Annotated in this window: 110 protein-coding genes and 3 tRNA genes (2 of these 113 cut by a window edge); 63 read left to right on the top strand and 50 right to left on the bottom strand. The window is 70.3% G+C overall.

Annotated features, from left to right (window positions below; all coding sequences use genetic code 11):
* On the top strand, nucleotides 1-294 hold the final stretch of the coding sequence (locus ACGFIB_RS05590; RefSeq protein WP_357247938.1) for a carbamoyltransferase HypF. Its footprint begins 540 nt before the window's first position; 294 of the gene's 834 nt are visible here — the last part of the coding sequence; its start codon lies beyond the left edge, outside the window; the stop codon is at nucleotides 292-294.
* Between the two features lie 71 nt (nucleotides 295-365).
* On the opposite strand, the gene ACGFIB_RS05585 is transcribed toward ACGFIB_RS05590, so the two are convergent.
* The gene (locus ACGFIB_RS05585; RefSeq protein WP_317984631.1) at nucleotides 366-719 is read right to left on the bottom strand and encodes a hypothetical protein; all 354 of its coding nucleotides are present in this window, start codon (nucleotides 717-719) and stop codon (nucleotides 366-368) included.
* Between the two features lie 261 nt (nucleotides 720-980).
* On the opposite strand from ACGFIB_RS05585, the gene ACGFIB_RS05580 reads away from it, so the two are divergent.
* Together ACGFIB_RS05580 and ACGFIB_RS05575 are read left to right on the top strand one after the other, a co-directional pair.
* Entirely contained in the window at nucleotides 981-1,415 is a 435-nt protein-coding gene (locus ACGFIB_RS05580; protein ID WP_223852882.1) for a hypothetical protein, read from the top strand.
* A 79-nt stretch (nucleotides 1,416-1,494) separates the two neighbouring features.
* On the top strand, nucleotides 1,495-1,899 hold the full coding sequence (locus tag ACGFIB_RS05575; RefSeq protein ID WP_357247934.1) for a hypothetical protein: 405 nt from the start codon (nucleotides 1,495-1,497) through the stop codon (nucleotides 1,897-1,899).
* Nucleotides 1,900-1,947: 48 nt separating this feature from the next.
* Here ACGFIB_RS05575 and ACGFIB_RS05570 read toward each other — a convergent pair whose 3' ends face one another.
* A complete protein-coding gene (locus ACGFIB_RS05570) occupies nucleotides 1,948-2,301 on the bottom strand; it encodes a DUF742 domain-containing protein (protein ID WP_357247932.1) in 354 nt (117 codons plus the stop codon).
* On the bottom strand, nucleotides 2,298-4,343 hold the full coding sequence (locus ACGFIB_RS05565) for a sensor histidine kinase (RefSeq protein WP_393368733.1): 2,046 nt from the start codon (nucleotides 4,341-4,343) through the stop codon (nucleotides 2,298-2,300). The genes ACGFIB_RS05570 and ACGFIB_RS05565 overlap by 4 nt, the downstream gene beginning before the upstream one ends.
* A gap of 233 nt (nucleotides 4,344-4,576) precedes the next feature.
* On the opposite strand from ACGFIB_RS05565, the gene ACGFIB_RS05560 reads away from it, so the two are divergent.
* The 5 genes from ACGFIB_RS05560 (at nucleotide 4,577) to ACGFIB_RS05540 (ending at nucleotide 9,871) form a co-directional block, all read left to right on the top strand.
* A complete protein-coding gene (locus ACGFIB_RS05560) occupies nucleotides 4,577-5,539 on the top strand; it encodes an EamA family transporter (protein ID WP_393368730.1) in 963 nt (320 codons plus the stop codon).
* A gap of 9 nt (nucleotides 5,540-5,548) precedes the next feature.
* Complete coding sequence (locus tag ACGFIB_RS05555) at nucleotides 5,549-6,163, top strand: GntR family transcriptional regulator (RefSeq protein WP_142567487.1); 615 nt, start codon at nucleotides 5,549-5,551, stop codon at nucleotides 6,161-6,163.
* A 189-nt stretch (nucleotides 6,164-6,352) separates the two neighbouring features.
* Nucleotides 6,353-6,724, top strand: coding sequence for a hypothetical protein (locus tag ACGFIB_RS05550; protein WP_142567486.1), 372 nt, complete (start codon nucleotides 6,353-6,355; stop codon nucleotides 6,722-6,724).
* A gap of 683 nt (nucleotides 6,725-7,407) precedes the next feature.
* Nucleotides 7,408-8,805 (top strand): sugar transferase, encoded by a 1,398-nt coding sequence (locus ACGFIB_RS05545; RefSeq protein ID WP_357247921.1) that lies wholly within the window; start codon nucleotides 7,408-7,410, stop codon nucleotides 8,803-8,805.
* A gap of 1 nt (nucleotide 8,806) precedes the next feature.
* A complete protein-coding gene (locus ACGFIB_RS05540; RefSeq protein ID WP_357262793.1) occupies nucleotides 8,807-9,871 on the top strand; it encodes a glucose-1-phosphate thymidylyltransferase in 1,065 nt (354 codons plus the stop codon).
* A 44-nt stretch (nucleotides 9,872-9,915) separates the two neighbouring features.
* Here the strand turns inward: ACGFIB_RS05540 and ACGFIB_RS05535 are convergent, their stop codons facing one another.
* The gene (locus ACGFIB_RS05535) at nucleotides 9,916-11,016 is read right to left on the bottom strand and encodes a DUF4082 domain-containing protein (RefSeq protein WP_393368725.1); all 1,101 of its coding nucleotides are present in this window, start codon (nucleotides 11,014-11,016) and stop codon (nucleotides 9,916-9,918) included.
* Between the two features lie 231 nt (nucleotides 11,017-11,247).
* Between ACGFIB_RS05535 and rfbB the strand changes: the two genes are divergently transcribed.
* A complete protein-coding gene (gene rfbB, locus ACGFIB_RS05530; protein WP_393368722.1) occupies nucleotides 11,248-12,216 on the top strand; it encodes a dTDP-glucose 4,6-dehydratase in 969 nt (322 codons plus the stop codon).
* The gene (rfbD, locus tag ACGFIB_RS05525; protein ID WP_393368719.1) at nucleotides 12,213-13,055 is read left to right on the top strand and encodes a dTDP-4-dehydrorhamnose reductase; all 843 of its coding nucleotides are present in this window, start codon (nucleotides 12,213-12,215) and stop codon (nucleotides 13,053-13,055) included. Before rfbB ends, rfbD begins: the two co-directional genes overlap by 4 nt.
* Here rfbD and rfbC read toward each other — a convergent pair.
* Nucleotides 13,037-13,627, bottom strand: a complete 591-nt coding sequence (gene rfbC / locus ACGFIB_RS05520) for a dTDP-4-dehydrorhamnose 3,5-epimerase (RefSeq protein WP_357247906.1) — start codon at nucleotides 13,625-13,627, stop codon at nucleotides 13,037-13,039. The genes rfbD and rfbC overlap by 19 nt on opposite strands.
* Before the next feature lie 122 nt (nucleotides 13,628-13,749).
* On the opposite strand from rfbC, the gene ACGFIB_RS05515 reads away from it, so the two are divergent.
* From ACGFIB_RS05515 to ACGFIB_RS05485, 7 genes are read left to right on the top strand one after another with little or no spacing between them, the layout of a single operon-like run.
* Nucleotides 13,750-14,976 (top strand): class I SAM-dependent methyltransferase, encoded by a 1,227-nt coding sequence (locus tag ACGFIB_RS05515; RefSeq protein ID WP_357262781.1) that lies wholly within the window; start codon nucleotides 13,750-13,752, stop codon nucleotides 14,974-14,976.
* Entirely contained in the window at nucleotides 14,973-15,752 is a 780-nt protein-coding gene (locus tag ACGFIB_RS05510; RefSeq protein ID WP_357247900.1) for a sugar phosphate nucleotidyltransferase, read from the top strand. Before ACGFIB_RS05515 ends, ACGFIB_RS05510 begins: the two co-directional genes overlap by 4 nt.
* On the top strand, nucleotides 15,749-16,399 hold the full coding sequence (locus ACGFIB_RS05505; protein ID WP_357247897.1) for a PIG-L deacetylase family protein: 651 nt from the start codon (nucleotides 15,749-15,751) through the stop codon (nucleotides 16,397-16,399). The genes ACGFIB_RS05510 and ACGFIB_RS05505 overlap by 4 nt, the downstream gene beginning before the upstream one ends.
* Nucleotides 16,400-16,406: 7 nt before the next feature.
* A complete protein-coding gene (locus tag ACGFIB_RS05500; RefSeq protein ID WP_357262778.1) occupies nucleotides 16,407-17,435 on the top strand; it encodes an NAD-dependent epimerase/dehydratase family protein in 1,029 nt (342 codons plus the stop codon).
* Nucleotides 17,432-18,715, top strand: coding sequence for a DUF4910 domain-containing protein (locus tag ACGFIB_RS05495; protein WP_393368712.1), 1,284 nt, complete (start codon nucleotides 17,432-17,434; stop codon nucleotides 18,713-18,715). The genes ACGFIB_RS05500 and ACGFIB_RS05495 overlap by 4 nt, the downstream gene beginning before the upstream one ends.
* Nucleotides 18,712-19,701 carry a hypothetical protein gene (locus ACGFIB_RS05490; RefSeq protein ID WP_393368709.1) on the top strand — a complete coding sequence of 330 codons (990 nt, stop codon included), beginning with the start codon at nucleotides 18,712-18,714 and terminating at the stop codon, nucleotides 19,699-19,701. Before ACGFIB_RS05495 ends, ACGFIB_RS05490 begins: the two co-directional genes overlap by 4 nt.
* Nucleotides 19,698-21,215, top strand: a complete 1,518-nt coding sequence (locus ACGFIB_RS05485; protein ID WP_357247885.1) for an oligosaccharide flippase family protein — start codon at nucleotides 19,698-19,700, stop codon at nucleotides 21,213-21,215. Before ACGFIB_RS05490 ends, ACGFIB_RS05485 begins: the two co-directional genes overlap by 4 nt.
* On the opposite strand, the gene ACGFIB_RS05480 is transcribed toward ACGFIB_RS05485, so the two are convergent.
* Nucleotides 21,205-22,179: a glycosyltransferase family 2 protein gene (locus ACGFIB_RS05480; RefSeq protein WP_393368704.1), complete on the bottom strand. Its 975-nt coding sequence runs from the start codon at nucleotides 22,177-22,179 to the stop codon at nucleotides 21,205-21,207. The two genes, ACGFIB_RS05485 and ACGFIB_RS05480, sit on opposite strands and share 11 nt — an antisense overlap.
* Nucleotides 22,180-22,396: 217 nt before the next feature.
* Between ACGFIB_RS05480 and ACGFIB_RS05475 the strand changes: the two genes are divergently transcribed.
* The 3 genes from ACGFIB_RS05475 to ACGFIB_RS05465 are packed head-to-tail and all read left to right on the top strand — an operon-like array spanning nucleotide 22,397 to nucleotide 25,465.
* Nucleotides 22,397-23,347, top strand: a complete 951-nt coding sequence (locus ACGFIB_RS05475; protein WP_357247880.1) for a hypothetical protein — start codon at nucleotides 22,397-22,399, stop codon at nucleotides 23,345-23,347.
* Nucleotides 23,348-23,357: 10 nt separating this feature from the next.
* Complete coding sequence (locus tag ACGFIB_RS05470) at nucleotides 23,358-24,095, top strand: hypothetical protein (protein WP_393368699.1); 738 nt, start codon at nucleotides 23,358-23,360, stop codon at nucleotides 24,093-24,095.
* On the top strand, nucleotides 24,092-25,465 hold the full coding sequence (locus ACGFIB_RS05465; protein WP_357247874.1) for an O-antigen ligase family protein: 1,374 nt from the start codon (nucleotides 24,092-24,094) through the stop codon (nucleotides 25,463-25,465). The genes ACGFIB_RS05470 and ACGFIB_RS05465 overlap by 4 nt, the downstream gene beginning before the upstream one ends.
* Here the strand turns inward: ACGFIB_RS05465 and ACGFIB_RS05460 are convergent.
* Nucleotides 25,404-25,949 (bottom strand): dTDP-4-dehydrorhamnose 3,5-epimerase family protein, encoded by a 546-nt coding sequence (locus tag ACGFIB_RS05460; protein WP_393368695.1) that lies wholly within the window; start codon nucleotides 25,947-25,949, stop codon nucleotides 25,404-25,406. The two genes, ACGFIB_RS05465 and ACGFIB_RS05460, sit on opposite strands and share 62 nt — an antisense overlap.
* Nucleotides 25,950-26,057: 108 nt before the next feature.
* Between ACGFIB_RS05460 and ACGFIB_RS05455 the strand changes: the two genes are divergently transcribed.
* From ACGFIB_RS05455 to ACGFIB_RS05435, 5 genes are read left to right on the top strand one after another with little or no spacing between them, the layout of a single operon-like run.
* Entirely contained in the window at nucleotides 26,058-26,870 is an 813-nt protein-coding gene (locus ACGFIB_RS05455; RefSeq protein ID WP_357247869.1) for a WecB/TagA/CpsF family glycosyltransferase, read from the top strand.
* 24 nt (nucleotides 26,871-26,894) lie between these two features.
* Nucleotides 26,895-28,997 carry a glycosyltransferase gene (locus ACGFIB_RS05450; RefSeq protein WP_393368690.1) on the top strand — a complete coding sequence of 701 codons (2,103 nt, stop codon included), beginning with the start codon at nucleotides 26,895-26,897 and terminating at the stop codon, nucleotides 28,995-28,997.
* Nucleotides 28,994-30,280, top strand: coding sequence for a hypothetical protein (locus tag ACGFIB_RS05445; RefSeq protein WP_357262760.1), 1,287 nt, complete (start codon nucleotides 28,994-28,996; stop codon nucleotides 30,278-30,280). The genes ACGFIB_RS05450 and ACGFIB_RS05445 overlap by 4 nt, the downstream gene beginning before the upstream one ends.
* A gap of 32 nt (nucleotides 30,281-30,312) precedes the next feature.
* On the top strand, nucleotides 30,313-31,611 hold the full coding sequence (locus ACGFIB_RS05440) for a hypothetical protein (protein ID WP_357247862.1): 1,299 nt from the start codon (nucleotides 30,313-30,315) through the stop codon (nucleotides 31,609-31,611).
* On the top strand, nucleotides 31,608-32,522 hold the full coding sequence (locus ACGFIB_RS05435; RefSeq protein WP_393368686.1) for a Gfo/Idh/MocA family protein: 915 nt from the start codon (nucleotides 31,608-31,610) through the stop codon (nucleotides 32,520-32,522). Before ACGFIB_RS05440 ends, ACGFIB_RS05435 begins: the two co-directional genes overlap by 4 nt.
* Here the strand turns inward: ACGFIB_RS05435 and ACGFIB_RS05430 are convergent.
* The 3 genes from ACGFIB_RS05430 to ACGFIB_RS05420 form a co-directional block, all read right to left on the bottom strand.
* On the bottom strand, nucleotides 32,509-33,612 hold the full coding sequence (locus ACGFIB_RS05430; RefSeq protein ID WP_393368683.1) for an acyltransferase family protein: 1,104 nt from the start codon (nucleotides 33,610-33,612) through the stop codon (nucleotides 32,509-32,511). The genes ACGFIB_RS05435 and ACGFIB_RS05430 overlap by 14 nt on opposite strands.
* Before the next feature lie 92 nt (nucleotides 33,613-33,704).
* The gene (locus ACGFIB_RS05425) at nucleotides 33,705-34,763 is read right to left on the bottom strand and encodes a 2-oxoacid:ferredoxin oxidoreductase subunit beta (protein WP_357247853.1); all 1,059 of its coding nucleotides are present in this window, start codon (nucleotides 34,761-34,763) and stop codon (nucleotides 33,705-33,707) included.
* A complete protein-coding gene (locus tag ACGFIB_RS05420; protein ID WP_357262748.1) occupies nucleotides 34,756-36,600 on the bottom strand; it encodes a 2-oxoacid:acceptor oxidoreductase subunit alpha in 1,845 nt (614 codons plus the stop codon). The genes ACGFIB_RS05425 and ACGFIB_RS05420 overlap by 8 nt, the downstream gene beginning before the upstream one ends.
* Nucleotides 36,601-36,966: 366 nt before the next feature.
* On the opposite strand from ACGFIB_RS05420, the gene ACGFIB_RS05415 reads away from it, so the two are divergent.
* From ACGFIB_RS05415 to nuoH, 4 genes are read left to right on the top strand one after another with little or no spacing between them, the layout of a single operon-like run.
* Nucleotides 36,967-37,338 (top strand): NADH-quinone oxidoreductase subunit A, encoded by a 372-nt coding sequence (locus ACGFIB_RS05415; protein WP_357262746.1) that lies wholly within the window; start codon nucleotides 36,967-36,969, stop codon nucleotides 37,336-37,338.
* A 46-nt stretch (nucleotides 37,339-37,384) separates the two neighbouring features.
* The gene (locus tag ACGFIB_RS05410) at nucleotides 37,385-37,903 is read left to right on the top strand and encodes an NADH-quinone oxidoreductase subunit B (protein WP_142567454.1); all 519 of its coding nucleotides are present in this window, start codon (nucleotides 37,385-37,387) and stop codon (nucleotides 37,901-37,903) included.
* On the top strand, nucleotides 37,900-38,433 hold the full coding sequence (locus ACGFIB_RS05405) for an NADH-quinone oxidoreductase subunit C (RefSeq protein WP_357262743.1): 534 nt from the start codon (nucleotides 37,900-37,902) through the stop codon (nucleotides 38,431-38,433). Before ACGFIB_RS05410 ends, ACGFIB_RS05405 begins: the two co-directional genes overlap by 4 nt.
* 10 nt (nucleotides 38,434-38,443) lie before the next feature.
* On the top strand, nucleotides 38,444-39,397 hold the full coding sequence (gene nuoH / locus ACGFIB_RS05400) for an NADH-quinone oxidoreductase subunit NuoH (RefSeq protein ID WP_357288817.1): 954 nt from the start codon (nucleotides 38,444-38,446) through the stop codon (nucleotides 39,395-39,397).
* 10 nt (nucleotides 39,398-39,407) lie between these two features.
* Here nuoH and ACGFIB_RS05395 read toward each other — a convergent pair whose 3' ends face one another.
* The 4 genes from ACGFIB_RS05395 to ACGFIB_RS05380 form a co-directional block, all read right to left on the bottom strand.
* Nucleotides 39,408-39,611 carry a hypothetical protein gene (locus tag ACGFIB_RS05395; RefSeq protein ID WP_393368677.1) on the bottom strand — a complete coding sequence of 68 codons (204 nt, stop codon included), beginning with the start codon at nucleotides 39,609-39,611 and terminating at the stop codon, nucleotides 39,408-39,410.
* 134 nt (nucleotides 39,612-39,745) lie between these two features.
* Nucleotides 39,746-41,749, bottom strand: a complete 2,004-nt coding sequence (locus tag ACGFIB_RS05390; RefSeq protein WP_393368674.1) for a hypothetical protein — start codon at nucleotides 41,747-41,749, stop codon at nucleotides 39,746-39,748.
* 23 nt (nucleotides 41,750-41,772) lie between these two features.
* Nucleotides 41,773-42,033, bottom strand: coding sequence for a hypothetical protein (locus ACGFIB_RS05385; protein WP_393368671.1), 261 nt, complete (start codon nucleotides 42,031-42,033; stop codon nucleotides 41,773-41,775).
* A gap of 100 nt (nucleotides 42,034-42,133) precedes the next feature.
* Nucleotides 42,134-42,787 (bottom strand): ComEA family DNA-binding protein, encoded by a 654-nt coding sequence (locus tag ACGFIB_RS05380; protein WP_393368668.1) that lies wholly within the window; start codon nucleotides 42,785-42,787, stop codon nucleotides 42,134-42,136.
* A gap of 510 nt (nucleotides 42,788-43,297) precedes the next feature.
* On the opposite strand from ACGFIB_RS05380, the gene ACGFIB_RS05375 reads away from it, so the two are divergent.
* From ACGFIB_RS05375 to ACGFIB_RS05345, 7 genes are all read left to right on the top strand, one after another.
* On the top strand, nucleotides 43,298-44,155 hold the full coding sequence (locus ACGFIB_RS05375; protein ID WP_393368665.1) for a NuoI/complex I 23 kDa subunit family protein: 858 nt from the start codon (nucleotides 43,298-43,300) through the stop codon (nucleotides 44,153-44,155).
* Complete coding sequence (locus ACGFIB_RS05370) at nucleotides 44,152-44,691, top strand: NADH-quinone oxidoreductase subunit J family protein (RefSeq protein WP_393368662.1); 540 nt, start codon at nucleotides 44,152-44,154, stop codon at nucleotides 44,689-44,691. Before ACGFIB_RS05375 ends, ACGFIB_RS05370 begins: the two co-directional genes overlap by 4 nt.
* Nucleotides 44,692-44,779: 88 nt before the next feature.
* Nucleotides 44,780-45,133 carry an NADH-quinone oxidoreductase subunit NuoK gene (gene nuoK, locus ACGFIB_RS05365; RefSeq protein ID WP_393370000.1) on the top strand — a complete coding sequence of 118 codons (354 nt, stop codon included), beginning with the start codon at nucleotides 44,780-44,782 and terminating at the stop codon, nucleotides 45,131-45,133.
* The gene (locus ACGFIB_RS05360) at nucleotides 45,130-47,136 is read left to right on the top strand and encodes an NADH-quinone oxidoreductase subunit 5 family protein (protein WP_393368659.1); all 2,007 of its coding nucleotides are present in this window, start codon (nucleotides 45,130-45,132) and stop codon (nucleotides 47,134-47,136) included. The genes nuoK and ACGFIB_RS05360 overlap by 4 nt, the downstream gene beginning before the upstream one ends.
* Nucleotides 47,137-47,185: 49 nt before the next feature.
* Nucleotides 47,186-49,063 carry a complex I subunit 4 family protein gene (locus ACGFIB_RS05355; protein ID WP_393368656.1) on the top strand — a complete coding sequence of 626 codons (1,878 nt, stop codon included), beginning with the start codon at nucleotides 47,186-47,188 and terminating at the stop codon, nucleotides 49,061-49,063.
* The gene (locus ACGFIB_RS05350; RefSeq protein WP_393368655.1) at nucleotides 49,060-50,697 is read left to right on the top strand and encodes an NADH-quinone oxidoreductase subunit N; all 1,638 of its coding nucleotides are present in this window, start codon (nucleotides 49,060-49,062) and stop codon (nucleotides 50,695-50,697) included. The genes ACGFIB_RS05355 and ACGFIB_RS05350 overlap by 4 nt, the downstream gene beginning before the upstream one ends.
* 152 nt (nucleotides 50,698-50,849) lie before the next feature.
* Nucleotides 50,850-51,698 carry a M48 family metalloprotease gene (locus ACGFIB_RS05345; protein WP_393368653.1) on the top strand — a complete coding sequence of 283 codons (849 nt, stop codon included), beginning with the start codon at nucleotides 50,850-50,852 and terminating at the stop codon, nucleotides 51,696-51,698.
* A 156-nt stretch (nucleotides 51,699-51,854) separates the two neighbouring features.
* On the opposite strand, the gene ACGFIB_RS05340 is transcribed toward ACGFIB_RS05345, so the two are convergent.
* The 8 genes from ACGFIB_RS05340 to ACGFIB_RS05305 all read right to left on the bottom strand — a co-directional run bounded on the left by ACGFIB_RS05340 (nucleotide 51,855) and on the right by ACGFIB_RS05305 (nucleotide 59,317).
* Nucleotides 51,855-52,595 (bottom strand): amino acid ABC transporter ATP-binding protein, encoded by a 741-nt coding sequence (locus ACGFIB_RS05340; RefSeq protein WP_357247820.1) that lies wholly within the window; start codon nucleotides 52,593-52,595, stop codon nucleotides 51,855-51,857.
* Nucleotides 52,592-53,431, bottom strand: coding sequence for an amino acid ABC transporter permease (locus ACGFIB_RS05335; protein ID WP_357247817.1), 840 nt, complete (start codon nucleotides 53,429-53,431; stop codon nucleotides 52,592-52,594). The genes ACGFIB_RS05340 and ACGFIB_RS05335 overlap by 4 nt, the downstream gene beginning before the upstream one ends.
* Nucleotides 53,428-54,321: an ABC transporter substrate-binding protein gene (locus tag ACGFIB_RS05330; RefSeq protein WP_191050807.1), complete on the bottom strand. Its 894-nt coding sequence runs from the start codon at nucleotides 54,319-54,321 to the stop codon at nucleotides 53,428-53,430. The genes ACGFIB_RS05335 and ACGFIB_RS05330 overlap by 4 nt, the downstream gene beginning before the upstream one ends.
* 109 nt (nucleotides 54,322-54,430) lie before the next feature.
* Nucleotides 54,431-54,913 (bottom strand): MarR family winged helix-turn-helix transcriptional regulator, encoded by a 483-nt coding sequence (locus ACGFIB_RS05325; protein ID WP_357247814.1) that lies wholly within the window; start codon nucleotides 54,911-54,913, stop codon nucleotides 54,431-54,433.
* A 35-nt stretch (nucleotides 54,914-54,948) separates the two neighbouring features.
* Nucleotides 54,949-55,770, bottom strand: coding sequence for a YceI family protein (locus ACGFIB_RS05320; RefSeq protein WP_357262711.1), 822 nt, complete (start codon nucleotides 55,768-55,770; stop codon nucleotides 54,949-54,951).
* Nucleotides 55,767-58,385: an MFS transporter gene (locus ACGFIB_RS05315; RefSeq protein ID WP_393368646.1), complete on the bottom strand. Its 2,619-nt coding sequence runs from the start codon at nucleotides 58,383-58,385 to the stop codon at nucleotides 55,767-55,769. The genes ACGFIB_RS05320 and ACGFIB_RS05315 overlap by 4 nt, the downstream gene beginning before the upstream one ends.
* Nucleotides 58,386-58,549: 164 nt before the next feature.
* Nucleotides 58,550-59,041: a YajQ family cyclic di-GMP-binding protein gene (locus ACGFIB_RS05310; RefSeq protein WP_142567439.1), complete on the bottom strand. Its 492-nt coding sequence runs from the start codon at nucleotides 59,039-59,041 to the stop codon at nucleotides 58,550-58,552.
* A gap of 54 nt (nucleotides 59,042-59,095) precedes the next feature.
* Nucleotides 59,096-59,317, bottom strand: coding sequence for a hypothetical protein (locus tag ACGFIB_RS05305; RefSeq protein ID WP_393368643.1), 222 nt, complete (start codon nucleotides 59,315-59,317; stop codon nucleotides 59,096-59,098).
* A 174-nt stretch (nucleotides 59,318-59,491) separates the two neighbouring features.
* Between ACGFIB_RS05305 and ACGFIB_RS05300 the strand changes: the two genes are divergently transcribed.
* From ACGFIB_RS05300 to ACGFIB_RS05280, 5 genes are all read left to right on the top strand, one after another.
* Nucleotides 59,492-59,576: transfer RNA gene (locus tag ACGFIB_RS05300), tRNA-Tyr, on the top strand.
* 168 nt (nucleotides 59,577-59,744) lie between these two features.
* On the top strand, nucleotides 59,745-60,542 hold the full coding sequence (locus ACGFIB_RS05295; protein ID WP_357262672.1) for a class I SAM-dependent methyltransferase: 798 nt from the start codon (nucleotides 59,745-59,747) through the stop codon (nucleotides 60,540-60,542).
* Between the two features lie 398 nt (nucleotides 60,543-60,940).
* The gene (locus tag ACGFIB_RS05290; protein WP_393368640.1) at nucleotides 60,941-61,114 is read left to right on the top strand and encodes a hypothetical protein; all 174 of its coding nucleotides are present in this window, start codon (nucleotides 60,941-60,943) and stop codon (nucleotides 61,112-61,114) included.
* Between the two features lie 382 nt (nucleotides 61,115-61,496).
* The gene (locus ACGFIB_RS05285; RefSeq protein WP_393368637.1) at nucleotides 61,497-62,489 is read left to right on the top strand and encodes a ferritin family protein; all 993 of its coding nucleotides are present in this window, start codon (nucleotides 61,497-61,499) and stop codon (nucleotides 62,487-62,489) included.
* 60 nt (nucleotides 62,490-62,549) lie between these two features.
* The gene (locus ACGFIB_RS05280; RefSeq protein WP_393368634.1) at nucleotides 62,550-63,107 is read left to right on the top strand and encodes a hypothetical protein; all 558 of its coding nucleotides are present in this window, start codon (nucleotides 62,550-62,552) and stop codon (nucleotides 63,105-63,107) included.
* A gap of 54 nt (nucleotides 63,108-63,161) precedes the next feature.
* On the opposite strand, the gene ACGFIB_RS05275 is transcribed toward ACGFIB_RS05280, so the two are convergent.
* From ACGFIB_RS05275 to ACGFIB_RS05250, 6 genes are all read right to left on the bottom strand, one after another.
* Nucleotides 63,162-63,461: a hypothetical protein gene (locus ACGFIB_RS05275; protein ID WP_393368632.1), complete on the bottom strand. Its 300-nt coding sequence runs from the start codon at nucleotides 63,459-63,461 to the stop codon at nucleotides 63,162-63,164.
* Nucleotides 63,462-63,780: 319 nt separating this feature from the next.
* The gene (locus ACGFIB_RS05270) at nucleotides 63,781-64,326 is read right to left on the bottom strand and encodes a GNAT family N-acetyltransferase (RefSeq protein WP_393368629.1); all 546 of its coding nucleotides are present in this window, start codon (nucleotides 64,324-64,326) and stop codon (nucleotides 63,781-63,783) included.
* A gap of 92 nt (nucleotides 64,327-64,418) precedes the next feature.
* Nucleotides 64,419-65,336: an SDR family NAD(P)-dependent oxidoreductase gene (locus ACGFIB_RS05265; protein ID WP_393369997.1), complete on the bottom strand. Its 918-nt coding sequence runs from the start codon at nucleotides 65,334-65,336 to the stop codon at nucleotides 64,419-64,421.
* Nucleotides 65,337-65,559: 223 nt separating this feature from the next.
* A complete protein-coding gene (locus ACGFIB_RS05260) occupies nucleotides 65,560-66,783 on the bottom strand; it encodes an MFS transporter (RefSeq protein WP_393368626.1) in 1,224 nt (407 codons plus the stop codon).
* Nucleotides 66,784-67,027: 244 nt separating this feature from the next.
* Nucleotides 67,028-67,618, bottom strand: coding sequence for an NAD-dependent epimerase/dehydratase family protein (locus tag ACGFIB_RS05255; protein ID WP_357262658.1), 591 nt, complete (start codon nucleotides 67,616-67,618; stop codon nucleotides 67,028-67,030).
* A gap of 62 nt (nucleotides 67,619-67,680) precedes the next feature.
* Nucleotides 67,681-68,436, bottom strand: a complete 756-nt coding sequence (locus ACGFIB_RS05250) for an SDR family NAD(P)-dependent oxidoreductase (RefSeq protein WP_393368623.1) — start codon at nucleotides 68,434-68,436, stop codon at nucleotides 67,681-67,683.
* A 133-nt stretch (nucleotides 68,437-68,569) separates the two neighbouring features.
* On the opposite strand from ACGFIB_RS05250, the gene ACGFIB_RS05245 reads away from it, so the two are divergent.
* Complete coding sequence (locus ACGFIB_RS05245; RefSeq protein WP_357247791.1) at nucleotides 68,570-69,004, top strand: Rrf2 family transcriptional regulator; 435 nt, start codon at nucleotides 68,570-68,572, stop codon at nucleotides 69,002-69,004.
* A gap of 37 nt (nucleotides 69,005-69,041) precedes the next feature.
* On the opposite strand, the gene ACGFIB_RS05240 is transcribed toward ACGFIB_RS05245, so the two are convergent.
* The 8 genes from ACGFIB_RS05240 to ACGFIB_RS05205 all read right to left on the bottom strand — a co-directional run bounded on the left by ACGFIB_RS05240 (nucleotide 69,042) and on the right by ACGFIB_RS05205 (nucleotide 77,719).
* Entirely contained in the window at nucleotides 69,042-70,079 is a 1,038-nt protein-coding gene (locus ACGFIB_RS05240; RefSeq protein WP_357262652.1) for an alpha/beta fold hydrolase, read from the bottom strand.
* Between the two features lie 51 nt (nucleotides 70,080-70,130).
* Nucleotides 70,131-70,988 (bottom strand): TIGR03620 family F420-dependent LLM class oxidoreductase, encoded by an 858-nt coding sequence (locus ACGFIB_RS05235; RefSeq protein ID WP_393368618.1) that lies wholly within the window; start codon nucleotides 70,986-70,988, stop codon nucleotides 70,131-70,133.
* Nucleotides 70,989-71,046: 58 nt separating this feature from the next.
* On the bottom strand, nucleotides 71,047-71,796 hold the full coding sequence (locus ACGFIB_RS05230) for a glucose 1-dehydrogenase (RefSeq protein ID WP_393368615.1): 750 nt from the start codon (nucleotides 71,794-71,796) through the stop codon (nucleotides 71,047-71,049).
* Nucleotides 71,797-72,039: 243 nt separating this feature from the next.
* Entirely contained in the window at nucleotides 72,040-72,642 is a 603-nt protein-coding gene (locus ACGFIB_RS05225; RefSeq protein WP_357262643.1) for a TetR/AcrR family transcriptional regulator, read from the bottom strand.
* 136 nt (nucleotides 72,643-72,778) lie between these two features.
* Nucleotides 72,779-74,038 carry a hypothetical protein gene (locus ACGFIB_RS05220; protein ID WP_393368611.1) on the bottom strand — a complete coding sequence of 420 codons (1,260 nt, stop codon included), beginning with the start codon at nucleotides 74,036-74,038 and terminating at the stop codon, nucleotides 72,779-72,781.
* A complete protein-coding gene (locus ACGFIB_RS05215; RefSeq protein WP_142567427.1) occupies nucleotides 74,035-74,547 on the bottom strand; it encodes an RNA polymerase sigma factor in 513 nt (170 codons plus the stop codon). Before ACGFIB_RS05215 ends, ACGFIB_RS05220 begins: the two co-directional genes overlap by 4 nt.
* Nucleotides 74,548-75,120: 573 nt before the next feature.
* Nucleotides 75,121-77,010, bottom strand: coding sequence for a HAMP domain-containing sensor histidine kinase (locus ACGFIB_RS05210; protein ID WP_393368608.1), 1,890 nt, complete (start codon nucleotides 77,008-77,010; stop codon nucleotides 75,121-75,123).
* Nucleotides 77,000-77,719 carry a response regulator transcription factor gene (locus tag ACGFIB_RS05205; protein WP_393368605.1) on the bottom strand — a complete coding sequence of 240 codons (720 nt, stop codon included), beginning with the start codon at nucleotides 77,717-77,719 and terminating at the stop codon, nucleotides 77,000-77,002. The genes ACGFIB_RS05210 and ACGFIB_RS05205 overlap by 11 nt, the downstream gene beginning before the upstream one ends.
* Nucleotides 77,720-77,822: 103 nt before the next feature.
* Between ACGFIB_RS05205 and ACGFIB_RS05200 the strand changes: the two genes are divergently transcribed.
* Nucleotides 77,823-78,431: a hypothetical protein gene (locus ACGFIB_RS05200; RefSeq protein ID WP_393368602.1), complete on the top strand. Its 609-nt coding sequence runs from the start codon at nucleotides 77,823-77,825 to the stop codon at nucleotides 78,429-78,431.
* A 70-nt stretch (nucleotides 78,432-78,501) separates the two neighbouring features.
* Here ACGFIB_RS05200 and ACGFIB_RS05195 read toward each other — a convergent pair whose 3' ends face one another.
* Complete coding sequence (locus ACGFIB_RS05195; RefSeq protein WP_208762011.1) at nucleotides 78,502-78,948, bottom strand: hypothetical protein; 447 nt, start codon at nucleotides 78,946-78,948, stop codon at nucleotides 78,502-78,504.
* Nucleotides 78,949-79,214: 266 nt separating this feature from the next.
* Here ACGFIB_RS05195 and ACGFIB_RS05190 point away from each other — a divergent pair, with 266 nt between their 5' ends.
* Nucleotides 79,215-81,542 (top strand): PxKF domain-containing protein, encoded by a 2,328-nt coding sequence (locus ACGFIB_RS05190; protein ID WP_393368599.1) that lies wholly within the window; start codon nucleotides 79,215-79,217, stop codon nucleotides 81,540-81,542.
* 336 nt (nucleotides 81,543-81,878) lie between these two features.
* Nucleotides 81,879-82,742 (top strand): ferritin family protein, encoded by an 864-nt coding sequence (locus ACGFIB_RS05185; RefSeq protein ID WP_393368596.1) that lies wholly within the window; start codon nucleotides 81,879-81,881, stop codon nucleotides 82,740-82,742.
* A 20-nt stretch (nucleotides 82,743-82,762) separates the two neighbouring features.
* Here the strand turns inward: ACGFIB_RS05185 and ACGFIB_RS05180 are convergent, their stop codons facing one another.
* The 5 genes from ACGFIB_RS05180 to ACGFIB_RS05160 all read right to left on the bottom strand — a co-directional run bounded on the left by ACGFIB_RS05180 (nucleotide 82,763) and on the right by ACGFIB_RS05160 (nucleotide 86,592).
* Entirely contained in the window at nucleotides 82,763-83,473 is a 711-nt protein-coding gene (locus ACGFIB_RS05180) for an HAD family hydrolase (RefSeq protein WP_393368593.1), read from the bottom strand.
* Between the two features lie 119 nt (nucleotides 83,474-83,592).
* Nucleotides 83,593-84,084, bottom strand: coding sequence for a winged helix-turn-helix transcriptional regulator (locus ACGFIB_RS05175; protein ID WP_357247751.1), 492 nt, complete (start codon nucleotides 84,082-84,084; stop codon nucleotides 83,593-83,595).
* Between the two features lie 15 nt (nucleotides 84,085-84,099).
* Nucleotides 84,100-84,690: an NAD-dependent epimerase/dehydratase family protein gene (locus tag ACGFIB_RS05170; RefSeq protein ID WP_393368589.1), complete on the bottom strand. Its 591-nt coding sequence runs from the start codon at nucleotides 84,688-84,690 to the stop codon at nucleotides 84,100-84,102.
* 62 nt (nucleotides 84,691-84,752) lie between these two features.
* Entirely contained in the window at nucleotides 84,753-85,826 is a 1,074-nt protein-coding gene (locus tag ACGFIB_RS05165) for an alkene reductase (RefSeq protein ID WP_393368586.1), read from the bottom strand.
* Nucleotides 85,827-85,866: 40 nt separating this feature from the next.
* Nucleotides 85,867-86,592, bottom strand: coding sequence for a DsbA family oxidoreductase (locus ACGFIB_RS05160; protein ID WP_393368584.1), 726 nt, complete (start codon nucleotides 86,590-86,592; stop codon nucleotides 85,867-85,869).
* Nucleotides 86,593-86,717: 125 nt separating this feature from the next.
* Here ACGFIB_RS05160 and ACGFIB_RS05155 point away from each other — a divergent pair, with 125 nt between their 5' ends.
* The gene (locus ACGFIB_RS05155; protein ID WP_393368581.1) at nucleotides 86,718-87,158 is read left to right on the top strand and encodes a winged helix-turn-helix transcriptional regulator; all 441 of its coding nucleotides are present in this window, start codon (nucleotides 86,718-86,720) and stop codon (nucleotides 87,156-87,158) included.
* A gap of 48 nt (nucleotides 87,159-87,206) precedes the next feature.
* On the opposite strand, the gene pdxR is transcribed toward ACGFIB_RS05155, so the two are convergent.
* Nucleotides 87,207-88,646 (bottom strand): MocR-like pyridoxine biosynthesis transcription factor PdxR, encoded by a 1,440-nt coding sequence (gene pdxR / locus ACGFIB_RS05150; RefSeq protein ID WP_393368578.1) that lies wholly within the window; start codon nucleotides 88,644-88,646, stop codon nucleotides 87,207-87,209.
* 47 nt (nucleotides 88,647-88,693) lie between these two features.
* On the opposite strand from pdxR, the gene ACGFIB_RS05145 reads away from it, so the two are divergent.
* Entirely contained in the window at nucleotides 88,694-89,488 is a 795-nt protein-coding gene (locus ACGFIB_RS05145; RefSeq protein WP_393368575.1) for an isocitrate lyase/PEP mutase family protein, read from the top strand.
* Here ACGFIB_RS05145 and ACGFIB_RS05140 read toward each other — a convergent pair.
* Both ACGFIB_RS05140 and ACGFIB_RS05135 read right to left on the bottom strand, forming a co-directional pair.
* A complete protein-coding gene (locus tag ACGFIB_RS05140; protein WP_393368572.1) occupies nucleotides 89,439-90,383 on the bottom strand; it encodes an acyltransferase domain-containing protein in 945 nt (314 codons plus the stop codon). The two genes, ACGFIB_RS05145 and ACGFIB_RS05140, sit on opposite strands and share 50 nt — an antisense overlap.
* Nucleotides 90,384-90,458: 75 nt before the next feature.
* Nucleotides 90,459-91,304, bottom strand: a complete 846-nt coding sequence (locus ACGFIB_RS05135) for a class I SAM-dependent methyltransferase (protein WP_393368570.1) — start codon at nucleotides 91,302-91,304, stop codon at nucleotides 90,459-90,461.
* Nucleotides 91,305-91,612: 308 nt separating this feature from the next.
* Between ACGFIB_RS05135 and ACGFIB_RS05130 the strand changes: the two genes are divergently transcribed.
* Nucleotides 91,613-93,076 carry a serine hydrolase domain-containing protein gene (locus tag ACGFIB_RS05130; RefSeq protein WP_393368567.1) on the top strand — a complete coding sequence of 488 codons (1,464 nt, stop codon included), beginning with the start codon at nucleotides 91,613-91,615 and terminating at the stop codon, nucleotides 93,074-93,076.
* Between the two features lie 4 nt (nucleotides 93,077-93,080).
* Here the strand turns inward: ACGFIB_RS05130 and ACGFIB_RS05125 are convergent, their stop codons facing one another.
* Complete coding sequence (locus tag ACGFIB_RS05125) at nucleotides 93,081-94,298, bottom strand: erythromycin esterase family protein (protein ID WP_393368564.1); 1,218 nt, start codon at nucleotides 94,296-94,298, stop codon at nucleotides 93,081-93,083.
* Nucleotides 94,295-94,672, bottom strand: a complete 378-nt coding sequence (locus ACGFIB_RS05120) for a cadmium resistance transporter (RefSeq protein WP_393368562.1) — start codon at nucleotides 94,670-94,672, stop codon at nucleotides 94,295-94,297. Before ACGFIB_RS05120 ends, ACGFIB_RS05125 begins: the two co-directional genes overlap by 4 nt.
* A 142-nt stretch (nucleotides 94,673-94,814) precedes the next feature.
* Between ACGFIB_RS05120 and ACGFIB_RS05115 the strand changes: the two genes are divergently transcribed.
* The 3 genes from ACGFIB_RS05115 to ACGFIB_RS05105 all read left to right on the top strand — a co-directional run bounded on the left by ACGFIB_RS05115 (nucleotide 94,815) and on the right by ACGFIB_RS05105 (nucleotide 98,684).
* Nucleotides 94,815-95,207 (top strand): ribosomal maturation YjgA family protein, encoded by a 393-nt coding sequence (locus ACGFIB_RS05115; protein ID WP_393368559.1) that lies wholly within the window; start codon nucleotides 94,815-94,817, stop codon nucleotides 95,205-95,207.
* A gap of 343 nt (nucleotides 95,208-95,550) precedes the next feature.
* A complete protein-coding gene (gene bla / locus ACGFIB_RS05110; RefSeq protein ID WP_393368556.1) occupies nucleotides 95,551-96,459 on the top strand; it encodes a class A beta-lactamase in 909 nt (302 codons plus the stop codon).
* 74 nt (nucleotides 96,460-96,533) lie between these two features.
* A complete protein-coding gene (locus tag ACGFIB_RS05105; RefSeq protein WP_393368553.1) occupies nucleotides 96,534-98,684 on the top strand; it encodes a transglycosylase domain-containing protein in 2,151 nt (716 codons plus the stop codon).
* Here ACGFIB_RS05105 and ACGFIB_RS05100 read toward each other — a convergent pair.
* Nucleotides 98,681-99,016 (bottom strand): STAS domain-containing protein, encoded by a 336-nt coding sequence (locus ACGFIB_RS05100; RefSeq protein ID WP_357247708.1) that lies wholly within the window; start codon nucleotides 99,014-99,016, stop codon nucleotides 98,681-98,683. The genes ACGFIB_RS05105 and ACGFIB_RS05100 overlap by 4 nt on opposite strands.
* A 206-nt stretch (nucleotides 99,017-99,222) precedes the next feature.
* Here ACGFIB_RS05100 and ACGFIB_RS05095 point away from each other — a divergent pair, with 206 nt between their 5' ends.
* Nucleotides 99,223-99,735, top strand: coding sequence for a C40 family peptidase (locus ACGFIB_RS05095; protein WP_393368549.1), 513 nt, complete (start codon nucleotides 99,223-99,225; stop codon nucleotides 99,733-99,735).
* Nucleotides 99,736-99,755: 20 nt separating this feature from the next.
* Nucleotides 99,756-103,082 (top strand): BTAD domain-containing putative transcriptional regulator, encoded by a 3,327-nt coding sequence (locus tag ACGFIB_RS05090; protein ID WP_393368546.1) that lies wholly within the window; start codon nucleotides 99,756-99,758, stop codon nucleotides 103,080-103,082.
* On the opposite strand, the gene ACGFIB_RS05085 is transcribed toward ACGFIB_RS05090, so the two are convergent.
* On the bottom strand, nucleotides 103,063-103,683 hold the full coding sequence (locus tag ACGFIB_RS05085; RefSeq protein WP_393368543.1) for a hemerythrin domain-containing protein: 621 nt from the start codon (nucleotides 103,681-103,683) through the stop codon (nucleotides 103,063-103,065). The two genes, ACGFIB_RS05090 and ACGFIB_RS05085, sit on opposite strands and share 20 nt — an antisense overlap.
* 144 nt (nucleotides 103,684-103,827) lie before the next feature.
* On the opposite strand from ACGFIB_RS05085, the gene ACGFIB_RS05080 reads away from it, so the two are divergent.
* The 10 genes from ACGFIB_RS05080 (at nucleotide 103,828) to ACGFIB_RS05035 (ending at nucleotide 108,537) form a co-directional block, all read left to right on the top strand.
* Nucleotides 103,828-104,037 (top strand): transposase, encoded by a 210-nt coding sequence (locus tag ACGFIB_RS05080; protein ID WP_357025243.1) that lies wholly within the window; start codon nucleotides 103,828-103,830, stop codon nucleotides 104,035-104,037.
* Nucleotides 104,038-104,108: 71 nt separating this feature from the next.
* Entirely contained in the window at nucleotides 104,109-104,531 is a 423-nt protein-coding gene (locus tag ACGFIB_RS05075; RefSeq protein WP_142567398.1) for a hypothetical protein, read from the top strand.
* A 104-nt stretch (nucleotides 104,532-104,635) separates the two neighbouring features.
* Nucleotides 104,636-104,708 (top strand) — tRNA-Thr (locus ACGFIB_RS05070).
* Nucleotides 104,709-104,884: 176 nt separating this feature from the next.
* Nucleotides 104,885-104,958, top strand: a tRNA-Met gene (locus tag ACGFIB_RS05065).
* A gap of 79 nt (nucleotides 104,959-105,037) precedes the next feature.
* A complete protein-coding gene (rpmG, locus tag ACGFIB_RS05060) occupies nucleotides 105,038-105,202 on the top strand; it encodes a 50S ribosomal protein L33 (protein ID WP_030510782.1) in 165 nt (54 codons plus the stop codon).
* A gap of 159 nt (nucleotides 105,203-105,361) precedes the next feature.
* On the top strand, nucleotides 105,362-105,811 hold the full coding sequence (locus tag ACGFIB_RS05055; RefSeq protein ID WP_142567397.1) for a MaoC family dehydratase N-terminal domain-containing protein: 450 nt from the start codon (nucleotides 105,362-105,364) through the stop codon (nucleotides 105,809-105,811).
* Between the two features lie 2 nt (nucleotides 105,812-105,813).
* Nucleotides 105,814-106,242: a MaoC family dehydratase gene (locus ACGFIB_RS05050; protein WP_142567396.1), complete on the top strand. Its 429-nt coding sequence runs from the start codon at nucleotides 105,814-105,816 to the stop codon at nucleotides 106,240-106,242.
* Between the two features lie 57 nt (nucleotides 106,243-106,299).
* Nucleotides 106,300-106,653, top strand: a complete 354-nt coding sequence (locus ACGFIB_RS05045; protein ID WP_393368539.1) for a hypothetical protein — start codon at nucleotides 106,300-106,302, stop codon at nucleotides 106,651-106,653.
* Between the two features lie 40 nt (nucleotides 106,654-106,693).
* Entirely contained in the window at nucleotides 106,694-107,743 is a 1,050-nt protein-coding gene (locus tag ACGFIB_RS05040; protein ID WP_393368536.1) for a UDP-N-acetylmuramate dehydrogenase, read from the top strand.
* A 224-nt stretch (nucleotides 107,744-107,967) separates the two neighbouring features.
* On the top strand, nucleotides 107,968-108,537 hold the full coding sequence (locus tag ACGFIB_RS05035) for a TMEM165/GDT1 family protein (RefSeq protein ID WP_357247688.1): 570 nt from the start codon (nucleotides 107,968-107,970) through the stop codon (nucleotides 108,535-108,537).
* 29 nt (nucleotides 108,538-108,566) lie between these two features.
* Here ACGFIB_RS05035 and ACGFIB_RS05030 read toward each other — a convergent pair whose 3' ends face one another.
* Nucleotides 108,567-111,125 carry the 3' portion of an ATP-binding protein gene (locus tag ACGFIB_RS05030; RefSeq protein WP_393368532.1) on the bottom strand. 306 nt of this gene lie beyond the right edge of the window, so only the last 2,559 of its 2,865 coding nucleotides appear in the window; its start codon lies off the right edge, out of view — the gene reads right to left on this strand; its stop codon occupies nucleotides 108,567-108,569.

Below are 111,125 nucleotides of genomic sequence, written 5' to 3'. Positions count from 1 at the left end.
CGGGCCGTACGGCACGCGACGCCCGACGTCGACCTGTTCCTGCCGCGCACCCCGCTGCAGTATCTGCTCACCGCGAGTCTGGACGGTCCGCTGGCCGTGTGGGACCGGTCATGCGAGCGGGCGGACGGGTGGCCGTGCGACGGGACGCTGACGGTGAGCGGGCTGGCACGCGCCGGCCGTCAGAGCCGGACGACGGGGTTGCCGGCCCGCCTGACGCTGGGCGCGACCTCCTCCCCCTGCGTCAGGAGGGAACCGGCCGCGAGCCCGGAGCCGTCGCCCGTCAGCGCTCCCTGAACGGCGCGTCACGGCGTCATGCGCGCGGGGGAGCGGGCGCTGCCCGCTCCCCCGCGGAGCGTGTGACTTGATCAGGCGTTGGCGCAGATGGCGTAGACGCTGATGCCGACGGTGTTGTAAGAGTTCTGCCGGCCGAGCGCGATCCATCCGGCGCCGTCCGGGGTGGGGAAGCTGCCCACGAGGACCGCGTCGTTGCCCTGCGCCTCGCCGCCGCCGCCCACGGCGCGCTTGCCCGCGGGGCAGTACACGGTGCGCCGGGTGAAGTTCGGCACGTTCGCGTTGGGCAGCGTCACGACCTGGTAGCCGTCGACGACGGCGCGGGACGTGGGCTGAGGGCCCGCGTCGGCCAGCGCGCTCGCGCCCGCGCCGGTGACCGTGAGGCCGCTGAGGACCAGCGCTGCCGTGATTCCGTGAACAAATCGCACGTAAAAGCTCCGTTGTATCGGAAATGACCGGATTTCGAACCGAAGAACAGGATGCGAACGGCGTTAACGCCGTCCCCGTCGGTTCCGTGGCCTCACTTACCCTTGATCATCCGTCGTCACACTTCGCAATGGTGTATTTACTCCCTGTATTGCATGCGTCGACTTCGATGTGACGCAGGTCACGACCGTCCATGCGGGCCCGGCGCGGCGCAGGGGGGCGGCCGTTCGCCCGTGGGTACGTTCCTGCTCGGGAGGATCGCCATGAGAAAGATCGTCGCTGTCGCCGTGCTCGCTGCGATGACCATGCTCGGCACGGTCGCCGCAGTCGCCACGGTGGCCGCCGGGACCGGCGGCCACCCGACGATCGGCCCGTGGGCCGGGAGTCAGCCGCAGGCGCCCGCACTTCCCAAAGGGGGCGTGAAGCGGCAGGAGGTGAGCCAGGAGCAGTACGACATCCTCGTCGGCCAATGCCGCTACGCGAAAACGCCGGAGGCGCGAGACCGCTGCCATACGCAGGTGCGCGAGCAGTACAAGGTGGGCGCGTTCAATCCGGGCCTCGACTGCCGCGCGTACTCCGGGGTCAGCGTCTGCGGCGTGCTCGAACTCAGCGCCCCGCAGCGTTCCTGCGTCGAGGAGTCGGTGGGCGGCGGGCTGACCCGCCGGCGGGCCGAGGTGGAGTGCTACGCCTTTCGCTGAGGCCGCCCTTTTCGGGGAAATCTCCGGTCCAACCTAAATATTGGCCAAACCGCAACTTTCCATGATCTACCCTGCGGGGGTGGACGCCAACAGTCAGGGTGCCGCCGAACTCCTGGCAACGTTGATGCGAACGGCGGCGCGGTTCAGCGAGATGGGACGGTCCGTCTCCCGCGACTTCTTCCCCCACGTCCGCGTCGAGCCCGTCTCCGACCTGGCCGGGCCCGCCGTACGGCTCGGCGCCGCGCTGGCGCTCCCGGGGCACGACCTCGTGTTCGAGACCGCCGTCGCGGTCGGCGGGGAGACGTTCAGCGTGCGGGGCGGCCTCGTGCTCGACGGCGAGGAGGAGATCCTGGTGCTGCCGTCGGTCGAGACCGCCGACGCGGTGGCGTGCGCGGCCCTGCTGGACCGGTACGCCGACGAGCTGACGACACCGGCCCGCTGGCACGTGCAGCGGCTTCTCGAGTCCTGCGAGACGGACTGGTGACGGACCGGTAAGAGCGGGCGACGCCCCGCGAGGGGGACTCCCGACGCCTCACAGCGCCTGGAGTCCCTGGATCACCTCGCGGAGGATGCGTTCCTCGGGCAGCTGGGCGACGGTGGCCTGCGGCCGCGCGCTGATCAACTTCTGGTCGCGCAGGTCGCTCAGCAGGATGCGCACGACGTTCAGCGACAGGCCGAGCTCCGAGGCCAGGTCGGCCACGGACACCGGGATCCGGCACAGCTGCAGGATCCGCCAGTGCTCGGGGGCCAGCCCGGAGATCCCGCTGTACGCCGCGGGAGCCGTCCTGATGACGGTCATCAGATCGAACTCGGGCCCGCTCGGACGCGTACGGCCACGGGTGAGCGTGTAGGGACGCAGCAGCGGCCCGTCCTCCTGCTCGGTCACGAGTCCTCCTGAGCGCGTCGCCAGCCCGCCTGGAAGGAGGAGAACAGGTCGCCCTGCTCCTCCATGAGCTGCGGCGCCAGGTTGGCCTGCCGCACCCGGCGGGGCAGGGAATCCTGGGCGCCGCCGCCGCCGATCGGCGGCGTGAGGGCCAGGGCGGGGGGCGGGGCCTCCGGCTGGGCGAGGCGCTCGACCGTCGGTTCCCTCGTGTCGTTCTCCACCACGATCTCCTGCGGGAGCAGGAGCACGGCGCTGGTCCCGCCGTACGGCGAGGTGCGCAGCGAGACGCGGATGTTGTGCCGCCGGGCCAGCAGCCCGACGACGAACAGCCCGAGCCTGTCGCTGTCGGCCAGGTCGAACTCCGGCGGGTCGGCGAGCCGCGCGTTGATGTGCGCCAGCTCCTCCGAGGTGATGCCGAGCCCGCGGTCCTCGACCTCGATGGCGAAGCCCCGGGCGACCAGCTCACCCCTGACCTGCACGCGGGTCTGCGGCGGGGAGAAGACCGTGGCGTTCTCGATCAGTTCGGCGAGCAGGTGGACGACGTCGGTGACGCTGCCGCCCGCGAGCGAGTACCCGTGCGGCATGTTCACGTCGACCCGCAGGTAGTCCTCCACCTCCTCGGTGGCGGCGCGGGCCACGTCGTACAGCCGGACCGGGTTGCGCCAGCCGCGGCCGGGCACGGCGCCGGACAGGATGATCAGGCCCTCCGAGTGGCGGCGCATGCGGGTGGTGAGATGGTCGACGCCGAACAGCCGTTCCAGCAGGTCGGGGTCGGTGATCTCCTTCTCCAGGCCGTCCAGCATGCCGAGCTGCCGCTGCAGCAGCGACTGGCTGCGCCGGGCCAGGTTCAGGAAGACCTTGTTGACGCCCTTGCGCAGCTCGGCCTGGCCGACGGCCGCCTCGATCGCGGTGTGCTGCACCGAGGTGAAGGCGCGGCCGACGTTCTCGATCTCGACGGTGCCGCTGGCCTGGGCCATCGGCGGCGTCTCGGCCGCCACGTCGACGTCCTCGCCGCGCCGCAGCCGTCGTACCAGGTCGGGCAGTCGCCGTCCGGCCAGGTCGGCCGCGGCCCGGTGCAGCATGCTCAGCTCGCCGGTCACCGTACGGGCGAACCGGAAGGAGATGAACGCGGTCGCGAGCACGGCCGCGAGGCCGAGCCCGCCGACGATGCCGATGTCCCAGAGCACGCTCTGCGCGAGCGGCGCGGCGCGGGCGGCGGTGACGCCGGCGGCCGCGCCGGTCGTCTCGGTGAGCTGACGGGTCAGGGCCTGGGCCGTCGTCGGCCAGGCGATCGCCTCCGGCGGAAGCGGCTGCCCCGGCCGCACCCTGGCGATCACGTCGTCCTCCAGGGAGAGGAACGACGTGTAGGTCGGGGTGGAGTTCAGCGTGCCGTACTGCTTGAGCAGGCCGGCGTCGAGCTGGCTCGTGCCGAGCTGGTAGAGCAGGCGGCGCTTGCCGACCATCCCGGAGAAGGCGTCCCGCTCGTCCTGCGTCATCCGCCCGGACGCCTGGGCGCCCAGCACGAGCGCGGACTGCTGGCTCACCATCTCGCGGCTGCGGGTGATGAGGATCAGCGCCTTGGTCTGCTCGATGATGTCGATGTCCGGGGAGATCATCAGCCGGTCGTAGACCTGGTGGGCGGTCTCGACGACCGAGCTGTACTCCTCGATCACGTCGAGGCGGGTGAGCCGCTTGTCGTCGACCTGGCCGCGCAGGACGTCGAGCCGGTCCAACTGCCGGATCAGGTCCTGGAGCCGGTCCCACATGGCGGCAGGCGTCTCGTCCCGGGCCTGCTCCGACAGGCGGGTCAGCAGAACCGCGGTGGCGTCGGTCTTGCGGCGCTGCACCCGAAGGTCGGTGTGCAGCGCAGAGGTGCGCCAGGCGAGGTAGCTCACCGACACGAACCGCTCGCTCTGCAGCTCGTTGATGGCTTCACCGACGGGATAGACGATGTTGTCGTAGACCTTCTGAATGCGCAGGAGCTGCTTCCCCTGCTCGATGGTCAGTGCGGCGGCGAACCCCCAGATCACCACCAGGGCGGTCAAAGGCACTAGCAGAATCGCGAATATTTTGAAGCGGATGGACCGTTTCCGACCAGCCATCAGACCTGCCCGTCGGTTACACACGTGTTAACAGTGGCGAAACCATAGCAATGCGTCAGTCTCCGCTACCAGGGATCGTTCCTAACGACTTGGGCCACAGCCCCATATCGGGACAGTCTCGACGTTGTGGAGCAAAGCTCTTGCTGATCGCTGTCTAGTTGTCAGACAATCTACCCATGAACTCCAGATCCGGCCCGCTCGCGGTGGTGGCGGCGGCCGTCCTGTGGGGGACCGCGGGCACCGTGGGCACCCTCGCCTCCGCCGCCTCCGTATCGCTGGCCGCGGCCCGCCTCGTGCTCGGCGGGGCCCTGCTGGGGGCGTTGGCGCTGGTCACGCGCCGCCGCACCTCGAATGGGAACGTTCCCGCGCGCCGGTCGCCGCGCCGGTCGCCGATCGTGTCGCTGATATTGGGAGCCGTCGCGGTCGCGGCCTACCAGCTGTGCTACTTCGCCGCGGTCGCCAGGACGGGCGTGGCGATCGGCACGGTCGTGGCCATCGGCAGCGGACCGGTCTTCACCGGTCTCCTGTCCTGGATCGCCGGGCGCGAGCGGCCGAGCGGGCGCTGGGCGCTCGCCACGGCCGCCGCGGTCGCCGGATGCGCGGTGCTCGTCACCGGCGGGAGGGGAACGGGCGGTGTGGGCGCGGGAGGCGTGGACGCGGGAGGTGTCGCGCTCGCCCTCCTCGGCGGGCTCTTGTACGCCTTCTACGCGGTCGTGGCGGCCCGGGCAATCGGCGGGGGGATGGCGTCGGGGGTCGTCATGGGCGCTCTGTTCGGCGGCGCGGCCGTGCTCATGCTGCCGGTCCTCGTGCTGACCGGACCGGGCTGGCTCGCGCACCCGGGCGGCCTGCTCACCGCGCTCTACCTCGGCTGCGCCACGACGGGGCTGGCCTATCTCCTGTACGGCCGGGGCCTGCGCACGACCCCCGTCGCCACGGCGGCCACGCTCGCGCTGGCCGAGCCGGCCGTCGCGGCCCTGCTGGGCGTCGTGGCGCTGCGCGAGCACCTGTCCCCCGTCTCCTGGGCCGGTCTGGCGCTGCTCGCCCTGGGGCTGGTCGTGGTGGCGCTGCCCGCCGGGGCGCGCGACCCGGACGCCGTCGCACCCGGGACGGCGCGGGCGGCGGCGGGAAGCCGCCAGTAGGCTCGGCCCGTGACCACCCTGAGACCCGTCTCCACCGTCGAGGCGCTCGCCGCCGCGCTGCGCGAGCGGGTGCTGTCCGGGGACATCGAGCCGGGGGCCGCGCTGCCCGAGCAGGAGCTGTCCGCACGGTACGGCGTGGCCCGCCCCACCGTGCGGGAGGCGCTGGCGCTGCTCGTCCACGAGGGACTGCTGCGGCGCGAGCGCAACCGCAGCGCGTACGTCCCGGTGATCACCTCCGCCGACCTGGCCGACCTCATGTACGTACGCGCGCCGCTGGAGGAGCTGATGGCCGAGGCCGTCGCGGGGCGGCGGGTGACGGCGGCGGAGGAGGCGCTTGACCGCCTGTCCGGCCTGCCGCCGGGTGCGCCCTGGGCGGCCGTGGTGGCCGAGCACATGGCGCTGCACGAGGCGCTCGTGGCCGCCGCCGCCAGCCCCCGCCTGGAGCGCCTGTACGCCACGCTCGCGGCCGAGACGCGGCTCGGGCTGGCCGGGCTCAGGACCGCGTATGAGGATCCGCGCGAGCTCGCCGCCGAGCACGCCGCGCTGCTGCGCGTCATCGCCGAGGGGCCGGCGAGCGAGGCCGTGCGGGCGGTGCGCGAGCACCTGCGGTGGCGGCACCCCTGAGCCGGGAGGAGCTTCGGGCGATTCCTCCCGCACGTTCTCCACGGGTGCGGATTTCCCCGCGCGGTTCCCCGTGGTTCCCCGTGACCGCGGATTCCCCCGCACCGCTTTCTCGGCGCGGTTTCCGTTGCACCGCTTTCTCAGTGCGGTTTCCCTTGCACCATGCCGCTCCAAGTCGTCACAATCGCGCCCATGCACGGCAACCCAGTGCCGGACACCTATGTGTACGTCACCGAAGAAGGTGTGACACGTCACTACGCCGACGGCAGCGTCGAGGCCCTCGCTTGGGAGGACGTGGTCGAGGTCCGCGTCGGCGGCCATGACGACCAGGATCCGCCCGGCCAGCCGGAGGACGTCTTCATCGTCCTGCTGGACCGTGAGGGCGAGGGCTGCGTGGTCCCGCACTCGGCGACCGACGCGAGTTTCCTGGCCCGGTTGCGCTACCTGCCGGACTTCGACCTCGACCGGCTGAGCACCGCGGTCGAGAGCGCATGCTCGGACTACGTCGTCGTGTGGCGCAGCCCGGAGCCGCCGTCCCCGCTACCCGACCTCGAATACGACTAGAGGTGGGGGCGGCGGGCCCGCCAACGGGGCGGGAGTACGACGGTGGCCGGGCCCGTTCCGGATTACACGTAGAGATAAGACTCCGAATCCAGTTCGGCCTGCTGGCGGGGATACCTCGGGCTTTACGGTCTGACCGTGTGGCGCACGCGACACGGACCGAAATCCGTCGGCGGAGGGTCTGCACTCATCCGGCCCACCGGTGGGCGTCGCATGCGGCGAATCCGTATCGGCCCCCTGCCGCGGCTGTCGGAGGGGCGCCGCGGAGGCTCGCACAGCCCGGTACGCGTGCCGACCTGCGTCTACTCCCGCCCCGGCCGCCCCGGCGGGTGGTATCCCTTCGCGGGGAGGGTGTTTCGGCAGGTTACGAGGGTGCATACTTCGGGTGTCATTTCGCCAAGCCCATCGAAGAGGGCATCATTGGACCGTTCCGTCAAGCCATTTCGATAGCGTCAGGACGGCCGAATGTGGACACGGAACCTTCGTTCCGCAGGCGTAGATCGCTCTTTAATATCAAAGTCGGAGAGCGGCCAGGAAGCGTATGTGCTTCAGGTCAACCTGTGTGGCGGAACAGGCGTCAAGTCTGCATAGTCCGGCGACTAGGGGCGTGATAGATGGAGACGCGGTTGGGGTGGACCCCGACGCGAACTGTCACCACCCACGTTGAGCAACGGAGATACGCCAGCATGGCGACGGCGGCCTACTTCAGGCTGCTGATGGCCGGTGATCTGGTGTGTTCGATCTCCGCGTTCGGCGTGGTGGAGGGGACACGGCTCGCGCTCGGCACGTACATACCCGTGGTGGACCTGATCTTCGGCATCACCCTGACCATCCTCTGGCCCGGTGTCATGAGCTTGGTCGGCAGCTATCGCAGGAGTGCCCATGGGGAGGGCACGGAGGAGTTCCGTGCGGTTGCCCAAGGTGGCTTCGGACTGGTGGCGACCATCGCGATCGGCGCGTACGTCACGCAGACCACCGTCGCGAGGAGCTACGTCATGGCGATGGTGCCACTCGCGACGTTCATCACGCTGCTCTTCCGGCACCGCATGCGCAAGCGCCTGCACCGGTCCCGCTCGCGTGGTGAGTACCTGCGGCGCGTCGTGGCGGTCGGGCACGGGGCCGCGGTCCTCGACCTGGTCATGCAGTTGCGGCGGCAGCCGTACCACGGGATGCGGGTCGTCGCCGCGTGCCTGCCGGATCCGGAGGACCGCGGCCTGCTGCTCGACGTCGACGACGTGCCCGTGCTCGGGGACTTCACCGAGGCGGCGGCGGTCGTCGACAAGGTGTCCGCCGACGCGGTGGCCGTCCTGGCCTGTCCCGAACTGGACGGCGCCGCGCTGCGCCGCCTCGCGTGGGGCATCGAGTCGAGGGGCGCGGAGCTGTTCGTCGCCCCGGCGCTCATGGATGTCGCGGGCCCTCGGGTGAGCGTGCGGCCGGTCGCGGGGATGCCGCTGCTCCACGTTCAGCATCCCGACCTCGACGGCGGCCGCCGGTTCGTGAAGAGCGTGTTCGACAGGGTCGTCGCGGCGGGCGCGCTGGCGATCCTGGCGATGCCGATGCTCGCCATCGCCGTCGCGATCCGCCTGACCAGCCCCGGGCCCGCCTTCTTCAGGCAGACCAGGGTCGGCCGGCACGGGCGGGAGTTCGACATGCTCAAGTTCCGGACGATGGTCGTGGACGCCGAGAGGCTGCGCGACGTCCTCCTTGCGGAGAACGAGTCGGACGGCGTGCTGTTCAAAATTAGGAACGATCCAAGAATCACCCGCGTGGGGGCCATCCTGCGCCGTCACTCGCTCGACGAACTGCCCCAGCTCCTCAACGTGCTGCGCGGGGAGATGTCCCTTGTCGGGCCCCGCCCGCCGCTGGCGTCCGAGGTCGAGCAGTACGCGGTGGACGTGCGCCGTCGCCTCGTCGTCAAGCCGGGCATGACGGGCCTGTGGCAGGTCAGCGGCAGGTCCGACCTGTCCTGGGACGAGTCGGTCCGGCTCGACCTGCGCTATGTGGAGAACTGGTCGCTGATGCTGGACCTGCAGGTGCTCTGGAAGACGTGGTCGGCGGTCACGCGCGGCGACGGGGCGTACTGAGGTGAAGGCCCTGGTCCTGGCCGGCGGCTCCGGAACCCGCCTGCGGCCCATCACGCACACGCAGGCCAAGCAGCTGGTCCCGGTGGCGAACAAGCCGGTGCTCTTCTACGGTCTGGAGTCCATCGCGGCGGCCGGCATCCGTGAGGTCGGCATCGTCGTCGGCGACACGCACGCCGAGATCGAGGCGGCGGTCGGTGACGGTTCCCGGTTCGGCCTGCAGGTCACCTACCTCCGTCAGGAGGCGCCGCTCGGGCTGGCGCACGCCGTGCTGATCGCCCGCGACTATCTCGGCGACGACGACTTCGTCATGTACCTCGGCGACAACTTCGTGGTGGGCGGCATCGAGAGCCTGGTCGAGCGTTTCCGGACGCGGCGGCCGAGCGCGCAGATCATGCTGACCCAAGTGTCCGACCCACGCCAGTTCGGCGTCGCCGAGCTGGACGCGGGCGGGCGGGTCGTCACGCTGGTGGAGAAGCCGAGCGAGCCGAAGAGCGATCTCGCCCTGGTCGGCGTCTACCTGTTCACTCCGGCGGTGCACGAGGCGGTGGCGGACCTCAAACCGTCATGGCGGGGGGAGCTCGAGATCACCGACGCGATCCAGTGGCTCATCGACACGGGCCACGACGTCGAACCGTCGATCATCTCGGGCTACTGGAAGGACACCGGGAACGTCACCGACATGCTCGAAGTGAACCGGCTCGTGCTGGAGTCGGCGGAGCCCCGGGTCGACGGCGACGTGGAGGACTCCGAGCTCATCGGGCGGGTCGTGGTGGAAGCCGGCGCGTCGGTGCGCGGCTCCCGCATCGTCGGCCCGGTCGTGGTCGGCTCGGGAACGGTCATCAGTGGCTCCTACATCGGGCCGTTCACCTCGATCGGCGCCGACTGCCGAATAGAGGCGAGCGAGATCGAATACTCGATTGTGCTGGCGCGCGCCTCCATCAAGGGCGTGCGCCGGATCGAGGCCTCCTTGATCGGACACGATGTGGAAGTCACGCCCGCGCCGCACGCGCCCCGCGCCCACCGTCTCGTGCTGGGCGACCACAGCAAGGTGCAGATCATCTCATGAGCGGACACACCGGGAGCGGGGGTACGGCAGTCGATCACCAGGCCCTAGCGGGGGGCGCCGATGCACGCGGGGGCCGGGCGGCCGCCGGGGCAGGCGGATCCCGGGGGTGCGGTCGTCGGGGGCGCCGGGCTGTCCGACGGGACCGAACTGGGCGCCGGGCTCTGGGCGGGTCGGCCGCGGGCCGGCTCTCCGCCCGACGTGCGGGATGGCTCCCGGGACGGGTTCACGACCGGCTCCTCGGACGGTCGCGCGGACAACTGCGCGGACGGCTCGACGACCGGCGGAACGGAGGGGAGCGGCGTCGGCTGGAAGGAGGGCGGCCCCGTGGGGTCGATCGAGGACTCGATCGCGGGCTCCCCGGAGGGGTCCGGCGAGATGCGCGAGAGCGACGGCCAGGGCCCCGGTGTGTACGTGTCGACGTCGCGCGACCGGGTCGCCGGGGGGATCGGGTGCAGGGGCGGAGCGGGCTCCCTGTCCAGCCAGCGGTAGACGGGCCCGACGTAGTACGTGTAGTTCTTCGGGTTCCACCGGTGGGGGAAGCGGCTCGGGCCGTAGGTGTAGACCCCCACGCGCCGGGCGGCCGTGCTGAGCGGCCCCGACCGCAGCGCTCCGGCCGACGGCCGGCCTGCGTACGTGCCGTGCTCGCTGTGGTAGGAGACGGTGTAGACCTTCCCGCCCACGACCGGCACCGCATCGCCGAACCGGGCCTCCTGCCAGCCGGAACGGCTCTCGTGGCGGAAGGTCACCGTGGCGATGCGCGTCCCGGCGGAGTCCCAGAGGCTGCCCGTGTGGGTGCCCTTTTCCCCGGACGCCTTGTAGAAGCGCACGCCGGTCACCCAGCCGTCCTGCGCGGCGGTGAAGCGGGTGCCGAGTTCGACGGGGCTCCGGTCGCTGTGGACGGGCGGCCTGAGCCGGTCGCTCCTGGACCAGAAGGCGGCCTCCTTGGCCCGCAGCGTGATCCGCGGTTCGGGGGCGGCGACCGGGCCCGGGTTCGCGGTGGGCCGCGTGACGACGGCGGCCACCGGGATCGCGACGGCGACGAGCGCGGCCGCGATCAGCAGCGCCGGACGCGGGCGCGGCAGATACCGAGACGTGCGGGCGTATCCGGGTTTCGCTCCGTGGCGTGGGCGTTTGCTGGGGGCCATATCTCCGACCTCCGCGCCGAGGCGCTCAGTTCGTCGTTGTGTCCTTGCCGTTCCACTGCCGGGGGCTATTGTGACGCCTGAGACGACGAGTGCGCATGAATTTAGCCATATGACGTCTTTCTCTCACCGGGCTCCGCCTTCAGGGTCGCCCGTTTCCTTCCTGAAATGCGCTGTGTTTCTCCCCTATTGCTTATTTAGTCGTATAACGATTCATATCTGGAGATTCCTGACGTGAGGCTATTGATTACTGGTGGCGCCGGTTTCATCGGCTCCCAGTACGTCCGCACCGTGCTCACCGGCGGATATCCCGCCTTCGCCGGTGCGCGGGTCACGGTGCTGGACCGGCTGACCTACGCGGGTAATCTCGCCAACCTCGCTCCCGTCGAGGGTGCCTACGACTTCGTCCACGGGGACGTCTGCGACGCGGCCCTGCTCCGCGAGGTGATTCCCGGTCACGACATTGTGATCAATTTCGCGGCCGAATCCCACGTGGACCGCTCGATCGAAGGCGCGGCCGATTTCGTGCGCACCAACGTCCTCGGCGTGCAGACCCTCCTCGACGCCTGCCTCGCCTCGGGCGTCGGGAAGGTCGTGCAGGTGTCCACCGACGAGGTCTACGGCTCGATCGACGGGGGCTCCTGGGACGAGAGCGCCGCACCGGCCCCGCGCTCGCCGTACTCTGCCGCGAAGGCCGGCGGCGACATGCTGGCCCGGGCGTACGCGATCACCCACGGGCTGCCGGTGTCGATCACCAGGTGCGGCAACAACTACGGGCCCTACCAGTACCCCGAGAAGGTCGTTCCGCTGTTCGTCACCAACCTCATCGAGGGCCGCCGGGTCCCGCTCTACGGCGACGGGGGAAACGTCCGCGACTGGATCCACGTAGCGGATCACTGCCGGGGCATCCAGCGCGTCGCCGAGGTGGGGGAGCCCGGCGAGATCTACCACATCGCCGGGACCGCGGAACTGTCCAACCTGGAGCTCACCGAACGGTTGCTGGCCGCGTTCGGCGCGGGCTGGGACCGGGTCGAACGGGTGGCCGACCGGAAGGGGCACGACCGGCGCTACTCGCTCGACGACCGGAAGCTGCGTGCCCTCGGCTACGCCCCCGAGATCCCCTTCGAGGAAGGCCTGGCCGGCACGGTCCGCTGGTACGTCGACAACCCCCAGTGGTGGAAGCCGTTACGGGCGCGCGCATGAGGTGGATGGTGACGGGTGCCAAGGGCATGCTCGGCGTGGATCTCATGGAGGCGCTGGCCGGCGAGGATGCGACCGGTTTCGGCCGCGACCTCGACGTCACGGACGACAGGGCCGTGGGGGACGCCCTCGACGAGCTCGATCCCGGCGTCGTGGTGAACTGCGCCGCCTGGACCGACGTCGACGGCGCGGAGACCAGCCCGGACGAGGCCATGGAGGTCAACGGCCGCGCCGTGGAGGGACTCGCGCTGGCCTGCGCCAAGCGCGCGGTACGCCTCATCCACATCTCCACCGACTACGTCTTCGACGGCATGGGCCGCGAGCCGTACGGCGAGGACGACGACCCGGTGCGCCCGGTCAACGCGTACGGGCGGTCGAAGCTGACCGGGGAGCGGGCCGCGCTGGAGCACGGCCACACGGTCGTCCGTACGGCCTGGCTCTACGGCGCCCGCGGCCGCAACTTCCCGGCCACGATCATCCGCCTGGCGGCCGAGCGGGAGACCGTGTCGGTGGTGACCGACCAGGTGGGCCAGCCGACCTGGTCCGCGGACCTGGCCGCCCGCCTGGTCGAGCTCGGCCGTTCCGGCGCGCCGGGCGGCGTCTACCACGGCACCAACGCGGGGCGGACGACCTGGTACGCGTTCGCCCGCGAGATCTTCACGCTGCTCGGCGCGGACCCCGGCCGGGTCGTCCCGACCACGTCCGTCGCCTTCGCCCGGCCGGCCCCACGGCCGGCATGGAGCGTGCTGGGGCACGGCCGATGGGCGCGGGCGGACCTGCCGCCGATGCGGCACTGGCGCGAGGCCCTGCACGCGGCGTGGCCCTACCTGAGCGTGTCGTAGAAGGCGAGGCAAGCGTCATGGTCCGGCAGCAGTCCCGCCTCGCGCGCCTCCTTGAGAGAGGGAGCGGCGGCGTCCCTGTCCGACAGGATCGGCTCGACGTGCGAGGGCCACTCGATACCCAGGTCGGGGTCGAGCGGGTGCACGCCGTGCTCGCGCCCCGGAGCGTACGGCTGGGAGCAGATGTAGACGACGGTGGCCTGCTCGCTCAACGTCAGGAAGCCGTGGCCCAGCCCCTCGGCGATGTAGAGACCGCGCCGGTCGGTGTCGTCCAGCAGCACCGTCTCCCAGGACCCGTAGGTGGGAGAGCCCACTCTGAGGTCCACCACGACGTCGAGGACGCTCCCGGCGACGCAGGTGAGGTACTTGGCCTGCCCGGGCGGCACGTCGGCGAAATGGATCCCCCGCAGCGCCCCCTTCCGGGAGACGGAGCAGTTGACCTGTGCGAGGTCCAGCCCGTGCCCGGCGGCCTCCCGCAGGTCGGCGGCCCTGAAGGCCTCCAGGAACGCGCCGCGTTCGTCGGTGTGGATGCGGGGGGTGTGGCACCAGGCCCCGGCGATGGTGAGCCGCTCCATGGCCGAAGCATCGCATACACCGCCGTAACTCCATCGGGCTACGGCGACGATTACGTTCATGGCAACCAGCCATGGACCCCGCACGTCTTCGAACGGCAACCATGTGATGAGGGAGCATATTGATGACGAAGTGCCGGTTGTGCGGGTCTGCGGCGCTCGCGAGCATCGTCGACCTCGGGGCGACACCCCCGTGTGAACGGTTCCTCACCCGGGAACAGCTGGACGAGCCGGAAAACACCTATCCCCTGCATCTGCGCCTGTGCACGGACTGCCGGCTGGCCCAGATTCCCCCGCTCATCACACCCGAGGAAACATTCACCGAATACGCCTACTTCTCGTCGTATTCGACGTCCTGGGTGGAGCATGCCCGCCGGTTCGTGGCCGGCGCCGCCGAGCGGCTGGGGCTGTCGGCGGCCTCGTTCGTGGTCGAGGTGGCGAGCAACGACGGTTACCTGCTGCGCCACGTGGTCGAGCGCGGGATCCGATGCCTCGGGATCGAACCCTCCGCCAACGTCGGCCGGGCGGCGAAGGACGCTGGGGTACCGACCCTCACGGCCTTCCTCACGCCGGAGACCGGCGCCACCGTGCGGGAGGAGCACGGCCCGGCCGATCTCGTCGTCGCCAACAACGTGTACGCCCACATTCCCGACGTCGTCGGCTTCACCCGGGGGCTGCGGGCCCTGGTGGCCGACGACGGCTGGGTGTCGATCGAGGTGCAGCATCTGCTCACCCTGATCGAGGGCACGCAGTACGACACCATCTATCACGAGCACTTCCAGTACTACACCGTCGCCTCCGCGATGCGGGCCCTGGCGAGCGGCGGGCTGGCCCTCGTGGACGTCGAGTCGCTGCCGACCCACGGTGGGTCGATCCGGCTGTGGGCCCGGCCGGTCGAGGCGGCGGGCGAGCCGGGCCCGCGAGTGACCGATCTGCTGGCCAGTGAGAAGTCCGCGGGCCTGCACGAGCTGTCCGGGTACGCCGAGTTCGCCGCCAGAGTCGCCCGGGTGCGGCGCGACCTGCTGGCCTTCCTCATCACGGCCGCCGAGGAGGGCCGGACCGTCGTCGGCTACGGCGCGCCCGGCAAGGGGAACACGCTGCTCAACCACTGCGGCATCCGGCCGGACCTGCTGTCCTACACCGTGGACCGCAATCCGTACAAGCACGGCAGGTTCACCCCCGGCACCCGCATCCCCGTCCTGTCGCCGGAGCGCATCGAGCAGGACCGGCCCGACTACGTGCTCGTGCTCCCGTGGAACCTCCGTGCGGAGATCACCGAGCAGCTCGCCCACATCCGTGACTGGGGAGGCCGCCTGGTCTTCCCCATCCCCCGACTGGAGGTGGTCTCGTGAAGGTCGTCCTTTTCTGCGGTGGATACGGCACCCGCATGCGCTCCGGCACCGCCGGCGACGTCCCCAAGCCGATGCAACTCGTGGGGCCGCGGCCGCTGATCTGGCATGTGATGCGCTACTACGCCCACTTCGGGCACACCGAGTTCATCCTCTGCCTCGGCTACGGGTCCCACCACATCAAGGACTTCTTCCTCAACTACCAGGAGACGACGTCCAACGACTTCGTCCTGCGGGCCGGCCGGGTCGAGCTGCTGTCGACCGACATCTCCGACTGGTCGATCTCGTTCGTCCAGACCGGCATCGACTCGCCCATCGGCGAGCGGCTGCGGCGGGTGCGCGACCACCTCGGCGACGACGAGATGTTCCTGGCCAACTATGCCGACGTGCTGACCGACGCGCCGCTGCCCCAGATGATCGAGCGCTTCGCCGCCTCCGACGCCGGGGCGCTGATGATGGCCGTCCCGCCGGCGGAGACCTTCCACTGCATCGAACTGGGCGAGTCGGGGACGGTCGGCGGCATCACGCCGATCAGCCGGATGCCCCTGTGGGTCAACGGCGGCTACTTCGTGCTCCGGCAGGAGATTTTCGACCACATCCCGGAGGGCGGCGACCTCGTGGCCGACGGCTGCGCCGAACTGGCCAAGCGGGGCCGGCTGATGGCCTACCCGTATCGCGGCTACTGGCGGCCGACCGACACCGTCAAGGAACGGGTGGCGCTGGACGAGGCGTACTCACGCGGCGACCGGCCGTGGGCCCTGTGGGAGTGGGCCTCGTGATCGGGCTCGTCCCGCGCCGGCTGGACCGGGTCGCCGCGCTCGCCGCCCACTGCGACGATCTGCCGATCGGGGCCGGGGGCACCCTGCTCACCCTGTGCCGGGCCCGTCCCGGCCTCCGCGTCGACGCGCTGGTGCTGTCCGGCGGGGGCACCGAGCGGGAGGACGAGGAGCGTGCCGCCCTCGCCGCCTTCTGCCCGGGCGCCGACCTGCGGGTCACCGTGCACAAGCTGCCCGACGGCCGGTTTCCCGCGCACTGGGACGAGGCCAAGGAGGCGGTCGAGGAGTTGCGCGCCGCCACGGGACCCGATCTGGTGCTCGGCCCCTGGCAGGGGGACGCCCACCAGGACCACCAGGGGCTCGCCCGGCTGGTGACCACGGCGTTCCGCGACCATCTCGCCCTGTGCTACGAGATCGCCAAGTGGGACGGCGACCTCGGGCGGCCCTCGGCCTACCAGCCCCTCGCTCCGGAGGTCGCCGAGGCCAAGGCGGACCTGCTGCTGGAGCACTACCCCTCGCAGCGGGCCAAGCCCTGGTACGACCGCGAGGCCTTCCTCGGCCTCGCCCGCCTGCGGGGGATCGAGTGCCATGCCCGGTACGCCGAGGCGTTCCACCTCTCCAAGCTCACCCTCGACCTGTCAGGAGGCTGACCCCATAATGCGTGTGCTGTTGACCGGACACCAGGGCTACCTGGGCACAGTGATGGCCCCGGTGCTCGCCGCGGCTGGGCACGAGGTGGTCGGCCTCGACTCCGGGCTGTTCGCCGACTGCGTCCTCGGCCCGGCGCCCGACGACCCGCCCGGTCACACGGTCGACCTCCGGGACGCCGGGCCCGAGGTCTTCGCCGGGATCGACGCGGTCGTGCACCTCGCGGCCCTGTCCAACGACCCCCTGGGCTCGCTCGCCCCCGAGCTGACCTACGACATCAACCACCACGCGTCCGTACGGCTGGCCCGGCTCGCCAGGGACGCGGGCGTGCGCCGGTTCCTCTACGCGTCCACCTGCTCGGTCTACGGCGCCTCCGGCGGCGACGACCTGGTTGGGGAGGACGCCCCCCTGCGCCCCGTCACGCCGTACGCCGAGTCGAAGGTGCGGGTGGAGGACGACCTGTCGAAGCTCGCGGACGACGACTTCTCCCCGGTCTACATGCGCAACGCCACCGCGTTCGGGTTCTCCCCCCGGCTGCGGGCCGACATCGTGCTGAACAACCTGGTCGGTCACGCGCTCCTGACGAACCAGGTGCGGGTGCTCTCCGACGGCACGCCGTGGCGGCCGCTGGTCCACGCGCTCGACATCGCCGAGGCGTTCGCCCAGGCGCTGACCGCGCCCCGGGAGGCCGTCCACGACCGGGCCTTCAACGTCGGGACCGAGCTCAACAACGTCACGGTCGCGCAGATCGCGTCGCACGTGGCCGAAGCGGTGCCGGGGTCGGACCTGGTCATCACCGGTGAGGCGGGCAACGACCCCCGGTCGTACCGGGTGGACTTCTCCCGGGTGCGCGCGGCGCTCCCCGGCTTCCATGCCCGATGGACGGTCAAGGAGGGCGCGGTCGAACTGATCGACGCCTACCGGCGGTTCGGCCTGCGGCAGGGCGACTTCGACCGCCGCTTCACCCGGCTCGCCCGGCTGTCGGACCGCCGCGGGGCGGGCACCGTCGGCGACGACCTGCGGCCGGTGGCCGAGTGAGCGATGTCGGCAGCCGGATGCACGCGCTGGTGGAGCGGCTCTACCCGTTGTGCCGCAGTATCACCGGCGACGGCGTGCGGCGCACCCTGGAGATCATCGCGGAGTCGATCCCGCTGGTTGTCCACGAGGTGCCGACCGGGGCCCAGGTGCTCGACTGGACGGTGCCGAAGGAGTGGAACATCCGCGACGCCTACGTCAAGGACCCCTCCGGCCGCAAGGTGATCGACTTCATGGAGTCGTCGCTGCACGTCGTCGGCTACAGCGTGCCGGTGTCGGCCACCCTCACCCTGGACGAGTTGCGCCCGCACCTGCACACGCTGCCCGAGCAGCCGCACCTGATCCCTTACCGCACCAGCTACTACGCCGAGACATGGGGCTTCTGCCTGCGCAATGAGACGCTGGCGGCCCTGCCCCCGGGGCCGTACGAGGTGCTGATCGACTCGACGCTCGCCGACGGGCACCTGACCTACGCCGAGCACGTCGTGCCCGGCGAGTCGGCCGACGAGGTCCTGGTGTCGTGCCACATCTGCCATCCGTCGCTGGCCAACGACAACCTCGCCGGCGTCGCGGTGGCCGTGGAGCTCGCCCTGCGGCTGGCGGAACGGCGGCCCCGCCACACCTACCGGTTCGTCTTCGCCCCCGGCACGATCGGGGCCGTCACCTGGCTGGCCCGCAACCGCGACCGGGTCGGCCGGATCAGGGCCGGGCTCGTGCTCGCCTGCGCCGGTGACAGGGGATCGCTCACGTACAAGCGCAGCAGGCGGGGCAACGCCGAGATCGACCGGGTGACGGAGCACGTCCTGCGCGCCTCGGGCCGTCCCCATACCGTCGTCGACTTCTCGCCGTACGGCTACGACGAGCGGCAGTACTGCTCGCCCGGGTTCGACCTCGGGGTCGGCTCACTCACCCGGACCCCGTACGGCGGCTACCCCGAATACCACACCTCGGCCGACGATCCCGGCTTCGTGTCCGCGGAGGCGATGGCGGACACCCTCGAAACGTGCTGGGAAGTGACGCGGGTGCTGGAAAACGACCGTCACTACCTCAACCTCAGCCCGTACGGCGAGCCGCAACTGGGGCGGCGCGGCCTGTACGGCTCACTCGGCGGCCGGAGTGACACCAAGCGCGACCAGATGGCGATGTTGTGGGTGCTCAACCTCTCGGACGGCGACCACAGCCTGCTCGACGTCGCGGAGCGGTCCGGGCTGACCTTCGGCGAGGTGACCTGGGCTGCTCGTGCTCTCGAAGAGGCGGGCCTGTTGAAGGGACTGGAGAGATGAAGCTCCGAGTGGGGGACCTGGTCGAGGTCCGGAGTGAGGCCGAGATCCTGGCCACGCTCGACGAGAAGGGCGAGCTGGACAACCTGCCCTTCATGCCCGAGATGCTGCGGTATTCCGGGCGACGCTTGACGGTGCACAAAGTCGCGCACAAGACGTGCGACACGATAACCAGGACGGGTCTGCGGCGTATGGACGACACCGTGCACCTCCTGGAGGCCCGGTGTGACGGCTCGGGACACGGCGGGTGCCAGACCGCCTGCCTCCTGTACTGGAAGGAGGCATGGCTCAAGAAGGTCGACCCGGCGGAGCCGACGGTGGAGCGGGCGTGGGAGCCGCGGCTGCTCCCGCTGCTTGAGGTGAACACGCGGAAGGAGCCGGGGCCCGGCGGCGGGGAACGGTTCTCCTGCCAGGCGACCGAGCTGTTACGCGCGGCCCCGCGCTCGCTGCCGCTCAAGAGCCCGGGGCAGTTCGTGACGGACGTGCGCAGCGGCAACGCGAGCGTGGGGCGTGCCGTGTACGGCGTCCTCGTCGCCCTGTACAACCGGTACCAGGGGCTGAGCCGCCGCCTGCTGCCTGCCTGGCTGCACATCAGGGGTGGCCTTCCCTGGGGAGGCGTGCGCGGCACGGTGACGGGCCGGACGCCGGTGGAGCTGCTCGACCTGCGCCCGGGGGAGCTGGTGCGGATCAAGCCCAAGGAGAAGATCCTGGCGACGGTCAACGAGGAGCTGCTCAACCGCGGCATGTCGTTCAACGAGGAGATGGCGCGGCACTGCGGCCGGACGGCGAGGGTCCGGGCGAGAGTGGAGCGCTGTGTGGACGAGGCGACGGGCCGGATGCTCGAAATGAAGACCGCCTGCATCGTGCTCGACAACGTGGCGTGCACCGGCATGGACCTGCTCAACTGCCCGCGCGGGTTCTATCCCTTCTGGCGGGAGATCTGGCTGGAGCGGGTCGAGGAGCCGGTGCCCGCGGAGGAGAGCGCGTGACGACAGGGCACGAAGGCGCGTCGCAGGGCGCGCCGAGCGGTACGGCGGAGGCCGCGAAGCAGATCGCGGCCTCTCCGGCGGAGACCGACCGCGAGGGTTCGCCCGGGCTCGGGTTGCGCTGGGGGATCGTGGCCAAGGTCGCCACGAAGATGATCTCGTTCGGCATGAACCTGGTGCTCGCCCGGGTGCTGGCGCCGGAGGACTTCGGCCTCTACGCGGTCGCGCTGGCCGCCAACCAGATCCTCTTCTACATCAACGACGCCGGCATCGTCGCGGCCACCGTCCAGTGGCGAGGCAAGATCGAGGAGATGCTGCCGACGGCCACGGCGATGGTCCTGGCCCTGAGCGCCACGGTGTACGGCGTCTTCTGGTGGCTCGCGCCGTTCTTCGCGGGGCTGGCCGGAAACCCCGAGGCGGCCCCGCTGGTCCGGCTGCTCACCGTCTCCATCCTCATCGACGGCTTCGTCAGCGTGCGCAGCGCCGTGATGTTGCGCCGCTTCCAGCAGGACAAGATTGCGAAAGCCAACATGGCCGGCGTCGCCGTCCAGGTGGCCCTGGCCATCGTGCTGGCGTTGAACGGCGCCGGCGCGTACAGCTTCGCGGTGGGAAACGTCGCCTGCTCGCTCGTCGGCGGGGTGCTGCTGTTCGCCTGGGCGGGAGTGCCGCTCAGGCTCGCGCTGCGGCGTGACATCGCCGTGCGGCTGCTGCGGTTCGGGCTGCCGCTGGCCGCCAGCCTCGGCGTGGAGGCGGTGGTGCTCAACGCCGACGCCATCATCGTCGGCAAGACCCTGGGCGGTGCCACGCTCGGCATTTATCTTCTCGCGGTCAACGTGTCGAACTGGGTGCCCGGCTTCATCGGAGAGATCCTGCGCCACGTCACGCTGCCGGGGTTCGCCCGGGTGGCCGAGCACAACCCCTCGGCGTTCTCCACCCGGGTCCGCCAGATCGTCCCGATGCTGCTGGTTCTGGTGCTCCCGATCGCCGCGCTCGTGGGGGCGCTCGCGCCGCCTCTTGTGGTCTTCCTGTACGGCGACAAGTGGCTGCCGGCCGCCGGAGTGCTGTCGTTCCTGATGATCCTCATGGTGGTGAGGATGCTCACGGCGCTCAGCTTCGACATCCTGACCTCGCTGGGGGCCACCCGCTCGGTCGTCCGGATGAACCTGGTGTGGGCCGCCGTCCTGCTGCCCTCGCTGTACGCCGGCGCCCAGCTGTGGGGCGTCCACGGCGTGGCGCTCGCGCACGCCGCGGTGGCACTCCTGGTCGCACTCCCCCTGGCGGTGCTGCTCCTGAGCCGGGAGGGGGTCGTGCTCAGGCCCCTCGTGCCGAGGGTCGCCCGTCTCCTGCTGGGCGGTCTGGCCGCCGTGGCGGCCGTCTGGGCGGTGGGCCGCCTGACCGGCGGGACCATCCCGTTCGTTCAGCTGTGCGCGGGGGGAGCCGCCGGGATCGCCGTGTTCGCCCTGGTCGGGGTGCCGGTCGCCCAGATCAGGGAGATGCACGCAAGGATCATGACCTGACCGTCTCGTCCGGTGCGGGGCGACGGCGCAGGCCGCGGGCGAGGTCGATGCCGACATGGGCCACATTGCGCGCCATCGGCACCGCGTTGCGCCGCAGCCAGGGCCACATGGCCGCGTAGCATGCCAGGCGTTCCCCGCGGGTGAGCGGCGCGTTGCGCACCGCGCGCATCAGCGCGCGGCCCTCCTCCACGTTGGGCAGGAAGAAACGGTGGTCTTCGTCGGGCACCTCGCGGCGGCGCCAGGCGCGCACGTCGTACCTCTGGCTGTCGCTGGCCGGATGGTTGCGGTGCCGCAGCAGCGGCTCGTCGACCAGCACGAAGGGGCCGATGAGGACGAGTTCGGCGATCATCACCCGGTCGCCGGCCAGTACGGGCGCGAGCGGCAGCGCCCGGGCGATCGCCGAGCGGCGGATGAGGCCGTACAGGTGCAAACACTCGTCGTAGTCGCGAAACTTGGCGCGCAGCCGGTGAGACGGCCGGGAGGCGCCGGTCGGCGCGCTGCTCCGCCAGAGGCCGAGCCGCCGGCCCGCCTCATCGATCTCCTCCGAGGCCGAGAACGCGACCGATGCGGCGGGGTGGTCGCGCAGCGCCGCGGACAGCAGGGCGAGCCGGTCCGCGCGATACTCGTCGTCGGCCGTGGCGAAGGAGAAGAACTCGCCTCGGGTCTCGTGGACGATCCGGTTGTAGTTCGCGATGACCCCGACGTTCCGCTCTCTGCGCAGGTAGCGGACGCGTGGATCGTTCCGGGCGGCCTCCCTGCAGATCTCCTCGGTCGCGTCGGTGGAGCAGTTGTCGGCGATGACGAGCTCGAAGTCGGCGTCCCGCTGGCCAAGGATCGACGCCAGCGCACCGGTCAGGTAGGGCTCGCCGTTGTAGACCGGCATGCCCACCCCGATCTCCGGCGCGGCCGTTCCAATGAGATCCGGTGCCCGTCGCGCCTGGGGCGCGGCTCCGCTGGGCGTCATCGTGTCCACCCTTCGTGTGGTTACAGGAGGCGCCCGGGCCGCACGGCTTCGTGCCCCGGCATGGCGTTCCTTATTCTCGCGACGGAGAACGGAATCGGCAATCCCGTTTATGGCACGTCCGTAACGTCAAGAAGTGATGTCCCGATGAGCGAACTGTATGGTTTTCGCAGAGGCCCGTCGTGGCACCTGCGAATTCGGGGTTGAGACGAGGGTGAACATGGTCTTCTGGAGAACCATCTTCAATCTGCTGCGATTGAAGGTGGCCGGCCCTCTTATCGTCATCGGTTCCCTCGGACTCGCCGCGCTGGCCTTTTTCCTCGCCCCCCTTCGCTACACGACCAGCGCGTCCCTGGTGCTGACCTCGCCGGCGCGGAGCGTGCTGCCCGGCGACTCCGGCAAGCAGCCGGGGCTCACCAACCCGCTGCTCCAGCCGAACGACGGGCTGCGCACTGTCGCGGGCATCCTGATCCTCACGATGAACAGCCCGGACGAACGCAGGCGCCTGGGCATCACCGACGACAGCCCGACCGAGCTGACGATCGACGACGGCCGCTCCAATCCCGAGCTGCTCGGCATCACCGCGTCCGGGCCGTTCGTGCACGTCGAGGTGGACAGCCCGTCCAGGGACACCGCGCGGACCCTCCAGGACGCCGCGCAGGCCCGCATCCGCGAGCAGCTCAACACCTACCAGAGGATGCTCGGCGCACCCCGCAGCACGTACATCGGGATCAGCACGGTGGCGTCGCTCGGCCCCGACGAGAGCTACACGGTGAAGTACGAGGCCGCCGCCGCCGCGCTGCTGGGCGGGCTCGTCATCGGGCTCTCCTCCGCGTACGCCGTCACCTCCCGCCGGGCCCGGCGCCGGCGTCCACCGGACGGAGGGCCGGACATCGTGCTGTGGCGGGAGGCCGAGGAGGTCAGGGGCATCGGGCCGTCCGTCGGAACGGCCAGGGGGAGCGAGATCCGGGCGTACGAACCGGCCGGCGGCGGGCCCGACGCCGCGGGCACGCAGCCGGAGACGCCCCCGAAGGAGGACAAGCCGCAGGAACCGCGCCTGATGACGACGCGGCGGGTGGAGGGCGCGGACGAGCCCGCCGCCGGCGCCGACGACGACACCGAGACCTGGTTCGTCGTCGAGGTGCTGGCGCCGGACGAGATCGACAGGTAGAGGGGGCGGGGTGGACTTCTGGGCGACGACCAACGTCGTCTTACGCCGCTGGTACGTGGCCGTGACCGCCTTCCTGCTCACCCTGGCCGGAGCGTACGGCGTCTATCTGGCGATTCCGGTCAAGTACGTGTCGACCGGGGTGATGGTGCTGACCATGCCGACCACAGGTCCCTTCCAGGTGACGGACTCCAAGCGGCCGCAGATGCTGATCAATCCGCTGCTCAACTTCGACGGCGGGCTGAACATGTCGGCGTCGATCCTCGTGCAGATCCTCAACACACCGGAGACCGCGGCGGAGCTCGGTGTCGTCAAGGACGGCCCAGTGACCTACACGGTCAACAACGGGCACCCCAACCCCGAGCTGCTGTTCAGCACGCCCATGGTGATGGTCGAGGGCAAGAGCACGGTGCCCGCGCAGGCCCAGGGCATCGTGCGGAGCGTGGTGAAGCGGGTGAGGGCGGAGCTGCTGCGGCGCCAGCGGCAGCTCGGCGCCCCGCCGTCGACCTACATAACGATCACCGAGATGGTTCCGGCGACCACCCCCCTGCCGCAGCGCAACGGGAAGCTGCGATTCGTCGCCGCGGTCCTGGTGCTGGGTGCGCTCGCCGGCCTGGCGTCCTCCTTCGCCACGGAGAGCGTCGCCGCGGGCCTGCGCCGCAGAAGGGCCGGGAAGCGGTCCACCGCCGGACACGATCACCCGCCGTCCCGGGAGACGGCGCCCAGATCCACGGCGGTGCTGCGCCCATGAGCGCCACCCCGATGACGATCATGCCGGATGCGGTCGGGCTCCCGCGGAGGCAACGCGCCGACGGCGCCACGCTGGCGGTCGTCTTCGTCGTGATCGTCATGCTCGTCCCCGCCCGGCTGGTCATCAAGGGCCTGCCGTTCGCGCTCACCCCGGCCGAGGCCGTCGGCCTGCTCGCCGCGGTGTGGTGGTTCTGTGCGCACCTCACGAACACCCTGGGCGCCGCCAAGGGCCGTACGCCGGTGCGCACGGCGATCTACGTCTACGCCGTCTCGCTGCTGGCGACCTACGCGTACTCGTCGGCGGGCTATCTCCCCTCCCGGGAGCTGGAACTGGCCGACCACGCCGTCGTCACATCGGCCGCGATGGTGGCGATCGCGCTGCTCGCGTGCGACGGCGTCCGCGGCCGTGACCGCGTCGACCTGGTGCTCAAGGCCCTCGTCGTCGCCGGGGCGATCATGGGGCTCATCGGTGCGCTGCAGTACCTCTTCAACTTCGATCTGACGCGGTTCATGGAGTTCCCCGGCACCGAACCCCGGGTCGTCGGCGACGCGATCCTGCAGCGCAACGGGGTGAACCGGGCCGCGTCCACCGCCGGCCACCCCATCGAGTTCGGCGTGATCTCGGTGATGGTGCTGCCCCTCGCACTGCATTACGCGTTCCATGTGCGACGGGACGGCAGGCCCGCGCTGCGCTGGTGGCTGTGCTGCGCGCTGATCGCGGCCGGCATGGTCTTCTCGGCGTCGCGGTCGCCCATACTCGGCCTGACGGTGGCGGGCGCCGTGCTCTTCGCGGGCTGGCCGATGGCCCGCAGGGTCCGTGCGCTCATCGCGCTCGCCGGGTTCCTCGTGGTGGTCAAACTGGCCGTCCCCGGCCTGCTCGGGGCGATCACGAGCCTGTTCACGAATCTCGGCAGCGACACGAGCCTGGCCTACCGGACCAACGACTACGACACCGCCTTCGCCGAGATCCGCAGGAATCTGCTGCTGGGCCGGGGTGTGGGCACCTGGTACGCCCCGCAGCACGTGGTGTTCGACAATCAGTACCTCCTCACGGCGGTGGAGGCGGGACTCGTCGGGGTGGCGACGTTCGCCGGGCTCTTCCTGACGGGGATCTGGTCGTCGCTGCGCGCCCTGTGGCGGGCCGCCGACCCGTCCACCCGTGATCTGGGCCTGTCGATGACGGCCTGCCTCGTGATTCCGCTGATCGGCTCCGCGACGTTCGACCTGCGCGCGTTCGGGATCGTGAACGGCGTCGCGTTCCTGCTCGTGGGCATGGCCGGCGCGCTGCTGCGCTCGGTGACGGAGGAGGTCAGCCCTCCAGTCGCAGCCGCAGCCGCCGCCACGACTCCGCATCGAGGTCGCGCCGGCTGACGGCCGTCACGGGCAGCGGCCAGGCGATCGCCAGGTCGGGGTCGTCGTACCGCACCGAGAGGTCCTCCGCCGGGTCGTGCTCCCTGTCGATGCGGTAGCAGACGTCCGCCTCCGTCAGCGCCTGATAGCCGTGCAGCAGACCGGGAGGGACGTACAGATGGACGAAGCTCTCGTCGTCGAGTACGACCGACATCCGCCGGCCGTACGTCGCAGAGCCGGGCCTGGCATCGACGAGCACGTCATGGACGGCCCCGCGGGCGCACCGGACGAGCTTGGCCTCACCGGCGCCGGAACGGCCGTGCAGACCGCGAAGGCCGCCCTGCACGGTGCGCGACTGGCTGTCCTGGACGAACGAGGCCGGATCCAGCCCGTGGTCGGCGGCCACGGCGGCGTCGAACGTCCGCGTGAACAGGCCGCGCTCGTCCCTGTGCGGGGCCGGGATGAACAGCAGGACACCCTCGATCGCACCGCTTTCGACTCTCATTCCCGCATCATGGCCCATACCGCCGCGCTCAGGAGGCCCCAATGTGTAACGGGTCCGCTACCGCGATCGATCTAGGGATAGGACAGCCGGACGGAAGCGGGGGCATTCTTGGTCGACCACTCGTCCGGCGCGGCCGACGCGGCGACTCCGGTGGTTCCCCGCACGCGGGTCGGCGCCGTCGAGGTGATGGCGCTCACCGAGACCGGCGTGTGCGACCACGTCTCGCGGGCATGGCGGCAGAAGACGGGCGGGTCGATCGTCACCGCCAACGTCGACATCGTCCGCGCTGCGGGCCGCGATCCCGCGCTCGCCGCCCTGGTGGCGGAGGCGGAGCTGGTCGTGGCCGACGGCATGCCCGTCGTGTGGGCGGCGCGGCTGGCGGGACGGCCGGTCCCCGCCCGGGTGACCGGGGCGTCCCTGCTGTTCAGCCTGAGCGAGCGCGCCGCGCGGGAGGGGCGGTCGGTGTTCCTGCTCGGCGGCGAGCCCGGCGTCCCCGACGCGGCGGGGCGAGTGCTCGCAGAACGCTGCCCGGGCCTTCGCGTCGCGGGCGCGTACGCGCCCCCCTTCGGCTTCGACACGGCCCCCGGGGGGATGCGGGAGGTCGTGGAGCAGGTGGCCGCCGCCACCCCCGATCTCGTCCTCGTGGGCCTGGGATTCCCCAAGCAGGAGCGGACGATCGCGGCGCTGCGTCCGCATCTTCCCCGTGCCTGGTACGTCGGCTGCGGGGCCGCCATCCCGATGGCCGCCGGACGGTTCCGCCGTGCCCCGGAGGGGCTGCAGCGGATCGGTGGCGAGTGGCTGTTCCGGCTTCTGCTGGAGCCGCGTCGTCTCGCCCGCCGTTACCTGCGGGAGGACGCGCCGTTCGCACTCACGCTGCTCGCCGGGGCTCTGCGCGACCGCCTGCGGGCGGGGGGCCGCTGACCCTCTTCGTGGATAGGTGTCCGCATGACTGTGCCAGCATGGCCGCCGCTTGCCGTGGTGATCGTCGCCTACGGCAGCGCCGGGGTCGTCGAGGAGTGCCTGCGTACGCTCGGGCCGGCCCTGTCCGGCGCCGGACAGACCAGGATCATCGTGGTGGACAACGACTCCCCCGACGACACCGCCGATCGCGTGCGGGCGTTCGGCGACGGGGTCGAGCTGATCCAGGCCGGGCGCAACGGCGGGTTCGCCGCAGGGGTCAACATCGGGGTCGCCGCGGCCGCGGGCTGTGACGTGCTGGTGTTGAACGCCGACATCCGGCTGCGGCCGGGATCGGTCGCCGTGCTGCGCAGGGCCCTCGACGTCCCGGGCACGGGGATCGCCGTGCCCCGGCTCGTGGGCGCCGGCGGGGACACCCAGCCCTCCCTGCGGCGGCGGCCCACGGTGCTGCGCGCGCTCGGGGAGGCCGTCCTCGGCGGTAACCGCGCCGGAACCCGCGCGTCGCTGGGCGAGCTGGTGACCGATCCGGCCGCCTACGAGTCGCCGCACGTGGTGGAGTGGGCGACGGGCGCCGCCTGGCTGATCTCGCGTGCCTGCCTCGACGCCGTGGGCATGCTGGACGAGCGGTACTTCCTCTACTCGGAGGAGACCGAGTACATGTTGCGGGCCGGGGACCGGGGATTCGCCGTCCGGTACGAGCCGGCGGCGGTCGCTGTGCACCTCGGCGGGGAGCAGTCGACCTCCGTGCCGCTGTGGACGCTCGCGACGGTGAACCGGGTGCGGCTGCACAGACAGCGCCACGGCCGGCTCCGCGGCGCGATGATGGGGGCGGCCGTCATGCTCAACGAGGCGATCCGCGCCGTCGCCCGGCCCGGCGCGCCGGGCCGCAAGCACCGGGCGGCGCTGCGGGAGCTGCCGACGATGACACGGTGGCCCCCCCTGCCCAGCGGCGCGCAGGAGCGCGCGGACGAGCCGTCCGGTTATGTCTGTTTCTCCGCGCAGGACTGGTGGTACCACAACAGGGCGCACTCCGACTTCCAGCTCATGCGCCACGTGTCCACCCGGCGCCGGGTCCTGGTCGTCAACAGCATCGGCATGCGCATGCCGACACCGGGGAAGTCCACGCACACGCTCCGCAGGATCGGCCGCAAGCTGGCGAGCGTCGCCCGGTTCCTGCGGCGTCCGTCGCCCGAGTTCTACGTGATGTCGCCGCTGCCGTTGCCGCTGTACGGCTCGCGCCTCGGACGCTGGGTCAACGCGGTCCTCGTGCGGGCACAGGTCCGGGCGGTGTGCCGGGTGCTGGGCCTGCGCGAGCCAATGATCATGGTGACCATCCCCACGGCCTGGGACGTCGTCCGGCCGATGCGCAGACGGGGGCTCGTCTTCAACCGCTCCGACCGGCACTCCGCGTTCCCCGAGTCCGACCGGGAGGTCATCGAGGCGCTGGAACGCAACCTGCTGAAACGGGCCGATCACGTGATCTACGTGAGCAGGGCGCTGATGGCGCAGGAGCGGGCGCTGACCGGGGACCGGGCGTACTTTCTCGACCACGGGGTGGACCTGGCGCACTTCCGGCGCCGCCCGCCGGAGCTCCGGCCCGCGGACCTGCGCGTGATCCCCGGCTCTCGGGTGGGTTTCTTCGGCGCGCTCGACGACTTCGTCGTGGACTTCGCGCTGCTGGAGCGGATCGCCGTCGAGATGCCGGACGTCTCCCTGGTGCTGGTGGGAGACGGCAACGGTCCGATGGACCGGCTCACCCGCCACCCCAACGTGCACTGGCTGGGCTTCCGGCCGTACGAGCAGATACCCGCGTACGGCTCCGGCTTCGACGTGGCGATCATGCCCTGGCTGGACAACAGCTGGATCAGGCACGCCAATCCGATCAAACTTAAGGAGTACCTCGCGCTGGGACTGCCCGTGGTGAGCACCGACTACCTGGAGCTGGCCGACTACGCCGACCGGGTGCGGGTCGCGGCCACCCCGGACCTGTTCGTCAAGGCCATCCGCGCGTCGCTGTCGGAGGGCGCGCCCGCGTCGCCGGAGACGCTGCGCGACTCGGTCGCCGACGCGGACTGGTCGGCGCGGGCCGCCGAGCTCATGAGGCTGGCCGAGCGGCGGAGGCCGCGATGAGGCGATGGGGGCCGCTCGCGATCGCGGTCGTCGCGGTCGTCGCGGCCGCGTGCTCGGCGGTGGGTACGGACGGAACGGCGACCCCGTCACCCCGGCCGTCGGTGTTACGGAAGGTGCCGTGGGAGGGCGGCCCCGCCTACTACGCGCGCTTCGGCGCGGCCGCGCGCGCCGGGTGGACGAAGCCCTCCTTCTTCCCGATCGGCATTTGGTACGCCTCCGTCCATACGGCTGCGGAGGTGGCTCAGGACAAGGCCGCAGGGATCAACACGTACGTCGAGTTGACGGAGGACAGCGACGTCCGCCTGTTACGCTCCGAGGGCATGTCCGCGCTCACGAGCGGCCCGCTGCCGGGCGCGGGCACGGAGACCGTGGGCTGGCTGATCGGCGACGAGGCCGACATGTGGGGCGGGCCGGGGGACGGCGTCTGGACGGGGGCGCAGACGTTCGACGGCACGGCGTGCGCGGACAAGGACCGGCCGTGCGGCTACACCGCCATGCGGGCGCTCGCCGCCGCAGTGCCGAAGGACGATCGTCTTCGCTATGCGAACTACGGCAAGGGCGTCATGTACTGGGAGTCCGATGAGCAGGCGGCGAAGTTCGTCAACGGGTTCACCGACGTCGTCTCCACCGACCTTTACTGGTACACCAACGTCTACGCCTGCGACGAGGCGCGGTCGTTCATGAAGCTGCCGCCCGACCAGTGCCGGCTCGCGGCCAACTACGGGGCGATCATCGACCGGCAACGGCGGCTCGACGCCCGCGACGGCCGTCTGCAACCCGTGTACGCCTTCATCGAACTGGGCTACCCGGGCAAGAAGGCCACCGGTGTGATCAGACCGGAGCAGATGAAGGGCGCCGTCATGAGCTCCCTGATCCACGGCGCGAGGGGCCTCGTCTACTTCAACCATTCCTTCGGCGGATCGTGCCAGTCGATGAACCTGCTGCGCGACCACTGCGGCGATGCCATCAGGCCGGCGGTGATCGAGATCAACAGACAGATCGCCACGCTGGCCCCGGTGCTGAACACGCAGTCCTACGAGTACGGCTTCGCACCCGGGCTCGACACCATGGTGAAGCGGTACAAGGGCTCCTACTACCTGTTCGCGATGGTCGCGCGGGGCGCGCGGGCGGGTGGCCGGCGGTTCGACCTCCCGCCCGTCCTCGCCGGCGCGAAGAAGGCCGAGGTCCTCTTCGAGGACCGCACCGTTCCCATCGACGCGGGCGGGTTCACCGACACCTTCGACGCCGAGTACGCCTACCACATCTACAAGATCGCCCCATGAAGGGGACGACGAAACCGGCGACAGGAGGGGCATTGGCCGCGAAACAGGGGAGTGGACGCCTGCTGAAGGCGCTGGCCGCCGCCATCGCGCTGGTCCTGGCCGGAGGCGTGGCGAGCGCCAGCTCCCCGTGCGCCGCCCAGGAGCTCAGCCTGCCGAGGGTGCCCTGGGAGGGAGGCCCGGTCTACTACGAGAGCTTCGCGGCCGCGAAGACGATGGGATGGGCCAACCCCTCGTTCTTCCCCGTGGGCGTGTGGTACGAGTCGGTGCGCGACGACGGGGATGTCGCCCTGGACAAGGGCGCGGGCCTCAACACCTATGTGGAGCTCACCGACGACAGCGACATGCCCCTGATCCGATCGCACGGCATGTCGGCGCTGACCGGCAAACCACACCCGGGCATGGGCGCCGAGACGGTCGGCTGGCTCATCGCCGACGAGGCGGACATGTGGGCGGGACCGGGCGACGGCCGCTGGAGCGGCCTCTACCCCGGTCAGGGCGCGCCGTGTGTCCCGGAGAAGCCGCCCTGCGGCTACACCGCGATGCGGACGCTGAAGGACAAGCTGCCCAAGGGCGGTGACCGGATGTACTACGCCAACTATGGCAAGGGCGTGCAGTTCTGGCAGACGCCCGCGGAGGCCGGGAAGTTCGTCAACCCCTACACCGACGCCACGTCCGCCGACATGTACTGGTACACCGACCCCGGCATCTGCCAGGAGGCCGGGCTGTTCTTCAAGTGGCAGGCCTCGGAGTGCCCGCTCGCCGCCGACTACGGCGCGGTCGTCGATCGTATGCGCATGCTCGACGCGATGGACGACCGCAGGCAGCCGATCTACGCGTTCGTCGAGCTCGGATGGCCCAGCAAGGAGGGGACGCGGACGATCGACCCCCGGCAGACGGCCGGGGCGGTGATGAGCTCGCTGATCCACGAGGCACGCGGCATCGTCTACTTCAACCACAGCTTCGGCGGTCCCTGTCCCTCCTACCACCTGTTGCGCGAGCCCTGCTACGCCGGCATGCGCGCGACGGTCACCGAGATGAACCGGCGGATCCGGGAGCTGGCGCCGGTGCTGAACACCCAGTCGTACGTGCACAGGTTCTCCCGGGACCTGGACACGATGCTGAAGTGCTACGGCGGTTCGTGCTACGTCTTCGCCATGGTCAGGCGGGCGGGCCCGCTCGGATCGCACACGCTGACCCTGCCGCGTGAGCTCGCCTCCGCCCGCCGGGTCGAGGTGCTCTTCGAGAATCGGGTCCTCCCGGTCACCGAGGGCGCCTTCACCGACTCCTTCACCGCGGAGTACGCCTACCACGTCTACAGGATCACGCCGTGACCGGCCCGTTCGAGGCCGCACCGGTCGAGATCGGGCTGGTCGGCGCCGGTCCCTGGGCACGCGACTTCCACGCCCCCGTCTTCGCCGCGGGGCCGCAGACCCGTCTGGCCGGGGTGTGGGCTCGCCGCCCCGAGGCGGCGCGGGCGCTCGCGGACCGCTTCGCCGTACGCGCCTTCACCGACTACCGGGAGTTGCTGGCCCACTGTGAGGCCGTGGTCTTCGCCGTGCCCCCCGACGTGCAGGCCCCGCTCGCGGCGGAGGCGGCGCTGGCGGGACGCGCGGTGTTGCTGGAAAAGCCCGTCGCGCTCACCGTGGAGGAGGCCGAGCGCCTCACGCAGGTCGTGGACGCGACCGGTGTGGTGAGCCAGGTCGTGCTCACGAACCGGTACCGGCCCGCGGTGCGGGAGTTCCTGGCGCGGGCTCGGGAGCTCCGGCCGCTGGGCGCCCGCGCCTGCCAGTTCACCCCCCACTTCCTCGACGGCACCTACGGGGACAGTCCCTGGCGGGGGCGCGGCGGCGTGCTGTACAACACCGGCCCGCACGGCCTCGACATGCTCGACGCGGCGCTCGGCCGGATCGTCGAGGTCCGTACGGCCGGTGACCCGGGCGGCTTCCTCGCGCTGACCTGCCTGCACGAGGGAGGAGCGGTGAGTCAGCTCGCGCTGTGCGGCAGGGTGCCCGGCGCCAAGAGGACGGTCTACGAGCTGCTCGGCCCGGAGGGCGCCCTGGTCCTGGACTTCGGCACGCTGCCCGAGGACTCGGCGCCGACCCGGGCCGCTCTGCGCGCGGAGTTCGCGATGGCGGTGCGGACAGGACGGCCGCACGCGATCGACGTCCACCGGGGCCTGCATCTGCAACGGCTGCTGGCCCAGGCGGAGAGGGATGCCGGGCGGGCTGTCACGACGCGGTAGGCGGATGGTCCGGGCGCTCCCATCCCTGTTCCCGGCTGTGTCCACGCAGCCGCAGCGCCGGCCGTTCGATCAGCCGCCAGCTGAGCGCCGCAAGCGGCAGCACGATGGCCGTGGTGGCGAGCATGACGGTCGCGGGCGCGTGCATCCCTGACCGCACGAGCAGCTGCTGGACGGGAAAGGCCAGCAGATAGGTGCCGTAGGAAAGGTCGTAGCTTCCCGTCGGGCGGTGCAGCAAGGCCGGCGCCCGGAAGGCCACGGTGAACGTCAGGCAGGAGATCGCGCCGATCGACACGAGGTTGGCGAGCGGGGTGCCCCACGACACGGCCCACGCGGCCGACGCCGCCGCGGTCACCCACAGGGGCGGCCGCCAGCGGGTCTCCCGGGCCAGCATGCCGATCGTGAAGAAGGCGATCGGCCCGGCGGCGTAGGCGGACAGCAGGAAGGGGACCAGCCTGCCCGTGTACCCGGTCAGATGCACGGCGGTGGTGACCGTCAGCGTGGCGACGAGGAGCGCGATGAGCACGGTGCGTCGCCGCAGCAGCCCCCACCGGCCGAGCAGTGCGACGCCGATGTAGCAGAGCACCTCGACGGGAATCGTCCACAGGGAGCCGTTGACCGCCCGGGGATAGGGTAGGCCGTCGAACACGCCGGGGAGCTCGTAGCCGACCGGGAACACGGCCAGCCCCCTGATCAGGTAGCTCCAGGTGCCCCACCGGGAGAAGTAGTCGACGGTGGCGAGCGTGGTCGCGACCGGGCCGAGGCCCAGGGCCGAGACGACGATCACAACCAGATACGCCGGGTAGATGCGCAGCCCCCGTCGCGCCGCGTACCGGCGTGGCGACGGGTCCGACAGCCAGCTAGCGCTGATCAGGTAACCGCTGATGAGGAAGAAGACCCCCACTCCGATGCCGCCGAGCCCGATGCCGCTCGCCGGGGAGAGCGGAGAGCCGTGGCCCGACAGCACCCAGCTGTGCTCGACGATGACCGCGAGCGCGCCCAGCAGCCGGAGCAGATTGAACGCGTTCGCCCGCGAACGGAGAGGGGGGCGCTCTCCTTCGCCGGGCGTTTCGACCTCGACCTCGGCAACCACAGCAAACCGCCCAACGCGCGCACGATGTCTCCGGCCCGTTCCAGGGGATATATCGTGGCGCGTCGGGCGGTGTTACTCGTTACCGACCGATATCAGCCGATGGACCAGGTGTCCCCGCCGTGGAGCAGGTCGGCGAGGCTGCCCATGCCCGTGCCGGCCGTGGCCGCCTGAACCTGCTCGTTGAGGAGCTGGTCGTAGGAGGGCCGGTCGATCGAGCGGAAGACGCCGATCGGCACGTGCTCGAACGCCGGCTCGTCCAGCCGTGACAGCGCGAACGCCAGCGACGGGTCGGGGTTGTGGGCGTCGTGCACGAGGATCTCCGCGTCGGAGACCTCGGCGCGGCGCACGACCTCGACGCCGCCCGTGGGCGACAGCCGTACGGCGCGCTCGTTGTCGCCGGTGCCGAAGACGATCGGCTGCCCGTGTTCGAGCCGCATGGTGATCTCGTCGCGGACGCCCGGGTCCTTCAGCGTGTCGAAGGCGCCGTCGTTGAAGATGTTGCAGTTCTGGTAGATCTCCACCAGCGAGGTGCCCCGGTGCTCCGCGGCCTGGCGCAGCACGCCCTGCAGGTGCTTGCGGTCGCTGTCGATGGTCCGGGCGACGAACCCGGCCTCCGCGCCGAGCGCCAGCGAGATCGGGTTGAACGGCTTGTCCAGCGAGCCCATCGGCGTCGACTTGGTGATCTTGCCGATCTCGCTCGTGGGGGAGTACTGCCCCTTGGTCAGGCCGTAGATCCTGTTGTTGAACAGCAGGATGTTCAGGTTGACGTTGCGGCGCAGCGCATGGATCAGGTGGTTGCCGCCGATCGACAGGGCGTCGCCGTCGCCGGTGATGACCCACACCGACAGGTCCGGCCGGGAGGCGGCCAGGCCCGTCGCGATGGCCGGCGCCCGCCCGTGGATCGAGTGGAAGCCGTAGGTGTTGAGGTAGTACGGGAACCGCGAGGAGCAGCCGATGCCGGAGACGAACACGATGTTCTCGCGCTTGAGCCCCAGCTCCGGCAGGAAGCTCTGCACCGCCGCCAGGATCGCGTAGTCACCGCAGCCCGGGCACCAGCGCACCTCCTGGTCGGACTTGAAGTCCTTCAGCGTCTGCTTGGCGTCCGTGCGGGGGATCAGGGCCAAGCCCTTGCCATTGAGGGTGTCAGTCACTTTCGATCACATCCTGAATGACGGCGGCGAGTTCGGCGGCCTTGAACGGGAGCCCGCGCACCCGGTTGTAGCTGATCACGTCGACCAGGAAGCGGGCCCGCAGCAGCATGGCGAGCTGGCCGAGGTTGATCTCGGGCAGCAGCACCTTGTCGTAGGAACGCAGCACCTCGCCGGTGTTGGCGGGCAGCGGGTTGAGGTGCCGCAGGTGCGCCTGGGCCACCTTGTGCCCGGCCGCGCGCACGCGGCGGGCCGCCGCCGCGATCGGCCCGAACGTCGAGCCCCAGCCGAGCACGAGCACCCGGGCGTCGCCGTCCGGGTCCTCGACCGTCAGATCGGGCACGTCGATGCCGTCGATCTTGGCCTGGCGCAGCCGCACCATCTTGTCGTGGTTGTCGGGGTCGTAGGAGATGTTGCCGGTGCCGTCGGCCTTCTCGATGCCGCCGATCCGGTGCTCCAGGCCCGCCGTGCCCGGCACCGCCCACGGGCGGGCCAGCGTCTCCGGGTCACGGAGATAAGGCAGGTACGCGCCGTCGTCGCCGTTGGGCTCGGTGGTGTACAGCACCGAGATGTCCGGCAGCTCGTCGATCTCCGGGATGCGCCACGGCTCCGAGCCGTTGGCCAGGTAGCCGTCCGACAGCAGCATGACCGGCGTGCGGTACTTGAGCGCGATCCGTGCCGCCTCGATCGCCATGGTGAAGCAGTCCGACGGCGTGGCCGCCGCCAGCACCGGCACCGGCGACTCGCCGTTGCGGCCGTACATCGCCATCAGCAGGTCGGTCTGCTCGGTCTTGGTCGGCATGCCGGTCGAGGGCCCGGCCCGCTGCACGTCCACGACGATCAGCGGAAGCTCCGTGGTCACCGCGAGGCCCACGGTCTCGGCCTTGAGCGCGACGCCCGGGCCGGAGGTCGTGGTCACGCCCAGCGACCCGCCGAAGGCGGCGCCCAGCGCGGCGCCGACGCCGGCGATCTCGTCCTCGGCCTGGAACGTCCGGATCCCGAACCGCTTGTGCTTGGACAGCTCGTGCAGGATGTCGGAGGCCGGGGTGATCGGGTAGGACCCGAGGAACAGCGGCAGCTTCGACTGCACCGACGCCGCGATCAGCCCGTACGCCAAGGCCTGGTTGCCGGAGATGTTCCGGTAGGTGCCCGGACGGAGCGTGGCCGGCTTGATCTCGTAGGAGACCGAGAAGGACTCGGTCGTCTCGCCGTAGTTCCAGCCCGCCTGGAAGGCCGCGATGTTCGCCTTGGCGATCTCCGGCTTCTTGGCGAACTTGGCCTCCAGGAACTGGACCGTCCCCTCGGTCGGCCGGTGGTACAGCCAGGACAGCAGCCCGAGCGCGAACATGTTCTTCGCCCGCTCGGCGTCCTTCTTGGAGATGTCGTAGCCCTCGAGCGCCTTGACCGTCAGCGAGGTCAGCGGCACCGCGTGCAGACGCCACTCGGCCAGCGAGTCGTCCTCCAGCGGGTTGCCGTCGTAGCCCACCTTGGAGAGGTTGCGCTTCGTGAACTCGTCGATGTTCGCGATGATGTCGGCGCCCCTGGGAAGGTCCCCGAGGTTCGCCTTCAACGCGGCGGGATTCATGGCGACGAGCACGTTGGGCGCGTCGCCGGGGGTCAGGATGTCGTGGTCGGCGAAGTGCAACTGGAAGCTCGACACCCCGGGGAGGGTGCCGGCCGGAGCGCGAATCTCCGCCGGGAAGTTGGGGAGCGTCGACAGGTCGTTGCCGAACTGGGCCGTCTCCGCAGTGAACCGATCACCGGTGAGCTGCATTCCGTCGCCGGAGTCACCCGCGAACCGGATGATCACGCGGTCGAGTTGCTGAACCTGCTTGGTCACAGCTCCTCAGTCCTCCTTGACGCACCCAGGCCTGCCTGCTGGTGGCACGTTGTCATGTCCATGCTAGATCCATCGAGGTCCGCTGGTTTTTCGCAGATGCGCACTTGGGGTGCGCTCTGCCGGGACTTTCCGCGCCTCTGGCGCGTTCCCGCTGGTGCCTCGGCCGCGCGAGCGGCGCACCGTCAGCTTCGAGAACCGTCCGGGCGACACAGGCCTGACGCGAGCCGGCACAGGTCCAGGTGCAAGCGGGCGACGAGCTTGATTCGGGTCACGATCCTCAACTATATGCGGGGGACTCGGATGTCACCGTCAGGTGTTCAGCCCTTGAGATCGCGCCGGGTTTATTCTCGAGATCTGGGAGGCGGTATGAGTGGATACTTCGGCTCATATGCCGTGGTCGTCGTCCTTTTCCTCGTCGGCGTAGCGATCTTCGCGGGCGGATTGTTCGTGAACCGCATGTTACGTCCCAGCCGGCCGACGCCCGAGAAGCTCACGACGTACGAGTGCGGGGTCGACCCCGTCGGCGAGGGCTGGGCGCAGTCGCAGATCCGCTACTACGTCTTCACGTACCTCTACGTGATCTTCGCCGTCGACGCCGTGTTCCTCTTCCCCTGGGCCACCGTCTTCGCCACCCCCGGGTACGGCATGACGACGCTGGTGGAGATGTTCGTCTTCCTCGCGTTCATCGCGCTCGGCATCCTGTACGCCTGGCGCAAGAGGGTGCTGGGCTGGACGTGACCCGACCGGCTCGGGGGAGGACAATGGACGGCATGGCGGTGACCGCATGCCCGTGAACGATCTCCCGATGCCCACGGTGGGGCCGGTGTCCCGGCTGGCGCCCAAGCCGATGAAGTTCGTGTTGAACTGGGGCCGGCGCTACTCGCTGTGGGTCTTCAACTTCGGCCTGGCCTGCTGCGCCATCGAGTTCATCGCCACGTCGATGAGCAGGCACGACTTCATCCGCTTCGGGGTGATCCCGTTCGCCAACGGCCCCCGGCAGGCCGACCTGATGATCGTGTCGGGCACGGTGACCGACAAGATGGCTCCCGCTGTACGGCGGCTGTACGAGCAGATGCCCGACCCCAAGTACGTCATCTCGTTCGGCGCCTGCTCCAACTCGGGCGGGCCCTACTGGGACTCGTACTGCGTCACCAAGGGCGTGGACCAGATCATCCCGGTGGACGTGTACGTCCCCGGATGCCCGCCCCGTCCCGAGGCGCTGCTCCACGGGATCATGAAGCTCCAGGAGAAGATCGCGGGCGAGACGCTGGAGGACCGCTACCGGCCGGAGGCGCACGCATGAGCGCCGTCGAGGCCCTGCGCGAGCGGTACGGCTCCCGCGTCACCGGCTCCTTCGGCCAGGACGTGCTCGACGTGGACCCCGGCGAATGGACCGACGCGCTGGCGTTCGCACGCTCGGCCGGATTCGCGTTCTTCGACTGGCTGACCGCCGTGGACGAGCCGCCCGACGCGTTCGCCGTCGTGGCCCACGTGTTCGACCCGGTCGCGTTCGCGCACCTGCTCGTGCGCACCCGGGTGCCGCGCGCCGACCCCCGCCTGCCGACCGTCACCGGTGTCTTCCGCGGGGCGAACTGGCACGAGCGGGAGACGTACGAGATGTTCGGCGTGGTCTTCGACGGCCATCCGGACCTGCGCCCGCTGCTGCTGCCGGACGGCTTCGAGGGCCACCCGCTGCGCAAGGACTTCGTGCTGGCCGCCCGGGTCGCCAAGGCCTGGCCCGGGGCCAAGGAACCGGGAGAGTCCGGCCACGGCTCGCCGAGCCGCCGCAGGATGCTGCCCCCGGGCGTGCCACCCGACTGGGCCTCCGGGTGAGAGGGACTCCATGGCCGAGGTGCTCGACATAGCGGTCCGGCTGGTCGTCGTGGTGGCGGCGTTCCTGTTGCTGCCACTGATCGTCGGGCAGATGGAGCACAAGGTCATGGCCCACATGCAGTCCCGCCTCGGGCCGATGTACGCCGGCGGTTTCCACGGATGGGCGCAACTCCTCGCGGACGGCGTCAAGTTCGTCCAGAAGGAGGACGTCATCCCGGCCGCGGCCGACCGGCGGATCTTCGCGATCGCCCCGGCGGTGGCGCTCGTGCCGTACCTCGTGGTGATGGTCGTGATCCCGGTCGGCCCCGGACTGGCGGCCGTGGACCTCGATGCCGGGTTGTTCTTCGTGCTGGCGGTGATGGGCGTCGGCGTGCTCGGCGCGATCATGGCGGGGTGGGCGTCGGCCAACAAGTACAGCGTGCTCGGCGGCATCCGGGCCGCCGCCCAGCTCATGTCGTACGAGCTGCCGCTGGTGCTCGCCGCCTCCAGCGTGGCGATGGCCGCGGGCACGCTGTCCCTGCAGGGCATCGCCGAGCAGTGGCGCTGGTGGTGGCTGCCCTGGCAGGCGATCGCGGCCTTCGTGTTCTTCGTCGCCGGTCTGGCCGAGCTGCGCCGGCCGCCGTTCGACATGCCGACCGCGGAATCCGAGCTCATCATGGGCCCGATGACCGAGTACGCCGGGTTCCGCTTCGCCCTGTTCATGCTGGCCGAGTACGCCGGGATCGTGGTGCTGTCCGCCCTCACGACCGTGCTGTTCCTCGGCGGCTGGCAGGGGCCGCTCCTGCCCGGCCCGGTGTGGACGCTTCTCAAGGTCTTCGCCCTGGCCTTCGTCGTCATCTGGGTGCGCGTCAGCTATCCCCGGCTGCGCGAGGACCAGTTGCAGAAGCTCGCCTGGACGGTCCTGGTGCCCCTCGCCCTCCTCCAGCTCGCCCTCACCGGAGTCGTCAGGGTCCTCATGGCCTGACTGAACGCGATCACAACGGGCACCTCCACCCCGGCCACCCCGCCGTCGCCTCGTCCTCCCACACCTGCAGCGTCTTCCCGCTGAAGTTGGTCTCCGCGTGGCTGCTCGCCCAGTCCACGAGGGCCGCAGTCTGCTGCACCTTGCCGTTCTTGAACCATGAATGGCTCTCCGCCTCGCTCCGCGCCAGCACATTGTGGTCAACGAAGCACTGCACGACAGCGACGAGAGCCTGGCCGCGCCGTTCTGCTTGACCTGCCTCAGGCGAAGTGGGCGGTTCTGTCCGCGTACAACTTGCCAGCATCTGAGTGCAGACGGCGACGGCCAGGAGGCTGGCCAGATGACGCCTGATCATTGTTGTGACCTCATGGCGTCCTGCGCTTCTTTAACCCAATCCGTGAAAGTTTTTCCCGAGTACCTTGTGTCGGCGTGCTGGCTCACCCAGTCGGCCATAGCCGCGTTGGGAGTGACAACGCCGTTCTTCGCCCAGCTTGCATCGTCAGGCGGGTTGATCGCGCCGGCCAGTATCAATCCCTGTAGTACTGGTGGCTCGACATGCAGGACTTGAGCACGAAAGTCGTCCGCGTTGCTCTTGTACGCCTGAAGGGCGAAGTCGGTGTCGAACTTGGTGCTGAGCGTCGGGGCGGCCAGGGCGACGAGGATCTGCGTGATCGTTCCCGGGCCGAGTGGGTTGCTGAAGCTCAATGCGCCGAAGCCTCCGCTGATTATCGAGATCGCCGTCTGCGAGCGGGTGGCTTGCTCGTCCTTCAGTTGTTCCTCGGCGAAGTGGTGGTCGCCCTGAATCCTCTGGATCATTCCGTAGAGGCCGCCCATTTCCCGTAGGTAATTCTGATCTGATGGGTCCTTGATTGTGGCGGCGACGGCAACGCTTATACGGCCGTCCATCTTTCCCTTGTAAGCGCCGAACTCTTTTGGTTCCTGCAGTGCCTGCCCGAACAGAGCCTCCAGTTCAGCCGGCCGTACGACAGGAGCCCAGGGATTTGCGACATCCTCGCCTCTCTGCATCGCCATGGATGCGGTGAACTCATGACTTGCCGAGGCGGCGAAATCGGGGAGGTAGCGGTCGGCGGTGTAGATAAGCGCCTGCCGAATCTCTCTGGGAAGCACCGTCTGCGGGTGGAGCTTGGAGAAGTCGGCGGTGGCTTGGGCGATGTGGACGACGGACCAGGCCGACTCCTTGGCGTCCGCTGAGGTGCCCCGCTCCGCCGAGACGGCGGCCTTGAGGAAGGCGGCTGTGGAGGAAGAAGTGTCGATCTTCCCCGGTGGTTCCAGGTAGCCCGGGGCGGCATCTCTGCTGATCGGGTCGAGATAGGCGCTGGCGTACAGGCTTGCGTCGTAGCCGGGGGTGTGCCAGGAGTCGCTGACGAGCATGCGGGCGTACTTGAGGCCGGTGTCCGGGTCGCCCAGCACGTGCCGGGCGGCCATCCCGTTCTCGGCGGCCCGCTGGAGGACGGCTCCGACGGCGTCGTACTCCGCCATGAGCCGCTGGTGGCGTGAGGCGTCGGCGTCGGTCTCCAGCTTGCCGCGGGCGGGCGGCCAGATCGTCTTGCCGGCGGCGCGGGCGTCGAGCATGGCGCGCGTGAGGTCGGCGAGCATGCGGGAGTCCCACGACCTGCCGTCGGGGCCGTACTTCACGAGCATTCCGACCGACCAGGGGTCGGAGTTTCCGGTGAGGCCGGCGCGGATAGCGGCGGGCAGCAACGGGCGGCGGTCCTTGCCCGTGCCGACGCGCATCTGACTGGCGGCGGCCAGGGACGCCCCGAGCGCCCGCAGCACGCTCACGCTCTCCGCGCTGAACAGGGCGCCACCCGCTCGTTCGTACAGCGCGCGGGCGGCCCGCAGCGCGAGCGGGCCCGCCCCCGCCCAGAAGGCCGCCTGGTAGTCGTTGTCGGCGAGGTGCCGCTGCAGACGCTCCGACAGCCCTGACAGGGCGATGCGGGTGCTTTCGGGGTTCTTGTCGGCGAGGGCGGCGGTCAGTGTCTCGGCGTCGCGCTTGCCCTGATAGCCGCTCTGCCCGGTCGCCTCCCAGTCCAGCCGTACGTTGGGTGGCCGGTTGAAGGTGAGGCCGGGGAGGCCGGGCGCGGGGCCGAGCGCGCTCCAGCCCTGCTGCCTCGCCAGTTCGTGCGCCCTGGTCGTACGGGCGTCCATGTCGCGAACGTCGTCGAGCGCGGCGGCGATCAGGCCGGGCAACGAGGTGACCGCGACTTCACTCCCCCATTTCTCCATTTTCTGCCGTATTAGCGGGCTGTGCCGGGCCAGCAGATCGTGGAGCTGTTCGAGCCGTTTGGTCAGCTCGTTGAGATTCGCGGGATCGACTCCGACGAATTCGCCCACGGCATTCCTTCCGTTGCGGGGGACTACGAGGCGGTTTTTCGGCGCTCCCCCTCCTCCACACGGGCGATCAGATGCGGCTGCTCGGCGAGTACGGCGTCGAACAGCCTGGTGAGCTGAGTCCTGCGGGCGTTCCAACCGGCGGCCCAACGGTCGGCCGCCGGGCCCTGCCAGGTGTGGTCCCCGAACATCGTGGGGACGGCGGTGAGCGCCTGGAGAACCTCCCGTACGGCGGTGGCGGCCGCGGCCATGTCCGCCCGGCATTCGGCGATCTCGGGTGACGTCACTGGCCCTCCCGTTTCTCGCGGCTGACGCACCGTAAAGCCTAAGGAAACACCGATCGCTCGGCCAGGGATATGTGCGACGACAATCGGGATTATCGACTGACTATGGGAGGTAAATGCCGTATTCGGCGAGATCGGCGGTGAGGTTCGGAGGCAGCGAGGCGGCGGCCGAGACGTCCTCGGCCGAGACGAAGCCGCCGACCTGGTCGCGTACGCGCACGATCTGCTCGGCGAGCGCGGACGTCAGGCCGGGCAGGTTCGCGATCACCGGAGCCGGGGCGTGGTTGAGGTCGACCAGGCCGCCGTCGTCGTACTGGCGGGGCAGGTCGGGCCGCCCGATCCGCAGCTCGCGCGCCATCACCGGATCGTGCTCCGCCAGCTCTCTGGCCTGCTGCCGCAGGGCACGGCGGTGCTGCGCGAGCGCGACCGCCTGCTCGTTCGCGGTCTCGTACGGCGGGGCGTCACCGAAGACCTGTCTCCTGACCGCGAGCGAGTGCACGGTGCCGATCAGCCAGGGAGCGAGCATGCAGAAGATCATGACGAGGGACACGAGAACCGGCTCCTGTGTGTCCTCGTACAGCTCGACCAGGTAGATCCAGGCGCCGGTGGCCGTGGCGTATCCGGCGGCGGCGGCCCCGTACCCCCAGCTGCGCTTGCGGATGGCGGCGTACAGCATGCTGAACGGAGTGCCGAAACCACAGGTGTAGAGCGGGGCGAGCGCCCACAGGTAGCTGGGGGCGCTGGAAGGCCGCTGCACAGGCGGCGGTGGGGACGGCGGCATCGGCGGCGGCATCGGCGGTGGAGGGGGCGGCGGCACGGGCGGCCGTGCGGGCGGAGGCACGGGTGGCGGCACGGGCGGCTGTGCGGGTGGCGCCGGATGGGCGCCGTAAGGACCAGGCCACTGCTCCCCGTACGGTCCCGGCCCCCGATGCCGGTACGGATTCCGCGGTCCCTGCCCGTGCGGCGGCCCTGGCGGCCCCTGTGGTCGGTGCGGTGGTCCTTGCGGCCCCTGCGGCCCCTGTGGTCCCTGCGGCCCCTGTGGTCCCTGCGGTCCGGGCGGGTAACCTCCCGGCCCCCCATAGCCGTTCATGGTCCAGACGATACGTATTCGTTGGTGTTTGTGCTGCCCCCTTCTCCTCACATCTTGTGGACAACCCTGGGGATTGCGGTGTGGACGATGTGGAAAACAGCTGCGCTGGACTCACACGTTCACTCGCCGCCGATAGTGCGCGATGATGAGCCTGTGGCGCACATTCCAGGAGAAGGGTTGGCCAAGGGCCTGGCCGTGACCATGCGGCACATGCTGCAGAAGTCGGAGACGCAGCAGTACCCGGAGGTCCACCCCGACCTGCCCGCCCGCAGCCGGGGTGTGATCGCCCTGGTGGAGGAGAACTGCACCGTCTGCATGCTCTGCGCCCGCGAGTGCCCCGACTGGTGCATATACATCGACTCCCACAAGGAGACTCTGCCGGCGCCTGAGGGCGGCCGTCCGCGCGCCCGCAACGTGCTCGACCGTTTCGCGATCGACTTCTCGCTGTGCATGTACTGCGGCATCTGCATCGAGGTGTGCCCCTTCGACGCGCTGTTCTGGTCGCCCGAGTTCGAGTACGCCGAGTACGACATCCGCGACCTCCTGCACGAGAAGGACAAGCTGGGCGAGTGGGCGGCGACCGTGCCGCCGCCGCCGGCCCACGAGGTCGGCGCCGAGTCGCCGAAGGAACTGTCCGCAGGTTCCCGCCCGGCAGCGGCCCGCCGTACGGCGCCGCCCGCACCGGCGAGGAGACCGGCCGAGGGCGCGTCCGTGATACCGGAGGCAGCGCAGGGCACCGCGCACAAGGCGACACGGGACACCGCGCAGGGAGCCGAGCGGGAAACGACACAGGACACCGCGCAGGACACAGCGCAGGACACAGGGCGGGACGCCGCGCAGGACACAGGGCGGGACACGGATCGGGAGACGGCGCGGCGACCGGCGGCGGAACCCGCGAAGGGGCCGGAGAGCCCCCCGCGTCGTGAGCCGCCGAGAGCCATGCGCGACATCCGCTCCATCCGGCCGCCGGGCTCGCTGCCCAAGAACGCCGGGTCACCGCCGCAGAAGAAGGACGGGCCCGAGGGGGAGCGATGACCTCCCAGGCGCCGGGGTTGTGGCCGCCCTCGGGGCCTGAGGTCGTCTTCCTGCTGCTCGGCGCCGTCGCCGTCGGCTCGGCCCTGCTGGTCGTCACGACCAGGCAACTCGTCCATGCGGCGCTGTGGCTGGTCGTCTGCTTCGGCGCGCTCGCGGGCGGCTACCTGGTGCTGACCGCCGAGTTCGTCGCCTGGGTGCAGGTGCTGATCTACGTGGGCGCAGTCGTGGTGCTGCTGCTGTTCGGCATCATGCTGACCCGCGCGCCCATCGGGCCCTCGGCCGGCCTCGACTCCGGCAACCGGTGGGCCGCCGCGCTCGTCGCCGTCGCGACCGCCGCCGTGCTCGTCACCGTGGTCGTCACCGGTTTCCGCACGGCGTACGCACCGCTCCAACCCGGGCAGGGGGCGGCCGAGCCCCTGGGGGCGAGCGTCTTCCGCACCTGGGTGCTGCCGTTCGAGGCGCTGTCGGTGCTCCTGCTCGCCGCGCTGGTCGGCGCGATCGTCCTGTCCCGTACGGACATCAGGGGGCGGGAATGACCCGGTTATCGACTTTATTGACCTTCGCGGCCTTATTGACCTTCGCGACCTTATCGGCCAGGCCGACGGCCCGGAGGCGGTGAGCGAGGTGCACGTCGTCTACCCGGTGGTGGTCTCCGCCCTGCTGTTCTCCATCGGTGTCTACGGCGTGCTGGCCCGGCGCAACGCGATCCTCGTGCTGATGTCGGTCGAGCTGATGCTCAACGCGGTCAACCTCAACCTGGTGGCCTTCGACGTCTGGCTCGGGGACCGTCTGCACGGGGGCCAGGTGCTGACGCTGTTCGTCATCGTGATCGCCGCGGCCGAGGTGGGCCTGGGACTGGCGATCGTGCTGGCCGTCTTCCGTACGCGCCGGACCGTCGACGTCGACCGGTTGCGGGCGCTAGCCGAAGTCGTACGCACGTCCGAGCCGGGGCGCCCGGACGGGGAGGGCGCCTCGTGACCGCCGTGGTGGCTCTGATCGTCCTGCTGCCGTTCGCCGCCGCCGTGGCCGGGCTGCTCGCGACCCGCCTGGGCACCCGAGACGTGCGCACCCGAGACGTGCGCACCCGAGACGTGCGCACCCGAGACGTGCGCGCCGAAGATGTGCGCACGCGAGATGTGGGCGCCCGAGATGCGCGTACCGCAGCTGTGGGCGCCCGCGCGGAACGGGCGGCGTACCGGCGGGCGGCGTGGTTCGCGATCGTCCCGGGCACGGTGTCGGCGGCGCTCACGGTGTGGCTGGCCGTCGCCCTCGCGCGGGGCACGCCTGCGACGGACGGGCGCTTCTGGGCGGAACTGCTCCCCGGGCGAACCGAGGGCACCCTGACGGTGGTCGAGACGGGGTCGGTGCCGATCTCCCTGACTCTGCGGGCCGACGGATTGTCAGTGCTCGCGGGCATCCTGGTCGTCGTGGTCGCGCTGGCGGTGCAGGTCTACTCGGTCGGGTACATGCGGGACGAACCCCGCTACCCGTCCTACAGCGCGTTCGTCAGCCTTTTCACCAGCGCCATGCTGCTGGTGGTCTACGCGGGGGACCTGATCGTCCTCTACGCCGGCTGGGAGATCATGGGCCTGTGCTCCTACCTGCTCATCGGGCACTGGTGGGAGGACCGGGCCAACTCCCGGGCGGCGGTCAAGGCGTTCCTGGTCACCCGCCTCGGCGACGTCGGCTTCCTGTTCGGGATCTTCGTCCTGGGCCTGTCGGCGGGCAGTTTCCGGATCGACGACGTGCTGCGCGCCGACCTGCCCAGGGGCACTCTGGTCGCCGCGACGCTGCTGTTGCTCGCCGGGGTCGCGGGCAAGAGCGCGCAGGTGCCGCTGCAGACCTGGCTGCCCGACGCGATGGCCGGCCCCACTCCGATCAGCGCGCTCATCCACGCGGCCACGATGGTCGCGGCCGGGATCTTCGTCGTCGCCCGGCTCTATCCCGCCTTCCTCGCGGCGCCGCCCACACTCGACGTGCTGGGAGTGGTCGCGGCCGTCGGCATGCTGGGCGCCGCGCTCGCCGCGCTCGCTCAGGACGACCTCAAGCGCGTGCTCGCCTACTCGACGATCAGCCAGCTCGCCTACATGGCCGCGGCGCTGGCCGCCGGGTCCGACCGGGCGGCGATGTTCCACCTGGTGTCGCACGGCGCGTTCAAGGCCCTGCTGTTCCTCTGCGCCGGCCTGGTGATCCACCACGTCGGGTCGAACCTGATCAGTCACATGGGTGGCCTGCGCACCACCCTTCCCGTGACGTTCTGGACGATGACCATCGGTTTCGCCGCGCTCGCGGGGCTGCCGCCCGCGAGCGGCTTCTTCAGCAAGGACGCGGTGCTCTCGGCCGTCGAGCACGGGACGGGACCGGCCCGGCCGTTCGTGTACGCGTCGGCGCTGCTGACCGTCGGGGTGACCGGGGCGTACGCCGCCCGGGCCTGGCTGCGCACGTTCTTCGGGCCCGCCCGGATCGAGCCGCTTCCGGAGCCGCCGCCGGGTGTCGCCCACGTCTTCGACGGCCGGGAGGCGCCCCCGTCGATGCTGTGGCCGGCCGGCGTGCTGGCCGTGCCCGCCCTGCTGCTCGGCCTCGCCGGATCGGCGGCCGGTGTGCAGGTCGAGTGGGGGCCGGCGGCCGTCAGCCTCGCCGTCGCACTGCTCGGCGCCGGGATCGTGTACGCCCTGTGGCGGGCCGCGCCGGAACAGGACCCCGCCCGGCTGCTCGGCCCGTTCCGGGCGCCGTGCGAGCGGGCCTTCTACGTCGACGCCGCGTACGCGGCGCTGGTCACCCGGCCCGTCCTGCGCCTGGCCAGAGGGGTGGTCCGCACGGACGCGCGGGTGGTGGACGGCGCGGTCCGCGGTTCCGGCCGGGCGACGCTCGGTCTTTCCGGCCTGGTGCGGCTCGCCCAGAACGGCAACGCCCAGCTCTACGTCACCGGCCTGCTGGCCGGGCTCGTGCTGATCGCGGTCGCGGCGGTGGTGCTGACATGATGCGGCGGGCTCCCAGCGGCACAGCGCTGCTTCGCGCGGTGGTGACGACGTGAGCTGGCTGCCGATCGCGCTTGTGGGCGTCCCGCTGCTGGGGGCCGTCGTCGCCACCGTCCCGGCCGTCCGGGACAGGGCGGTGGCCTGGGGGATCGCCGTCTCGGCCGGGGTGCTGGTCCTCGCCGTCGCGCTCGCCGCGGCCTTCGAATACGCGCGCCCCGCCGACATGCAACTGCAGAGCGACCGGCCGTGGATCCCCGGCCTCGGCCTGCGGTTCCACCTGGGCGTGGACGGCGTCTCGCTGCCGCTCGTCGTGCTGACCGCGCTGCTGACGTTCCTGTGCTTCGTCCACCTCGCCGGGCACCCGCCCGAGGGTGGCAGACCCGGCGCACTGGTCGTCACGCTGCTCGTGCTCGAAGTCGGCATGATCGGCACGTTCCTCGCCCTCGACCTGCTGCTGTTCTTCGTGTTCTTCGAGGTCGTGCTGGTCCCGATGTATTTCGTGATCGCCCTGTGGGGCGGCGCGCGCAGGCGGGCGGCGGCGGTGAAGTTCATCCTCTACACGCTGCTCGGCTCGGCCGTCCTCCTCATCGGCCTGCTCGTCGTCTGGACCCAGGCCGGCACGCTCGACATGGTCGCGCTGGCCGGGCGCCACGGCTCGGGCATGGCCCGGTCGGCGCAGATCCTCGCGTTCCTCGCCATAGGGCTCGGCCTGGCGGTGAAGACGCCCATGTGGCCGCTGCACACCTGGCTGCCCGACGCGCACACCGAGGCGCCGACCGTCGGCTCGGTCCTGCTCGCGGGCGTGCTGCTGAAGATGGGCTCCTACGGCTTCGCCAGGATCGCGATCCCGGTGCTCCCCGAGGGCGCGGCGGCCCTGGCCCCCTGGCTCGGCGCGTTCGCCGTGGCCGGCATCGCGTACGGATCGCTCGCCTGCCTGGCCCAGCGCGATCTCAAACGGATGATCGCCTACTCCTCCGTCGGCCACATGGGGTTCGTGCTGCTCGGGTTCGCCTCGCTCACGCCGGTGGGCCTGAACGGCGCCCTGTTCGCCAACGTCGCCCACGGGCTGATCACCGGCCTGCTGTTCTTCCTCGCCGGAGCCGTCAAGGAGCGGTACGGCACGGCCGACATGGTCCGGCTGGGCGGGGGCATGCTGCGCCGCCTGCCGTACGTCGCCTCGCTGCTGACCTTCGCCTGCGTCGCCTCGCTGGGCCTGCCCGGCCTCGCCGGGTTCTGGGGGGAGATGCTCGCGCTGCTCGGCGCGTTCCGCCCGGCCGCCGGGCTCTTCCGGCCGCTGTTCCTCGTGTTCATGGCCGTCGGCGGGCTCGGCACGGTGCTCACCGCGGCCTATTTCCTGGCCATGCTCTCGCGGGTGACGCACGGCCGGGCGGTCGAGACCGTCCCGCTCGCCGGGCCCCTCGAACCGCCGGAGCCGGATGAGCCGTCGGGGCTGTATGAACCCCGCGGACCGTATGAGCTGCCGGGGACTTATGAGTCGCCGGGGCCGCTCGCCACGGCGGAAGGCGTACGCGAGGTGCTGAGCGAGGCGGGGGAGGCCGCGGAACCGGTCGAGCCCGTCGCGGCCGGAGCCGCCATGGCCGCACTCGACCGGGAGGGCGGGGTGCAGGAGACACAGGAGACCGCCCGCCCGAGCGCCGTGGCCGACGACGGGCGGGCCGGTGCGACGGGTGCCGGGGCCCTCGGGGCAGGCGCCGCCGATGCCGGACAGACGGGCGGACAGACGGGCGGACAGACGGGCGGACAGACGGGCAAGGCGCGGCGGCCTTTCCGGGACGTGACAGCCCACGAGCTTGCGGCGTGGCTCCCGCTGGTGGCGCTGATCGTGCTGTTCGGCCTGTGGCCGAAGGCCCTGCTCGCCGTCACCACGCCCGCCGTGCAGTCGCTCCTCGGATCGGGCGTGGCGCCGTGACGGGCGGGGTGATCCAGTCCATCGACTACGCCGCAGTGGCGGCGCCGCTGGTCCTCGCGCTGGTCGCCGGGCTCGTGCTGCTGCTCGACGCGTTCCTGCCCGCCCGCCCCGGCGGGGCGCGGATGCTCGGTCTCGTCACCCTCGGCGGCCTGGTCGCCGCCCTGGCGGTGGTGGCCGTCCAGGCCGCGGGCGGCGGGACCAGGCGCACGTTCTGCGTCCCCGCCTCGCTCGGCGGCACACCTGCCGCGGGGCGGGCCGCCCCGGCGTCGTGCTCGTTCGTCGCGGACCGCTTCTCGCTGCTCATCGCGGCGGTCGTGCTGGCCGCCGGGGTGGTCGTCGTGTTGCTGTCGATGACCGAGATCGCCGCGGAACGCGGCGGCGGGCCGGGGGAGCGCAGCGGGCCGGCAGAGCACGGTGGGCCAGCAGAGCGCGGCGGGCCAGGAGAGCGCGGCCGGATTCCGGCGGGGGAGTGGTATTTCCTGCTGCTGGCCACGCTGACCGGGGCCGTCCTCCTGCCCGCCTCCCATGACCTCATCATGCTGGTCGTGTCGCTGGAACTGGTGTCGCTGCCGGTCTTCGCGCTGACCGCGCTCAAGCGTCACGACGGCCGCGCCGCCGAGGCGGCCCTCAAGCTCTTCCTGGTCTCGGTGGTCTCCACCGCGGTCACGCTGTTCGGCGTCTCGCTGCTCTACGGGGTGACCGGCTCGGTCCACCTCGACCGCATCGACGCGGCCCTGCGGGCAACCGGAGACACGGCCGGGGACATGACCGGGAATCTGGCCGGGAGCACGGCCGGGGACATGGTCCAGGTCACGGCGGTGGCGATCGTGCTGGTGGCGGCGGGCTTCGCGTTCAAGATCGCCGCGGTGCCGTTCCACTTCTGGGCGGGGGACGTCTACCGAGGCGCACCGGTCCCGGTCGCGGCGCTGCTGTCGGTGGTGTCCAAGGCGTCGGGTTTCGCCGGGCTGATCCTGCTGCTGACGTCCGCGCTGCCGGGGAGGGCGGCGCTGTGGGCGCCGGGGGTGGCGGTCGTCGCCGCACTGACGATGACGGCGGGCAATGTCCTCGCGATGCGCCAGCGCGCGGCCGTCCGGCTGCTGGCCTGGTCGTCGGTCGCGCAATCGGGCTACATCCTCGCGCCGCTGGCCGTCTACGCCGTCGCCCCCCGCGCCGCCGTCGGTGCGTCGGTCGCCTACCTCGTCTTCTACGCCGCGATGAACCTGATCGCCTTCGCGGTGGTCCTGTTGGTGGCGCGGCTGCCCGAAGGCCAGGACCTGGAGGCGTACCGGGGGCTGGCGCTGCGCAGCCCCGCCGCCGGGCTGTCCCTCGCCTTCGCCCTCGTCTGCCTGGCCGGGCTGCCGCCCGGGCTCGCGGGCCTGTTCGCGAAGATCGTCGTCTTCCGGGCCGTCGTGGACGGCGGGCTCGGCTGGCTGGCCCTGGTCATGGCGGCCAACACGGTGGCCGGGCTCTACTACTACATCGCCTGGACCGCCCGGCTGTTCGCGCCGCCCGCGGCGGGCGAGAGCCGTACGGTCGCGACGAGGACGGCGGCGGGGGTCGCCGTCGCGGTCGCGCTCGCGGTCACCGTGGTCTTCTCCGTCGCCCCGCAGGTGGTGCTGTCCTTCACAGGGTGAGGCGCGTCACGGGGAACGTTCGTCCAGGCCATGCGCGTTGGTACGGCTGGACGCATCGAGCCGCCGAGCTGGACGCACCGAGCTACACGCACCGAGCCGGACACATCGAACCCGACACATGAACCCGACACATCGAACCGGGAGGAGGAGGCGTGCACCACAACCGCCTGCGCACCGCGGTCCTGCTGGGGGCGCTGTCCTCGTTGCTCCTGGTGGCGGGGGCCTGGCTGGGGGGTGGCACGGGGGCTCGGATCGCGGTCGTGGCCGCCCTCGCGGTCAGCGGCGTCTCCTACTTCTGCGCCGACAGGATCGCGCTGTCGGCCATGCGGGCCCGGCCCGTGGCGGAGGTGGAACAGCCGGGCCTCTACCGCGTCGTCCGCGAGCTGTGCACCGAGGCCCGCGCGCCGATGCCCCGCCTGTACGTGTCCCCGACGATGCAGCCCAACGCGTTCGCGACCGGGCGTAACCCGCGTGACGGGGTGGTGTGCGTCACGCACGGCCTCCTCGGGCTGCTGGACGAGCGCGAACTCAAGGGCGTGCTCGGTCACGAGCTGTCGCACATTCACAACCGCGACATCCTGATCTCCTCGGTCGCGGGCGCGCTGGCGACCATGATCACATACTTCGGGTACGCCGGCCTGTTCTTCGGCTCCGACGACGACGAGGGTCCGGGGTTTCTCGGCGCCATCCTCGTGATGATCCTCGGGCCGGTCGCGGCCGCGATGATCCAGATGGCGATCGCGCGTTCGCGGGAGTTCGCGGCAGACGACGGGGCTGTACGGCTGACGGGCGACCCGCTGGCCCTCGCCTCCGCGCTTCGCAAGATCGAGATGGAGGTCCGCAGGCTGCCGCTCCCGGAGAACGGCAGGCTCGCCTCCGCCGGCCACATGATGATCGTCAATCCGTTCCGGGGTGCCCGGATCGGCAGGCTGTTCGCGACCCACCCGCCGGTCGCCGCGCGGATCGCCCGTCTGGAGCGGATGGCCGGCTACCGACGGTGACGGTCGGTGTGACGGTCGGGTGGGGCGCCTCGGCAGGCCCCGCCGGGCTTGGCGCCGGTCTTCCCGGCCAGGCCGGCGATGCGCCCTGCCGGCGCGCCCGCCCCGCCATCCCCTTGCGAAGAACGCCGTTGTTCCAAGAAGGGGACGCTTCGGGCGTCAGACTCCGGGGTGCAGCACGCGGCTCAGGAACTCGCGGGTCCGCTCGTGCTGCGGGTCGGCGATGACCTGCTCCGGCGGCCCGTCCTCAACGATCACGCCGCCGTCCATGAACACCACACGGTCGGCCACCTCGCGGGCGAAGCCCATCTCATGGGTGACGACCAGCATGGTCATGCCGTCCTCCGCGAGCTTCCGCATGACCGACAGCACGTCGCCGACCAGCTCGGGGTCGAGAGCGGAGGTCGGCTCGTCGAACAGCATCAGCGAGGGGTTCATGGCGAGCGCGCGGGCGATCGCCACGCGCTGCTGCTGGCCGCCGGACAACTGGGGCGGGTAGGCGCCGATCTTGTCGATGAGGCCGACCTTCTCCAGGTTCTCCCGGGCGACGTGGTCGCACTCGCCCTTGCTCCGCTTGAGAACCCGCTCCTGGGCGATCGTGACGTTGCGCCGCACCGTCAGGTGGGGGAACAGGTTGAACTGCTGGAACACCATGCCGATGTGCCGCCTGGCGGCGTCGATGTCGGCGTCGGGGTCGGTCAGATCGATGCCGTCCACGACCACCGTGCCGGAGGTCGGCTGCTCCAGGAGGTTGACGCAGCGCAGGAGCGTGGACTTGCCCGAGCCGGACGGCCCGATCACGCAGACGACCTGGCCGCTCTCGACCGTGAAGTCGATGCCCTTGAGCACCTCGAGCTTCCCGAACGACTTGTGCAGGTTCCTGATCTCGACGGTGCTCATCGGCCCGCTCCCTGACGCGCTTCGAGCCGCCTCGCGACGTACCCGAGGGGGATCGTGATCAGCAGGTAGGTCAACCCGGTCACGAGGATCGGCGTGGGGTTGGCGAACGTGGAGGACTGGTCGTTGCCGAACTTCGCCAGCTCGACCTGCGAGGCCGTCACGCCGAGCATCAGCACCAGCGACGAGTCCTTCAGCAGCGAGACGAGCTGGTTGGTGAGCGGCGGCAGCACGATCCTGATCGCCTGCGGGATGACGATCGACACCATCGCGCGCATGTGCGGCATGCCGAGCGAGCGCGCCGCCTCCATCTGTCCCTTCGGCACCGCCTGGATGCCCGCCCGGAAGTTCTCCGCCATGTACGCCGCCGAGACGACGCCGAGCCCGAGCGCGGCGCTGCCGTAGACCCCGCCGGGCAGCTCGAAGCCGGGGAACGCCAGCGGGAGGCTGCCGATCATCAGGAAGATGAGCAGGATCGGCAGGCCACGGAAGATCTCGATGTAGATCGCCGAGATCCACCGGTACGGCGCGACCGTGGACAGCCGCATCAGCGCCAGCACCAGACCCACCACGAAGCCGAGGGCGAAGCCCGACAGCGTGTAGATCACGGTGTTGCGGAGCGCCACCGTGAACAGTTCGGGCAGGCCCTTGCCGGCGACGTCGAGGTTGAGGAACGATTCGCGGATCGCTCCCCAGTCGGCCAGGGCGGCCAGGACGACGACGATCACCAACAGCACGGCGTACTGGACGCTTCGGCTGATGCGCTGCTTCTTGCGCGGGCTGAGCCCCTTGCGGGGCTCAGTCGGCGTAGTGACCTGCTGCTCGCTCACAGCACTCATGATCCGGCGGCGGGCGATTCGGTTCCGGTCTCACCCGTCGAAGAGCCGCCCGAGGCGCCACCGGGTTCGGTGCCGAACCACTTCTTGTAGATCTCGTTGTAGGTGCCGTCGGACTTGGCGGCGGCGAGGACCTCGTCGACGACCTTCTTGAGCGCCGTGTTGTCCTTCTTCATGCCGATGCCGTACTGCTCACCGGTGTCGAGGCTGGCGACATGCTCGAACTTGGCGCTGATCTCGGGCTTCTTCAGCCAGGTCAGCACGACGGGGAGGTCCTGCACGATCACGTCCGCCTGGCCGGTCTGCAGGCCGAGCAGCTCCTTGGGGGAGTCGGCGAACTCGGTCGGCTCGAACCCCTTGCTCTTGACGTAGTCGAGGCCCGTCGTGGACGCCTGCGCGCCCAGCTTGAGGTTCTTGGCCTTGACGTCGTCGAGCGAGGTGATCCCGCTGCCCTTCTTGGCCATCAGCGCCTGGGTGGCGTCGAAGTACGGATCGGAGAACAGCAGGTTCTGCTGCCGCTCCGGCGTGATCGTCATACCGGCGGCGGCCACGTCGCACTTGCGGGCGTTCAGGGCGGCGCCGCTCTTGATCGCTGCGAAGTCGATGTCCACGATGTCCTGGGTCACGCCCAGCTTCTTCGCGACCAGGTCGACGATGTCCACGTCGAACCCGACGACCTTGTCGCCCTGGTTGAACTGGAACGGCTCGTACGGAATGTTCGTGCAGGTCGTGATCTTTCCGGCGTTGACCAGGGCGACACCGCCGGGGGCGGCCGAGGCCGTCGCCGTGCCCGAGTCGGCGGAGTCGCTCCCGCAGGCGGTGACGGTCAGCGTCGCCGCCAGAGCCACCGCCCCGATGCTCGCCGCTTTCCGATAAGTGGACCAGGGAGCCACACCGGCCTCCTTGCTGTGGTGCGAAAACGTCTGAGGCGCAGTTTAAACGTCCCTTATGACGGTTTGGCCACCGCATGGAACGGAGCGAGTAACGCCGTGACCTCTGGTGTCAGGGGTGCATGCCCTCGGTGAGCATGTTGAACCGCTCCAGCATCCGCCCGAGCAGCCGTACGTCCTCCTCCGGCCAAGCGGCCAGCAGCGTGCGCAGCTGGCCCTCGCGGGCGGATCGCGCGTCGTCGAGCCGCCTGCGGCCCTCGGCGGTGAGAGCCAGCAGGTGAGCCCGGCCGTCCTCCGGGTCGGGGCTGCGGCTGATCAGCCCCAGCTCCTCCAGCACCTTGAGCTGGCGGCTGATCGTCGCCCGGCCGACCCGCAGGTAGGCGGCCAGGTCACTGGACCGCATCGGGGAGCTCTGGTCGATGCGGACCAGCAGGCCGTACGCGCCGGGGTCCAGTTCGGGATGCACCTTGCGCCCCATCCCGGCGGAGAACGCGTTCGCGCGCCGGAGCAGGATGGCGAGCTGCCGCTCGACCGCGCAGTGCGCCTCGTGTTCGCCGGCCGTGGGCGGCCGGAGAGCGATGTCCGCCTCCGTCATGGCCTGCCTCCTCCTGACTGCGTGTGGCAGGGGGTCTACCCGCGCACCGCCTGGATGTCCAGCTCTACTTTCAGTGTCGCGCCGATCAGTGAGATCCCCGCCTGGACGACCTGGTTGTAGGTCATCGCGAAGTCGTCGCGGCGCAACTCCGTGACCGCGCGGAACGCCGCCCGCAGCCCGCCCCACAGGTCCGGTCCTGTGCCGAGGTAGGTCATGTCGAGATCGACCGGGCGGCTGACGCCGCTCAGCGTCAGCACGCCGTGCACCGTCCACCGGTCCGGGCCCGCCGGCGACAGTCCCGTGCTCCGGAACGTGATCACCGGGTGCACCGGGACGTCGAGGAAGTCCGCCGAACGCAGGTGATCATCGCGCATCCGGCTGCCCGTGTCGATGGACTCGGCGACGATCTCGGCGACCACGGACGACTCCTCCGGCGTGGCTCCCATCTCGATCCGCCCGGAGAACTCGGTGAACCGCCCCTGCACGCTGCTGAGGCCGAGGTGCCGGGCCGTGGCCGAGATCTTCGAGTGTTCCGGGTCGATCGTCCACTCGCCGGGCGGCGGGAGCTCGGTGCCGCCCTGCCGGGCCAGCACCAGCGTGCCGGCCTCGGCGGCGCCCGAAGCGGTCGCGATCGCGGTGGACGCGGCGGGCGCGTACCCGATCGCGGTCGCGACCACCGTGTAGACCCCCGGCGGCAGCGGGGCGGTGACGATCTGCCCGTCGGCGTCCGCCTCCGCCCGCGCCACCTGGTGGCCGGTCGTGTCCGTCACCGTGACGACCGCATGCTGCACGGCCCAGCCGTCCTTGCTCCTGACCAGGGCGTGCAGTCCCCTGGGGACCGTCTCGGGGACGCTCATCGCTCGTGCCCCAGCCACACGTCGTACGGCTCGTCGCCCTGGCCGTCCAGGTTCAGCGTGCTCGCCACGGGCGGGTAACCGCTCGCGACGATGGTGTACTGCCCGCCGGTCAGGTCGGTGAAGGCGTACTCGCCGTCCTCGCCGGTGGTCACCCCGCCCACCACGTTGCCCGCGGCGTCGAGCAGCGTGACCCTCGCGTCGGCCAGGGGCACGCCGTCCTTGACGCGGACCGTGCCCTGCACCCGGGCGCCGGGCAGCAACACGACGTCGTGCCGGGTCTGGCCGGTGCCCAGCACCTCGATCGGAACGGCGGCCGGACGGTATGCCGCGCCGCTCACCGTGAGCGTGTAGGTGCCGGCCACGACGCCGGAGAAGGAGAAGCCGCCCTCGGCGTCGGTCGAGCTCGTGGCCACGACCTCGCCGCGCACGTCGGTCACGACGGCCACCGCGTCGGCGACCGGCGTCCCGTCGACGCCGCGCACGGTGCCGACGAGCCGGCCCGATGCCGCGAGCACCATGTCGAAGTCGACCGGCTGGTCGCCCACGACCAGCGTCGCGACCTGCGGCTCCCGGTCGCCCGCCGACGCGATCAGCACGTACGTCCCGCCGCCCGGCGCCCGGAGCGCGTAGCCCCCGTCGTCCCGGGTGACCGTACGGCCGAGCTGGTGGCCGCGCACGTCGATCAGCGTGAGCGTGGCGCGGCCCACGGGCACGCCGTCCCGGCCCTTGACCGACCCGCGGATGCCCACGCCGCCCGGCTCGTGCGACTCCACGGCGAGCGCGGCGTACGGATGGGCCTGAGTGGTGGTGAGGACCTGTGCGGTCAGGGGCTGTGCGGTCTGTGCGGTTGGTTGTGCGGCGGTCGGGTGCTGTGCGGTCGGTTGTGCGGCGGTCGGGGGCTGCGTGGCGGAGTGGCCGTTCGGCGAAGCGAACTCGGCCTCGGCCGTGATCGGCCGCTGCCGGTCGTGCTGCTGCCTGTCCCTCTGGGCGTGGCGTCCGGCCACGGCGCCGTTCCGCTGGCGGGCGATCTCGGGGTCGGGGGTGGCGTCGGTCTCCTGCGCGTCGGCGCTGACCGTGATCGCGCTGGTCCGCAGCGCGACCTCCTTGATGAACAGCACGGCGATCAGCGCGAGGAGGGCGAGCGGCGCCGCGTAGAGGAACAGGTCGCCGATGCTGTGGCCGTACGCGCTCTTCACCGCCGTGCGGATCGGGGCCGGCAGCGCCGAGAGCTTCGGGATCGCGCCGCTCTCCTGGCCGGTGCCGTGAACGCCCAGCGCGGCCAGGGCGTCCGCCAGGTAGCGCTGGACGCGGTTGCCCAGCAGGGCGCCGAGGGCCGAGACACCGATCGCGCCGCCGAGGGAGCGGAAGAACGAGACCAGCGAGCTGCCCGCGCCCAGGTCCTGCGCACGGACCTGGTTCTGCACCGCGAGAACGAGGTTCTGCTGGCTCATGCCGATGCCGACGCCGACGAAGAACATGAATATCGCGACGAGCCAGTAGTCGGTGTCGTACCGCAGCGTGCCCATCAGGGCGAACCCGGCGGTGAGGAAGAAGGTTCCGGAGACCAGGAAGACCTTCCAGTGGCCGGTGCGGGTGATGATCTGCCCGGAGACCGTGGAGGAGATCGCCAGGCCGAGGATCATCGGCAGCGTCATCAGGCCGGCCACCGTGGGCGTCTCGCCCCGGGCGAGCTGGAAGTACTGGCTGAGGAAGGTCGTGCCGCCGAACATCGCGACGCCGACCAGCACGCTGGCGACCACGCTGAGGCTGACGGTCCGCATCCTGAACAGGCGCAGCGGGACGATGGGCTCGCTCACCTTGGACTCGACCAGGAGGAAGAGCATCGCGAGGACGACAGCGCCGCCGACCATCGCGCCGGTCTGCCACGACAGCCAGTCGTACTTGTTGCCGGCGAAGGAGACCCAGATCAGCAGCAGTGAGACCGCGGCGGTGATCAGCGTCGCGCCGCCCCAGTCGATGCGCACGTCACGCTTGACGGTCGGCAGGTGCAGGGTCTTCTGCAGCACGATCAGCGAGAGGACCGCGAACGGCACGCCGACGTAGAAGCACCAGCGCCAGCCGAGCCACGAGGTGTCGACGATGAGGCCGCCGACGAGCGGGCCGCCGATCGTGGCGACGGCGAACACCGCGCCCAGGTAGCCGGAGTAGCGGCCGCGTTCCCGCGGCGAGATCATCGCCGCCATGATGACCTGGGTGAGCGCGGTGAGGCCGCCGGCGCCGAGGCCCTGGATCACTCGTGCCGCGATCAGCATGGTGGGGTTCTGCGACAGACCGGCGATCGCCGAGCCGATGACGTAGACGGTCAGTCCGAGCTGGATGAGGATCTTCTTGCTCATCAGGTCGGCGAGCTTGCCCCAGATCGGGGTGGACACCGTCGTGGCGAGCAGGGTCGCGGTGATCACCCACGTGTAGGTGGTCTCGTTCGCGTGCAGGTCCGCCGTGATCGTGGGGAGCGCGTTCGACACGACGGTCGACGACAGGATCGCGACGAACAACCCCAACATCAGCCCCGAGAGCGCCTCCAGGATTTCCCGGTGCGTCATCGCGGGGGCCGCCGTGCCTGGCGGCGTCTCCCGCGTCATCGCGTTCGCCATCGAAGTCCTTCCGCGTGTGATCAAACTTAGTTTCCCTAAGCAATTATATGCTGATCGTTGCTTCGGGCAACCAATTGGTCATGGTCCGGCGGGTGCCGGAAATGACGAAGGCCCTGAACTCGCAGGTCAGGGCCTCTCCGTCAGTGTCCGCGCTGTGACGCGTATCACCGATAGTTGACGAACTGGAGGGCGATGTCGAGGTCCTTGCCCTTGAGCAGGGAGATCACCTCCTGAAGGTCGTCCTTCTTCTTCGAGCTGACCCGGAGCTCCTCGCCCTGGATCTGCGCCTTCACGCCCTTGGGGCCCTCGTCCCGGATCAGCTTCGAGATCTTCTTGGCGTTCTCCTGGTCGATGCCCTCCTTGAGGGACACCATCAGGCGATACTCCTTGCCGGACAGCTTCGGCTCGCCCGCGTCCAGGATCTTCAGAGACAGGCTGCGCTTGACGATCTTCTCCTTGAAGACGTCGAGAACCGCGTTGGCCCGCTCCTCGCTGTTCGCCTTGATCTCGATGTCCTTCTGCCCCGACCAGGAGATGCTCGCGCCGGTGCCCTTGAAGTCGAAACGGTGCCCGACCTCCTTGACCGTCTGGTTCAGGGCGTTGTCGACCTCCTGCTGGTCGATCTTGCTCACCACGTCGAAACTGCTGTCGGCCATCGGTGTCCGTGTCCTCTCTCCGTTGCCCTTCGAGATTAGTGGGCCCCGATGTGATCAGAGGTCTTTCCTCATGACGACGTGGGCGCCACCTCTGCTGCCGAGGCGGGTCAGGCCGTCGACCACCCCGAGCAGGGCGAACCCCGCCGGCAGCCGGCCGGCCACGATGACACGCCTGGCATCGTCGGACTCTCCGACGACCGTGATGCCCGGCGGGAAGACGATGCCGAGCGGTGCGACACTCCGTCCGCCGCTCGCTCGATCCCCGTGAGGGGCCACGAGATCCGCCGCCCTGTCTGGCCACCGTCCCGCCCTGGCCGGTGCTGCGCCGCGGCCACTTCCGAGTTCCGGGAGGCCTTTGCCGATCATGCGTGGGGCGCCCCGGAAGCCATGTCACGTGTACGCGGGAAGTCCGCTATTCTTCTACCTGTCGCCGCGGCGAGCGGAAGACAAGGCAGGTTGCCCGAGTGGCCAAAGGGAGCGGTCTGTAAAACCGTCGGCTCAGCCTACGCAAGTTCGAACCTTGCACCTGCCACCAGCAGCAAGAGGCCCGTCACCAGCGGAAACGCGGTGACGGGCCTCTCGCGTTGATCACCCGTGAGTGTCCCTGATTCCCCTTGGTTTCCCATGGCATCTGGCACGGATCTGGCACGTGAGCAAGATATTTCCGGCGACGGCAGTGTTGCGGCACTGTCAGGATCGGAACATGCCCCGCGATCTTCGGCTGCGAGCCACCTTTGACAAAGCTGCCGCCTTCTATCAAGACGCCCGCCCCGACTATCCGGACGAACTGTATTCCGACCTGCTGGAGATTACGGGGGTCACGCCCCCCGCGCACCTGCTGGAAGTCGGATGTGGCCCAGGGAAGGCCACGCTGCCCTTGGCACGGATGGGCTTCCAGATCACAGCGGTCGAACTCGGCGATGCCTTGGCGGCGGAGGCACGGCACCGCCTCGCCGAATTCGCCGACGTCTCCGTGATCACGTCGTCATTCGAAGGCTGGGAGCCGCCGACAGGGGTCCGCTTCGATCTCCTATACGCGGCCACGGCGTGGAAATGGGTGGACCCGGAGATCAAGTACGCGAAGGCAGCTGCTCTGCTCGCCCCGGGCGGCCACTTGGCCGTATGGAACGCCGACCACGCAATGCCGGTAGGCTTCGACCCGTTCTTCACCGAGATCCAGAAGGTCTATGAGGAGATCGGCGAGGGCCATGATGGTCCGTGGCCACCGCCACCACCCGAGGACCAGACCGACCCCATGGCCACTGAGTTCGATGCCTCCGGACACTTCACCGTGGTCGGGACGAAGCTCTACGTATGGTCCTTGCACTACACGGCAGATGAATACATCGCTCTGCTCGATACGTTCTCCGGCCACATCGCCATGGAGCCAGCCAAGAACGAACACCTCTACCAGGAGATACGTCGCCTCCTTGCCGCACGCCCGGACGGACGGCTCACCCGCCACTGGTCGGCAGTCCTCACCATCGGCCGGCTACGGTGACGCTGAGGTAAGCGTCGCGGCTGGAGCTCAGGTGCGCCACACTTCCCCTGCCCCCGCTAGCTGCCCACTTCCGGGACTGCCAGGCGGGTTCTGTCAAGGATGGCTTCGCGTGTTCCCTTAGCTGGTGACCTTCCGCAGTGAGTGGTTGCCCTACGTGCACAGCCATCCTTGACAGGTTCCGCCTGCCCCGGATAATCGGGCGGCGGGTGCAGGGACCATGTACGGCAGCGCGGCGCTGGGTCGGCGCGTTCGGTTGGTACGGCGGGGCTGGCGTACGGTGCCCGGCCCGGTGTCCCGCCGCCGTCCGGGACCGGCCCCCAGGCCGCACGCCTGGACGTCGGGCGGGCGGAGGGCCGGGGGTACGGCGGCGCGCCGCGCCGCCGCTTGACCACGAGCCGGTGAACCTGCCCGACAACGCCGACGACTATCAGCGCCACCTCGTCGAACTGCGGGCTCGGCTCAGCCTACGCAAGTTCGAACCTTGCGCCTGCCACCAGCAGGAAAAGTGGCCCCTGATCAGCAGAGATGCCGGTCGGGGGCTTCTTCGTTTCCTGATCCGTGAGCACCCCTGATTCCCCGCGCCCGACCCTGACTTAGGGCATGCTCGTGGTAGGCGATCATGGGTCTCCTGCGCGGACGCGCACGCCTCCCTGAGCTTCCGGTCTGCTGGGCTTGCCTGGGTCGCGACGGACGGGATGATCAGGCTTCCACCTCAGCCACTTGCGGACAGGACTCGTGCGCGGACGATCATCCCGGAGCCGAGGCCCTCGCCGGAGGCGCTTCCCCTTTTGCCTGATCACGATATAGCTCAGGGTGTTATGGGAGGTTCGGCTTGCGCGGTGGGGTACCACGGTCAGGGAACCCGCTATTCCGTAATGATCGCGGCGGTTGGGCAGAGGACGCGCCCTTGCCGGCGTGTTCGGGCCGGGGCCGCACGCACAGCCGGGGGGTCGTATGGGAACCCGATGTTTCATCTGCTGGCGAGCCTGTCTGACGACTGTCGGCGCGGTCACCCTTCTCGCTGTAGGGGCCGGGAGCGCGACGGCGGCGTCCGTTCCCCAGTCCGTTCCCCATGGGGACGATGTCGATCCGTCGACGCGTACCAACGTCACGAACGCGATGCCGGGTGAGGCGTTGGCGCACGTGACGTACCGCGCGTATGCCAAGCAGGCGGACAGGGAGAACCTGCCCGATGTGGCGGCGCTGTACCGGCGCACCGCGCACACGGAACTGCGCGAACACCTCACCGAGCAGGCGAGGCTGATCGGCCTGGTCGGCGACAACGCGGCGAATCTGCGCGACAGCACCGGCGGTGAGTCCTACGAGGCGACGACGATGTACAGGCAGTTCGCCGAGCAGGCAAAGGCGGACGGCGAGAAAGAGGCCGCCAGCCTCTTTTCCGAAGTCGGCCAGGACGAGGCCAAACACCGTGAGAAGTTCCTCCAGGCGGAGAAGGCCATCACCGAGCGCTCGACCCGGGCGACGATCCCGACTGACGTGCAGGCCGAGCCGGTCGAGATACAGGCCGGCCCGCCCAAGGTCTCCTCCCCCCGGACGCTGGAGAACCTGCGGACGGCTATGAAGGGCGAAGCCTTCGCCTATGCCAAGTACACGCTGTACGGCGACAAGGCAGGGGAGACCGAGCAACCCGAGCTTGCCAAGCTGTTCCACCGGACGGCCGCCGTCGAGCGCACCGAGCACTTCGCCGAGCACGCGAATCTGGCCGGCGCGGTGCGCGACACCGGGACGAATCTGTGCGCGACGATCAAAGGGGAGACGTACGAGGGTACGCAGATGTACCCCGATTACGCCCTTCAAGCCTCAAGGGTCGGCGACACCGAGGCGGCCAAGGTGCTCAATGACACCGCGCAAGACGAGCTGAAGCACGCGAAGGCATTCTCGGGTGAGCTGTCCAAGCTCGGTAAGCAGTGCCCCACGTCGAGCTGACCACTCAAGATGCCCTGCTGCGGAGGCGGGACTCCTCGGCAACATTCCTAAGGGGCGGCGATGGCCGGTTCTGGAAATAGGGGCGGTGCCGCCACCGCCCACGTCGCCGAGCATCGTATGGGCGGTACGGCCACTCGTCCGAGCGACTGCATCTGGGCGCTGGTACGGATCTCGATCGGCTGGGTGTTTCTCTGGGCGTTCCTGGACAAGACCTTCGGCTGGGGGTTCGGCACTCCCGCCGATCGTGCCTGGATCGGGGGAGCGAGCCCGACGACCGGGTACTTCAAAGGCACTGCGAGGAAACCTCTCGGGGCGATGTTTTCTCCCCTGGCGGGGCACGCGTGGGCGGACTGGCTCTTCATGCTCGGCCTGCTGGGCATCGGTGTGGCGCTCATCTTGGGAGTCGGACTGTGCCTGACGGCGGTGTTGGGCGGGTTGTTGCTGCTTCTCATGTGGGCGGCCGAGCTGCCGCCCGAGCACAACCCGTTCATGGACTACCGTCTCGTCTACGCACTCGTCATAGTGGGACTGGCCCTGGTGCACGCCGGGGACACCCTCGGAATCGGCAGGTGGTGGGGGAACACGGCGCTGGTTCGGCGCTACCCGTTCCTCAGGTGAGAGGCTCCGCGGCCCCGGGGGGCGGATAGCTGGAGACGGAACCTCGGCAGGTGGTCAGGGGGTCGTGACGGACGGACCTTCCGGGGGCTGTGGGATCGTCCGCCGGGGTGGTGTCCAGGCGTCGAACCTGGCCCGTACGGCGGGGCCGCGGTTGGCGCGAAGGTCGCCCGCGAGAGCAACTTGCTGCCCGACCAGGTGGAGGCGGCCCGACTCTACATGCGCCTGCTGCTCGCGTCCTGGGGGGCCGGCTATCCGCAGGAGGTCTACGAGCGCCTTCGGCTCGACGCCGGGCGGCTCGACGCCGATGACCGGAGCCTGGCCGCTGAGCGTATCCGCGGTTCGGTGCTCAGCCACCGCGACTGGATCGCGGCGGACAGCGCGCGTGTACGGAACCGCCAGGGCTGGCGAGAGCTGTTCGACGACTTCGACATTGTGCTGTGCCCGGCCATGCCGACCCCGGCGTTCGCGCACGACCGGAGTCCGGACCTCTGGGCCCGCCGGATCACGATCGACGGGACGGACCATGTCTACGCCGACCAGCGCATAGATAATAGGACCGATGTTCGAGGACCGCACCCCGATACGGTTCGCCGAGCTCCTGGAACAGGAGTTCGGCGGCTTCAGCCCTCCGCCGCTCGCCCGCTAGCACTGGCTGTATCGACCACGAGCGTTGTCAACAGTGGGACAGGTCCTTGTTGTAGACCACGAAGGCGCATGGTGTCGCCAGGAGGGGCGCCAGATGGGGGTAGGACTCGTCGATGACCCCGGTGCGGACCTTCCGGTAGCCGATGCGGGTGTACCAGGTGGCCAAGAACTCCTTCGAGGGGTGGGACCACTCCCGCGGGAAAAGTACCTCAAGCTGCATCACGGAGAGCCCGGCGTTCTTGCATCCCTGCTCCGCGAAATGGACGAGTTCCCGTCCGATCCCGATGCCGCGGTGATCAGGGTCTGCGGCGAGCATTCCGAACTCGCCGGTCATGTCGTCGAGGTGCCGCACCCGGACGCAGCCGACGAGCCGCCCCTCCAACCGGGCCACCGCGATCTCGCCGGCGAGGGTCAGTCGGGAGATCTCATCCGCTGACGTTCGTTCGGCGCCCGCCCGCCACAACCCCTGTTCGGCGACCGCGTACACCCGGTTGACGAGAACGGCGACGTCGGTCATGAGGGCGGTATCAGTGCTCGCGTCCACGGGCAGCCGGATGATGGTCAAATCCTTCACAGGTCATAGTCCTTCCTGCCAGGTGGAGAGCCATCGGTCTTCTCGGTATCCCGCACCCACCGCGCCCTCGATGAGATCAGTGGGGCGCGATGTCAGCGTGAGTCCGAGGTGCCGGAGAGGTCAGTGGTGTCGCCGATGGTCGTGGACGCGTACTCCCAGAGGCGGTCCGCGGCGGCGGGATCGACGGCCCACTCGGCCACCATGTCCACCATCGCCTCGGGGCCGCCCTCCGCCATCAGATGGGGGCCGCCCTCGACGACCGGGGCCTCCTGGTTGTTCTCGAAGTAGCGTCCGGTCACGCCTTCGAGGAGCGGTGATGCGGCGAGCAGGACGCTGGTGGCAGCCCCTTCCTCAGGCGTCTTGTAGTGATCCGGAATGGTCGTGTTCCCGTCCGGGTCCGTCACGCCGAGCGCCTGCAGGGTGGCCGCATCCAGGTGACGCATCAGGTTCGTCAGAATCTGCCCCGGAGCGCAGGCGTTGGCGCGGATGCCGTCCTGTGCCCATCGGCGGCTGATCCCGACGGCGAGCAGCACGTCGGCGGTCTTCGACTGTGCGTAGGCGATCCTGGAGTCGTACGGCTTCCGCTCGAACTGCGGGTCCTCGAAGTCGACCCCCGCCAGCAGGTGCGCACCGGAACTGACCATGACCACGCGCGCCCCCTCCGCCGACCGAAGGGCCGTCCGCAGGCCCGTCAACAGTGCGAAGTGGCCGAGGTAGTTGGTGGCGAGCTGCATCTCCCAGCCCTGTGCGTTGACCTGGCGCTCGGGCAGCATCATCACGCCCGCGTTGGCGATGACGGCGTCCACCGGACCGTCCCAGGCGGCGCAGAAGGCCCGCACCGAGTCCAGGTCGGCGAGGTCGACCGCGGCGACGTCGATGTTCGGGGACTCCTCCACGAGCGGCTTGGCGATGGCGGGGTTACGGGTGGCGATCGTGACGCGTGCGCCGGCGCCGGCGAGGGCGCGGACCGTTGCGGTTCCCACCCCCGACGCTCCTCCCGTGACGATCATGCGGCGTCCGGTCAGGTCCACCCCGGCCAGAACCTCCGCTGCAGTGGTACGCGCACCGAAGGGAGTAGAGATAAGCGTCATTGCGGTTTCCGTTCTTTACGATGGTGATGCACATGCATGGATGTGAAGGCTGATCTGATCGCCGGGCATGCTGAACGTGAAGATGAGCCCAGCCGGGGTCCGGACGAGGTCCCCGTCCGTCGGTCTAAGCCGAGCCCTTGGCTCAGGCACGGTGTCTCATGCGCGTCTGGGCGACGAGGCTGACGAGCGCGAGCAGGACGGTCAGGGCCGTGTAGCAGACGACGGCCGGGACCTCGCCGAGCGGGCCCACGAGCTGACCCTCGATGACGATGGGCACGCCGAAGGCGACGTAGGAGACCACGTAGATCCCGGCGACGACGCCCGCCCGCTGGTGTGCGGCCGCGAGCGGGAAGATCAGGCGCAGGGCCGCGGAGAAGGACGCCCCGAAGCCGACACCGGCGACGGCCTGCCCGATGATCATGACGGTGAGGCTTCCGGCGTACACCCCGCCGATGATGCCGACGGCCCCGGCGACGGACGCGTAGATGCCGACGGTCATCGCCCGTCGCGGGTCAACGCGGGCGAACGACAGCCCGACGACGGTCGAGACCGCTGGCGCGATGAATCCGGTCAGGCCGTTGAGCAGGCCGCTGTCCAGGTGGAAGACGCTGCGGACCATGTTCGGCGCCAGCCCTCCGGACAGGCCGGCGAGCATCCAGACCGCGGCGACCACGGGTGCGGCGGCGGCGAACTCCTTCCGGGCGGCGCGCGGGATCGCCACGCGCGGGACCATCGAGCGGAGCGCGCCGGGGGTGCGGGTCATGGTCTCGGGCGACAGGGCGACGGCGACGATCCCGAGAAGGGTCAGGACGATGAGGACGGTGAAGGTGATGGTGTTCGCCGTGGGCGTGAGCTGGATCGCGAGGCCGGCCAGCAGGGATCCGGCGCCGAGGCCGCCCGTCAGGCCGGCGCTGCCGAGGATCGTGCCGAGCCTCTTGCTGCCAGCGGGGGCGAGTTCCACGAGCGCCGCGGTGAAGGCGGCCGTCGCGGCGCCGCTGGAGACGCCCTGCACGATGCGTCCGGCGATCACCCATCCGATGTCGGAGGCGAGGAGGAACAGGACGTTCGACACGAGCTGGACGACCAGGGCTCCGATCAGGACCGGGCTCCGGCCGACGTGGTCGGAGAGCGAGCCCAGCGTCAGGACGGCCGCGAGGAAGCCGGCCGCGTACACGGCGAACGCCAGGGTGAGGAGCGACGGCGGGAAGCCCCACTGCTGTTTGTAGAGCACCAGCAGCGGCGTCAGCGCGCCTGCCGCGAGGTAGAGACTGGTGAACGCGAGCGCCGCGCCCGTCAGGGCGAGTCCGGCGGGGAGAGTGCGCCGGCGGGGGATCGCGTGCGTCCCGACGGTTACATGAGATGACAAAACAGGTCCCTGAAGAATCCACGCACGCATTGGCGCGGTGGCCTGAGAAATTGGTGATGGCCGGGATGGGCCGGCCCGGGACCGGGCTTGGCTGGACCAGGCCAGGTGGACGGTCAGCCGCTCTGTGGGCCGGCCCGGTCGCCGTGCGCCACGATGGCGAGGTCTTCGAGCTCGACGTCCTTGCCGGACGCGGAGCGGGCGCCGATCACGACGGGCTCGCCGGTGCCCTGACGTCCCCCGACTCCTATGCGGGCTGGTCGGTGATGACGACGACGCCTGACGGCGCGTCGAGCAGCTCCACCGTACGGTCGGCGGCGTGGTCGATCTGGACGCGTGGCTCGGCGGGGATCTGCTGTTCGTTGTAGGTGCCGGGTCCGTAGAACTGCCCGTAGCTGAGCACGACCCCGCCCTCGGCGAGTACGGAGCGTTCGAGCTCGATGACCGCGTCGGCGTCGGGGCCGGCCGGTAGCTGCCAGGCGACGGTCTGGGCGAGGATCTTCGGTGATCCGCTCTGCCGTGCCGCCTCGATCAGGTTCTGGTTGCCCTCGGTCCGGATGCGGGCGTTGAGCTCCACGTGGTCACCGATCTTCTCGACCTCGTCGGGCAGATCGGTCAGTTCGTTCAGGATGACGTCCGGGGCGAAGTCGCGAACCGCCTTGATCAACGCGTCGCGGTCGAAGACGTCGCACAGGATCGGCTCGGCGCCGAGCCGGGCCAGCAGCTCGGTCTTGCCGGCCGAGCGGGTCATGCCGCCGACCACGTGCCCTTCCTTGACCAGGCGGGGAATCAGCCGCTGCCCGATCACGCCGGACGCGCCGGCCAGAAAGATCCTCATATGCCTCTCCTGACTTGACTCTTTAGTAGTCAGCCTAGGTGGCTGACTACCAGATGGTCAAGTCAGGCCTTGTAGCCGCCGTGGGCGTCCAGCACTGCGCCCGTGATGTACGACGCGGCGGGGCTCGCCAGGAAGACGATCGCCGCGGCGATCTCGTCGGGGTGGCCCATGCGCTGCAGCGACAGCGAGCTGAGCAGGGCCTGGAGGGTCTCGGCGTCCGGCGGCTCCATCCCGCTCTCCATCAGTCCGGCCTCCACGACGTTGGCCGTGATGCCCCGGCGGCCAAGGTCGCGGGCGACGCCCATCGTGTACCTCTCGACACCCGACTTCGTCGCCGAATAGTCGGCAAGGCCCGGGACACCCACCCGCGAGCCCAGCCCCGAACTCACCGTGATGATCCGGCCGTCGGCGCGCAGCACTCTGGAAGCGGCCCGGATGGTGGCGATCACGCCGAGATAGTTGGTGGCGTGCATGCGGTCGAGCGCGGCGGTGTCGGCGTCCGGGTCGTCCACGGTGCGGCCCTGTTCCACCGAGATCGCCGCGTTGTTGACGAGGATGTCCAGGCCGCCGAAGTGTGCGACCACGTCGGCGATCAGCGCCGTCGCCCGGCTCGTGTCGGCCTGGTCGGTCCGGAAGGCGACGGCCTTCGCCCCCTTGCCGCGCACCTCGTCGAGGACGGCCTTCGCCTGCTGGTCGGAGCTGACGTAGGTGAACGCGACGTCGGCGCCCTGCTCGGCCAGCAGCCGTACGGTCGCGGCTCCCAGTCCGCGGGACCCGCCGGTGACCAGGGCGATCTTGCCCGTGAGTGGCTTGTTCATTCTTCGCACCTCTCTGTTGCATCGTTGGCTCAACTGTCAGAACAATAATGGTTACGACAGTCTTATCGCTACCAAAGCTGTTACATCAGGAGTGTCGTAACATGATGCGTTACGGCTGAGGGAGTGAGGGCTCATGAGCGCCAACAGCAGGTTGACCATCGCCGCCCACGCACTGGCCTGGATCGGCCTCTACCAGCGCCAGGGCCATGAGGTCGCCACCTCCGAGCAGATCGCGACCAGCGCGAACACCAATCCCGTGGTGATCAGGCGACTGCTCGCCCAGCTTCGCAAGGCAGGGCTCGTCGAGTCCCGGCGCGGCTTGGGCGCGGGCTGGGTGCTCGCCCGCGAACTGGAGTCGATCACGCTGCTCGACGTGTACGAGGCGGTCGAACCCGGCCCGCTGTTCGCGATGCACCACGCCACACCCGATCAGGACTGCGTGATCGGTTACGGCATCCAGCCGGCGATGCAGGGCATCTACGAGGGCGTCGAGGAGACGCTGAGGCACGAGCTGGCCCGCATCACGCTGGAGAACGTACTCCGAGACGTTCTCGCCGCACCCCGCTAGCGCCTGGGCGTTGCGCTGGTGCCGCCATGACCTGGTCTCAGCCCCGGTAGGGCGCGAGGAAGGGCTTGAGGGCCGCGATCACCTGATCGGGGTTCTCGTCCATGAGGAAGTGACCGGCGCCGGGGATGATCACGCTGCTGACGTTCGTCGCGACGGCACGCATCTCCGTCTCCACGCCGGTGCCGACGGCTCGCTCGCCCGCGACGGCGAGGACCGGCATCCTGAGCTTGGTCTTCTTGCGCTCGGTGTTCTGGGCGATGATCTCGTCGATGGCGCGGTAGAACTCGAAACTGCTGCGCAGCGCCTGCGGGCTCGACTTGAGCGCGTCGACGTAGACCTGAACGGCGACCGGCGGCATCGAGGTGGGCGTCGTGCCCTTGGACGCGAACTGGTACCTGAAGTAGAGGTCCTCCCGGCCCCGCACCAGTTGTTCGTTGATGCCGTCGACGCGATTGAACGGGAAGTGCCACAGCAGGTTGTTCAGCTGTCCCGGGATCAGCAGGGCGCCGGGTTCGGTGAGACCAGGAGTGATCGTCTCCATGGCCACGAACCGGTCCACGGCCGTCGGGTGGTCCGAGGCGAGCGCGTAACCCGTCCAGGCGCCCACGTCGTGGGTGACGAGGGCGAAACGTTTGTGGCCCAGGGCTCTCATGAGCTTCACCGAGTCGTTGGCGAGGGTGCCCGAGTCATAGCCCGACGCGGGTTTGGCCGACAGGCCCACTCCGCGGGAGTCGATCGCGACGACGCTGAAGTCCCGTGTGAAGGCGGGCAGTACGTTCCGCCAGGCGTACCACGTCTGCGGCCAGCCGCCGATGAACAGCACCGGCGGGCCATCCCCGCCGGTCACCGCGTGCAGCCGCAGCCCGTCGACGTCGACGTACCGGCTGGTGAAGGTCTTCCAGAAGCCCTTCGGCAGGCCGGGCAGGCGGGTGGCGGGCGTGGGCTTCCCGCCCGTCGACCCGGCGAGGGCCGGCGATGTGCCTCCGGTCAGGAACGGCATGGCGGCGGCGCCGACTGCTGCGGTCCCGAGCAGCCATCGCCTGCTGAATCTTTCGTTTTCACTGTCGGGGTTCATGGAGGGAAACCTTTCTGGAGGAGGTCGAATGTCATGCCGGCCTGCTCGGCGTCAGGAGGCGAGCGGCGCCAGCCTTCGCCACTCGGGCAGGGGCATCGCCGAGGTTGCGCCCACGACGTGTAGGCAGACATGGTCGGCGCCGGCCTGGTGGTGTGCGCGGATGCGCGTGCCGATGGCCTCGATGTCGCCCCAGGCCACGACGCTGTCGATGAGACGATCGCTCCCGCCGTGGGCGAGGTCGTCGTCGGTGAACCCCTGGCGGCGCAGGTTTCGCGCGTAATGGTCCATGCCGAGGAACACGCTCAGGAAGTCGCGTGCGGCGGCGCGGGCCTTGCCGGGATCCTCTTCGAGGACGACGGCCTGGTACGGCGCGATGACCGGCCCGTCACCCAGCTGCTCGCGCGCTGCGGCCGTGTACTCCGGGGTGACCATGAACGGGTGTACGCCCGCGGTGCGTTGTCCCGCCAGTTCGGTCATCTTGGGGCCGAGTGCCGCCATGACTCGCTCGCCCGCGGGCACCGGCGCTGGAGCTTGTTCGAGTCTGTCCAGGTAGGCGGTCATGTCGGCCAGGGGCCGATACGGCTGTCCCGCGCTTCGGGCTGCTGCCGGGTCGCTGACGCCGAGGCCGAGCAGGTGCCGACGGCCGTAGGTGCTCTGCAGGCGCGCGTGTCCTGCCGCCATGTCGGCGGCTTGATGACGCCAGATACTCGCGACCCCGACAGCCACCATCGTGTTGCGGGTGGCCCGCAGCAGACGTTCCGAGTCGCCGAGGATGTCACCGCCGCCCAGACCCGGTATCCACAATGCGCCCCAGCCCAGTTCATCGAGCTCGGCGGCGGCGTCGCCGATCTCCTGCGGATCAGCCATCCGCAGCTCGATACTCCAAATACCTGTTTGACCCAGTTGCATGTGCCGTGTGCCTTCATCCGTGAAAGTGACAGCCCGGCAGGCGGGCTGAGGCCGGTGCCTAGATCTGGTTACGGCCGCCGTCGACGAAGAGCTCGATGCCGGTGATGAAGGTGCTCTGGTCCGAGGCGAGGAAGAGAACGGCACTGGCCACCTCGTCCGGCCGTCCGACACGGCCCATCGGGATCGTGCCGGCCATGTAGGACTTGAGCTGGTCGGCCCCCTCCTGGTCGGGAGCGAGGCCGTCGATGCCGGGGGTGTCGATCGTGCCGGGGCTGACGGCGTTGACCCGGATCGATCGACCCTTGAGTTCGGCCGCCCAGGTGCGGGCGAAGGAGCGTACGGCTGCCTTGGACGCCGCGTACACGCCGAACGCCTCATTGCCGAGGGTGCCGGCGTTGGATGACTGCAGGATGATCGAGGCGCCGTCGTTGAGCAGCGGCAGTGCCTTCTGGACGGTGAAGAGCACGCCCTTGGTGTTGGTGCCGAAGGTCTGGTCGAAGTGCTGTTCGGTGACCTGCTCCAAAGTGGCGAACTCGCCGCCTCCCGCATTGGCGTAGAGCACGTCGATGCGCCGGTTCTGCTGGGCGACAGCGGCATAGAGCCGGTCGAGGTCGGCCAGATCGGCGACGTCCCCTCGTACGCCGGTCGCATTGTGGCCGATCTGGGCCACCGCGGCGTCGAGTGCGTCCTGGCGGCGGCCGGTGACGAAGACGTGCGCGCCCTCCGCTGCGAAGCGCTCTGCGGTGGCCAGGCCGATTCCGCTGGTTCCTCCGGTCACGATGGCCGTCTTGCCGTCGAGCTGTCCCATGGGGCGACTCCTTACGTCCGAATGTTTTTTATCGAGCACTAAAAAACTAGCCTCGGCGAGGAGCGCGTGTCAACCGGAAGGGATGCCTGGTACCTGCCGCCCGCGAGCGACGGACGGCGTCATCGAAGGCGGCGCAGCGGCCCGGCCCGCGTCCGGGCGTATCTGGCGCCGCTCGCGCCTGTTACTCGTGCGCGGAGGGTGATCGCCGGCTGGATCCGCCGCACACGGGCGGTGGGGCCACCGTCAGGCGCCGGGCCGCTGCGGCCAGAGGGTCATGGCCATGTCCACGATCTGGTGAAGTTGCTCTCGCGGCGTGCCACCGGCCGCCTGGACGGCTATGCCCTGGTAGATGGTGGTGAAGTAGCGCGCCAGACGTTCGGGATCGCTGCCGTCCGGAAGCTCACCGCTTCTGCCCGCCTGCTGCAGTCGTTCCCGCAGGGCCGCCTCTCCGGCCGCCCTGCGCATCGTCAGTTCATCGCGTGCGGCCTCCGCCCCGGGCGAGCAGGCCAAGCCGCCCTGCACGGTGATGCACCCGCGTGGATGGCCGGGCTCGGTCGTCGCGTCGGCGGCGCCGTGCAGGAGGGCTTCCACGGCCGCACGTGCCGTCGGCTCCGCGAACGCCTCGCGGATGTAGCGGGCGGGGCCGTCGGCGTATCGGTCGAGCACCTTACGGAACAACTGCTCCTTGTTGCCGAAGGCGTTGTAGAGGCTGGGCGCATTGCTGATGCCCATCGCCTTGAGCAGGTCGGAAATCCCGGTGCCCTCGTAACCCTGGCGCCAGAACACCTCCATCGCCCCATCGAGGGCCGCGTCGCTGTCGAAGGTACGCGGTCGTCCCCCGGCCATGGTCGCCTCCAGACCGAATGGAATTTGTAGTCATTGCTAACATACGCGGTCCCGGCGAGGAGCCCCGGCCGTCCGCTCGCTTCCGTGTCAGGCCCGCGCAGCCATGACCTCGGACGAGTCCACGATCAGGCCGCGATCACTGCGCGGGAGTGTCCCCGAGGGCGTCGACGTAGCCGGTGGTCTCGAACGTCTGCCGGAGCAGGGGCATGGCGGTCCCCGCCTCGATGACGTCGAGCTCCAGCGCCTTACCGGTCTTGTCGTCGAAGATCAGACGGTAGGTGATCCTGCCGGCCTCGCCGGCGTCGTCCGGTCCCGTCGTGTCGAGGGCGACGCCGGTGCGGCCGAGCGCGTCGGTTACTCCAGTGCTCGACTTCAGCCCGGACGCCGAGTCGGCCAGCACCTGGTACAGGGCGGCCCTGGTTCCTGGCGTGATCGGCGCGGTCAGCAGATCGGCGCCTGTCTGCCACAGGTAGTCGGCGAGCTGCTTCTTGCCGCTGGCAGGGCTCTTCTTATGCAGGCTCAGCAGCCTGTCCTTCAACCCCTGCTTGTCGGTCGGCAGCTTCGCGACGTTCGACCAGGTCAAGCTGGGGTTGTCGATCGACACCACGCCGGTGGGCAGGGTTTCCCGAGAGCCGGAGGGGTCGTTGGCCAGGCGCGGCGAACCGGCTTGCTTCCACTTCGCCTCATCGGCCGGAGTCGCGAATGAGATCTTCACGTCCAGGCCGGTCACCCGGCGGCCGGCGGCGCCGCCGAGCGAGCGCCAGGTGTCGGTGGTCTCCGAACGGCTTGCGGCGTACGGCAGTCTTGTGGTCTTCAGCTCATGGACCTTCTTGTCGAACTCCTTCATCGCGGCATTGAGCTCGTCGGGCTTGTTCTTCAGCTTCTCTTTCTTGGCGTCCTGCTCGGCCAGCAGTTTCTTGATCTTGGCCGCGTACTCGTCCGGGGCCACTCGGACCAGTTGGGTGGTACGCACCCGCGAGTACCAGAACTTGCCGGAGCCGGCCGGTTCCTCGGTGGACACCTTGGCCGCGGCGAGCAGGACTGTCCGGGTGTTCACGGTGGTGGTGGACGTATCGGTGTCTCGGAAGGCCTCACCACCGATGCCGCCGACGCCGCCGGGGCTTTCGCCGGCGGAGATCGCATGTGGCGAGGAGTCGCCTGAAAGGACCTGAGGGACGATGATCGCGGCGGCGGCGAGCCCCGCCACTGCCGTACCGGTGATCAGATAAAGGGGGCGACGCTGGGGCATGGGAGATCTCCTGGTGTGGTGAGGGGCGCGGGGCGTCCGGAACGCCTGGGCGAGGTCCGCGGAGCGTCGCCGCCGGTGCGCCTCCTCGGTGAGCGAGTCGGGACGCAGCGTGGCGATCAGTTCGTTCACAGAGTCTTCGTCGTTCATGCCTGCTCCTGGAAGGTCAGCGGGGGATGCGGGCGAAGCGCGTTCGCGAGCCGGCGGCGTGCACGGTGGAGACGGACGTTGTAGGTGCGGGCCGAGCAGCCCGCGACCTCCGCCGCCTGCGCGGGTGTGAGGCCGTACCAACTGGCCAGGACGACCGCCTCGATGTCCTGTTCCCGCAGGCCGGCGAGTACGGCGAGTGCCTCTTGCCGGTCGGCCACGCGTTCGGCGACGTCTCCGTCGGCGAACGTGCTCAGCTGAGCGAGCCGGGTGACCAGTTCGTCACTGCGGAGCCGCTTGACGCGCTGGTTGCGCAGCAGGTTCCTGGTGACGCCGAGCAACCACGGCAACGGCGGCTCGGGTATGTCGTCCCAACGCCGCCAGGCGACCAGGAACGTCTCGCTTGCCACGTCTTCCGCCAGCGCAGGCTCGGCGCGCAGCAGGGCATAGCCCAGAACGTTCCGATAGTGCTGGTCGTAAAGATCGGTGAATCGTTCTTCGGGATCGTCCACGATAAGAAGTGTTCGGAGGGCCCATCTGGATTACCGGCGTCGCCGAAAGACTCACCGGTCCCTGCATCCTCGCAGGTCGCAGCACGCCTTCCGCCGAGGCCCCCGCCGGAGGCATTCAGTCGAACCGGATGTGCTTGATCCCTGTCCAGGCTTGGCGCAGGCGCCCTCGTAAGTAGCGCGAAGTGCCGGACGTCATGGCCGCGCTCCCTGAGCCGGCCGATGGTCTCTTGGAAGTAGGTTGGCTCCACGATCGTCATCGGTGCGAGCACCGTGCCGTCGTGCTTGGCGAGGGCCAGGTCCAGCACCTCGTACACGCCTTGCCGCCAGGCCGAAAGGTCTTGAAAATCTCCACGCAAAAGCGGGGGCATCATCCGGTGTAGGCCGAAGCCGACATGTTCGGGGTCGCAGATGACGCTCCCGGGTAGCCTCCGCTGGATCTCGTGAGCGGCCTGCGTCTTGCCCCCGCCGAAGGGGCCATTGCTCCACAGGAGCATGAACAGACCCTACGAGGACGGGAGGGCCGCGTGATAGTGAGTGGGTCGCCGGCATGTCCGGGCGACAACACTCCGGCGCCTATGCCTCGCTGCTCTCCCAGGCGTGACCGTGGGCGGGGAGCCGGAGCGTGAAGGTCGAACCTTCGCCGACGACGCTGGTGGCGCTGAGCGACCCGCGGTGGGCCTCGGCGAGCTTGCGGGCGATGGGCAGGCCGAGCCCGCTGCCTCCGCTGCGCCTGCTGCGTGACTTCTCCACCCGCCAGAACCTCTCGAAGACCAGCGGGAGGTCGGCGGGCGCGATCCCGCTGCCCGTGTCGGTCACGTCGATCGCGACGTCGCCGTCCGCGCGGCGGGCCTGCAGGCGTACGGTGCCGCCGGGCGGGGTGTGCCGTACGGCGTTCGAGACGAGGTTGCCCACCGCCTGGCGCAGCCGCACGGGGTCGGCGACCAGCCGGAGGCCGCCGTCGGCCTGCGTCAGCAGCGTGACGCCGGCCGTCTCCGCGCCGCCCCGGTGCGCGGTCGCGACCTGGGCCAGCAGGTCGGCCACGTCGACCGGCTCGGCGTGCACTCTCAGCTCGCCCGCGTCGGCCACCGCCAGGTCCTGGAGGTCGTCGATGACGTGCTGGAGCAGCAGGGCCTCCTCCAGTAGCGACGACACGAGTTCCGGATCGGGGTCGGCCAGCCCGTCCTGGGCGGCCTCCAGCCAGCCGCGGATGTTGCTCAGCGGCGTTCGCAGCTCGTGGGCGACGTCGCCGACCATCGCCTTGCGCAGCTCTTCCAGCCGCTCGCGCCGCTCGGCCATGGCATTGAAGGCCGCGGCGAGCCTGCCGATCTCGTCCTTCCCCCTGACCTCGGCGCGGGCGGCGCGCCCTTCCTCCATGTTCCGTACGGCGTCGGTGAGCGCCCGCAGGGGGCGGCTCAACCGGGTTCCGGCCATGACGCTGGCGGTCACGGTGATCAGCAGCACGAGGGCGGCCACTCCGGCGATGCGGGCCCGGTTCTCCGGCGACAGGTCGAAGACGGTCGAGATGTCGCCGCCACCGCGGCTGCTGAGGAAGAGCAGCGCGGGCGGGGCGACGTACGGCGCGAGCTGCTCGCGGCGGCTGCCGGTGACGCATTCCGGGACGACGTTGCCGCGGGGGGCGTCGTCCGCCGCCGTCTGGGCGGGAACGGCCGCGGGCAACCGCGTCCAGGTGAAGTCGAGGTTGAGCCGCACGTGCGACTCGTGCCGCCGCTCCAGGCAGCTGTCGACGAGCTTCTGCAGCGCCGCGAGGGCCTTGGCCTCGGTGGCGGTCGGCCGGTCGAGGACGGTGCTCGGGCACCGGGTCTCGGAGTATGGGCGCGCGCCCCGGGTGTCGAGCACGGGCCGTCCGCTCGGGCTGTAGGCGATCGTGGCGACGGCGCCGAAGCCGCTGCGCAGGCAGGCGGCACGCCGTTCGGCGGCGCCGCGCAGGGTGTCACGTTCCTTGCGCGGCAGCAGGAAGGGGCCCACGGCGCGCGGGTCGATGTGGTCGGTCACGGCCGCCAGAAGTTCGCCCTGCGGCAGCAGGGCATCGGATCCGGCCGTCAGGGACGAACCGGACGCGGCCGCCAGGACCGTGTCCACGTGCAGCGGGTCGATCGACGCGGTCGGCCGGGCGGGCAGCGTCGCGGGCGGCCCCGTGTCGGAGTCCACGAGCGGCACGCGCTGCTCCGTGGTGATCGTGACGCGGCGACCGGTGTCGCGGGCCAGCCCCCGCACGACGTCCCCCGCGCCGTCCCAGCCGGGATGGGTGGCCGCGTAGCCGAGCAGGGTGTCGTACGTGCGGGCGTCGTCGGTGAGCGCCTGTCCCTGTTCCTGCCTGATCGCCACGGTGGTGCTCCGCGCAGTCAGCCAGGCCGTCGCCGCGATCGAGCAGACCGACACCAGGACGGACACCGCGAGCAGCCGCAGCAGCAGGCTGCGGTGCAGCGGCACGTCACCCCGCATCGCGCGGGTCCCGCCGGTCGTCGGCGAGCTTGTAGCCCACCCCGTACACGGTGAGGAGCCGTACGGGACGGCGCGGCGTGGGCTCGATCTTCCGGCGGAGGTTCATCACGTGGACGTCCACGGTGCGCGAGGTGATGTAGCGGTCGAACCCGTGCAGCCGGGCGAGGATCTGCTCGCGGGTGAACACCCGTCCCGGCTCACTGACCAGCAGCTCCAGCACCGCGAACTCGCCGGGGGTGCACTCGACGCGCACACCGTCCACGCTGACCTCGTGGCGGTCCGGGTCGACGACCAGGGCGCCGGCCCTCAGCACCGGCGCGGGCGGCCGGGCCGGAGCGGCGACGGCGCGGGCACGCCTGAGCAGCGTGCGGACGCGCGCCATCAGCTCGCGCGGGCTGTACGGCTTGGTCATGTAGTCGTCCGCGCCGAGGTCGAGGCCGAGCAGCAGGTCGTCCTCGGTGGAACGGGCGGTCAGCATCAGCACCGGGAGGTCCGACTCGGCGCGCAGGATGCGGCAGACGTCCAGTCCGTCGACCTTGGGCATCATCACGTCGAGCACCATCAGGTCGGGGGCCCGCCGGCGTACCGACTCCAGGGCCGCGCGGCCGTCGTGGACGGCGGCGACCTCGTGGCCCTCCCGTTCCAGGTAGCGGCGGATGAGCTCGGCCTGCTTCGTGTCGTCCTCTGCGACCAGGACATATGCACCCACAGGTGGCGATACTAGGTCGGCCTGGTGACCACCTCGCCCGTGCTCATCCGCCGACCAAGGGTTCCTGACAACTTCCTGACATTGCTCGACCATCCTCTCCGGCATGAGCGACCGAACCGATCAGCGCGTGTCCGCACGACACGCCACCGCGCTTTCCATCGCCGCCCTCGCCTGCGGCCTCCTCACCGCCTGCGGCGCCGCCGAAGCGGCGAGCGGTCCGGGCACCCCCGCACCCGCCCAGGCCGGCCAGGTGTCAGCCACCCGACCGGTCGCGGCGCAGGCCGAGTCCAAGCCCGCCCGTGCCACGAAGTCCCGCCCGCAGCTGCGCCTGGACAGTTCCGAGGCCGAGGTGCGGAAGTTCCGCGCGGCGTACGCCGGCTGCCTGACGGAGCACGGCATGCCGAGCAAGGGGACCTGGACCAAGGCGGCGGAGAAGTCCGCGCGGGCCGCCTGCGAGCACCTGCGGCCGCTGCTGCCGCCGGAGCTCGACCCCGCCAAGAACCCGAACTATGCCAAGAGCGTCCGGATCGAGGCCAAGTGCCTGCAGGACCACGGCTTCGACGTCCACCTCGTCAAGGTGGACGGCCCCGCGAAGCTCGGCTGGCGGTACGCGAGCGTCCCCGGACCCGACGTCGACATCTCCAAGATCCAGGACGACTGTCGCGTGAAGGCGTACGGCGGCGGCCGCGCGCTCCGGCCCGGCCCGCAGTGACACCCCGCCCGCAGTAAAAACCCGGCGCGGGGCGGCGGGGCGTCACCCGCTGCCCCCGCCGCCCCCGCCGTCACGGCTGGACGTACCGCAGTCTGAGGGTGTCGACGTGCCCGGACCAGCGCAACGTCACGTGCCAGCAGCCCGCCTCCGGCAGGTCGACGCCCGACGGACCGGGACCGCCCGGCACCTCGCGCGTGACCGGCGCCCCCGTGCCGTCCAGGCGCGCCTCGATCAGCAGGGGATCCCCGTCCTGGGACACCCGCGACACCCAGAGGATCTTGTTGCCGCGATCCTTGCCCGGCGGCGACAGCAACGGATCTCCGAACACCACGGCCGCGATGTCGCCCCGGTCCCCCAAAACGTACGTCACCGGCTGGTCGGGCGGCTGAAATCCCGTACGGGCCCAGGTGGGCAGCGGAGCGGGCGACAACCGGTCGGGACATCCGCCGGACGGCTGCTCGGCACACCCCGCCAGCAGGGAACAGGCCAGGGTCACTGTCAGGGCGATACGAAGCATGGGCGACTCCCGTCACGAGGGCCTACGTGGTCGCTACCTCTACACCGCCGACTCGTCAAAGGTTCCGGCCCGGCCGAGGTCCAAGCGATCTACCGAATCGCGTGCGACGTCCCGTTCGCGAAGATTCATCTCCAGTCAGCCGATCTTCGGCGTCGTGCCGGATTCCGTTCACGGGGGTCGAATTCAATCTGCTGAGGCCCCGCGACTCCGCGAGGGCGACTGCGCGGTGTCGAGGCCGGCAGTCGACGACGTGATGGAGGAAGACAGTGCAGCTGGCGTTCCCACCCGGGCCGACAGGGTCGAAACGCGGGGTCGCCCACAGGGCACTCAGCGCGATCCTCGCCGCGCTGACCGTGATCCTCGTTCTCCCGGGGCTCGCCGCTCCGGCCTCGGCGGCGACGGCCGCCACGACGATCACCGACCCGGCGTTCTACGGCCTGGAGTCGGGCACCATCGCGTCCGCCACCGGCCTCGACGGCGGTGACTCGACGCGTCTTCGCCTCAAGACCGCCGCTGCCGTCGACAGCTCGTGGCAGACGCTGGCGTTCACCGAGGCGGCCGGCAACCCGGACATCGACGTGACGGTCTTCGCCTACGACGCCGACGGCACCTATCTGTCGCCGTCCACCGGCTGGCAGAGCCTGGTGAGCCCGTACACCTACACGATCCCCGCCGGCACGGCGAAGATCCGCTACGTCCTGAAGTATCACGCGGGCGGGGCGATCACCCCGGCCGACCACGCCGCCTGGCTCACCATCGGCGTCGCCGGCACCGGCACCACGGCTCCGCCTTCCACGAGCGACCCCGGGTTCAACGACTTCGAGCAGGGGACGATCGCCTCGGCGACCGGAGTGAAGCGGGACGGCGCGAGCGACGTCGCGACTCGGATCCGCCTGAAGGCGCCGGTCGCCGTCGATCGGTCCTGGCAGGCGCTGAAGTTCGACGGCGGCCCCAAGGGCTCCGACGTCTCGGTCACGGTCTTCGCCTACGACGCCAACGGCACCTTCCTGTCGCCGTCGACCGGCTGGAAGAGCCTGGCCTCGCCGTACGTCTACGTGATCCCCGCCGCCACCGCGAAGATCTCGTACGTCCTCAGCCACGACACCAACTCGGTGCAGCCGATCAACGTGAGCGAGCGAAGCCCCTGGGTCACGCTCAGCACCGTCAAGCTGGACCCGCGGGACAACTACAAGGTGAACGCCTCGACCGTCACGCCACAGTTCACCATCCCCGGGATGCACGACGAGCAGGGCGGCAACTTCGTCGACGGCAAGCTGTGGATCGGCGCCGCCAGCGACGACAGCCACACCGTCGCGAACGGCCACGTGTACGTCTACGACATCGACTACGCCACGAAGACGGCCACCCTCGCCCACACGTTCACGCACGACTTCGGCCACCTCAACTCGTTCTCCTACGACGAGGCGAGCGGCGATCTGATCTTCGGCAACGGATCCAGCAGCTACACCCAGGCGCCGGAGTTCTACGTCGTCAAGGAGTCGAACATCGACCTCGACGGCACGAACACGCTCGGTGGCGTGCACGCCACCGCCTTCGACGTCCCCGACGACTTCGGCGCCAAGTGCAACGTGATCTGGACCGATCAGCCCGGCGTCGCGGTGATGCTGACCGACGACGGCACCACGGTACGCAAGATCAAGCTGGCCACCGGCACCGAGCACGGGCAGTACGGCGTTTACGCGCCGGCCGCCGGCGCTGGGTACAACGGCACCTGGGACCTCCTGGCGACCTATCACATCAACAGCGCGTACGACGTCGTCCAGAGCGCGGCATGGGTACGTGGTCACCTCGTGATCGGCCTGGGCCATGGCCCGATGTCGATCGCGGTCATCGACCTGCAGGACGACGGCCACATGGACTACGAGGTCTACCGCAACTCCGCGCAGTCCCAGTACTTCGAAGCGGTCTTCCACGACCCGGACAACCACTACTTCGGGGGCGTGAACGCCAACACGGGAGTGGGCTACTTCTGGGACGACACCAACTTCTCGTTCACGGCGACGCCTCCGGCGCCGGTCGTGACGGGAGTGTCGGTCACTCCCTCGGCCGTCACCGTCTCCAGGGGTGGGACGCAGTCCTTCACCGCCACGGTGACCGGCGACGGTCACCCGGCGCAGAGCGTCACGTGGAGCGTGCGCGGCAACGCGAGCACCGGCACGACCATCGACGGCGAGGGGCTGCTGACGGTCGCGTCCGACGAGACGGCACGGGCTCTGACGGTGGCCGCCACCTCGACCGCAGACGCCTCCCGGTCCGCCACCGCCACCGTCGCCGTCCCACGGCCCGGCAGGTTCGGCGGGTTCAGGCCCCCGGTCGAATCGGACGGCGTCAACGCCGTTCAAGCCGGCCGGACCATCCCGATCAAGTGGACGATCGACGGCGAGGAGGACGGCGAGTCGGCGGTCGTGTCGGCCACCTTCGACGAACCGGGTGCCGAGTACCACTGGGTCGGCAAACTCGGTTCCTACCACCTCAACGTCGACACGCCGCGGTCGTGGGCAGGGAGTCGGCGCACCTTCACGGTGACGTTGGCCGACGGCAGCCTCCACCGGGCCGAGTTCGCGTTCAAGTGATCCTGACAGGCACGGATTGAGCGTTCGCCGCTCACCGAGGCCGGCGGTGCTCGTCACCGCCGGCCTCGACGTATGGATGCCTGTCTGTGCCGATTTTGCCTATCACGGCATAGCTCAGGGTGTTTTTGGAGATTTCGCTTGCACGGTGGGGTACCAGGCCCAGGGAAAGCCGTTTTCCGGCGTGCTCGGGCACGGGGCCGCACGCACATCCGGGGGGGTCGTATGGGAACCCGAATCGCCTGCTGGAGAGCGTGTCTTACGACTGCCGGCGCGGTCACCCTTCTCGCCGTAGGGGCCGGGAACGCGACGGCGGCGTCCGTTACCCACGAGGACGACGTGGCTCCGTCGACGCGTACCAACGTCACGAACGCGATGCTGGGTGAGGCGTTGGCGCACGTGACGTACCGCGCTTACGCCGATCAGGCGGACAGGGAGAACCTGCCCGGTGTGGCGGCGCTGTACCGGCGCACCGCGCACACGGAACTGCGCGAACACTTCACCGAGCAGGCGAGGCTGATCGGCCTGGTCGGCGACAACGCGGCGAACCTCCGTGCCAGCACCCGCGGCGAGTCCTACGAGGCGACGATGATGTACAGGCAGTTCGCCGAGCAGGCCACGGCGGACGGCGAGAAGGAGGCCGCCAGGCTCTTTACCGAAGTCGCCCAGGACGAGGCCGATCACTGTGCGAAGTTCCTCCAGGCGGAGAAGGCCATCACCGGGAGCTCGCCCCCGGCGAACGTCCCGACCGACGTGCAGGCCGAGCCGGTCGAGATACAGGCCGGCCCGTCCGCGGTCTCCTCGTCCCGCACCCTTGAGAACCTGCGGGTGGCGATGAAGGACGAGGCCTTCGCCTACGCCAAGTACACGCTGTACGGCGACAGGGCAGGGGAGACCGGGCAACCCGGACTCGCCACGTTGTTCCACCGGACGGCCGCCGTCGAGCACGCCGAGCACTTCGCCGAGTACGCGAATCTGGCCGGCGCGGTGCGCGACACCGGGACGAATCTGTGCGCGACGATCAAAGGGGAGACGCGCGAGGGCACGCAGGTGTATCCCGCTTACGCCCGCCAAGCCTCGGCGGACGGCGACACGGAGGTGGCCAAAATGCTCAACGACACCGCGAACGACGAACTGAAGCACGCGAAGGCCTTCTTCGGTGAGCTGTCCGCTCTCGGCAAGCGGTGTCCCACGTCGAGCTGACTGCGCCGAACAGGCCGGCGCTACCCGGCGCTCCATGAGGATCGTCCCGGCGTCAGCAACCGGGAAAGCTGGCCGAGATCGCTGATCCGCACCAGCTCGGAACGCCCGCCGACGCCGTCCCGGTCAAGCCAGACCGCGGCGAGCCCGGCGGCCATCGCACCGCCCGCGTCGATGTCGGGCTCGTTGCCGACGTACAGCACCTCGCCCGGGGGCAGCTTCAGCGCGTCGCACGCCGCGTGGAAGGCGGCGGCCTGGGGTTTGGACACGCCGAGTTCGGCTGCGCACAGGACTGTTTCGAAATGGTCCCGCACACCGAGGATGCGCAACTTGCGTTCCTGGTAGTCCAGCCTGGAGTTCGACAGCACGGCTTGCCGGAAGTCGGTGGCGAGCTCCTGCAAGGTCGCGAGGCTGTCAGGGAAGAGCGCCCAGCAGGCTTCGAAGTGGGCCACGTAGCGATCGAACCAGGCGTCCGCTTCGGAGCCGTCCATGTCCACGCCGAGAAAGCCCTGGACACGCGCGCGGCGCTGTCCCTGGAAGTCGGTCTCCCGCGCGATGAATCTCGCCCAGTGCAGCTCTGTCTGGGCCTTCCAGTGACGAAGGGCGTCGTCGACGGAGGGGAACAGCTCGGCGAGCCCTTCGGCGGCCAGATGGTCGCGGAGGCCGGCGCGGTCGGCGCCGGCGTAGTCGAACAGAGTGTCGTCGATGTCCCAGAGCACGGCACGGATCGGCATGCGGAGACGCTAACGCGCCCGGCGGATGCCGGACATGGGCCATTTCCGCAGGGGATTTGCGGGCCACTTGGCCGCCGTTCCGCCTGGAGTGTCGAACAGCGCCTGATGCACGGTCAGCCTCACCGCGGGTCGGCCCAGTCGCCGTGGGCCACGATGGCGAGGTCCTCGGGGCCGACGTCCCTGCCGGAGGCGGTGCGCGCCCCGATCACGACCGGCTCGCCGGTGCCCCGTTCGACGAGGCGCAGCGGGCCGCCGTCCTCGCCCTGTAAGTGCTTGTTGCCCCACTGCATGAGCGCGAAGACGGCAGGGAACAGGTCCTGGCCCTTCTCGGTCAGGAGATATTCGTACCGGGTGCGCCTGCCCGGCTCCCGATAGGGCTGCTTGGTGAACACCCCGATGTCGGTCAGGTCCTTGAGCCGTGCCGCGACGATCGCGTCACCGATCTTCGTCCGCCGTACGAAGTCGTCGAACCGGGTCGTGCCGTAGAAGGCCTCGCGCAGGATCAGCATCGACGAGCGCGTGCCGATGGTCTCCATCGACCTGCCGATCGAGCAGTTGTCCAGCCGCCACGTGGTCCGATCGGCCAGAACACCCTCGAATGAGAGCGGCATGATGTCCCCTGATCTCTATGCGGGCTGGTCGGTGATGACGACGACGCCTGGCGGCGCGTCGAGCAGCTCCACCGTACGGTCGGCGGCGTGGTCGATCTGGACGCGCGGCTCGGCGGGGATCCGCTGCTCGTAGTAGGTGCCGGGCCCGTAGAACTGCCCGTAGCTGAGCACGACCCCGCCCTCGGCGAGTACGGAGCGTTCGAGCTCGGCGACAGCGTCGGCGCCGGGGCCGGCCTGCAGCTGCCAGGCGACGGTCTGGGCGAGGATCTTCGGTGATCCGCTCTGCCGTGCCGCCTCGATCAGGTTCTGGTTGCCCTCGGTCCGGATGCGCGCGTTCAGCTCCACGTGGTCACCGATCTTCTCCGCCTCGTCCGGCAGATCGGTCAGTTCGTTGAGGATGACGTCCGGGGCGAAGTCGCGGACCACCTTGACCAGGGCGTCGCGGTCGAAGACGTCGCACAGGATCGGCTCGGCGCCGAGCCGGGCCAGCAGCTCGGTCTTGCCGGCCGAGCGGGTCATGCCGCCGACCACGTGCCCTTCCTTGACCAGGCGGGGAATCAGCCGCTGCCCGATCACGCCGGACGCGCCGGCCAGAAAGATCCTCATGCGCCTCACCTAGCTACACAATCTAGTAGTCAGCTTAGACGGCCGGCTTTCCTGGAGGCAAGTCAGGGGCCGGGAAGGGGCGGGTAGTCGGTGTACCCCTTGTGGTCGCCGCCGTAGGCCCGGCTGAAGTCGGGGGTGTTGAAGGGCCCGCCGGCCCGCAACCGGCGAGGCAGATCCGGGTTGGCCATGAAGAGCGAGGCGTAGGAGATCAGGTCGGCGGCGCCGCTGTCGATGAGCTTCAGCGACTCAGGCCCGGTGAATGCGCCGGGGGTGTACGGGTTGAGAATCAGCGTGCCGGTCCACCGTTCCCGCAGCCGGTGGGTGAGCTCCGTGTCGGGTCCTTCGGCGATGTGCAGGTAGGCCAGGCCGAGCGGGTTGAGCGCGTCGAGCAGCGCGAGGTAGGTGTCGTGGTGGCCGTCTTCGACGATGTCGTTGTAGACATGGGACGGCCAGATCCGCAGTCCGACGCGGTCGGCGCCGACGGCGTCCGCGACGGCCCTGGCCACCTCGACGCTGAACCGGCCGCGTCCTCGGGCGCTACCGCCCCACTCGTCGTCACGCTGGTTGGCGTTGGTCGACAGGAACTGGTGCAGCAGAAAGCCGCTGCCCGCGTGAAGCTCCACCCCGTCGAAGCCGGCCTCGATCGCGTTGCGCGCCGCCGACGCGAAGTCCTCGATGGTCTCCCTGATGCCGACCCGGTCCAGCGCCCGCGGGGTGACGAACTCCTGCGGGCCGTCCATGGTGAACACCCTTCCGGCGGCTTTCACCGGCGACGGCCCGACCGGTGTCAGCGTTCCCGCGTGCAGGCTGGGATGGCCGACCCGCCCAGCGTGCATCAGCTGAGCGAAGATCAGGCCGTTCCGTTCGTGCACCCCGGCGGTCACCCTCCGCCAGGCCTCGACCTGTTCGGCGCTGTGCAGCCCCGGCGTGTTCGGGAAGCCCTGGCCGATCGGCGAAGGCTGGGTGCTCTCGGTGATGATCAGACCGGCGTCGGCGCGCTGGGCGTAGTAGGTCGCCATCAGCCGGGTCGGGCTCGCTCCCGGCCCGTACGCGCGGTTCCGCGTCATCGGGGCCATGACCACCCGGTTGCGGGCGGTGTACCGGCCGATGGTGATCGGTTCGAACGCTGTGGACATGAGACTCTCTCCTTGATCGGATTCGGCGAGACGGGACGGATCATTCGCCGCTGGGGGCGGGGGCCACGCAGCCGTCCGGGGTGCACACCCCATCGCCGCCGGTTATCGGAGGCAGAGGGGAGACGGCGGCCGGATGGCCCTCCTCCCAGACGGAACCAATGGCCGAGAGCAGTTCGTCGGGGCCGATCGCGCCGGACATGGCGTACTTTCCGTCCAGGACGATGAACGGCGTGCCGCGGGCGCCGAGGCGCTGGGCCGCGCGCTGGTCGTCGGCCACCCGCGCCCGGTATCTGCCGTCGTGCAGCGCGGCAGCCGCGCCGTCGCGGTCCAGTCCCACCTCCGAGGCGAAGTCGAGCACCTGCTCAACGGTCCACAGGTCGCGGCCCTGACCGAAGTGGGCGCGGAACATCGCCGACCAGATCTCGCCCGAACGGCCCTGGCCGGCGGCGTACGCGAGAAGCTCGTGGGCGAAGTCGGTCGGCCCGAGCCGGCGTTCGAGCGCGTTGTACGGCGTGAGTCCCTCGGCCTCGGCGGCCGTCTCGATGCGGCGCAGGACCTGCTCGCCCGTCGCCTCGGGCATCCCGGCCATGCGGAACAGCTCCCGCTGGGTGACTCCCTCACGAGGGAGGTCGGGATGCAGCTGGAACGAGCGATGGACCACGTGGACGTCCGAGGCGTGCGCGAAGCGGTCCAGTGCCTGGCGCAGCCTGTGGTCCATCAGCCCGCAGTACGGGCACACGATGTCCGACCAGAATTCGATCTTCACGGGAATCACCCTCGCTTCCTGGTTACATACCTTCTGTTCGTAGCCACATCGTGCATTAGAATCAGAACCCGTACAAAAGGCACATTCATGTGTGTGGAAGCGGTTACGCCAGAGGGGCGGCGCGCATGGCGGCGGAGAAGACCCGGAAGGTCAGGACCGGAGTGCGGGCCGACGTGCGCACCGCGCCGGGACCCTGCGCCCATTGGGACGACCAGGACGCGGACTTCATCCGCGAGGTCCTCGACCTCGTCGGCGACAAGTGGAGCGTGCTCGTCATCGGCACCCTCGCCGACGGCGCGACACGCTACTCCGACCTGGCCGCCGCGATCCCCGGCATCTCGCAGCGCATGCTGACGCTGACGTTGAAGCAACTGCGACGCAACGGGATCGTCAGCCGAACCGCCTACCCCGAGGTCCCGCCCCGGGTCGAGTACGAGCTGACCGGCCTCGGCACGTCGTTGCTTTCGACCGTGCTGGCGCTGGCCGCGTGGTCGGCCGACAACCAGGCCGAGATCCGACGCCACCAAAAGGCCTTCGACACCGATACGCAGCCCGCGGGGAGCTGACCACGGCGGGATCATCGGCCCGGCAGCGGGCCTGCCGGCCGTGGTCGGCTACGGCAGCACCCGGCACAGTGCGTCCAGCGCGCCCGCCCATGCGCTGTCCGAGGGGGCCGCGTAGTTGACCACCAGCGCGTCCCGCTCGGGCAACCGCCGGCCCGAGCCCGCCACCTCGTGGCGGAACGGCGCCATCCCGCTGACCGCCAGGCCCTGCCGGGCCGCCGCCTGGACGACCGAGCGCTCGGTTCCATGCGGGAGTTCCAGGACCACCTGCAACCCGGCGGCCAAGCCGGTCACGCGGACGCCGGGGGCGCGCTGCGCCAGGGCCGCGACCAGTTGGTCGCGGCGACGCCGGTAGCGCAGCCGCATCGAGCGCACATGGCGGTCGTACGCGCCCGACGTGATGAACTCCGCGAGCGTCAGCTGTTCCAACGCGCTGGACATGTAGTCGATGTGCCCCTTGGCCGCCACGATCTCCGGGACCAGTTCCTCGGGCAGCACCATCCAGGCGAGCCGCAGTCCCGGCGCCAGTGACTTGCTCGCCGTGCCGAAGTACACCACCCGTTCTGGATCGAGGCCCTGCAGAGCGCCCACCGGCTGACGGTCGTATCTGAACTCTCCGTCGTAGTCGTCCTCCAGGATCAGCCCGCCGGTGGTACGCGCCCAGTCGACGGCCGCCGTGCGCCGGGCCGGGCTCAGCGCGACCCCCGTCGGGTACTGATGCGCCGGTGTCAGCAGTGCTGCGCCGGCCCCGTTCAACCGTGCCAGATCATCGGTGCGGGCGCCGCGTTCGTCGACGTAGAGGGGCGGGATGCGCAGGCCGGCGTCGCTTAGCAGGTCGCGATAGATGTCGAGTCCGTACGACTCGACGGCTATGGCCCGTACCCGCCGGGCCCGGAGCACCTGCGCCATCAGCGTCAGACCGTGGTGGAAACCGGAGCAGACGACGATCCGCTCCGGCTCGGCGTACACCCCGCGGGCCCGCGCCAGATAGTCCGCGAGGGCGGCGCGCAGTTCCACCCGGCCACGTGCGTCGCCGTAGCCGAAGGCGTCGTGTGGTGCCGCGGTCAGAGCGCGGCGGGCTGCGGCGAGCCACTGCGTGCGAGGAAACTTCGCGAGGTCCGGCGCGCCCGGCAGCAGGCCGAAGGTGGGACGGGGCTGGGCCCGCCGCGTCCGGGGAGCGGGGGGTGCCGCCCTACGCGGCTCGGACCGTTCGGCCACCCGGGTCCCGGAGCCCTGCTGGGCGGTGAGCCAGCCCTCGGCGACCAGTTCGGCATAGGAGTCGGCCACCGTGTTACGGGCGATGCCGAGATCGGCGGCAAGCGAACGGGACGACGGCAGCCGAGTGCCGGGCGCCAGGCGTCCCGTGCGGACGGCCTCGCGCAGAGCGTCTGTGAGCCCGGCCCGCAGCCCAGGCCCGGACAGTTCCAGATGCAGGTCGGCGCCGAACGTGGAAGGTGCGGCAGCCGCCGAATTGGCCCGGCAATCTGTCATAGCAATGGACCATACCCCAGGGCCATTTGGTGCCTAGTGTTGCGGGCATGCATGTGTCGACTTTCCGCGCCCTGCACCACGGGCGCGCCCCCGGCGACCCGCTCATCCTGCCCGGACCCTGGGACGTGGCCAGCGCCCGCGTCTTCGCCAACGCCGGCTTTCCCGCGCTCGCCATACCAAGCGCCGGGATCGCCGCCTCGCTCGGTTACGCGGACGGCTCGACCCCGCCGGAGGAGATGTTCGCCGCGATAGCGCGCATAGCCCGGGGGGTCCCCGTCCCCGTGTCCGCCGACGTCGAGGACGGCTACGGACTCGCCCCCGGAGAACTGGTCGGGCGCCTCCTGGAGGCCGGTGCCGTCGGCTGCAACCTGGAGGACTCCGGGAACGCCACGCTCAAAGACCCACGCCGGCACGCGGACTGGCTGGCCGAAGTCCGCGCCCACGCCGGTGACGCGCTTTTCATCAACGCGCGCGTCGACACCTTCCTGTTCGGTTCCGGCGACCCGGCCGACGCCCTGGCACGGGCCCGCCTGTATCTGGCCGCCGGCGCCGACTGCATCTACCCCCTTCTGGCGCCGCCCGAGGTGCTGCCCGTACTGCGGGAGGGCATCGAGGGCCCCATCAACATGGCAGCCCAGCCGGGGATCGGTTCCATCATCGACCTGGCCCGGCTGGGCGCGACACGCATCACCTTCGGCCCCGGCATGCAGCAGCACGCGACCCGCGCCACCGGCGAACTCGCGACACGGCTACGCGCGCCCGTCCGGGAGACGGAACCGGGGTGGTGTGCCTCTAGATGGGGAAGCGGCCGCGGCGCCAGTACCAGTGGCGGCCGGCCTTGAGGTGGTCGACGACCGCGCGCTGGAGCACGGTGCGGCGCGGCAGCCGGTCGAGCGGCGTGGTCAGGGTGCGGAACACGAACCGCCGCACCTCGACGTCGGCGTCCAGGCCTTCCGGCTCCTCGTAGGGCTCCAGCTCGAACCTTCGCTGGAACCTGATGATGTTGGAGTCCTCGGGCAGGTAATCCCGCAACTGCGGGTCGAGCAGCCACGAGCCACAGGAGAACGCCGTGTAGCGCTCGTCGGGAAAGTGGCGCGGGAAGAACGTGCGGGCCTCGTCGAGCGACGCCGTGACCGCCTCCGGGGTCATCGGTCCCGACTCGGGGATGTGTATGCCGATGGCGTCGTCGCCGCGGTGATACTGCAGCCGGCCCAGCTCGTAGAGCCCGCCGCGCGCGTGCAGTGTCAGCCAGCTCTGCATGACCGGCCAGCCCTCGCCGTGCATCCGCCGGTCGACGGCGAGGTTGCGGCCCAGGTCGGCGAGGGTCGTCCACGACACGGCGCCGGCGATGCCGTGGTCGCGGTGGTAACCCGTGACGACGTCGATCAGGGCCAGGTACGCGTACACGTAGAGATGCCGCCAGGCCGGGCCCCGCTCGCGCGGCAGCTCGGGACCGGGCGACAGCCAGTCGTAGCCTCCGAGGTCGGCGCGGACCAGGGCGATCGAGCGGTCGAGCAGCCAGCGCAGCTCAGGAGTCCACAGTGGAGAGCCGGGGTCGGGCCAGCCCGCCATGATCTCGGCGGCGTCGTCCGGCTTCACCCCGAGCCGGTCGAGGATCGAGGGCGCGTCGGCCTTGGCGGGCAGCGGAGCCGACGGCCGGTCGGCGGCGAGCCGGTGCACCCGGTCGACGTCCTCGACGGGCACCCCGAGCCGGGCGGCGATGTCGTCAAGATCCACCTGGACGACACTACCGGCCGGTGGGCGTCTTCCACAGTCCCGTACCGCTCGGGCGAATCCGCCGCGGTGTTGTCGTCACCGCTCACCATGCGGCTTGTGCCACATCATGATCTTGGTCGATGGAAGACGCTCCGTGAAGCGATCGCCGGGTGACGCTTGTCGCAGCACCGCGCGCAGGTCCCGCTCGAAGTCCTCCAGCCTGTCGCCGAACAGGTGAGGGGCGGAGTCGGATCGGGAGAACACCCACGCCACGATGTCGTCTGCGGTGCGATCGGCCACCGCTCCGGCTGCCACGACATGTCGTTCGAAGTTCTCGAACCCCGCCCGTGCCAGGACGAGGTCCTCGCGGTCCGGCGTGCCGTTGACGAGCGTTCCCTGTCCCGCGCGGCGCACCGGCCCCAGATACCGACGTACCAGGTCGCTGATCTGCGCGTACGGGGGAGCGGGCAGCGGCAGTGGCGCCGGCTGCGCGGTCGGATTCTCACAATCGCTCATGTGGACGAACGTGCCTCCCGGCTCCAGGATCTCCAGCACGGCCGCAGCGACGCGATCTCGATCGGTCCAGTGGAAGGACTGGGCGAACACCACGACCCGGAATGTGCCCAGACCGGCCGGCAGGTCCTCGGCGCGGGCGGCCATCCAACGCGCGTTGGTCACCCTCCGACGTTCGGCCTGTCGCTCGGCCTCGGCCAGCATGTCCTCATCCGGGTCGATGCCGACCGCCTCAGTGAAGTACCGCGCCAGCGCGAGAATCACGGTGCCCGGCCCGCAGCCGACGTCGAGAAGCCGGCCCCGGCCATCCAGATTGAGCGTCGCGGCCAGCGTTTCAGCGAACCCCGGAGCGTACGGCAGCCGGCCGCGCTCGTAGTAGGCCGCGCACCCCTGAAACAGGGTGCTGTCCCACTGCCATCCGTCAGGCACGCCGATCCCCTCCTTGAGCCGGTGACCTCGTCGGCAGATCCGATCCTCCCAGGAGCAGTCTCATGGAAGCCGAGCTGAGACATTGAGGTCTTCCCTCGGTAGCGCGTTCTAACAAATAAGGAAAGCCACGTCTATCGGCGTTTTGTGGCGGCGGCGAAAGGAAAACAGCCCGACGGAAGAACTGTCCGCCGGGTGTTCTCGAAATCAATTAGTTCGGGAAATGTCTGAAATTCGGGACAGTGGTACGTTTCATGGGGGAGAAAATGCCCAAGTGTCCTAATGTTGTCGGGTTCCTTATGCTCGGCACCGTGCTGTCCGGTGGGGCCGTGCCCCTGGGCACTCCCGCCGTCGCCGCGTCCGCCGGGGACGCCGTCGTGACCGGCCCCGGCGGGGATCACCCTGGTGCAGGCGATCACGCCCGCGCGCATGGGCGCAATCGCGCCGGGCAACACGACAAGCAGCAGCAGTCGGGGCGCCAACAGCAGAACCTGCTCCATGACGTCACGCTTGCCCTCACGCCCATGCAGAAGGGCCAGACGGATTCGCGGGCCATGCCGTACAACTGGCAGAGAAGCGACACGATCGCGAACTCCTCCAGCGATCAGAACAGCCTGTCGGACCTTACGAACCGGCCCGCCCAGACATCGGACTCGACGGCCACCGGCGACACGAGCGATTCCACGCAGAAATCGGACCGGCCGGTCACGTCACCCGCCACGCCACCGGCCACGTCGTCGGCGCCGCAGGACGCTGCCGCCAGTGCGGAGATGCTGGCGTACCTGCGGGATCTGGCGGCCAAGAAGCAGTTCACCGGCTCGGCGCTGGTCGTACGGCATGGGCGGGTGCTGGCTCGTTTCGCCGCGGGCGAGGCGGACGAGAGCCGGCACATCCCCAACCGGCCGGACACGGTCTACCGGGTCATGTCGGTCACCAAGCAGATCACCTCGATGATCGTGCTGAAACTGCGCGACCGCGGGCTGTTCAAGCTGAACGACCCGATCTGCCCGTATATCGTCCCGGAATACATCAAGGCCTGCCCGGCAGCGTGGCGTCCCATCACGATCCGCGAGACGCTCACCCACACCTCGGGCATCCCCAACATCGAGACACTGCCCAGCTACCTCGCCAATGTGACGCGACCGACCACGCCCCGGAAGCTCATCCAGCAGTTCGTGAACCTGCCGCTGGACTTCACGCCCGGCACCATGTGGAAATACACCAACTCCGGCTACGTGCTGGCCGGCGCGCTCATCCAGGCGGTGACGCACCAGCCGTACGGCGCCGTACTGCGCAAGCTGATCACCGGCCCGCTCAACCTCCAGAACACCGGTTACAGCAGGGGATATCCGCCCGCCGGGTACGCGAAGGGCTACTTCACACTCGGGTCACCGGCCCCGCTCCTCAACGGCTCCGAACTGTTCTCCGCGACCGGCGTCTACTCCACCGTCGACGACCTCGCCCGCTGGGACCGGGCGTTCGGCTCGTACAAGGTCGCGCCGCCCGCCACGGTCAAGCAGGCGTTCACGCCGCAGGCGAAGTGCCCCTCCACCGGCTGCCTCAACCTGCCGTCGAGCGCGTACGCCTTCGGCTGGCTCGTCGACCGGCTCCAAGGGCACCGGCTCCGGTATCACCCGGGTCTTTTCATGGGCTACACGGCGAGCAACATGTACCTGCCCGACGACGACATCCAGGTCGTCCTGCTCAGCAACGTGCAGGACACCGACACCGCCGGGATCGCCCGCCACCTCGCCACGCTCGCTCTCGACCTGTGAGGATTCACAGAGGGGTGGAGGCGGTGGTCTCGGGCACGAAGGCGATGCCGTCGAAGTGCTCGGCGAGCACCGTGGGCATGTAGCCGAGTTTGTAGGTGAACCGCCTCGCCACCGCCCCTCCATAACCGCGCATGTGGAGGAGCTCGCCGAGCCACCGCGTGACGGACTCCGGCCGTGGGCCGCTCCGCAGGTCGATCACATGTTCACCCGGATGGGCGGTGGCCAGGCGGGCCTCCACGATCGTCGGTCTCCGGACGAGCGGGACGCGGAAGGTGACCGGAGGCGTGGCCGGGTCCACCTTTCCGAATCGCCGTCGGCGGGCCCGGAACCGGCCCGCGCCGAAGAGCACGCCGAGTGCGTAGTACGCCTCGCCGTGGCGCTGCCTGAGGTGGTGGCCCATCGCGGTCACCGACCCGCCGCTGTGGCCGCCCTTCATGATGTGGCCGTTGTGCGCCCAGACGGCGACCCTGGCGTCCGGGTCGGCCAGGAGCAGGTCCACGTTGTCGGCGAGGTAGCGGTCGCGGGCGACGCTCACGGTCTGTGCGGGGTCGGGGTGCCGGAGCGGCCGGCTCGCGAGGTCGGCGCTCTGGCGCACGATCCGCGCATGCGCCGCCGCCTCGTCCGGGGTGGAGACGCCCGTCAGGAAGTCCTCCACACGGCGGGCGTCCGCGTCGATCCGCCGGTCGAGCGGTGGGCCGACGCCCAGGCGCTTTCCGGCGAGGGGAGCGAGGGGGTCGAGCAGGCCCGGCGCCTCATCGCCGAGGTGGGTGCGCAGGGCGTGCAGCGATGCCGCTGGATGCTGCGGGTCGATGCCCACGAACCGTACCTTCCGCGAGGCGGTGCGGTTGTGGTCGCGCAGCCACTCGACGACCGCCAGCATCTCCGCCGTGTGCAGCGTCCAGAAGCCCAGCCCGGCGAGCGCCTCGACCGGATCGCCGGAGCCGCCCTGCACATAGTCGTCCACGGCTCGGGACGCCGAGGCGCTGGCCTCCACCGCGAGCGTCGTGAACCCCAGCTCCTCGACCAGGAACTCCAGCAACCGGTGCCTGATCAGGAAGAACTCCCGGCTGCCATGCGTGGCCTCGCCGAGCCCCACCACCCGTACGCCGTCCAGCGCGACGCGGAGCGGCGCCAGGTCGGCGGTTCCGGCGCCCGGTTCCAGACCGTTTAGCGGTGTCGCTCGCGCCTTGAGCCACTCCGCCACCTCGTCCTCGGTCGTCATGCCGGGCACGCGGCCACTCCGGCGTGGACGCATCGGGAGGAGACGGCGCTCTCTGCGGTCCAGCGCGCGACCCGCCCGCTGACGGTGTCGACGGCGAGGTGCCGGTGCAGTCCGCGTACGCCGAGGGCGAGCGGAACCAGGCCGAGCAGGCCGACCCACTGGTCCGGAATGACGGCGAGACCGAGGGCGGCGACGCCCGACACGAGGACGAGTGCGGCGATGCCGGCGTACTGACCGGTGACGATCGGCCAGGGGTGCGGCCAGCCCTTCGCGCGGGCCGACAGGAACAGCACGGTCAGGATGACGACGTCGTCGACATTGGTGCCCGCGAAGACCGCGAAGGCGGTGCCGAGCGTGGCCGCGATGCCGTCCATGGCCGGTCAGCATAGGAGATCGCGCATACGACGACATCGGACGTCCGGGCACATCGGCGGCGACACGTGGGTGCGCTGCTGGGTGCGCTGCCATCGAATCCCCTGACGATCGAGAACGCCGGATTCCCGGTAGGGTGCCCGGATGCCGCATCGCCGACTCGCCGCGCTGGCCGCCGCCGTGGTGGTCGTGGTCGCCGGTCTGTCGGTCCGGGCGCTGCTGCCCGGCATGGTCGGCAAGTATGCGGGCGACCTTCTCTACACCCTCCTTCTGTACGCGCTGGTCGTCGTGGCCGCGCCGCGCGCCCGGCCGTTCGCGGTTGCGGCGGTGGCGCTCGGGGTGAGCTGGCTGGTCGAGTTCGCCCAGCTCACCGGAGTGCCGGCCGCGCTGTCGGCGCACAGCACGACGGCGCGACTGGTGCTCGGCACGACGTTCAACGCCCCTGACCTGTTCTGGTACGCCGTGGGCGCCGCCGTCGGATACGCCACTAATCGTTCCGTACTATCGACCATTGACCGTTTCTGTCGGGAAAGCTAACATCCGTTTACTCAATTGCGTGGATGAGCCGCGGCTTCCTGGGCGTTTTCCTCTCGCCCACGGGCTTCCTCCTCCTCCGCCCGTCCGACCGGGCGCCCGTCGGGTGACCTCCCGGTGATCTCCCGAGGACCGAGGCGGCCCCCGTTTTACCGGCGCGGGGGCCGCCTCTCCATCCCCGATCGCGGTCACGGTCACCGGGACCGGCCACTCCACCGCTGTGAGCTGGGTCGATACGGGAACTCATATGGATCTGGGGTCCATATGAATATTGGACATGTTCTGAACACTTTGCTTTGCTCCTGCGTCTAACGCCCCTGTGACGGACGAGAGCAAGGACATGCCCATGACACGGACGACGCCAGTCGCGCGGAAGGCCGCCACGGTCACCGTCTTCCTCCTGGCGGGGGCCGTATCCACGACGACCCCCGCCACCGCCGCGCCCGCCACCCCCGCCACCGTGCCCGCCGCGCTGCGCGCGCTGGAGACGTCGTTCAAGGGCCGCATCGGCGCGTACGCGATCGACACGGCGACCGGGAAGACGGTCGGCTACCGGGCGGGCGAGCGGTTCGCGCTGCTGTCCACCTTCAAGGCGGTGGCCGCGGGCGCGGTGCTGGCCAAGACGACCGACCGGGAGCTGACGCGGAAGGTCGTCCACTGGACGGCCGGCGAGGTGAAGCCGAACTCGCCGGAGACGAGCAAGCACGTCAAGGACGGCATGACCCTCGCCGAGCTGTGCCGGGCGGCGATCATCTACAGCGACAACACCGCGGGCAACATGCTGCTGAAGCGGATCGGCGGGCCGCGGGGCCTCACCCGATACTTCCGCACGCTCAAGGACCCGCTGTCCCGGCTGGACCGCTGGGAGACCGAGCTCAACGACTGGTCGCCCAAGGAGAAGCGCGACACCACCACGCCCGCGTCCGTGGCCCGCGACCTGAGGGCGCTCACGACCGGCGGCGCGCTCGGCGCGAAGGACCGATCCCGGCTGATCGGCTGGCTGCGCGGCAACACGACCGGGGACGCGCGCATCCGCGCCGGGCTGCCGAAGACGTGGATCGTCGGGGACAAGACCGGCACCGGCGGCGCGTACGGCGCCGCCAACGACATCGCCGTCGTCTGGCCGGCCAAGGGCGCCGCCCCGATCATCATGGCGATCTCCACCAACCGCCGGGCGGCCGCCGGTGCCACCGACGACAAAGTGATCGCCAAGACGGCCACCGTGCTCGCGCGCGGCCTCGGCCGGCTGCCATAAGTGAACACCGTTATGGGGCCAATCGCGTTTTACAGCCCCATAACCTTGTCTATAGCCATTCGGGGGAGGTTCGTGTGAACGCCACGGGGAAGGTGCTGCGCCTGGTCGCCATGGGAGCGGCGGCGGGCGTGCTGGTCGCGGGGATCGCGCTGCCGGCGATCGGAGGCGCGGGCGTGGGGCTGGTGTCGGCCGTCGAGGACGTGGGCCTTGAGCCCCGCGACCTCGCCGAGCCCCCGCTCGCGCAGGTTTCGGTCGTCCAGGACGTCAAGGGTCACGAGATCGCGCGGTTCTACGAGCAGTATCGCGAGGTCGTCCCGCTCGACCACATCGCCGACATCATGAGGACGGCCATCATCTCGATCGAGGACTATCGGTTCTACGAGCACGGTCCGATCGACATCGAGGGCACTGTCCGCGCCCTGGCCACGAACCTGAAGTCGGGCGGGGTGGCCCAGGGCGGCTCCTCCATCACCCAGCAGTACGTGAAGCAGGTGCTGCTCAACGCCGCCCAGACCGAGCAGGAGAAGAACGAGGCCCTGGCGCCCAGCTACGCCCGCAAGCTCAACGAGCTGCGCTACGCGATGGGCGTGGAGGAGAAGTACTCCAAGGACGAGATCCTGGAGAAGTACCTCAACATCGCCTACTTCGGCGCGGGCGCGTACGGCGTCGAGGCGGCGGCCAAGCGGTTCTTCGGGGTCAGCGCGAGCGAGCTGACGCTGTCGCAGGCGGCGACGCTGGCGGGCGCGGTGCAGGACCCCAACGCCACCGACCCCAACCTGGGCAAGACCAGCCGCGACCGGCTGCTGAAGCGGCGCAACGTCGTGCTCGACCGGATGGCGGAGCTGAACAAGATCACCAAGGATCAGGCGGCCGAGGCGAAGAAGGCCAGGCTGGGCTACAAGGGGACCCCGCTGCCCGGCGGCTGCGAGTCGAGCAAGTATCCGTACTTCTGCGTCTACGTGCGCAACGAGATCCTCAGGAACCCCGACTTCGGCAAGACGGCCAAGCAGCGCCTGGCGTTCCTCAACCGGGGCGGCCTGACCATCAAGACCACGATCGACCCCACGATGCAGGCCGCCGCCGACAAGGCGATCAGGAAGTGGGTCCACCCCACCGACAACCCCGTGGCCGCCGAGGCGCTGGTCCAGCCCGGCACCGGGGCGATCAAGGCGATGGCCGCGAGCCGTCCGTACGGGACGCACAAGACCAAGAATCAGATGTCCTACAACCTCGTGGCCGACGCCGCGCACGGCGGCGGCATCGGCTTCCAGGCCGGCTCGACCTTCAAGACCTTCACCCTGCTCACCGCGCTCAAGCAGGGCATGAAGATCAACGACGGGTTCAGCGCGGGCGCCGGCTACACCGCGCCGGCCTACTCGACGTTCAAGAACTGCGCGGGCCAGTCCATCGGCGACCCGGGCCACACCGTCACCAACGACGAGGGGTCGCCCGGCTGGCTGACCCTGCAGACCGGCACCTGGCACTCGGTCAACACCTTCTTCATGGAGCTCGAACGGCGCGTCGGGCTCTGCAACGTCGTCAAGACGGCCAAGTCGCTGGGCATCCACCGCGCCGACGGCAATCCGCTCCAGGAGTTCGAGACGTTCACGCTCGGCATCAACGAGATGGACCCGGTGACCGTCGCCAACGCCTACGCCGCGATCGGCGCACGCGGCAAGTACTGCGCGCCGATGGCGATCACGCAGATCACCGACAGCACCGGCAAGACCACCGGCTACAGGCCCAAGTGCCGCCAGGCCGTCGACCCCGAGGTGGCGGACGCGGCGGCGCATGTGCTGTCGGGCGTCCTGACCAAGGGCACGATGGCGGCGGTCGGCGGCATCGGGCGTGACGCGGCGGGCAAGACCGGGACCAACGACAACTCCTCCTCCGCCTGGTTCGCCGGGTTCACCCCCGACCTCGCCGGCGCGGTCAGTGTCGGCGACCCCCGCGGCGCCCAGAAGTACAAGCTGAACGGCGTCACGATCGGCGGCCGCTACTACGGCTCGGTGTTCGGCGCCAGCGTTCCCGGGCCGATCTGGAAGGACACCATGATGGGCGCGCTGCGCAACGTGCCGCCGACCGACTTCACGCCGGTCGACAGCGCGCGGTTCGGCGGCTGCGGCGACAGTTGCCGGAGCCTCGTGTCCGTGACGCCTCCGACCGGGGACGACGGCGGTCCGATGCCGGGGGACAACACGCCGGTGACGATCCTGCCCAACTAGCCCTCGAGTGCGTCGGCCGTGTCGAGGACGCGGAACACCCTGGTCAGGTTCGTCCAGCGGAGGATCCGCAGCACCTGGCCGGCCGGCGCGATGAGGGCGAGGTCGCCGTTCCTGCCGCGCAGATTGTGCACCAGGCGCACGAGCAGCCCCACGCCCGTGGTGTCGATGAACCGCACCTCGCTGAGGTCGATCGCCAGCCACGGGCCGTGGGCCTCGATCTGGCTGAGCAGCGGCTCGCGCAGATGCCGCACCGCGTGGAGATCCAGCTCTCCGCGCAGCCCCAGCACCCACCAGCGGGTGGGGGAAGGGGGTTGTGCCGTCCACGTCTCCACGGTGGTTCCCTTCGCTCTCCTTGGCGCCGGGGACCACCGGGGGAGCGGGACGAGGTCCGGGGCGACCGACGAAGCGCTTCGACCGACACGCCGATGAACGTACGAGCTGAGCCGTACTCAGAGTAACAATCCCCCTCCGGTGCGTCGATCGAGTGGGGTAAAGCTTCTCTGGCTAATAAAAAGACGGGTGGCTATTGTCCCGATCCATGGGGGTTAAGCGTCGGCTGCTGATCGGAGCGATCGTCGCGCTGGCCGGGGTGGGATCGGCGCCGCTCGACGAGGAGCTGTCCCGGGCCGCCGCCGTCGCGTACGCCGCCCAGGGCTCCCTTCCGTACTCCTGGGGCGGGGGGCACGCGGCGCGGCCGGGGCCGTCGAAGGGGACTTGCCGGGGGTACAGCGGCTCGGTCACGCCCTGCCCGGCGAACCGGACGCGTGGCTTCGACTGCTCCGGGTTCACTCGCTGGGTGTACGACCTGGCGTTCGGCGGCGACGTGCTCGGTCCCGGCAACACCGACGACCACCTCGGCAGGCTGCGCCGGGTCGGCGTGCCGCAACCCGGCGACCTGGTCTTCTACGGCAGGCCCGGCAGAACCCACCACGTCGGGGTGTACGTCGGCGGAGGAAAGATGATCGACGCGTTCGCCACCGGGACACGGATCCGCATGGACGACGTGAGTGTTCTGCATGACCTGCTCGGTTACTACCACTACCGGGCCTGATCCTTATGCTTGCCCCCGTCATGGTGAAAGTGCGGGTTCTCGGACGAATCGCGGCGGAGGTCGGCGGGCGCCCCGCGGACCTCGGGACCTCGCTCCAGCGCGCCGTTCTGGCCCGGCTGGTCTGCGCACAGGGACACGTGGTGTCGACCGACCGGTTCGTCGACGACCTGTGGAGGGGCCAGCCTCCGCCGCGCGCGCTGGGCGCGCTCCAGGTCTACGTCTCCAACCTGCGGCGGGCACTGGAGCCGGGCCGCGCCCCCCGCGCCGCCGCCCGCGTGCTGGTCAGCGCTCCCCCTGGCTATCGGCTGGCGCTGGAGCCCGGCGACGTGGACGCCTGGCGCCTCCCCCGGCTGGTCGAGTCGGCCGCCGGCCTGCTCACCGAGGGGCGGCACGCGCAGGCGCTCGAGGTCGTGGACGAGGCGCTGGCGCTGTGGACCGGCCCCGCGTACGCGGAGTTCGGCGAGGAGGAGTGGGCCCTCCCCGAAGCGGTCCACCTGGACGAGCTCCGGGCGGTCGCGGTGGAGCATCGCGCGGAGGCCGGGCTCGCACTCGGCCGCCACGCCGAGGTCGTCCCCGAGCTGGAGCGTCACCTCACCGCCCATCCTCTGCGCGAGAACGCCGTACGGCTGCTCGCGCTCGCCTACTACCGGTCGGGGCGGCAGGGGGAGGCGCTGGCGGTCCTGCGCAGGACGCGCGGCCTGCTCGCCGAGCAGCTCGGCGTCGATCCCGGGCCCGCCCTGCGCGCGCTGGAGGCGGACATCCTCGCGCAGGCCGAGTCGCTCGACGCGACCCCCGTGGTCCGGGCGGCTACTGAGCGCGTGGTCCCCGCCCCGCCGGCCACACTGTCGCCCGTCCAGGAGCCCGTGCGCATGGTCGGCCGTACGGCCGAGCTGTCCCGGCTGGCCGCCGCGGCGCAGCGGGCCCGGGACGGTTTCCGCATCGCCTGGCTCGGCGGTGAGGCGGGCTCGGGCAAGAGCACCCTGGCCGACGCGCTCGTGCGACGCCTGGCGGCCGACGGCTGGCAGACCGTGGTCGGGCGCTGCCCCGAGACGACCGGCGGCGTGCCGCCCGCGTGGGCGTGGAGCGAGGTGCTGCGAGAGCTGTCGTCGACCTGCCCGCCCGAACCCGGGACCGCGGCCCGGCTGGCGCCCCTGCTGACCGACGACGCCGCGCCCGTGGGCCAGTTCTGGCTGGCGCGGGCGGCCGGCGACTACCTGGAGGGCGTGCCGGGACCGCTGCTGATCGTGCTGGAGGACGTGCACCGGGCCGACGAGGAGACCCTCCAGCTCCTGCGCCACCTGGCCGGCCGCCTGGCGCGGACGCCGGTCCTCGTCCTGCTGACGCACCGGCCGGCCGAGGCCGCCGACGACCTCACGGCCACCGCGGCGGCGCTCGCCGTGCAGGCGGTGGAGAACTTCACCCTGGGCGGCCTCGGCGAACGCGAGGTGGCTCGGCTGCTCGCCGAACGTTCCGGAGCGGAGGTCGACGAGGCCACGGTGCGCACGGTCACCGAGCGCAGCGGCGGCAACCCGCTGTTCGTGACCGAGACGGCCCGGCTGCTCGCGGTGGACGGCCCGTCGGCGGCCCACGCGCTGCCGCCCGGCGTGCGCGACCTCATCCGCAGGCGTCTCGCCCGGCTGCCCGCGCCGGCCCGGACGACGCTGCGCAACGCCGCGGTCGTCGGCCGGGAGGCCGACGCCGACGTGCTGATCGCCATGCCGGGGGCCGACGAGGAGACCGTGCTCGACGGCCTGGAGGCGGGTGTGCTGTCCGGCCTGCTGGAGGAGCCGCGCCCCGGCCGCGTCCGGTTCGCCCACGTGCTCGTCCGCGAGACGCTGTATGAGGACATCCCGCGGCTGCGCCGTACGCGGATGCACGGCAAGGTGCTGGCGGCGCTGGAGGTGATCCGCCCGGGTGACGTGGGGGCGCTCGGGCACCACGCGCTCGCCGCCGCGACCACCGCGACCGCCCTCACGGCGGCCGAGTACGCGGCGCGGGCCGCCGGGCAGGCGACCGCGTTGTACGCGCACAAGGAGGCGGCGGCGCTGCTGGAGGGCGCGCTGGGCGCGCTCGACCTGGTGAGCGGAGAGGCCGGCGCCGCGCCCCGGGACGTCCGGCTCGACCTCCTGTGCCGCCTGGTGTCCGCGCAGTCGCACGCGGGCGACGTGATCACGGCGGTGCGCAACCGGACGAAGGCGCTCGCGGTGGCCCGCCAGACGGGCGATCGCGGCGCGGTGGCGCGGGCGGTGTCCTCGCTCGACGCCCCGGTCATCTGGACCATCCAGCCCGACCGCGCGTTCGACGCCGACCTCATCGGGGCGATCGAGGAGTCGCTGCCCGCGGAGGCGGGGGAGCTGCGCTGCCGGATGCTCGTCGCCCTCTGCCACGCGCTCGAAGGACACGACGCGGAGCGCATCGAGGCGGCGAGTGCGGAGGCGCTGGCGATCGCGGACGCCCTCGGCGACCTCCACCTGCGGTGCATGGCGCTCAACGCCCGCTACTGGGTCTGCCTGACGCCGGACAGGCGGGACGACCTGGAGACGCTCGGGCATGATCTGCTGGCCGCCTCGGCCGCCGCCGGGCTCCTCGGCTACCAGACGCTCGGCCACTTCTCGCTGCTCATGGTCGCGCTCAGCCGCAACGACTGGGCCACGGCCCGCCGGCACGCCGACAAGGCCATGGAGCTGTCGACGAGCGGCCAGCTCGGCCTGGCCCTCGGCATCCTCGCCTTCCTCGACGCCGTGCACCTGCTGGTCAGGGGCGAGTTCGAGCGGGCCGAGAGCGTCTACACGCAGCTCGGAGAGCGGCTGGCCAGCACCGGCGACGCCAACGGCGCGATGGTGGGGACGGTGGGCCGTTTCGTGGTCAAGCTGGCCGCGGGGCGGGTCCACGAGTCGGTGGAGGAGCTCGCCGCCCTGTGGGATCGCCTGCCGCAGGACGTCGCAGAGCTGTACACGCGGGCGCTGGCCGGGGCCGGCCGCCTGGAGGAGGCCCGCGTGGCGTGGGCCTCCGCGCGCGTCCCCCGCCGCGACTACTACTGGCTCGTGTTCATGTCCCTGCGCGCGGACAACGCGATCGCGTTCGGTCACCGGGCGGCGGCCGAGGAGTGCTACCGCCTGCTGCTGTCGTCCGACGGCGAGCTGGCCGGCCTGCACTCGGGCTCGGTCACGCTCGGGCCGGTCGCGCACACGCTCGGCGACCTGGCGGCGTTCCTGGGCCGGCCCGGCGACGCCGAGGCCCACTACCTGCGGGCCGCCGAGGTCGCCCGGCAGGTCGGCTCCCCCCACTGGGAGGAGGCCGCCCGCCGCGAAGCCGACAACGCAGCGCTCACGCGGCGCCGAAGATGAGCCGCTCGCGGCGGAGGTGGGCGCGGCGCATCAGCGCCAGCATGACGACCAAGACGGGCCCGGCCAGCTTGCGCAGCTGCGCAAGCTCCTCCGGCCGCGCGTGCTGCTCGATCCTGGGCAGCTCGAAGCGCACGTCGCCGCCCTTGCGGACGTGCTGCTCCATCTCCTCCCAGTCCTTGCCGGAGACGTGCCGCATGATGATCGGGAAGATCGTGCGCTCCTCCTCCTCGATGTGCTCGTCGAGCAGGTCGGCCAGCCGGCGCAGCGGCTTGGCCAGCTCGGCCGGGTCGCCCGCGACCGCCCGGATCTCATCGAGCAGCGGGTCGAGCTCGGAGTGGTCCTCGCTCAGCTCGCTCAGGTCGAGCTCGGCGCCCGCCGAGCGGACGAGCAGCGGCCACAGGTGGTCGTCCTCCGCCTTGTGGTGGTGGTGGATGCCGCGGCACAGCTTGGTCGCGTACTCGCGGATGGCGGCGGCGCGCTCCGGGCCGCACGGCTGCCGGCCCGCGGCGATCTCGGCGGTGACGTCGGCGAGGCGCCGGGAGTCGGTGCGCATCGCCCGGTGCGCGATGCGGAAGCCCAGCAGGTTGGGGGTGTCGGACATCGGAGGACCCTTCGTGAACGTGGGAACGGCGGTGCGTCACGCTCACTGTGCGGCCCGGCACTTGGGGTCGATTAAGACCCTACTTAAGGCGATTCCCCTGGGACGGGAGATAGACATGGGGAAAAGGCGTTAGCTTGTTCCCCTATGGACAGTCGATGGGTGGGACCGGACGGATACGAGATCGTCCCCGCGTACCGCCACGACCGCCAGGTGCTGCGGGTGCGGCGCAACGGTCGGGTGGTCGCCGACTGTCTCTCGGTCGAGGAGGTCGCCCGTTATGTCGATCTCGCCGACCTCTGCGAGGTGATCCCGCTGCCCGTCAGGGCCGGCGACGCCCGTACGGCCGTCAATTAGCCTGGTCGTCCGCCTGGTCACAGGCGTAACAGCGGCGGGCCCTGGGCACTCAGAGTGCCGAGGGGGAATCGATGCGCCTGCCTGTCACCGTCACCGTGTTCTGCGTCACCGTGCTCTGCGCCGCCGTCGGCGGTTGCGGGCCGGCGCCCACCGGCCCCGCGGCCGAGACGCCGGTGTACGTGCTCAACCTCCAGAACTCCGAGCGGGGCAGGGCCGAGCAGCGTCCGGCGAACCTCGTGCTCTCGGAGTTCAGCACGATGAGCGGGGTCACCTGGCGGACCTGGGGGCCGACCCGGGCGACCGGCGCGGGCAGGCTCAGCGGCACCTGGTGCCTGCCCGAGTGCGCCGACGCGCCGTACGCCGCCACGGTGACGCTGAGCAGCGTGATCCCGGTCAAGGGCAAGGGGTACTTCAGCCGGTACGCGATCACGGCCGACATGCCTGTCCTGCACCGCCCTGAGGCCGATCTGTCCGGGGTGCTGCCGACCCCCTGAGCCGTGCTCCGAACCGCGCGCCGGAGGGCTATTCGAATTCGCGCGCGCCGCCGTGGCCGTGTATGGTTACACCTGTCCGCAGCGCGAGAGCGGCTGGCGGACCCGCCCCTATAGCTCAGTCGGCAGAGCGTCTCCATGGTAAGGAGAAGGTCAACGGTTCGATTCCGTTTGGGGGCTCTAGCCGGAAAGTCCTATCCAGGCAGCGTTTCTGACTGAGCGCTGCGGGGTGGGGCTTTCGGCTTGGTGGGGATGTCTCATTCTCGCCGGAAGACCGATCTCGATCACGGCTGATCCCGATGCGTGAATAGCCGTACAGGTCGGGTATCCTTGCGTGGCCGGATGCGTCCGGCCCAGGCGGAGTAGCTCAGTCAGGCAGAGCAAGCGGCTCATAATCGCTGTGTCGCCGGTTCAAGTCCGGCCTCCGCTACTACCCTGCCGGGTCACCTGAACAAGGGGACCCCGGCGTGGGTTGTCCAGTAGTCCCGAACGCAGAAAGGCACTCCCACGTGGCTGCCGCAGACGTTAGGCCGAAGATCACGCTGGCCTGCCAGGAGTGCAAGCACCGCAACTACATCACGCGGAAGAACCGGCGCAACGACCCGGATCGGCTTGAGCTGAAGAAGTACTGCCCCAACTGCAAGACGCACCGGGCGCACCGCGAGACCCGCTAGATCACGGCGCGGACCGCACGCACTTCCGACACCGGCGTTCCCCGCGGGGGCGCCGGTTTGTCGTGTCCGGCCGGTGGCCCGACGATTCGGGCCGGTGTTCGCCGGCACGGGTCTGTTACGGTACGGCCTATCCCGCTCATTACGAAGGAGCCCGGCCCGATGCCTTTGAACCGCGATTTCGTCGGGCGGACGTATGAGTCGCCCGCGCCCTACGAGGTCAGCCGCGTGAAGATCGGCGAGTTCGCCACCGCGATCGGCGACGCCAACCCGATCTACCACGACAGGCGGGCCGCCGTGGCGGCCGGGCATCCGGACGTCGTCGCGCCGCCCACGTTCCCCATCGTGTTCAGCCTCTTCGGGACCGGCGACGCGCTCGCCGACCCGGACCTCGGGCTCAACTTCGCGATGGTCGTGCACGGCGAGCAGAGGTTCGAGTACGAGCGGCCCATCCACGCGGGCGACGAGCTGGTGTGGACCTCGACCGTCGAGGAGATCCGCAGCGTGGGCCGCAACGAGTTCCTGACCCTGCGCAGCGACGTCTCGACCACCTCGGGTGAGCCGGTCTGCCGCACGTACAACATCATCGTGGAGCGCGGAGGGGCGGCCTGATCATGGCGGCGACGGTCAAGTACGACGAGGTGGAGACCGGCCAGAAGATCCCGGCCGTCGAATACCGGGTGCGCCGGGTGGACCTGGTGAGGTACGCCGGGGCCTCGGGCGACTTCAACCCGATCCACTGGAACGAGCGGCACGCGAAGGCGGTCGGCCTGCCCGACGTCATCGCGCATGGCATGTACACGATGGCGCAGGGCAGCCGGTTCGTGACCGACTGGGCGGGCGACCCGGGCGCGGTCGTGGAGTACGGCGTCCGGTTCTCCTCCATGGTCGTGGTGCCGGACGACGACAACGGCGCGACGATCACGATCAGCGGGGTCGTCGAGGACAAGCGTGAGGACAAGCGCGTCGTCGTGACGCTGACCGCGAGGTCCGGCGACTCCCGCGTTCTGTCCAAGGCCCGCGCCGTGGTCCAGCTCTCCTGACTGGCCTCTCCTGGCTGGGCCCGATTGGCCGCGGCGGTGCTGGGTAGCGGTCGGATCGTGAGCGAGCGAGACAGCGAAGCGAAGAACGAGCCGGTCACGACGCAGCGGGAGAGCGGCGACGTCGCCGGTGTCGCCGCGCAGACCCAGGACCCGGGCAAGGCCGGCGACGCCCAGGGCGGCGCGATGCCGCGTCCGCGGGCGCGGAACGCCAGGGAGGCCTCCGCAGCCGCGGGCCCGGAAGAGATCACCGAGGTCAAGCGGGACGTCGCTCCCGGCGGGACGATCGAGACCGCGCTGACCCCCTCGGGCGAGCCGTCGGTGGTCGCCTCCCAGCTCCTGTGGGACGGCAGCTCGGCCACGTCGAGGGTCGACGAGTCGATCGCCCGGGCGGAGCGCGAGGACCGCGGATAGCTATCCTGTTCGTCGGGATGTTCCGGGTGCGAGGAGACCGATGGCTGACCGGTTGGCAGGGGTGCCGCTCGCCCCGTACACCACGCTGCGGACAGGCGGACCGGCCCGGGCGTTCACGCAGGCGCGGACGCAGGGCGAGCTAATCGCGATCGTGGCCGAGGCCGACCGTGAGCGCGAGCCCGTGCTGGTGCTCGGCGGCGGCAGCAACCTCGTGGTGTCCGACGACGGGTTCGACGGGCTCGTGGTGCGCGTCGCCACCCGGGGCGTGGAGGCGACATCCGAGGACGGGCGCCTGCGGGTCACCGTGCAGGCGGGGGAGGACTGGGACGCCCTGGTCGCCCGCTGCGTGGCCGAGGGCTGGTCGGGGGTCGAGTGCCTGTCGGGCATACCCGGGCTGGTGGGCTCCACCCCGATCCAGAACGTCGGCGCGTACGGGCAGGACGTCTCGCAGACCGTCGCCGCCGTCCGCGTGTACGACCGCAGGACCGGCGAGGTGGGGGACCTCGCGGCGGCCGAGTGCGGCTTCGCCTACCGGCACAGCGCGTTCAAGCACGACCCCGGCCGGCACATGGTGCTGGCCGTCACCTACGCCCTGGAGCGCTCGCCGCTGTCGGGGCCCGTGGCCTACAAGGAGCTGGCCGCGCGGCTCGGCGTGGAGATCGGCGCGCGGGTGCCGCTGGCCGACGCGCGGGAGGCGGTGCTGGAGCTGCGGCGGGGCAAGGGCATGGTGCTCGACCCCGACGACCCGGACGCGCGCAGCGCCGGGTCGTTCTTCACCAACCCCGTGCTCGGCCCGGAGGAGGCGGCGGCCCTGGCCCTGCGGGCCCCCGGCCATCCGCGCTGGGACATGCCCGACGGCACGGTCAAGATCCCGGCGGCGTGGCTGATCGAGAACGCCGGGTTCCCCAAGGGCTACGAGAGGGGCCGGGCCCGCATCTCGACCAAGCACACGCTGGCCCTCACCAACCCCACCGGCGAGGCGGGCGCGGCCGAGCTTCTGGCGCTGGCCCGCGAGGTGCGCGACGGCGTGCACGAGAAGTTCGGGGTGTGGCTCGTCAACGAGCCCGTGCTGGTGGGACTGAGTCTTTAGCTGTCTTCAGCTCGGTTAAACTTGGGCCGAAACCGAAGGGGAGTAGTCCGAAATCCACTGATCGACACACTGGCGGTTCGTCCGCCCGGTCGTGGAGCCCTCGTGGCGGACGAGACCTTCGGCCCGACAGCCATGATCACATGCTGCCGGGCCGAAGTCGTGCCCGAACTCCCCGGGTGTCGTACGGCGGCCCGGTCGCATCTCCCCTGTAGGAAGGCGACCCCGTGCAAGCCCTCTGGATCTCCCTCGTCGTCATCTTCGTCGCCGAGTTGGGCGACAAGAGCCAGCTCATGGCTCTGACCTTCGCGACCCGTTTCAAGACCGGGCCGGTGCTGGCCGGCATCACCGTCGCGACCGCGCTCGTCCACCTCGTCAGCGTCGGCCTCGGCAGGCTCGTCGGCGACGCCCTCCCCACCACCGCCATCTCGATCGTCGCGGGCCTCGCGTTCCTCGCCTTCGCGGCGTGGACGCTGCGCGGCGACGAGCTCACCGAGGAGGAGAAGGGCAAGGCGGCCCGGACCACCCGCAACGCGTTCATCGCCGTCGCCGTGGCGTTCTTCCTCAGCGAGCTGGGCGACAAGACCATGCTCGCCACCATCACGCTGGCCACCCAGCACGGCTGGTTCGGCACGTGGGTCGGCTCGACCGTAGGCATGGTCGCCGCCGACGCGCTGGCCATTGTGGTCGGCCGGTTCCTCGGCACGCGCCTGCCCGACAAGTGGATCAAGTATGGCGCGGCCGCCGCGTTCGCCGTCTTCGGCGTGCTGCTGCTGGTCGAGCCCCTGTTCGCCTGACTCTCGTCCGCGTTGTCGTCTCGGCTGGATCAGTCGAGGAGGGACAGGCGGTGGGCCGCGGCGGCCGCCTCGCCCCGGGTCGACACGCCCAGCTTGGGCAGGATGTTCGACACGTGCACGCTGACGGTCTTGGCCGAGATGAACAGCTCGGCCGCGATGTCCCGGTTGCTGCGTCCGGCCGCCACCAGGCGCAGCACCTCCAGCTCGCGGGGGGTCAGGTCGGCCTGCCGTGCGGGCGCGGACGGCGTGGCCTCGGACAGAGGAGCGCCGAGGCGGCGGGCCAGCGTCTCGATCTGGGCGACCAGGGGGGTGGCGTGCAGCGCGACCGCGAGCGGGCAGGCCTCGCGCAGGCGTGCCGAGGCCCCCTCGCGGTCGCCGCTCGCGGCGGCCGCCATGGCGCCGTGCAGCAGTGCCTTGGCCCGTACGTGCGGACGGCCCAGCCGCTGCCACGCCTCGGCCGCCGCGTCGAACTCGCCCCGGTAGACCAGCCCGAACGCCTCGTTCACCGGCCCGTCGCCCAGGTTGACGGCCAGCCGGTCGCCCAGCTCCCGCATGTGGGCCACCCGGTCGGGGGCGATCGGAGCCGCCGCGTCGCAGACGTACCTGACCGAGGCGAGCAGCCGCCCGGCGAGCATGGCCTTGCGGGCCAGCGGCGGGTCGTCCAGCGCCGCCTCCAGCACGTCGAGGGCCGTCAGCGGCTCGCCGCGCAGCAGGTGCCACGCGAGGCGCAGGCGGGCGTTGTTCGTCCACTCCTGCGTCTGCTCGTCCCGGTGCGGGGAGAAGGCGCCGACCTCGGTGAGGATGTCCTGCGCCAGGTCCTCCTCGCCACGCGCGATCGCGATGTCCGCGCGGACCCGCAACATGTGCCACCGGTTGCGCAGGGTCGGTCCCATCGCCAGGGACCGTTCGATGATCTCGACGGCCTCGTCCCACCGGCCGAGCGACTCCAGCGCCTCCGCCCGGTTGTTGGCGATGAAGGTGCCCTGGTGGCGGAACCTGCCGTACCGCCGGGCGAGCTTCTCCCCCTCCAGCGCGAGCGCCACGGCCTCCTCCGAGCGGCCGAGGTTGTCGAGAGCGTCGACGTTGTTCGCCAGGGCGCGCAGGATGATGCGGGGCGAGTTCAGGCGGGTGCCCATCGCCAGCGCCTGATCGTTGAGCGCGAACGTGGTCTCCAGGTCGCCGTTGATGGAGCGCCCGAGCGCGAGGTTGATCAGGAGGTCGGCCTCCTGCACCTCGTCGCCCATCTCGCGGGCGATGCGCAGCGCCTCCTCGGTGAGCGCGGTCCCCTCGGCGACCCCGTCGGCGCACATCAGCCCCTGGCCGAGCCGGGTCAGCACGAGCGCGCGGACGTCGCCCGGCTGCGGGACCAGCCGCTCGGCGTGCCACAGATACTCCAGACTTCCCGGCTTGCCCTTGTGCGCCTTGACGTTGGACATGCGGACCAGCAGCTCGGCCACCCGCTCGGGGGAGGTCCGCTCGTCCAGCTCGGCCAGCGCGCCGCGCACGTACTTCTGGCTCTGCTCCATCTCGCCGCTGAGGAAGGCCGCCTCCGAGGCGCGCTCCAGCACCGTACAGTGGTCGTGGCCGATGCGCTCGGCGGCGTCGGGGACCTTGTCCCACAGCGTCAGCACGCGTTCGAGCAGCTGGATCTGCTCGGTGTAGGCGAACGACTTGGCCGCCTTACCGGCCGCCTCCCAGGCCGAGATCAGCGCCCACAGGTCGTCGCGGGCGGAATACCAGTGGTGGGCGATCTCGATGGCCGCCCGGCCAGGCGGCACCAGGGCGCGGTCGCGGTCGATCTCCTCGGCGTACCGCGCGTGCATCCGCGCGTGCTCGCCGGGCAGCAGCTCGTCGTGGACCGCCTCGCGGATCAGCGCGTGCCGGAACGCGTACGCCCCGCCTTCGGCCACCTGCAGCACGTTGGCCGCGATGGCCGGCCGCAGCGCGTTCTCCAGGTCCACGTCGGACACGCCGCTGACCGCCGCGAGCAGGTCGTGCCCAACGCGTACGCCGCCGGCGGCGGCGATCCGGAGCACCCGCTGGGTCTCCTCGGGCAGCCGCTCCACCGAGCCGATGATCAGGTCGTGCAGCGAGTCGGGGAACGAGCAGTCGTCGCCGCAGTCGAGCAGCGCCTCCACGAACAGCGGGATGCCGCCGCTGCGGTCGAAGACCCGGTCCACGTTGGCGAACTCGGGGGTCACCCCGAGGATCCCGGCCATCTGCGCGGCGACCTCGCCCTGGGTGAAGCGGGGCAGGTCCACCCGCACCACGCCGTCGACCCGCCCCAGCTCGGCCAGCACCGGCCGCAGGGGATGGGTGCGGTGCAACTCGTCCGAGCGGTACGTCATGACCATCAGGACGGGAGCCGACCTGAGGTTGCGGCTGAGGAAGGCGATGAGGTCCCGGCTGGAGCGGTCGGCCCAGTGGATGTCCTCGATGACGAGCACCACCGGCCGCCGCTCGGCGAGGCGTTCGAGCAGGGCGAGGATCAGCTCGAACAGCCGGGCGCGGGCCGACTCGGTCTCCCCGTCGCCACTCGGCTCGCCGAACTCGGGGAGCAGCCTGGCCAGGTCGCGGGCGGCGCCGTC

Source organism: Microbispora bryophytorum, assembly GCF_043197435.1.
GTDB classification, from domain to species: Bacteria; Actinomycetota; Actinomycetes; order Streptosporangiales; family Streptosporangiaceae; genus Microbispora; species Microbispora bryophytorum.
This window is presented reverse-complemented; position numbering and strand designations above follow the sequence as displayed.

Excerpts from the sequence above, each read along its gene's own strand:
- ACGFIB_RS05580 (WP_223852882.1), top strand. The coding sequence starts at position 981 with ATGAGAAAGATCGTCGCTGTCGCCGTGCTCGCTGCGATGACCATGCTC.
- ACGFIB_RS05560 (WP_393368730.1), top strand. The coding sequence starts at position 4,577 with ATGAACTCCAGATCCGGCCCGCTCGCGGTGGTGGCGGCGGCCGTCCTG.
- ACGFIB_RS05550 (WP_142567486.1), top strand. The coding sequence starts at position 6,353 with ATGCACGGCAACCCAGTGCCGGACACCTATGTGTACGTCACCGAAGAA.
- ACGFIB_RS05545 (WP_357247921.1), top strand. The coding sequence starts at position 7,408 with ATGGCGACGGCGGCCTACTTCAGGCTGCTGATGGCCGGTGATCTGGTG.
- ACGFIB_RS05535 (WP_393368725.1), bottom strand. The coding sequence starts at position 11,016 with ATGGCCCCCAGCAAACGCCCACGCCACGGAGCGAAACCCGGATACGCC.
- rfbD (WP_393368719.1), top strand. The coding sequence starts at position 12,213 with ATGAGGTGGATGGTGACGGGTGCCAAGGGCATGCTCGGCGTGGATCTC.
- rfbC (WP_357247906.1), bottom strand. The coding sequence starts at position 13,627 with ATGGAGCGGCTCACCATCGCCGGGGCCTGGTGCCACACCCCCCGCATC.
- ACGFIB_RS05515 (WP_357262781.1), top strand. The coding sequence starts at position 13,750 with ATGACGAAGTGCCGGTTGTGCGGGTCTGCGGCGCTCGCGAGCATCGTC.
- ACGFIB_RS05500 (WP_357262778.1), top strand. The coding sequence starts at position 16,407 with ATGCGTGTGCTGTTGACCGGACACCAGGGCTACCTGGGCACAGTGATG.
- ACGFIB_RS05490 (WP_393368709.1), top strand. The coding sequence starts at position 18,712 with ATGAAGCTCCGAGTGGGGGACCTGGTCGAGGTCCGGAGTGAGGCCGAG.
- ACGFIB_RS05480 (WP_393368704.1), bottom strand. The coding sequence starts at position 22,179 with ATGACGCCCAGCGGAGCCGCGCCCCAGGCGCGACGGGCACCGGATCTC.
- ACGFIB_RS05475 (WP_357247880.1), top strand. The coding sequence starts at position 22,397 with ATGGTCTTCTGGAGAACCATCTTCAATCTGCTGCGATTGAAGGTGGCC.
- ACGFIB_RS05465 (WP_357247874.1), top strand. The coding sequence starts at position 24,092 with ATGAGCGCCACCCCGATGACGATCATGCCGGATGCGGTCGGGCTCCCG.
- ACGFIB_RS05460 (WP_393368695.1), bottom strand. The coding sequence starts at position 25,949 with ATGAGAGTCGAAAGCGGTGCGATCGAGGGTGTCCTGCTGTTCATCCCG.
- ACGFIB_RS05450 (WP_393368690.1), top strand. The coding sequence starts at position 26,895 with ATGACTGTGCCAGCATGGCCGCCGCTTGCCGTGGTGATCGTCGCCTAC.
- ACGFIB_RS05445 (WP_357262760.1), top strand. The coding sequence starts at position 28,994 with ATGAGGCGATGGGGGCCGCTCGCGATCGCGGTCGTCGCGGTCGTCGCG.
- ACGFIB_RS05415 (WP_357262746.1), top strand. The coding sequence starts at position 36,967 with ATGAGTGGATACTTCGGCTCATATGCCGTGGTCGTCGTCCTTTTCCTC.
- ACGFIB_RS05410 (WP_142567454.1), top strand. The coding sequence starts at position 37,385 with ATGCCCGTGAACGATCTCCCGATGCCCACGGTGGGGCCGGTGTCCCGG.
- ACGFIB_RS05405 (WP_357262743.1), top strand. The coding sequence starts at position 37,900 with ATGAGCGCCGTCGAGGCCCTGCGCGAGCGGTACGGCTCCCGCGTCACC.
- nuoH (WP_357288817.1), top strand. The coding sequence starts at position 38,444 with ATGGCCGAGGTGCTCGACATAGCGGTCCGGCTGGTCGTCGTGGTGGCG.
- ACGFIB_RS05370 (WP_393368662.1), top strand. The coding sequence starts at position 44,152 with ATGACCTCCCAGGCGCCGGGGTTGTGGCCGCCCTCGGGGCCTGAGGTC.
- ACGFIB_RS05340 (WP_357247820.1), bottom strand. The coding sequence starts at position 52,595 with ATGAGCACCGTCGAGATCAGGAACCTGCACAAGTCGTTCGGGAAGCTC.
- ACGFIB_RS05335 (WP_357247817.1), bottom strand. The coding sequence starts at position 53,431 with ATGAGTGCTGTGAGCGAGCAGCAGGTCACTACGCCGACTGAGCCCCGC.
- ACGFIB_RS05325 (WP_357247814.1), bottom strand. The coding sequence starts at position 54,913 with ATGACGGAGGCGGACATCGCTCTCCGGCCGCCCACGGCCGGCGAACAC.
- ACGFIB_RS05320 (WP_357262711.1), bottom strand. The coding sequence starts at position 55,770 with ATGAGCGTCCCCGAGACGGTCCCCAGGGGACTGCACGCCCTGGTCAGG.
- ACGFIB_RS05315 (WP_393368646.1), bottom strand. The coding sequence starts at position 58,385 with ATGGCGAACGCGATGACGCGGGAGACGCCGCCAGGCACGGCGGCCCCC.
- ACGFIB_RS05310 (WP_142567439.1), bottom strand. The coding sequence starts at position 59,041 with ATGGCCGACAGCAGTTTCGACGTGGTGAGCAAGATCGACCAGCAGGAG.
- ACGFIB_RS05295 (WP_357262672.1), top strand. The coding sequence starts at position 59,745 with ATGCCCCGCGATCTTCGGCTGCGAGCCACCTTTGACAAAGCTGCCGCC.
- ACGFIB_RS05285 (WP_393368637.1), top strand. The coding sequence starts at position 61,497 with ATGGGAACCCGATGTTTCATCTGCTGGCGAGCCTGTCTGACGACTGTC.
- ACGFIB_RS05280 (WP_393368634.1), top strand. The coding sequence starts at position 62,550 with ATGGCCGGTTCTGGAAATAGGGGCGGTGCCGCCACCGCCCACGTCGCC.
- ACGFIB_RS05265 (WP_393369997.1), bottom strand. The coding sequence starts at position 65,336 with ATGATCGTCACGGGAGGAGCGTCGGGGGTGGGAACCGCAACGGTCCGC.
- ACGFIB_RS05255 (WP_357262658.1), bottom strand. The coding sequence starts at position 67,618 with ATGAGGATCTTTCTGGCCGGCGCGTCCGGCGTGATCGGGCAGCGGCTG.
- ACGFIB_RS05250 (WP_393368623.1), bottom strand. The coding sequence starts at position 68,436 with ATGAACAAGCCACTCACGGGCAAGATCGCCCTGGTCACCGGCGGGTCC.
- ACGFIB_RS05245 (WP_357247791.1), top strand. The coding sequence starts at position 68,570 with ATGAGCGCCAACAGCAGGTTGACCATCGCCGCCCACGCACTGGCCTGG.
- ACGFIB_RS05240 (WP_357262652.1), bottom strand. The coding sequence starts at position 70,079 with ATGAACCCCGACAGTGAAAACGAAAGATTCAGCAGGCGATGGCTGCTC.
- ACGFIB_RS05235 (WP_393368618.1), bottom strand. The coding sequence starts at position 70,988 with ATGCAACTGGGTCAAACAGGTATTTGGAGTATCGAGCTGCGGATGGCT.
- ACGFIB_RS05230 (WP_393368615.1), bottom strand. The coding sequence starts at position 71,796 with ATGGGACAGCTCGACGGCAAGACGGCCATCGTGACCGGAGGAACCAGC.
- ACGFIB_RS05225 (WP_357262643.1), bottom strand. The coding sequence starts at position 72,642 with ATGGCCGGGGGACGACCGCGTACCTTCGACAGCGACGCGGCCCTCGAT.
- ACGFIB_RS05220 (WP_393368611.1), bottom strand. The coding sequence starts at position 74,038 with ATGAACGACGAAGACTCTGTGAACGAACTGATCGCCACGCTGCGTCCC.
- ACGFIB_RS05210 (WP_393368608.1), bottom strand. The coding sequence starts at position 77,010 with ATGCGGGGTGACGTGCCGCTGCACCGCAGCCTGCTGCTGCGGCTGCTC.
- ACGFIB_RS05200 (WP_393368602.1), top strand. The coding sequence starts at position 77,823 with ATGAGCGACCGAACCGATCAGCGCGTGTCCGCACGACACGCCACCGCG.
- ACGFIB_RS05195 (WP_208762011.1), bottom strand. The coding sequence starts at position 78,948 with ATGCTTCGTATCGCCCTGACAGTGACCCTGGCCTGTTCCCTGCTGGCG.
- ACGFIB_RS05180 (WP_393368593.1), bottom strand. The coding sequence starts at position 83,473 with ATGCCGATCCGTGCCGTGCTCTGGGACATCGACGACACTCTGTTCGAC.
- ACGFIB_RS05175 (WP_357247751.1), bottom strand. The coding sequence starts at position 84,084 with ATGCCGCTCTCATTCGAGGGTGTTCTGGCCGATCGGACCACGTGGCGG.
- ACGFIB_RS05170 (WP_393368589.1), bottom strand. The coding sequence starts at position 84,690 with ATGAGGATCTTTCTGGCCGGCGCGTCCGGCGTGATCGGGCAGCGGCTG.
- ACGFIB_RS05165 (WP_393368586.1), bottom strand. The coding sequence starts at position 85,826 with ATGTCCACAGCGTTCGAACCGATCACCATCGGCCGGTACACCGCCCGC.
- ACGFIB_RS05155 (WP_393368581.1), top strand. The coding sequence starts at position 86,718 with ATGGCGGCGGAGAAGACCCGGAAGGTCAGGACCGGAGTGCGGGCCGAC.
- pdxR (WP_393368578.1), bottom strand. The coding sequence starts at position 88,646 with ATGACAGATTGCCGGGCCAATTCGGCGGCTGCCGCACCTTCCACGTTC.
- ACGFIB_RS05145 (WP_393368575.1), top strand. The coding sequence starts at position 88,694 with ATGCATGTGTCGACTTTCCGCGCCCTGCACCACGGGCGCGCCCCCGGC.
- ACGFIB_RS05125 (WP_393368564.1), bottom strand. The coding sequence starts at position 94,298 with ATGACGACCGAGGACGAGGTGGCGGAGTGGCTCAAGGCGCGAGCGACA.
- ACGFIB_RS05120 (WP_393368562.1), bottom strand. The coding sequence starts at position 94,672 with ATGGACGGCATCGCGGCCACGCTCGGCACCGCCTTCGCGGTCTTCGCG.
- ACGFIB_RS05115 (WP_393368559.1), top strand. The coding sequence starts at position 94,815 with ATGCCGCATCGCCGACTCGCCGCGCTGGCCGCCGCCGTGGTGGTCGTG.
- bla (WP_393368556.1), top strand. The coding sequence starts at position 95,551 with ATGACACGGACGACGCCAGTCGCGCGGAAGGCCGCCACGGTCACCGTC.
- ACGFIB_RS05095 (WP_393368549.1), top strand. The coding sequence starts at position 99,223 with ATGGGGGTTAAGCGTCGGCTGCTGATCGGAGCGATCGTCGCGCTGGCC.
- ACGFIB_RS05090 (WP_393368546.1), top strand. The coding sequence starts at position 99,756 with ATGGTGAAAGTGCGGGTTCTCGGACGAATCGCGGCGGAGGTCGGCGGG.
- ACGFIB_RS05085 (WP_393368543.1), bottom strand. The coding sequence starts at position 103,683 with ATGTCCGACACCCCCAACCTGCTGGGCTTCCGCATCGCGCACCGGGCG.
- ACGFIB_RS05080 (WP_357025243.1), top strand. The coding sequence starts at position 103,828 with ATGGACAGTCGATGGGTGGGACCGGACGGATACGAGATCGTCCCCGCG.
- ACGFIB_RS05075 (WP_142567398.1), top strand. The coding sequence starts at position 104,109 with ATGCGCCTGCCTGTCACCGTCACCGTGTTCTGCGTCACCGTGCTCTGC.
- ACGFIB_RS05055 (WP_142567397.1), top strand. The coding sequence starts at position 105,362 with ATGCCTTTGAACCGCGATTTCGTCGGGCGGACGTATGAGTCGCCCGCG.
- ACGFIB_RS05050 (WP_142567396.1), top strand. The coding sequence starts at position 105,814 with ATGGCGGCGACGGTCAAGTACGACGAGGTGGAGACCGGCCAGAAGATC.
- ACGFIB_RS05040 (WP_393368536.1), top strand. The coding sequence starts at position 106,694 with ATGGCTGACCGGTTGGCAGGGGTGCCGCTCGCCCCGTACACCACGCTG.